Raw genomic sequence first — 115,343 nt, forward strand, 5'->3', positions numbered from 1 at the left:
GGCTATTACAGGAACTTTAAGAATAAAAAGTATTCTCTGGAATTAGAAGCCTATTATAAAAATGTTGATAATAGAATCGATTACATAGATGGTTCAGATTTAATAGGGAATAACAATATAGAAACCGAGATACTAAATGGGGAATCTAGAGCCTACGGACTTGAATTTCTATTAAGAAAGAACAAAGGAAAATTAACAGGTTGGTTGGCCTATACCTTATCTAAATCTGAACAAAGAACCCTTGGAGGCAATGCTGGGGGACCAGGTATAAACAATGGGGACTGGTACAATACGTCTTACGATAGAACACACGATGTGTCGCTAACGGGTATCTACAAGCTAAACAACAAGTGGAGTTTTAGTGCCAATGCGGTTTTCCAAACGGGCAGACCTGTTACGTACCCTGATAGCCAATATGAATATGAAGGCTTATCAATTGCTAATTTTAGTGACCGTAATGCCAGTCGTCTTCCCGCTTATCATAGGTTAGATTTATCGGCAACATACAAGCCCAAAAAGAATTTAAATCGAAAACTTCAAGGGGAATGGGTATTTGGTATTTATAACGTTTATAATCGAAGAAATGCCGCTTCAATTTCCTTTCTTCAAAATCAAGATACAGGTTTAAATGAGGCCACTAGATTATCCGTTTTTGGAGCCATTCCGTCAATTACTTACAACTTTAAATTTTAAACAGATGAAAACCTATATAAAATCAATTGCACTTTTACTCTTAGTCATTACCACGGCTTGCGAAGATGTTATAGATGTTACCGTTCCAACGGCTTCACCAAGACTTGTTGTTCAAGCGTCTTTAGACTGGCAAAAAGGGACCGATGGAAGCAATCAAGAAATTAAATTAAGTACATCAACGCCTTATTTTGATACCAATAGAACAAGTCCTGTAAATACCGCCATAGTAACCGTTACCAATAAAGATAATGGCGTAGTTTATAATTTCACGAATCAGAATGATGGTACTTATACCATCAGTAATTTTGAACCTATTATAGGCCATACTTACGAATTGGAAATACTTTATAACAACGAACGTTATTCGGCAACCGAAACCTTTATTTCGGTTTCTCCTATAAACCGTGTGGAACAATCTGTTGAAGGTGGTTTCGACGAAGAACTTTTAGATATTTCCATCTTCTGGAATGACCCAGTAGATATAGAGAACTTCTATCTTATAAAATTTATTGAAGCAGGTGATGTGGTACCTATTTATGAAGATTATCCCGATGAATTTGTAGATGGCAATGAGCTGGATACCTTTTTTGAAAAGGAGGACGACGACGACGATTCTTCAGCGAAATTCAACCCTGGTGATGTCGTAGAAATTAGCCTCTACGGTATCTCAAAACAGTATGACCACTACATAAGTCTACTCATTGAGCAATACGATAGTGCCGGCGATCCGTTTAGCACTATTCCGGGACAATTAAGGGGCAATTGCATCAATACAGACAACCCGGATAACTATGCTTTTGGTTATTTCAGGTTATCTGAATATGATACCGTAACCTATACGTTTCAATAATTGACTCATTGTAGGTTAAACACAAAAAATCAAAATGGATTTTATTAAATAAAGACAATATGAAAACAGTACACTTTGTTTATATGGTTTTTGCTTTTACAATATTTCTTAGCTCGTGTTCTGTAGAAGGCATTAAAGCATCGAATACCATAATTACAGAAGAGCGCACCTTAACTAATTTTAGCGAAGTACAGATCTCTAATGATATCGAAGTTGTGATTAAAAAAGGCACAGAGCATTCGGTTAAAATAACTACCAGTGATAATATTATAGACCATGTGCGAACCAGAGTGAAAAACGGTAAGTTAATCGCAAGCCTTTCTGGCAACATAAGAAGATTAAATGAGCTTAAGTTAGAAATTGTGATGCCCAATCTTTCGAGTTTAGAATTATCGGCAGATAGTTATGGCGTTTGTTCTGGTTTCGAAAACCTAGAAACATTACACGTAAAGGTTTCTAGCGATGCGTTTATTAGGTTAAACGGTTCTGCCAAAAACCTCACTATAAATGCCAGTAGCGACGCAAAAATTGAAGGATTTAATTTTGTTGCTAATACCTGTAATGTAAATTGTTCATCAGATGCTTCGGTGGCAATTCATTGTGTAGAACAATTACAAGGCAAAGTTTCGAGCGATGCAGTGGTGTTTTATAAGGGCAGCCCCATAGTTAATGTTTCCACAAGTAGCGATGGGGCCGTAATTAACACAAACTAAATGTTCTTGTTTCATAATAATTGTAACTTTCGTGCAACCCTTTACATTTTCTATTGTCTATAAAAATAGAACATAAAACAGAACCGATTCCATAATACAGTGTAGTGACTAACCAAGTAGTGTTCGCACATAAAGATTTTGTCGAGAAAAGCAAATTAGGCGACCGACAAGCGCAATATAAACTGTATTCACTTTACGTGAACGGTATGTTTAATGTATGTATTAGAATGGTGAAATCTAAAGAAGATGCCGAAGATATTTTGCAAGATAGTTTTGTAGAGGCTTTCAAAAACCTTAACAGTTTTCGTTACGAGAGTACTTTTGGGTCTTGGCTTAAGCGTATAGTTATTAATAAGAGTATTAATCACTTAAAGTTAAAGCGTGTTCCTTTGGTCTCCGTAGACGATTTTCAAAATAAGGTTCCAGAACCAGAGGAGGATACAAACATAACCGAAGAACATCTCAATGTGGATGTTATCATGTCGGCCATAAAGCAACTGCCTACGGGGTACCAGACCATTATCAATTTGTACTTAATTGAAGGTTACGATCACGTCGAGATTGGAGAAATTTTAGGAATCAGTAGTTCTACTTCAAAATCTCAATATCATAGAGCAAAAAAGAAATTAATAGCATTGATGAATTGATTGCATGGATAAATTAAAAAAATACACAGAAGAAAACAACACTCAGTTTGATACAAATCATTTAGATGAAGTAGACAAACTTAGGTTATGGGGAGATATAGTGGCAGAATTGCCAGAAGGACCAGTAAAGGTAATTCCGTTGTGGAGGAAATCTGTTTTTAAAACAGCGGCAAGTATCGTGTTGTTGCTTGGTTTTTCATTGTTTTTTCTACAATTAGACAACCAACAAGGCGATACGCAAATAGTCAATCAAGAGCTCAATGAAATAGATAGCCATTATCAACTTTTGGTAAATAATCAGGTAGAATTAATCAAGCAGAGTTTACATATCTCCAAAGCAGATCAAGACGATTTCTTATCGCTACTAGACGATTTAGATGAAGAATATAAAACACTAAAAAGCGAACTTAAATTGGGCATCAATAACGAAAAAATTATTGAAGCCATAATTAACAATTACAGAAAGAAAATAAAACTCATGGAAGATTTGCTAGAGCGATCGTATCCTATAAAAACAGATTTTGAAGATGAGGCGTATACATTATAAACTGTTGGTTTTTAAGATAATAGCATTGTTTTCGGGCATTGTTTTCGCTCAGAACAAGATTAATAAAGATTTAAAAAAAACATTTCCTCTCAATAGTGAAGGCGCGCTTTATTTAGAGAATAAATATGGTAATGTATTTATTAACGGTTGGGACAAAGCATCGATTCAATTAGAAGTTTCGGTAGAAGTAAAAGGAAAGAACCTGGACAAGGCCAAGGATCTTTTAAAAAGAATAAACCCCACATTTATTAATACCAATTCTCAATTAATAGTTAAAACCGAAATAGAGGAAAAAAATGCCTCGCTTTTCAATAAATATTTTAAGAAAATAGGGCCTTTAAATAGCGAAAAAACAAATAGTGATATAAACTATACCATATACCTTCCTAAGAACGCTGCCATAGAGATCTTTAATAAATATGGAGATATTATTATCTCAGATTGGTACGGAAAATTGAATGCCAATATAGAACACGGTGATTTAAGAATAACCAATGATTTAGACGACTCCAAAATAGCTATAAAATATGGTAATCTAAGAGCTAATGTGCTTAAGCATAGTCGTATTGATTCTAAGAATGCAACGGTATCTTTTGATGAATCTGAAGTTTTAAAACTACAATCCGATGGGTCGATAATGACTATAGAAAATGTTGGAAATTTAGATATTAACTCCAACAAAGATGATATAGAGATTAATACTGTAAACCATGTTTATGGAGCATTGAAATATTCCCAATTAACTTTAAATCATGTTGTTTCTAAGGTGAACTTAAATTTAAATTTGGCAGAATTGCGATTAAAGAAGCTTGAAACAAAGGCACCAGTTATAAATCTAAATCAAAAGTCTTCGGAGGTTTATGTAAATATTTCTGAAACCAGTTTTAATTTTAGTGCAGAATTAGAGCAAGGTGTTTTAAGATTACCTAAATCCATGCATAGCATAAACAGCAAGGTCCTTGATGAAAAGGATAAGATTAGGCAAATTAGAGCAGCTTATGGAGCCGAAAATCAAGGCATTATTGATATAATTGGATACAAAGGCATAATTATATTTAAGGAACTTTAATAAAAATCAATCAAAACATGAAAAAAGTAGTGATGCTTCTACTGTTAATCACAGTTAATTCGTTAGTATTTGGACAGAAAGAACAAGACTATGTAGAATTCGATGATAGAAAAAACGTTGTTCACGGAGTCTATCTGGGCTTCAATTTACATTACGGGAAGTTAGACAATAGAGATACTGGGTTTGGAAACTTTAAGTTTGCCTATGTAGCTAACAGGAAGATGGAGGTAGGCTTTGGTGGCACCGTTTTCTTTAATGAAAGGCCTAATGATAGACCAGACTTATTTAATGGCGATAAAATTGGAATGTTTGGCGCCTATGGTGGGCTACACTTAGAGCCTATTTTGTTTGGTAAACGCTTTGTTAGCGTTTCATTTCCTGTGTTAATTGGAGGTGGTGCGGTTGGCTTTTTTGGCAATAACTTTTCTAATAATTACGACGATTTCGACGACGATTTTGAAACCGATGATTTTGATAAATTCTTCATCGTAGAACCAGGAATTAATATACTCTATAACTTTTCTCGATATACCCAGTTAGAAACTGGCTTAAGATATAGGTTTACCAGCGACTACGAACAGCCATATAAAACAGGAGATTTAAATGGGTTTTCTGTAGGTATAGGTTTAAAGGTCGGTATCTTTAATATGGGAAGGAAAAAGAAAGTAAAGGATAATTTTTAACTAGCTTTTTTATGCAACAACCGCGTCAATTTAATAGATAGATCGGTGAGGATAATTTTAGAGTTACCGTTGCGTTCAATATGGTAAATGGCGTTTTGCAGTTCATCACTTATTTCCATAATATTATTACCGTGCACAAAAGGGGCAAAGTTTTCCAGTTTGAACTTTTCGGTTTTGGGTTCTAAAAACACCAAATCGGTAGCGTTATAATTCATAAGCAATGCTTGCCTGAAAAAGTCCAAACAAAAATTTAGGAACTGCTTTTGCGTTTCGCGGCCAGTTTTGGCAATATCTTCACTCCAAGAAATTAAATCGTGAATGGCCGCTTTGTTGCCCTTGGCTTTAAAAGCGCTGCGAATCCAGAAAATAAACCAGGTTTCAAATTGAATATCTTCAGAATCTTGATACACCAAATCGCAAGCCTTGTTGTAATTGCCGTTAGATTGGTGTGCGATTTTAGTAGCCGTAGCCTCATCAAGGCTGTATTCCTTGATTAAAGCCTCTTTAATTACGTCTTCAGCCAATGGAGGAAAACGCAGGATTTGGCAACGCGACCGGATGGTGTTAATTATCTGTTCCTCATCTTCGGCAATCAATAAAAAAATCGTTTTGCTGGGCGGTTCCTCAATCAGTTTTAAAAGTTTGTTGGCGCATTGGGTGTTCATTTTTTCGGCCATCCAAATTAGCATCACTTTGTAACCGCCTTCATAAGATTTCAGCGCAAGCGATTTTACAATTTCACCGGCTTCTTCAACACTTATCAGCCCTTGTTTGTTGTCCACCCCGAGCAGTTTGTACCAATCAAACAGATTGCCGTAGGGCTGTTGCTCCAAAAGTTGTCGCCATTCTTCCAAGTAAAAACTCGAAACGGGTTTGCTTTTCACCTTATCGCTGGTGGTTACCGGAAAGGCAAAATGCAAATCGGGGTGCGAAAAAGTTTTAAATTTTAGGTTGCAGGCCTCATTACCCGTATTGTTTTCGCCGTTGGTGTTGGCGCACAAAATGTATTGCGCATAAGCTAGGGCCATGGGCAATGTACCTGTGCCTTCTTTGCCAACAAACAGTTGGGCGTGCGGAATACGTCCGTTATCAACACTTTTGGTTAAGTGGTTTTTTATGTGGGTTTGGCCTAAAACGTTCTTAAAAAGCATAAGGCAAAAGTAAACGATTTTTAATAATTAAAGAACTTTGGAAATAGCCATTACAACCGAAAAATCTTCCTTTTTAAAAAAACTTGCGCTTCTATATCGTTTTCGTTAAAAAACAGATTTTATATAGCTTTTTAATTACTTACATTTGTGAATCACAATACTTAAAAAAGACAAATATTTTATACATGAAGACGCTTAACGATTTTAATTTTGAGAACAAAAAAGCACTGATCCGCGTAGATTTTAATGTGCCGTTAAATGAAAAATTTGAAGTAACCGATGCTACCCGAATTGTATCGGCAAAACCGACTATTATTAAGATTTTAGAAGATGGCGGAAGCTGTGTTTTGATGTCTCACTTAGGAAGACCAAAAGGTGTTCAGGACGAATTTTCGTTGCGTCATATTGTAGGTAAAGTGGAAGACGTTTTAGGCGTTGAAGTAAAGTTTGTTGATGCCTGTGTAGGTGAAAAGGCAGAAGAAGCCGTGGCTAATTTAGAGCCGGGACAAATTTTATTGTTGGAAAACCTGCGTTTCCACAGCGAAGAAACTGCTGGCGATAAAGCTTTTGCCGAACAACTTTCAAAATTAGGCGATATTTATGTGAACGATGCCTTTGGTACGGCGCACAGAGCACATGCTTCAACTACTATTGTTGCACAGTTCTTTGAAGGTAAAAAATGCTTCGGAAGCCTTTTGGCGCAAGAAATAGAAAGCATTAAAAAAGTTATGGAAACGGGTGAAAAACCAGTCTTGGCCATACTTGGTGGTGCAAAGGTGTCTTCAAAAATCACTATTATAGAAAATATTTTAGATAAGGTTGACCACTTGATTATTGGTGGTGGTATGGCGTTTACTTTTGTTAAAGCTCAAGGCGGAAAAATAGGGAACTCTATTTGTGAAGACGATAAAATGGGACTGGCCTTAGAAATTTTAAAGCACGCCGAAGAGAAAAATGTAAAAGTTTATATTCCAGTCGATACTGTTGCTGCTGATGATTTTAGTAATGATGCCAACACACAAATTGTTGATATCACAGCTATTCCAGATGGGTGGGAAGGTGTTGACGCCGGTCCAAAATCAGTTGAAATATTCAATGATGCCGTAATGAAATCGAAAACCATTCTGTGGAACGGACCTTTAGGTGTTTTTGAAATGGAAAATTTTGCAAAATCTACCATAGCCTTAGGTAACGCCATTGCTGCAGCAACCAAAAACGGAGCCTTTTCACTTGTTGGTGGGGGCGATTCTGTAGCGGCTGTAAAACAATTTGGGTTTGAAGACAAAGTAAGTTATGTAAGTACTGGTGGTGGTGCTATGTTGGAAAGTTTAGAAGGAAAAACACTTCCGGGAATCGCCGCTATTTTGGAATAAAAACATTTTCGTTTTTAATTTCACTGAAAAAACACGAATTTAGCCATATTATCGTTCAATAAACTGAATGGATTATATGGCTTTTCGTTTTTTAATGACTTTCCTTTTTTTTAATGTATTAACCGCTTTTTCGCAGGTTAAAGATTCTGTTTCGTTGCAAGCCAACAAAACGATAGATACTGTTTTGGCACAGACCAAGCAGTTTTTAAAGGATTCTATAGTAGACGGACAGCCAAAAAAAGTTCAGAGTATTGAAGTAAAACCCGATACTTTCGATATCAAGAACTTACAGGATAACAAGCTAGCTTTAGAGTTTGATGAAAAGTGGCTTGAAGAACTGTACAGTACCGCGCTGTTCGATACCATTTACAAGTCGGTAACCGAGCTAACCTACGAGGAGGTCGAATACCCCGAATTGCCAACCGATACGCTTAAAGCCCGTTTAAAAGAGCTCGATGCCCGTACACCTTTTAATGTAGAGTACAACCCTTCGTTAGAAAGTGTTATTAAATCTTACTTGAAGTACAGACGCAAACATCTTCAAAAATTAATGACTTTAAGTGCCTTTTATTTTCCGATGTTCGAGCGCGAATTGGATTTATACGATATTCCGTTGGAAGTGAAATATTTAGCTATTGTGGAGTCGGCTTTAAAGCCACGGGCCAAATCTAGGGTAGGGGCCACGGGCTTGTGGCAGTTTATGTTTACAACCGGAAAAATGTACGGTTTGGATGTGAGTAGTTATGTTGATGAGCGTAGCGACCCAATAAAATCAACCGAAGCAGCTGCAAAATACTTGGCTAAACTTTACGGCATTTTTGGCGACTGGGATTTGGCCTTGGCGGCATACAATTCGGGCCCAGGAAACGTAACTAAAGCCATTCGGCGGTCGGGCGGTTATAAAAATTATTGGAATATCCGTCATAATTTACCTCGTGAAACGGCAGGCTATTTACCAGCATTTTTGGCCAATATGTACATTTTTGAGTATGCCGAAGAGCACGGGTTTAAAAAGTATAAGCCCGAATTGGCCTATTTCGAAACGGATACCGTTCGAGTAAAGCAAATGATTACGCTCGACCAAGTTTCGGAAGTAACGGGAACACCCATTGAAGAATTACAGTTTTTAAATCCGTCGTATAAACTGGACATCATTCCTTTTATAAAAGATGAAAACTACACCTTGCGGCTGCCGCGTGACGTGGTGGGGCCTTTTGTAACCAACGAAGATTCTATTTATGCCTATGCCAAAGCAGAATTCGATAAGCGTGAAAAACCCATGCCACAGCTTATTGAAGCCAACCAGAGCGTGAGGTATCGCGTTAAGTCTGGCGATTATTTGGGGAAAATTTCCCGAATGTTCGGTGTTAGGGTAAGCGATATTAAACGCTGGAACGGCTTACGTAGTAATAATTTAAAAATAGGTCAGCGGTTAACTATTTTCCCAAGAAAGCCCAATATTTCTGCTCCAGCACCACAAGTAGTTACTAAAAAACCAAAACCCATAACCGGAGAAGTAACCACTTATACGGTACAATCGGGAGACTCCCTTTGGAGTATTTCGCAAAAATTTCCCGGAGTTTCTGTTCAAAATATTAAAGATTGGAACGGTATTAGTGGTACTAAATTAAAACCGGGAATGAAACTTAAAATAGGTAAAGGTTAGTTCTCGAATAAATTAAACGAAATTATGCGATATATTGTCTTATCATTCATTTGTGTGATGTTTTTTGTTTCGTGTGGAGACAAAAACAAGTCTAAGTCCGAGCGTTTTATCCAAGATTCTTCAGGGGCCATCAATAACGTTTCTGTTGTAACCGAAAATGAAATATGGGACGGACGAGTGGGCGAAGCTATTCGTGCCGTTTTGGCTAAACCAATTTACGGGTTGCCTCAGGACGAGCCCATGTTTACCATTAGCCAAATACCACCAGCCGTGTTCTCTGGCTTTGTAACCAAAAACAGAACCGTTTTAATGGTAAAGCTCAACAGAGAAAAAGGTATTGATTTTTCAGAAAATGTATATGCCAAGCCTCAAAAAGTGATTACTGTTTCAGGGAAAACAAGAGAAGAGGTGATTGAAGTTTTACAGGAAAATGATGCTAAAATCAGAGAAACGTTCCGCAATGCCGAAATTGCCGAAAGGCAGCGCCAAATGGCAAAATCGCCGCACAGCTTTGAATCTATTAAAGAAAAACTTAAGCTTACAGTAGGCTTTCCTTCAGTTTATCGGGTCGCCAAATCGACCGATAATTTTTTCTGGATTAGAAAAGATATAACCACCGGAACAACCAATTTAATGATTTTTGAATTGCCCTATTCGGCTATTAAAAGAAATGATAGTTTGGTCAACCAAGTGATTAAAATAAGAGACTCGGTAGGGAAGTTACATATTGAAGGCGGAGTTGAAGGTTCCTATTTGGCAACTGAAGAGGCTTACACGCCTTATTTGGCAGAAACCATTATAGATAATAAGCCAGCTTTGGAAACCAAAGGTATTTGGGAGCTTAGAAATGCCTTTATGGGTGGGCCTTTTATTAATTACGCTATTGAAGACAAAATTAACAAACGCTGGGTTGTACTTGAAGGTTTTGTGTTTGCGCCCTCGGTAGACAAACGGAATTATATGCTAGAAATGGAAGCTATAATAAAAACCGTTAAATTGGAATAAATAATAAAATCAAAGCGAAAAAAAAGACCAGCTTAAAACAAATTAAGCTGGTCTTTTTTCTTCCGCACTATAAAGTAGCGTTATTCTTTTTTTTCGCCGTTGGCTTCCTCTTCTTTACTGGCATCCTTAAATTCTTTAATGCCACTGCCTAATCCGCGCATTAATTCTGGTATTTTTTTACCTCCAAAAAGCAATAAAACCACAACAACAATTAATGCGATTTGCCATGGGCCGATTGCTAAAGGTAACATATGTAAGTTCATAATCTTTATTTTAACAGCAAAGTTAATAATTAAAGTTAAATAAAAACGTTTTCAGCATAACTTTAGCAATTTCAAAGCAGATAAGCGGCATGACGGTTTACTCGGTTTTAACAGATGGGTATTGAATAAATTCTATTATTTTTGTTTTTAACATGAAAGGGAAAAAAAAGGAACCAAAAAAAATTAAACGAAAACTGCTCGATAAATATCGGTTGGTCATTCTGAACGAAAACACGTTTGAAGAGCGTTTATCGTTTAAATTAACCCGGCTCAATGTTTTCGTCATGGGTTCGTTATTGGCCATTTTTTTAATCTCGCTCACGTATTTAATTATCGCCTTTACGCCGCTAAGGGAATACATTCCGGGATACTCCTCAACCGCGTTAAAAAAGAAAGCCACCGAGCTAACCTATAAAACCGACTCGCTGCAACAAGCTTTGGCTATGAACGAACGTTATTACGAATCCATTAAAAAAGTATTAACCGGAGATATTAGTAGTGCCGATTTTAATAGAGATTCTATAGTTGAAGCCGTAAAATTGGAAGCGAGCGAGGTAGATTTAACACCTATTGCCGAAGATTCTATTTTACGTGAAAAAGTAGATAAAGAAGACAAATACAATTTGTTTGAATCGGCTACTTCGGTGTCGAACTTTATATTATTTCCGCCAGCAAGCGGTGAAATAAGCGAGCCCTATAACGCTCAAGAAAAACATTATGCCGTTGATATTGTTGTGCCCAAGGGCACGCCCATAAAGGCGACAGCCGATGGTATTGTTGTTTTTGCTGAATGGACGGCCAGCACGGGCTACGTGATTATTTTAGAGCACAGTTATGGTTTAATATCGGTATACAAACACAATGCATCGGTTACCAAAAACCAAGGCGATTTGGTAAAGGCCGGCGAGGTAATCGCCACAGCAGGTAATGAAGGCGAACTGTCTACCGGGCCACATTTGCATTTTGAACTTTGGAATGATGGCTACCCCATTAACCCCACCAACTTTATAGATTTCAACTAAATGGCATCATTAAAATCGTTTTTGGCTAAACCATTTTCAAAATTGGTTTATAAGCGCATCAAAAAATGGGCAGATAATCCTATTGAAACCCAGGAAAAAGTTTTTCAGAATTTAATTTCCGAAGCCGCAGGCACCGCTTTTGGTAAAGACCACGATTTCGTAAGTATAAATAACCATGCCGATTTTGTAAAACGTGTGCCGGTAAGGGATTACGAAGGTCTGAAACATTATGTTGATCGGGTTGTTGCAGGCGAGGAAGATGTACTTTGGAAAGGCAAGCCCATTTATTTTGCCAAAACCTCGGGCACCACATCGGGTGTTAAATACATTCCCATTACCAAAGAAAGTATGCCTAGCCATATTGAGGCGGCACGAAATGCTATTTTAATGTACATTCACGAAACCGGAAACATCAGTTTTGTCGACGGCAAAATGATATTCCTGCAAGGCAGCCCCATTTTAAAAGAGCAAAACGGGATTCAATTGGGTAGGCTTTCAGGTATTGTAGCGCATTATGTGCCCAAATATTTGCAAAAAAACCGCTTGCCATCGTGGGAAACCAATTGTATTGAAGATTGGGAAACCAAGGTCGATGCTATTGTGGAGGAAACTTTGCCGCAAAATATGACGGTTATTTCGGGTATTCCGTCGTGGGTACAAATGTATTTTGAGAGAATTCAGCAGAAAACAGGCAAAAAAGTAGGCGAGGTTTTTAAAAATTTCAATCTGTTTATTTTCGGAGGTGTTAACTACGAACCTTATCGCGCCAAGTTTGAAAACTTAATTGGTAGAAAAGTAGATAGCATTGAGTTGTACCCGGCGAGTGAAGGTTTTTTTGCTTTTCAGGATCAACAGGATCAAAAAGGCATGTTGCTTCAGTTAAATTCGGGCATTTTTTACGAGTTTATAAAAGCTGATGAATTTTTCAACGATAACCCTAAACGCATCACTATTAAAGATGTTGAAGTGGGCGTAAATTACGTGATGATTATTTCTACCAATGCTGGTTTGTGGGGTTACAATATTGGCGATACTGTTCAATTCACTTCAGTGAAACCGTATCGTGTTATCGTTTCAGGTCGAATTAAGCATTTTATTTCAGCCTTCGGCGAACATGTTATAGGGAAAGAGGTAGAGCAGGCCATGCAAGAAGCAACCGAAAATACAGAAATTAGGGTAACCGAATTTACTGTGGCGCCGCAAATTAACCCAGAAGCGGGCTTACCTTACCACGAATGGTTTATTGAGTTTGAAAATGAACCAAAGAATCTATCCGATTTGGCTAAAAGACTCGACGAGTCGCTCCAAAAACAAAATTCGTATTATTTCGATTTGATTGAAGGCAAGGTGCTTCAGCAATTAAAAATTACCAAAGTAAAAAAAGATGGTTTTCAGGAATATATGAAATCGGTTGGTAAATTAGGCGGCCAGAATAAAATACCAAGACTTTCAAACGACCGAAAAATTGTTGATTCATTTTCAACGATAAAATCGCACAATTAATAGTATATTTGCCCCGGATTTAATGATACTATGAGTAATAAAAAACATCATGCACGAACGCGAGCCCAAGAAAGCTCGAATGCCATTGAGCGCATGTATATTACCATGCGTCATTTATTCAACCGTGGGTTTTACAAACCTATGGGCATTTCGGGCGAAACTTTAAGAGAAGCGTTACTTACCTTGCGCCCCGAAATTTATGGGTCTATCGCCGAAGAAAAAGCCGAACTGGAAGGATTGCTTTATGTAATTGATAGGCTTCCCATTGGCATTGAACAATGCTCATTTATTAACCTAACGAGTGATGAGGGCTACGGTAATTCGCACTTCAAACCCATAATTCCGGAAAAACGACGCAGGAATTGTTATCGGATTGATAGCGAGCAAATGAATATTGAAATAACCCGAGGGCGATCGGATATTTACGATATTTTAACGCACTTAACCTTTATGTTTGTTGAGTCGCATAAAATCAGTTCGAAGGTCATTATAAACGATGAGGGGCACACGACCCGAGATTGGCAAAAACTGGAAAAAATTGTGCTGGCAAACAATGAGCTCTCTCAAGAAGAACGGGAGGTAGCCATTACCCATTTGGCCAGCATTTTAGGAAGAACTTTTAAGGAATTAACTAACATTTACCACAAATTTGCTACGCCCAATCAACCAGAACGACTTTTACATATTATATATTGGTTAGGTAAACTGGCCATAGAAGAGCAAGTTCATTTCAACAAAAGAACCATTACGTTTAGTCCCATATTGCGGGAACGTATTGGCCACCATATTCATGGAGAAATATGGGCAGATAACATCAAAGAAACCCTATTCAATAACCAGTTGATGGAAAGGCCGCTGCATATTATAAGTGCTAATATGCATAGTGTTATGAACACTCTTTTTGCTCATCACAGTATAAAATCTAAAGGCAGTACTAAAGGTATTTTTGGCCTCTACGAAGATTTAAGCAATAAAGACAATCAAGCTTTACGTAATAAAGTAACCAAAGAAGCCCTTAGCAAAGGGATGATTTATCTTAAGGACTCATCTGGAGCTAATATTGACGTTCAGATATTCGATACATCGAAAATAGATTTAAATAAACTCGATATTAAGGTTACACCTGCGGTAATAGAAAAAGAAAAACCCGTCATTTTGGTGATGGATTATGCTTTTGGCGAGCAGGCCTATGAAACTATAGATGAATTATTGAAACCTTACAAGTGGAAGGAAAAAGACATTCATTTGAACGTGGAGTCGGTGTCCATTATGGGTAAAGCCGGTATTTTAGAAGGCGGTAAGGGTGACATAATGATACCCTCGGCTCATATTTTTGAAGGTACAGCAGATAATTACCCTTTTTACAATCAATTGAAAAAAGAAGATTTAGAAGGGCAAGGTGTCGATGTTTACGAAGGTACCATGATAACTGTTCTAGGAACATCGCTTCAAAATAAAGACATCTTGAAGTTTTTCTATAACTCCACTTGGCAAGTTATTGGGCTTGAAATGGAAGGTGCTCATTATCAAAAAGCCATTCAGGCAGCCTCCAAAGTTAGAGGTAGTATTAAGCCAAACGTTAAAGTAAGATATGCTTATTACGCCAGCGATAACCCGTTGGAAACCGGGGCTACTTTAGCCTCAGGAGGTTTAGGGACTTCGGGAGTAAAACCCACTTATTTAATTACAAGAACCATATTAGAACAAATATTAAATTAATAGATTGCAATTATGAGTAAAGATTTGCCACAACAGCAGCCAAATCAATCAGAAGAAGTCGATTTAGGCCAGTTATTTAAGTTAATTGGTAATGCTTTTGATCGGTTTTTTAAATTTATAGGTAGTATTTTTACAAGTATCTATAAAGTGATTTTGGCTTTGTTGGTTCATATCTATAAAAGATTACCTTGGTATGCTGGTGCAGTGGTTTTGGGAGTGGTTGTAGGTTTTATAATTGATGTGAATTCCAAAAAAATGTATGGAGCCAATATGTTTATTGAAACCAACTTTAATTCTACAAGGCAGGTTTACGAAAACATCAAGCAATTCCATCAACTGTCTTATTTGGATAAAGATTCTTTGGAACTGGCAGATAAATTAAATATTTCGCCGGGCTTGGCGTCAAACTTAAAAGGCTTTTATGTTGAGCCTGACTTAGATGAAAATAACATTGCCGAAATGTATTCTCGATTTTATGAGCGCTTGGATTCTATATCAAGGTCTGAGATGACGTATGATAGGTACAGAGAATCTTTAAAGCCATATAATTATAAAATACACAAGATTGGTGTAGCTTCAACCGACAAGCATATCTATAAAAAAATAGAGAAGGCGTTTGTGAATCAAATTTCCGATAATGAATATTTAAATGATTTACTAAAAACCAACCGAGATATACTTGAAAAGAAGGACCAAACCTTGCTTCAGCAAGTTCAGAAGACAGATTCATTAGCAAATGAATATTTAAGAATCAGAATTAATGAATCTCAAAAAGATGTTGTTCCTGGATCTGGTACCAATCTCTATTTAGGAGATGCAGAGTCGTCTGCTGGGAATTTAATTGTTGATGAATCTAGAATTGTACAGTTAAGGTTAAACTATGAGAGCCAAAGAAGGAAAATAGACAGTGTTTTAGCGGTTCAAAAGAATGTCGTTAATGTTTTGGCGACCTTCCCTGAATCAGGTTATGATATTAGAGAGTGGTACGACAAAAAGAAGTTCGTGTTGCCATTAGTGTTATTCGGTATTACATTTTCGATCTTCTTGTTTTTAGGTTTGGGGAAATTCCTCAAAGAACAGAGTTGAATAATAAGTAAGTAATCAAGTTTATGGCTATTTTAGTTACAGGCGGAGCAGGTTTTATTGGGGCAAATTTTATTCATTATTATTTGTCTAATAACCCATCAATCACGTTAGTCAATTTAGATAAACTCACGTACGCTGGTAACCTTGGTAATTTAGAAGAAGTTAAAAACCATCCGAATTATTCATTTGTAAAAGGTGATATTTGTGACAGGAGATTAATTGAAGAGCTCTTCGATAAATATGATTTCAATGGAGTTATTCATTTTGCGGCAGAATCGCATGTTGATAACTCTATAAAAGACCCAAGTGCTTTTGTTAATACTAATGTTTTGGGCACTTTCAATTTGCTTGATGTAGCTAAAAACCATTGGATGGAATCGCCCCAACAGGTAAAAGAAAGTCATAAAAACTCACGGTTTTTACATATTTCAACCGACGAGGTTTATGGTACCTTAGGTTCTGAAGGTCTGTTTACCGAGCAAACCCCTTATGCGCCTAATAGCCCTTATAGTGCCTCAAAAGCATCATCAGATTTTTTGGTTAGAAGTTATTATCATACCTACGGAATGAATGTGGTTACTACAAACTGTTCCAACAATTATGGTCCGAAACAACATGATGAAAAGTTGATTCCAACCATTATTCGTAAAGCCATATATAACGAAGATATCCCAATTTATGGCGATGGAAAAAATATTAGGGATTGGTTATACGTTGAAGATCATTGTAAAGGAATAGAGCTGGCTTTCAAAAAAGGGAAGGCTGGAGAAACCTATAATATTGGAGGGAATAACGAACGTAACAATCTATATATAGCGAATAGTATTTGTGAAATTCTCGATGATATTCGACCAAAAGGCAAATCGTACAAAGCGCAAATAACTTTTGTAAAAGATAGGCCTGGTCATGATTTTAGATATGCCATTGATGCTTCAAAAATTGAAAATGATTTAGGTTGGCGTGCTGAGGAGAATTTTGAATCAGGTATTAAGAAAACCATTGAATGGTACTTAAAAAAATACGATAGATAAATGAAAGGAATCATACTGGCAGGAGGATCTGGCACGCGTTTGTATCCACTAACCAAAGTGGTGAGCAAGCAATTAATGCCTGTTTACGATAAGCCTATGATTTATTATCCGGTATCAACATTATTGTCGGCCGGTATTAATGAGATATTAATTATCACCACACCAAAAGATTTACCTAATTTTAAGGAATTGCTTGGCGATGGATCCAGTTATGGCTGCCTTTTCGAATATGCCGTACAGAAAGAACCCAATGGGTTGGCTGAAGCTTTTATTATTGGAGAAAAATTTATAGGGAAAGATAGCGTGGCCCTTATTTTGGGGGATAATATTTTTTACGGGTCTGGTTTAGATCTAGCCCTACAAAAAAATATCAACCCGAAAGGAGGAGTTATTTTTGCATACCACGTCCAGGATCCACAGCGTTACGGAGTGGTGGAATTCGATAAAGACAATAAGGCTGTATCTATTGAAGAAAAACCCGAACAGCCAAAATCTAGCTATGCTGTTCCTGGTATATATTTTTATGATAATTCAGTAGTTGAAATAGCCAAAAACATTACGCCTAGCAAAAGGGGGGAGTTGGAAATAACCGATGTAAATAAAACCTACCTCAAACAAGGAAATCTTAACGTCCAAATATTGGACAAGGGAACCGCATGGCTAGATACCGGAACATTTACCTCGCTTATGCAAGCCTCACAATTTGTAGAAGTCATTGAAGAACGACAAGGGCAAAAAATCGGTTGTATTGAAGAAGTGGCTTACTCGATGGGTTACATCAGCAAAGCACAGCTTAGTGACTTGGCACAACCGTTACTAAAAAGTGGTTATGGAAAATACCTTCAACAATTAATCAAAGAACATGAAAGTTGAAGAAACAAATTTAAAGGGGTGTTTTGTTGTAACCCCAAGGGTGTTTGAGGACGAAAGAGGGTACTTTTTTGAAACCTTTAATGAAAGCGTGTTTCAAAAGGAAACAGGTGTGTCCGTTAATTTCGTTCAAGATAATCAGTCAAAATCGAATAAAGGGGTTTTAAGAGGGCTTCATTTTCAAACAGGAACGTTTGCTCAAGCCAAGTTGGTTAGGGTTGTAAAAGGAAAGGTACTTGATGTTTGTGTCGATTTAAGAGATGGCTCGGCAACTTTCGGACAACATTTTTCAATAGTTTTAGACGGAGAAAAACATCAACAGTTATTTGTGCCCCGGGGTTTTGCTCATGGATTTGTGGTTTTGGAAGACGACACCATTTTTTCATATAAATGTGATAATTTTTATAATAAAGCTTCAGAATCCGGTATTATTTATAACGACAAATCTTTGGATATTGATTGGGGTTTTCCTGAAGATAAGTTAATCATTTCAGAAAAAGACAAGCAACTTCTTCCATTAAACCAAGTATTAAGCTAAATGGATACTAAAGTTTTGGTTACGGGAGCCAATGGGCAACTAGGAAAAACAATTGAGGAGTTGTTCGCTAAGAATAATTTGGGTGTTGATTTTACTTTTGTTTCAAAAACCGAATTCGATATCAGAGATTTGGAAAAAGTGTCTTCCTTTTTTGAAAAAAATGAGTTTGACTTCTGTATAAATTGTGCTGCTTACACCAATGTAGAACAAGCTGAAAAAACTCCAGAAATTGCTTATAAAGTTAATGCAGAAGGGGCTAAAAACTTGGCTTTGGCTTGTAAAAACAATGATGTTGTTTTAATCCATATTTCAACCGATTATGTATTTGACGGAGAAAAGACCACGCCTTATACTGTGAAGGACAAAACTAACCCCATTAACGAATACGGTAAATCGAAACTTTTGGGAGAAGAGCATATTCAAAGTATACTTTCAAAATATTTTATCGTAAGAACCTCGTGGTTGTACAGTAAAAAATATGGGCGCAATTTTTATAAAACCATTTTAGCTTTAGCCGAAGAAAAGGACGAACTGTCTATAACTACTGATCAATTAGGTTGCCCAACCGATACGGAGAGCTTAGCAAGGTTTGTTGTAGGTTTGATAGCTGAAAAGTCGAAAGCGTTCAGCATACAACACTTTTCGGATGATGAGGTGATGACTTGGTACGATTTTGCTCGAAAAATACTGTCAGAAAACGATTTAATTAACAAGGTCAACCTTGTCAAAACTAGCAATTATGTTACTTTTGCACAGCGGCCGAGGTATTCGGTAATAAAAACGGGAGGATAGTTTATATGTCAACCAATCACAAACCCTATCATTATAACATTTCTTAACACCCACTAAGATATAAATAGCAATTAAATAAATGATTATTAGGTCTTTAAAGTTTATAAAAAGTTTTATAGAATATTTTGCTTGTTGTTTATACGATATGTTGAAAGGCTTTTATTTTTCTAATATGGTCTTCAAAAGGAGTAAAGATAAAAGGGTGTTAGGTTCTAATATTATGATTAATCTTCACCGAATAGAGAAAGGGCTCACTTTAAGGAACGTTAAGCCCTTATTTGGAAAATGGTTTTTTGGTAAGTTATTTCAAGATTTAAAATCATTTGAGGAAATAAATGGTAGTGATTACCCTCAAAATATTTCAATATCTGCATTATCTGAGTATAAAAAATTTCATCTAGAGAAAAACATTTCAGAAGAAAAATATCCTTTAAACTTGATAGAGAAAGAAGACACAAGGGCTTTATCAGGCACAAAAAAAGTTGAAGAATATAATAGTTCTATTAACAGTGAGAACCATTTTTTTAGTTTAGCTCGGTCTCGATCAAGTATTAGAAATTTTTCAGCAAAAGCTAATTTGGAAGATGTAAAAAAGGCTGTTGCACTTGCAATAAAAACACCATCAGTTTGTAACAGACAGCCTTGGAAAGTTCACTATTATCAAAACAAGCATGAGATAGAAAGTTTGCTTAAATACCAGAATGGGAATTTAGGTTTTAGGGATAATATACCAGGTTTGATAATAATTACAGGAAACTTGAAAGAAATGGAGTTCTCATATGAAAGACACCAGATTTTTACAGAAGGCGGTCTTTTTAGTATGACATTGATTTATGCTTTACATTCTCTGGGTATAGGAACGTGTTGCCTAAATTGGTGCTCTAAACCATTAAATGACTGGAAGGCTCACAAAGCGGCAGGTATACCCCAAGACCAGGAAATCATCATGTACTTGGCCGTTGGCATGTATGAAAAAGATATTAAAACAACCATATCACCTAAAAAGCCTTTAACTGATGTTTTACATGTTAATTGATATTGCTAAATAGAAGGTTTAGTGAATATTCTTTTTGTGTTTCTAAAATATGGTTAACCTTATTGAATTCAATAGGTTTGAGGGCACTTAAGGCAAATTCGTCTATTTCGGATTCTGATATGGCTCTATGCCTTAAATTGAAAGTATCTAAAATATTCTGCATTCGCGTTTTACCTCTCTTTTCATTATATATACAAATAAACTCTTTATTGAATAAAATTGAAAATGCCACACCGTGGAAAGAGTCTGTAATAACTAAATCAGCATTTTTTATGTTGGCTATCCATTCTGAAATCTCCGGGAATTTTTCCTTCTTTCTGTTAAACAGAATATTTGTTAGCGATATTCTACCAGAATTTTGTTTGTAATTTAGAGTGATTTCTTTATCTAAAGAACGAGCTATACTTTTCACAAAAGCAACTTTTTTCTCAGAAGCATCCAGTAAATATTGTGTTATAAAGCCACTAGGTCTTTCTACTTCATCTTTGAATGAATAAGCCTCTTTTGGCGATAACAGTACTGGATCCAAAACCATATGGGCGTTTGTTTCAAATAGTTCTTTGCATATGTTCACGCCAGATTTTTCTCTTACCGTAACCAGTGAAAAAGATTTTAAAAGGCTTTTAATAACATTTATGTCTTTTTGGTCGCCACTATAATAATCAAGACCAAAACTAGCCGCATAAGATATTTTTTTAGTTTGTTTTGGAGCAAAATCTAAAAAATAACTGTAGCCTAAACCTCTTGTATAATCTTTTCTCCACACTTGGTCGCTCCCCACAATTAGATAGTCAAAATTTTTAAAATCAACTGAATTTAAGTTGTTGCTAAAAATAGAGCTTTTCGGATATAGGTTTAATCTATTTTGCCTAAACAGGTTAAAGGTTTTTGCAAAAGGTTTTGTTATTGCTGTTTTTAGTCTGCCTTTAAGGCCTAGGTTGGGCGTTAAATTAATGATATGGGTATCATGTCCCTTTTCGGTTAAAACTGTTTGTAAAGAATATGCCTGTAATACAGCACCATAGTTGTTAGAATAGTGATATGTTAAAATTCCAATCTTTTTTTTATCCATTTTTTTGTAAATGTTTTTTGATTTCTGAAAATTTCAGGGCTTCTAGGGTTATGGTATTTAAAAAGCTATATTCCTTTACAAAGTAATTACAAACAAAACCAGCAAAGAAATACGTTATTAAAGAGATGTAAGAGGCAGCTATGATTCCATAATTAGATATCAAAATTAAATTAGATATTATGCTTATGGTCGCAGCTATTAAGTTTCTTAAATACGCTTTTTTTTGGAGGTCTTGGATAATGATTATATATCCTGTTGCTAAAAAAATAGACTCAAAGACGTTCTTCCAAATAAGAATCTTAAATGGGTAGATGGATTTAACGTACTCCTTCGTGAAGACCATTTCAATGATGTTTTCTGAGAAGATAAAGAAAATAATAGAACATAAAACCGAACTCAATATAATTATTTCAAAAAATAAAAGGCGGTTTTTTTTGTAACTTGCTGTATCGATGGTTTTATTTAAAATTGGCCCGCCAACCATAATAATAACCATTGTAGAGGTTAGCAGTGCACTGGCTATTTTTTGAGCAGAACTATAAATGCCGGTTTCATAATCGTTTAAAAAATAATTGATAATTATCAAATCCATTTTCTTGTAACTGAAAATTAACAGACCAGCAATAAAAAGAGGAAAACTTTTTGTTATTAAATATTTAGTTTTGCTGAAATCCATTTTAAGTTTATAGGATTTAAATTTTGTTGTAAAAATGAATACAAGTATTATAAACTCAATGAAATAAGCAGCTAAATAATAATAGAGGATAGTTGAAAAGGAGGATTTTAAATAGATTAAAACCAATAAACTTACCAAGGTGAAAATGTCTCTAAAATTGAGGGCAATAGAGGAATATAAATTTTTGAACTTTCCAATAAAAAAGTTTTTGAAAGCATAACCAATTGAAGCAAAATTTGAAACAGCAAAGATTAAAATCATTTTTTGCATGTCCACATCGCTCTCTAAAAAACTAACGCACAACGCTAGAAGTGAGTAGCTGGATATAGAGGCAACCAATCTAATAAGCAAAGAACTTTCGATTATTTTTTCGTTTTTAACGGTTTCCCTAATTTCGATTCGCTCTAAGCCAAATTCAGATAGAATCAAAAAACCAGAAGAAAAAGCTATAACATAGCTAAAGCTACCAAATAACTCTGGCCCTAAATAGTTTGCCAGAATGAAGTTGACTATGAAAACAGAAATAAGATTAAGCCCTTTACCTAAAGCCTCCCATAAAAGATTATTAAACAAAACTTTTTTTACCATCAAAAGAAAAATAAAGAAATGGCAAAGTTAGTTTTTTAAATATTTACATCTAAGTTTTAAAGGGTTTTTATATTGTCTTACTTTTGCCTTGAATTGAAACCTAAGTTTTAGGCTGTTTTTATGAAAAATTGATGAAAAAAAAAGTACTGGTTCTTTCGTTAGGCCGAACGAATAGTTTGCCGTTATATGCTGAAAATATTGTGTCAAATTTTGAGAGTTTAGACTTTGATATCCTCGTTTCTAAAAATAGGTCATTAAAAAACCCTGTCGTTAAATCAAAAGAAATAATAACTTATAGTAACAAGTTAAGTTTTTTCTTTAACACCTTAATTTATCTACCCATATTAATTTTGTGCCTTCTGCCAAAAATCAGAAAAGATTACAAGGCACTGTATTTACCATACAAGCATTTTTGGGATTTACCATTTATTTTCCTCTTTAAATTATTTAACAAGGAAGTCATTTTTACGGCACACGATGGAGTTTTGCACAAAGGCGAGCGTAATTGGTTAACACAGTCCATGAATAATTGTAGGTTGAAAATGGCTAAAAAGGTTGTTTACCTTACTGAGTATACACGCAGGCATGTTGAAAGGGAGTTGGGGATAGTTGTTAATTACGAAATTGTACCTCATCCTATTATTGAGAATAAGTTTGTAGAATTTAATTCAAAAAAAGACAGAACCAATAATTTGTTATTCTTAGGAAGGATTGATAAGTATAAAGGGGTTGAATTATTAATGGAAAGTGCAATTATTTTAGAGAATTCTTTTGATAAATTAATTATTGCGGGAAAAAGTTTGTACGATGTTAACTATTTAAAGCATGATAAAATAGAAGTGCTAGATAAGTATCTCTCTGAAGAGGAAATAGGAAAATTGCTGTCTTGGGCAGATGTACTGATTCTGCCTTACACGGAGGCAACACAATCAGGTGTGATTTCCTTGGGTATTTATGCAGAGTTACCTATGGTTTGCACAAATGTAGGGGGGTTTTCTGAACAATTGGCAATGGATGAGTGTTTTTGGTGTGAGCCTAATTCAGAATCCTTAGTTAATGCTATAATTGATAGTTTGAGTAATCAGGAAAAGAGAAAGAATATAAAAAAAGCACTGATAAAGAAAAAAAGTCGGTTGTCCTGGAATAACACAGCGGCGCAAATAGAGGATTTGTTAATTTAAAAGGTAAAGGTATTCTATGAAGGTTTCTTATTTTAAAATAAGCTTCTTGTTAATTTCTCTTTTAGGTTTATTAATAGCTTATTCAGGTTATTACTTTTTACCAACTAGATTTTTTAACGATACAAATTTACTTATAAACGACCCTTGGAACGAAATAGGGTTTAAGGGCTCTTACCCATTAACTATTTTATTTTATAATATTACTGGGCTAAAGCATTTATCTTTTCCCCTAATTGGTGCACTCCAATTTATTGTATTAATACTGTTGGTTAGGAAAATAGGTATATCTAAGAGATTTCATGTTTTATCTGTGAAAAATGTATTAGTTTATTTTTTCATTCTAGTTACAGCAATCTATTTAGCTATGCCAACTAAAGAGTTTATTACTTTTTGTTTTACAGGATTACTGGTTTTGTTTTTTAAATGTCGTAAATTAAGTTATAGAAAAACCATAGTGGTTAGTATTATAACTTTACTTCTTTTTGCATATTTTTTTAGAGAGTATTATTTTTTAGTTGTTTTGACAGCTTTGTTTTTATTTTTTATAAACAAAATAAAGCTTAAGTCCCAAAGGATGGGTAATCTTGTCTTTGGATTATTATTTGTTATTTTCCTATCTTTGAGTCATGGTGTTATTAAAGGGGTTTTTATATCCCAAAACACAAGGGAAAGTCATAATGAGTGGAGAGCCAGAATAGGAGATACAGACAGTAATTCGGCCATAATTTCTCCAATTAAAACAGACACATGGTATGGTGAATCATTTGGGATTTTGTATGGTTTTTTTACGGTGAACCTTCCTCTAAATTCAATATTTAGACATATTTTATCGCCTCAAATAGTAGTTTTTGGTATTTGGCAACTTATTTTATTCGTGATAATTTACAAGCGTTATGGTAACTGTTTAAATAATGGTAAAAAAGAGAATTATGAATTGTGGTTGTTTTACTTTTTAATTTCTTATTTTATTGTACAGGGTGTATTTGAACCAGATTTAGGCTCTGCTATTCGTCATAAGGCAGGCATTTTTCCGTTAATTTATTATTTAATGTATTATGAGGAGTTTAGAAAGGAATTATCATAATATTTATCATTTTTTTTTATGCTTGCTTCCTGTTTCGTTCATATCAATGAAATTAGCTAACGTACTCGTTGCTTTTTTTGTGTTATTTAACGTTGTTTTTATTAAAAAGATACACCATACAAAGACTAGTTTGTGGCTCTTTGGGGCAATAGCCATACCTTTACTTTTGGATCTTTTGTTTATTTGGAATAATAGTAGTTTTTATTTGGCGGTAAAAGCAACCGAAAAGCACTCCCTATTTCTTATTTTTCCTTTGTTCATTCTGGGCTATAAAGGAAAATTAGACTTAAAACGCTTAGTAAAGCACTACAGAGGCTTAATGTTAATTGTTTTAACAATTCTATTCATAAGGTATATTTTTTTATATTCCGATAACTTTTTGAAATATTTAAAAGGGAAACATCTCTGGGAGATGGGTTATCATTTCTCAAATAGTTTCGGTAACCATGCACCCGCCTTAAATATGGTTATTGCCTTCATAGTTGTTATAAATTTCTACCTTTTATTAAAAGATGAACGAAGAAAATGGAAGGTTATTGGCAATGGTTTTATGTTTTTTTTGTCTTTTTTTTTCTTGATGTATGTTAACACCAGAGTTGCCATTGCTTCAGCAGTCTTTGGATGTTTAATTATATCATTTGTCCAAGTGTTTCGAGATAAGAATAGAAAGAGAACTGTAAAAACTATACTTCTGACATTTGTATTATTCGTATTTGGAATAACGGTTTTTTTAAAGGTTTTTCCTTATTCGATAAAAAAATTTACTGAAAAAAGCTTCGCCGATATGGACAAGGTTGGTCGCTTAGATGAATTTGAAAATCCTGAAAGTCAAATTTATGGTGCCTTGGTTACTAGGGTTACTATTTGGAAATCGACTTTAGAACTCGCCAGGAAAAAGTTTGTATTCGGTTATGGTGCTACTGAAGCAAAGCTCGCTCTTTTTGAATACTACAAAAAAACCAATCAAAAGTTTTTGTTTAAATATAAATTTCCTGTACATAACCAATTTTTAGATTATTTTCTAAAATATGGTATATTTGGTATCATTGGATTAGTGGTGTTTTTTAGCGTATTGGGCTATTTGGCAATAGTAAATAAAAGTCTCATTATGATGTTTTTTGGGTTACATTTTTTTCTGTCAAATTTAACAGATGATTTTTTGATTTTATTCAGCGGAATCAGTTTTTCGGCTTTTTGGCTTTCAGTTTTTGGTAAAATAACATTAAATAGAAACATTAGGTTTGAAAAGAATTAAAGTAGCACATGTTTTAGATTCGGTTGGGGGAGTTGAAGTATACCTCCGCTTAGTTGTAGAAAATATAAATTGCAATAAAGTAGAAAATATAATAATTCACAAACAAAAAAATGCTAAAAAAAGATATTATGATAAGAGTAATAACGCTATACCTGAATTTAATATTGATATCCAAAGAGAAATAAATCCAGTAAAGGATCTCAAGGCAATCTACCAAACCATAATGGCAATAAAGAAGGAAAGGCCTGATTTAATTCATGCGCATAGCGCAAAAGGAGGTATTATTGCAAGAGTCGCCTCTCTTTTTTATAAAGTAAAAGTCCTTCATACACCCCATGCTTACTCTTATTTAAGCGCTAACAGTAAATTAAAAAGAAGCGTATTTTTGCTTCTAGAATCTTTTTTTGCTAGACGAAACTCATATCTTCTAGCTACTTCAAAATCAGAAATAGAAAGGGGAATAAGTGATGTGGGATATAAACCTGAAAAAACAATTCTGTTTAATAATTCAATATTGCCGATTGAAAGAAATAACGATGAATTTACCAGTGTAAAGCTCCCAAAAAACTACATTTGTACCGTTGGTAGGCCTTCTTATCAAAAAAATATTGAAATGATGATTGAGGTTATCAAAAAGATAAAAGAATCAAAGCCGGATATTCATTTGGTTTTAATGGGGGTTGGTGAGTATAGCCCCAACAAAGAGCATGTACAAAACCAGATACGGAAATATAATTTGGAAGGAAATATAACTCTGGTAAAATGGATAGAGCGTGAAAAGATTTTAAAAATAATAGAAAACTCGAAGCTATACATTTCAACATCAAGGTATGAAGGTTTGCCGTACTCAATTATTGAAAGTTTAGCGCTTTCAAAATCGTGTGTAGTTACTAATTGCGATGGAAACAGAGACCTTGTTGAAGATAATTATAATGGGTTTGTTGTTGAAAATTTCAATGTGGATGATATGGCATCAAAAATCTGTGAGTTGCTTGACAACGATTTGCTTCGAACAAAATTTGAACAAAACTCATATATTTTATTTAATAAAGAATTCAACTTAAAGAATAATATATCTAAACTTGAGAAGATATATAGTGACTTAATATTAAATTAATTATATTTTTGCATTTTCCACTTGGAGTAAAAGTTCTTTAATGAAAACGACCAAAATCTGCTGCATAGGAGCCGGATACGTAGGCGGGCCAACCATGGCTGTCATCGCCCAGAAATGTCCCAATATAAAAGTTACAGTAGTTGATATCAACGAGTCAAGAATTAATGCTTGGAACGACGCCGACTTAAACAAGCTGCCGGTTTTCGAACCCGGTTTAGATAGTATTGTTAAAGAAGCTAGAGGGCGAAATCTTTTTTTCTCCACTGATGTGGATACGGCGATTGATGAAGCCGATATGATTTTCATTTCGGTAAATACCCCAACTAAAACCTACGGCAAAGGTAAGGGCATGGCAGCCGATTTAAAATACATCGAGCTTTGTGCCCGCCAAATTGCAAAAGTAGCCAAGGAAAATAAAATTGTAGTTGAAAAATCAACCCTCCCAGTGCGTACTGCTTCAGCGATTAAAAATATTTTAGACCATACGGGTAATGGCGTTAAGTTTCAAATACTATCAAACCCAGAGTTTTTGGCTGAGGGTACGGCGGTACAAGATTTGTTGAAACCCGATAGAGTGTTGATAGGGGGAGATACTTCTGAGGAAGGAGAGCAAGCCATTAAGGCTTTAGTTGATATTTATGCTAATTGGGTGCCTAAAGACAAAATTTTAACGACCAATGTGTGGTCTTCAGAACTTTCAAAGTTAACGGCCAATGCGTTTTTAGCCCAGCGGGTATCTTCAATAAACGCCATGTCGGTTATTTGCGAAAAAACAGGGGCAGATATCAAAGAAGTTTCAAAGGCGATAGGAATGGACTCCAGAATTGGCCCGAAATTCTTGAAAGCTTCAGTAGGCTTTGGAGGGTCGTGTTTTCAAAAAGACATTCTTAATTTGGTATATATTGCCAAAAGCTACGGACTTAACGAAGTTGCCGATTATTGGGAACAAGTTATTTTGATGAACGATCACCAAAAAAATCGATTCTCGGATAATATTGTACGCACCCTTTATAATACCGTTTCGGGAAAGAAAATAGCGTTTTTGGGTTGGGCCTTTAAAAAGGATACTAACGATACCCGTGAATCTGCCGCCATAAAAGTTGCAGATAACCTATTGAATGAACAAGCCCATGTTGCCGTTTACGACCCTAAAGTGAAAGAGGAACAGATTTATGCAGACATGGATTATTTAAATTCAAGACATTCAGTGGAAAATAGGGCTTTATTGAAAGTTAATAGTGATCCTTATGAAGTGTGTAAAGATGCTCACGCCATAGCTGTATTAACCGAATGGGATGAATTCAATACTTATGATTGGCAAAACATTTACGAGAATATGCAGAAGCCAGCATTTGTTTTTGATGGAAGAGGGCTTTTAAATCATAAAGAGCTTGAGGAAATAGGCTTTATTTATTACAAAATAGGTAGAGGAACTAAAGTATAAAAAAATAAAAATGAAAAGGGTACTCGTTACTGGTGCGGCTGGTTTTTTAGGTTCACATTTGTGTGACCGATTTATTAAGGAAGGGTTTTATGTAATTGGTATGGACAATTACATTACTGGAGATAAAAAAAACCTAGCACATTTAGCGAATCATCCCCGTTTTGAATTTATAAAACACGATGTAACGGAGTTTGTTGAAATTGAAGGGAATTTAGATTACATCCTTCATTTTGCTTCACCGGCAAGTCCTATCGATTATTTAAAAATCCCTATTCAAACTCTAAAAGTAGGGTCTTTGGGTACTCATAATTTATTAGGGTTGGCAAAAGCTAAAGATGCCCGAATATTAATTGCTTCAACTTCAGAGGTATATGGTGATCCGCTAGTGCACCCTCAAACCGAAGATTACTACGGAAACGTTAACACTATTGGTCCCAGAGGGGTTTACGATGAAGCCAAGCGTTTTCAGGAATCTATCACTATGGCGTATCATAGATTCCATGGTTTAGAAACACGAATTGTACGGATATTTAATACCTACGGCCCTAGAATGCGATTGAACGATGGACGTGTTATCCCTGCATTTATAGGGCAGGCGTTACGAGGTGAAGATTTAACCGTTTTTGGTGATGGATTGCAAACCCGTTCGTTTTGTTATGTCGATGATCAAGTTGAAGGCATTTACAGGTTATTATTAAGCGATTATGCATACCCTGTTAACATCGGGAATCCGCACGAAATCACTATTAAAGATTTTGCTGAAGAAATTATAAGGCTAACGGGCACCAAACAAAAGATTGTTTACAAAGATTTGCCTCAAAACGATCCCCTGCAACGCCAACCTGATATTAGTTTAGCAAAAAAAATACTAAATTGGGAGCCTAAAATAGACAGAGCCGAAGGCATGAAAATAACCTACAATTATTTTAAAACACTTACCAAAGAGGAACTGTTTAAAAGCGAACACAAAGATTTTGCCCAACACATAAAAAAATAAAAATTGAGCACTTTTAAACAAGGCCGGTACTCCGGATTTATAAAACCCATTTTGCACCTCATTGATTTTAGTATCATTGGCGGTGTTATATTCTTGTTTGAGATTAACCTGAATAACATTTATTTGTTTTTGGGTTATGCCTTCGCATCTTGGCTTGTCATTGCTTTTAAAAATCAGTTTTATGAGGTCAATAGGTACACTAAAGTCATACAGGTTATCACCTTGTTGTTAAGACAAATTATCTTCTTTTCAATTATACTATATGCTTTTATTGGGTTTTTTAAACAACCGAGTATAAGTCGGTTGTCGCTTGGAAACTATTTGTTGACGGTTTTTGGATTAGTTTCATTTTTTAAGTTTTTGTTTTTCTTTCTCTTAAATAAATATAGAGCAGTTTTAGGAGGAAACCTTAGAAGGGTAGTTGTTATTGGTGATACAGAAAAGACTAGGCAATTAATGCGTATTTTTAAAACCAGATTGGATTTTGGTTACGATTTCAAAAAACAGTTTAAAACGCAAAAGGAGGGTTTTTCGCTGCAAAAATGTTTCGACTTTATTATTGAAAACGACATCAATGAAATTTACTTTTCGGTGGCCGATTTATCCAACAAACAAATAAACCGATTGATCGACTTTGCCGATAATAATTTACGGGAATTAAAATTTATACCAGATAACAAGGATATATATTCTAAAAAGTTAAAATACGAATATTATGATTATATTCCTATTCTATCGTTAAGGACTATTCCTATTCAAGAAAAGGTTAACCAATTGACCAAGCGAACTTTCGATATTGTGTTTTCCCTTGGCATTATCATTTTTGTGCTATCATGGCTTACGCCCATTTTGGCCATCATCATAAAACTGGAATCAAGAGGCCCCGTATTTTTCAAACAATCCAGAAACGGGTTTAATTATAAGGAATTCGACTGTTACAAGTTTCGTTCCATGACGCCCAACAAAGATGCGCATTTGTTTCAAGCGACAAAGGGCGATAACCGCATTACAAAAGTGGGGGCTTTCATTAGAAAGACAAGTATTGACGAGCTCCCTCAGTTTTTTAATGTACTTTTCGGTGATATGTCGGTTGTGGGACCAAGGCCGCATATGGTAAGCCATACCAATATGTACGCGCAACGAATAGATAAGTTTATGGTACGCCATTTTGTAAAACCGGGCATAACAGGATTGGCCCAGATAAGTGGTTTTAGGGGCGAGATAGAAACCGATAAAGATATTATCAATAGAGTAAAATATGATATCTTTTACATAGAAAACTGGTCGTTGTTATTGGATTTAAAAATAATGATACAAACTTTGACCAATGCGTTAAAAGGCGAGGAAAAAGCTTATTAATAAATAAGCGCTATGAAAACCACAAAAGTGTTATACATAGGAAACAATCTGTTTAGCAAAACAGGTTACCCCTCTATGTTGGAAACACTCAGTAATTTGTTTAAAAAAGAAGGTTATGTGGTCATAAAGACCTCTAGTAAATCAAATGTGGTGCTCCGGATGCTCGATATGGTTTTCAGTATATTTAAGCACCAAAAAACTACTGATGTCGCTTTAATTGACACTTATAGCACGCTAAACTTTTATTACGCCTATTGCTGTGCTATTTTGCTAAAATGGTTTAGAAAGCCTTATATTCCTGTTTTACACGGCGGAAATCTTCCTGAAAGGTTGAAAAAATCGCCTCGAATGTCTAAAGCCATTTTTTCGAATGCATTAGTTAATGTGGCACCATCCGAATATTTGTCGGAAGCATTTCAAAATGCAGGCTTCAAAACCCTCTGCATCCCCAATGTGCTAGAAATAGAAAATTACCCGTTTAAAGTTAGAGAAACAATACATCCGAAACTGTTATATGTAAGGTCGTTTGCCAAAATTTATAACCCCGAAATGGCCATAAAAGTATTGTTTGAGCTAAAGAAAGATTACCCAAATGCCACATTGTGCATGGTAGGACCCGATCGTGATGGAACCTTGGAAGATGTAAAAGCACTGGCAAAAAAACTTAATTTAGAGAATTCTGTGGAGTTTACCGGCGTTTTAACAAAAGAAGCATGGCACAAAAAATCTGAAGCATTCGATGTTTTTATAAACACCAGCAATGTCGATAACATGCCGGTTAGTATTATCGAAGCCATGGCGTTAGGTTTGCCGGTTGTAACCACCAATGTAGGCGGAATAAAGTTTTTGGTAAAGGACAATAAAACTGGATTTTTAGTTAATTCAAACGATGTTGGTGCTATGGTTAATAGCATTAAAGATTTGATTGAAACCGGCCCTAGGGATGTTACCAAAAACGCCCGAAAGCAGGTAGAGGCTTACCAATGGAATGTGGTAAAACACCAATGGAAACAATTACTGGACAAGGTATGAAGGTGTATAAATGGCTCTATATTGTTGGACGAAATTTGAGGAACCCTTCATCAAAAAGGATTCATGAATTTTTGAATGTGTCGCAGGGCTATTCGTTGGAGCAGTTGGAAGATTTTCAGTTGAAAAAACTAATGGAACTTGTTGCGTTCGCGTATCAGTACTCCCCATTTTATCGAAAAGCTCTGGATGAAAATGACATAAAGTCTGCTGATATTAAGTCCCTTTCCGATTTAAAAAAACTGCCCATAATCACCAAAAGGGAACTGATTCAGTATAACTCTGAAATCCATACGAACTATAAATTCAAAAAAACGTTTAAGGCAAAAACATCGGGGACGTCGGGCCAATCGTTGGTGTTTACAAGAAACGAATATGCCGATTCGTTTAATAGGACGGTCATCAACCATAATTACAGCAATTATGGCGTAAATCCTTGGGATAGAAATGGCTATTTTTGGGGATTCAATCAGTTGTTTTTTTATAAATTGAAAACCAGATTGTTGGATGCTTTTCAAAATCGATTTCGGGTATTTTCGTATTCAAAAACCGAAATGAATCGATTTATAAAAAAGCTAAAAGATGCTCAATATATCCATGGTTACTCATCAAGTATTTACGAAACGGCAAGGGCCATAAATGCCTCAGAAATTAAAAAGCCGACCAAAATCAAAATGGTTAAGGGGACCTCCGAAAAGATTTTTGATTACTATCAACCGGAAATCAAAAAGGCCTTTGGAACAAAAATGATTAGCGAATATGGCGCAGCAGAAGCGGGAATCATTGCTTTTGAATGCACTAAAGGCAATATGCACATAAACATGGAGGGTGTGATTGTTGAAGAGGAAAACAATGAAATTTTGGTCACCAACCTGCACATGCTTTCTTTTCCGATAATTCGATATCAATTAGGCGACTATATCAAATTGGCGCCAAAAAATAAGGTTTGCGCCTGCGGAAAAAAGCATCTCATTTTAGAAGACGTTTTGGGCAGAATAGGGGAGACAGTTTACGGAATTAGCGACAAATACCCCAGTTTGTATTTTTATTATATTTTTAAGAACCTTTCGGAAAAGCATGGATTGAATTTAGAATATCAAGTCATTCAAAAACAAAAAGGGCGGTTGAATTTTAATGTTTTTTCCAATTTATCAACCCGCGAAAAACAACTTTTATCAAAAGAAATTGAAAGTTATTTTAAAGGCGACATAACATACAGCATAAACACCGATGCCGAATTGGTAGCTACAAAAAAAGGAAAAAAGAAAAGTTTTATTTCAACCATCAATGAGCACTAACACCCCCCTTGTCTCGGTCATTACAGCTTGTTACAATTCTGAAAAATACATTTCGGAAACCATAACTAGTGTGCTCAATCAAACCTATCAAAATTGGGAAATGTTGTTGGTTGACGATTGCTCGAGCGATAATACCATTTCAGTAATCGAAACACTTCAGAAGTCAGATTCGCGAATAAAACTGTTTCAACTTAATGAAAATTCAGGAGCAGCCGTGGCCAGAAATAAAGCCATTAATGAAGCGAAGGGCGAGTTTATCGCTTTTTTGGATAGCGACGATAAATGGTTTCCATTAAAACTCGAAAAGCAAATCCGTTTCATGCTGCATAATGGGTATAATTTAACGCACACCGCATACCAATGGGTGGATGAATCTGGAAATTCTTTAAATAAAATTTTAAATCCGCCACAAGTTTTAAGTTATCGAGACATGCTTTATTCCAATAAAATAGGCTGCTTAACGGCCATTTATAACCGGACTAAATTGGGAAAAGTGTATATGCCGCTTATTAGGAAACGACAAGATTATGCCTTGTGGCTTAAAATATTAAAAACCGGAGAGCAGGCTTATGCGCTACCGGAGGTGCTTTCTCAATATAGAATAACAAACCATTCTATGTCTAACAATAAGTTCGATTTAATAAAATGGAATTGGAAATTGTTACGGCAAGTGGAGCGGCTGCCGGTACTAAAATCGGCCTACTATTTGGTTTGGCACGTCATTATAAAAATGAAAGGATAGCTTTTGCAATAAAAACTCGTACATCTATTAGCAGCTTTAATCAAAAGCAATTATTTTTGTGCCTTTAATAAACACACAGAACATGAACATCTTAATTCTTGGCTCAGGCGGAAGAGAACATACATTTGCTTGGAAAATAGCACAAAGCCCAAAATGCAAACAATTATTTGTAGCTCCCGGTAACTCCGGTACGGCAGAAGTGGCAACCAACGTAAATATTAGCGAAACCGACTTCGATGCTATTAAAGAATTGGTGTTGAATGAAAATATAGAATTGGTGGTGGTTGGCCCAGAAGCGCCTTTAGTAGCGGGGGTTCACGATTACTTTTTAAACGACGATGACATTAAGCATGTTAAAGTTATTGGGCCACAAAAAGCATCGGCAGAGTTGGAGGGCAGTAAAGAATTCGCCAAGGAATTTATGATGCGTCACAACATTCCAACGGCAGCTTACGAGAGCTTTACGGCCGAAACCGTTGAGAAAGGCTATGCATTCTTGGAAACTTTAAATCCACCGTATGTATTGAAAGCAGACGGGTTGGCAGCAGGAAAAGGAGTGGTGATTTTAAATGATTTGGATGAAGCCAAAGCCGAATTGAAAAGCATGCTCGTTGATGCCAAATTTGGTCAAGCCAGTACCAAAGTGGTTATCGAAGAGTTTTTGGATGGTATCGAGTTGAGTTGTTTTGTGTTGACTGATGGCGAAAATTATAAAATCTTACCAACAGCAAAAGATTACAAGCGTATTGGTGAAGGCGATACCGGATTAAATACTGGTGGTATGGGAGCCGTTTCGCCCGTGCCTTTTGCTACCGACGAATTTTTAAATAAAATTGAGGAGCGCATTGTAAAACCAACTATTGAAGGCTTTAAAAAAGACAAACTGCCTTACGTGGGCTTTGTGTTCATTGGGTTGATAAAAGTGGAAAATGACGACCCAAAAGTAATTGAATACAATGTTAGGATGGGCGATCCAGAAACCGAAGTAGTATTCCCAAGGATGAAAAACGATTTGGTTGAGGTGCTTCAGGCGATGGGCAACGGTACTTTAAACGAAATAGATATTGAAATAGACGAACGTGCGGCTACAACGGTCATGTTGGTTTCGGGAGGTTACCCTGAGGCTTACGAAAAAGGAAAGGAAATAACGGGTATTGAGGCTATCAATGGCTCTATTGCGTTCCACGCCGGCGCACAACTAAAAAATGGTAAAGTTATAACCTCTGGTGGACGCGTTATGGCAATAACTTCATACGGAAATACGTACCAAGAGGCCATAAAAAAATCTTACCAAAATATAGAAAAACTACATTTTGATAAGATGAATTATCGTAAGGATATCGGATTCGATTTATAGAAACGAGTGCGAAGAAATGCTTTTGTCTTCTTCGTTGTTGTCGTTAAATATTTTTAGCTGTTTCATCCAGTAAACCATGGCTACAAAACCAATAAGCATGAAAATCCATGAAATGGTATTGGCGGCAAACCAGTTTTCTAACTCAAGTGCTTTTAAGGCATCGTACGGAGCAAACAGTACATTTACAAATAAGTCCTGTATAGCGTAAAATAAGTCTTTCATTTTGTGTTTGTTTATTGTTTACCAACCGTTTTATAGTTAGTATATTTACTACGCAAAAATACAAAAACAGATAATGATAACAAGTTTTTTTAATAAATCTAAACCTGTAAACTTCGTTATTGTGTTTTTAATTACACTATTGGCTTTTATAGTGGCCAAAACCCATATGGGTTACGATGCTATTACAGGTGGTTTTTTGTTTAAACAGGTTTTGCTTTTATTGGTGGCCTATAGCTCCATTCTACTTTTAAATTTTGTAGTCGGAAAAAATAGTTTGTCTAAAAAGAATCACTACGAACTCTTATTATTCAGCCTGTTTTTTTTAACCATTGTAGAAACCACAAACCAAGCAGAAGTGTTATTGGCTAATTTTTTTGTGCTTTTGGCTTTGCGGAGGTTGCTGAGCGTGCGTTCGCAACGTGAGTTGAAAAAGAAGTATTTTGATGCCGCATTTTGGATAGCAGTGGCCAGTCTATTCTATTTTTGGGCTATTTTATTTTTTGTTTTAATCTTGGCTTCTCTGGTTTTGTATTCCGATAACAATATTAGGCATTGGGTGGTGCCGTTTTTGGGAGTCACTTCGGTGTTTGTTATTTCGGTGGCCGCATCAGTGATTTTTTATGGTGGTTTTTTTAATGTTTTCGATTTGTCTCTTCAGGTTGATTTTGATTTTTCAAAATACAATTCCACGAAATTTTTAATTGCCATTACCCTGCTGTTGTCCTTTGGTTTGTGGTCATTGTTCTTTTATGTTCGGAATATTAAGCAGAAAAAGAAGTCGAATCGAGCGACTTTAAAAACGGTTGTTTTGGCTGTGGTTATTGGCTTTGTAATTGTACTTTTAACGCCCAATAAAAATGGAAGCGAGTTTTTGTTTTTGTTCGCTCCCTTGTCCGTAGTGGTTTCAAATTATATCGAATCCATCTCCGAAAAATGGTTCAGGGAAGTGTTTTTGGGTGTGTTGATTATTGTGCCTTTTGCACTGTTAATGCTGTAGCTTTTCGCCAAAAGCTAAATCGCCTGCATCACCAAGCCCAGGAACAATGTAACCTTTGTCGTTCAGTTTTTCGTCAACGGTAGCAATCCATAAATGCACGTTTTCATCAAAATGTTTTTCAACAAAATCGATTCCTGGTTGAGCACCAATAACACTCACTAAATGAATGGCTTTTGGTTTGCCAAAGGGCCTTAAAGCCCTAAAGGTGGCGACAAGTGATTGTCCTGTGGCCAACATCGGGTCGGCCAAAACCAATGTTTTTCCTTCCAAATTGGGGCAGGCGAGGTATTCCACAATAATTTCAAAATCGTCAGAATGGGTTTTATGGTGCCTGTACGCCGAAATAAAGGCATTTTCAGCTTTGTCAAAATAATTGAGCAATCCGTTATGCAGCGGAATGCCAGCTCTTAAAATGGAGCACAAAACCACATCGTTTTTTGGAAGTGGTATTGGCGAAGTCCCCAAAGGGGTTTCAATCGCTTTCTGCTTATAATTTAGTGATTTACTCATTTCATAACCCAAAATCTCACCAATACGTTCAATATTGCGCCGAAAACGCAAGCGGTCGTTTTGGACGTCGGTGTTTCTAATTTCAGAAATAAATGTATTCAAAATGGAATTTTGAAGCGATAGGTTATGGATTTTCATTTTAGTCAAAAAGAATTATGCTTAAAGTTAATGAAACCCGTTTAAAAATTCAGCCAGAATAGTTAAAACAATCCCAATACGATTCAAGCGAACCTAAAATATTGTTTAAATTACGTAGTTTTGTGCTTTTTAAAACCAATAGCATGTTTACAGATAAGGCAAATAAAATATTTCAGGACGTTATAGAAAAATACCACGTTGTTAACACGGTAGATCAGCCGTTTGAGAACGCTTATGCGGAAAGCGATTTAATCGAGCATTTGTTGTACAGAAAATGTTGGATTGACACCGTGCAGTGGCATTATGAAGATATTATTCGCGATCCACAAATCGACCCGGTAGCGGCATTAAAATTGAAACGTCAAATCGATGCTTCCAACCAAGACCGCACCGATATGGTAGAATATATCGATAGCTATTTTCTGGATAAATATAAGCATGTTGAAGCGAAAGAAGATGCGACGATAAACACCGAAAGCCCAGCATGGGGTATTGACCGTTTGTCAATTTTAGCATTGAAAATTTACCACATGAATGAAGAGGCTACACGCGAAGACGCTACAGATGCTCACCGCGAGGCATGCCAAAAGAAATTAGACGTTTTGCTAGAGCAGCGCGTAGATCTTTCAACCGCTATCGATACGCTTTTAAACGATATTGAAAATGGTGGTAAATACATGAAGGTGTACAAGCAAATGAAAATGTACAACGACGACGAATTGAACCCTGTGCTTCGTTCGCAGAAGTAAGAGAGTGACTAAAAAGTAATAAATAAACGTCATTGCGATAAGATTTATTTCGAAGCAATCTCATAATCAAAACCTTGATTTTCAAGATGGCTTCATTTTGTTTGGAATGGCGACTTTTAGAATTCCTCAACAAATAAACCCAAATGCCCAAACCAACAAAAAACATCTTAGTCATCCGTCTTTCCGCAATGGGCGACGTGGCTATGACAGTACCGGTTCTAAGAGCATTAACAAAACAATACCCCGAGTTAAAAGTAACCCTTTTAACTCGGGCTTTTTTTGCGCCATTTTTTAGAGACATTGAAAATGTAAATGTTTTTTCGGCTGATTTAAAAGGTAAACATAAAGGTGTTTTCGGACTTTATAAATTGGCACGCGAACTCAACAAAAGCCAGTTCTATGTAATAGCCGATTTGCACAATGTGTTGCGAACAAAAGTTTTAAAACAGTTTTTGCGATGTAAACGTTTTATTTCAATCGATAAAGGACGAAAGAAAAAAAAGCAGTTAACTTCTGGGAAGATTTTTGAGCCGCTAAAAACCACCCATCAACGCTATGCCGATGTGTTCAAGGGCTTGGGCTATCCGATAGATTTATCAAATCCTTCGTTTCCAGAACGAGTGGAATTGGGGTCAAAGCTTCAAAAGTTGCTTGATGGGTCTTGCAAAACAATGATTGGAATAGCACCTTTTGCTGCCCACGAAGGCAAAATGTACCCGTTGGAACTCACCAAAAAAGTAATTGAAGCTTTAAGTAAAGATTATAAAATCCTGTTATTTGGTGGCGGAAAAAAAGAGATTGATATTTTAAATGAAATGGAATTCGCTTTTGAAAACACAGTAATCATCGCTGGAAAACTGACCTTGGATGAAGAACTGGATGTTGTTTCCAATTTAGGTGTTATGCTTTCCATGGATTCTGGAAATGCCCATATTGCAGCCATGTTGGGTATTAAAACAGTCATCATTTGGGGCGTTACGCACCCCTATGCTGGCTTTGCGCCGTTCAATCAACCAGACGATTATGCTCTGTTGGCAAACAGAAACCAATTTCCAAAAATACCCACGTCGGTTTACGGCAATAAATATCCTGAAAATTACGAAGCCGCAGCTGGGAGTATTTCTCCTGAAGTTGTAGTTGAAAAAATTAAGTCAATTATTTAAGCTTCTCACCCTTTGGGGGAGATGCCCGCAGGGCAGAGGGGGCTTACACATCATCATAATCCACCGAAATAGTAGGTGTGGTTGGGTGAGCCTGGCAAGTTAATATCAAACCTTCGGCCACTTCATTTTCAGTTAAAATATTGTTTTGTCGCATGGTTGCGGCTCCTTCAGTAATACGTGCCAAACAGCTGCTGCAAATACCACCTTGGCAGGAGTAGGGGGCGTCTAAATCCTCATCGATGGCTGCTTCTAAAATGGTTTGCTTAGCAGACATTTCAAAAGTTGAGGTTTCATCATCAACGGTAACCGTAATTTGTGTTTTTCCTGGGGCAACGTTAATGCTTTCATCTTTAACATCGGCAGGCTTGGCGGCTTTAAACAGCTCAAAGTGAATTCTATTAGGGTCTACATCATGTCCCGTTAACACATCTTTTACGGTATGTATCATCGCTTCGGGGCCACAAAGGTAATAGGCATCTACATCAATGTGTTTGTGCTTGTTTTTCATCACGTAGTTCACCGTGCTTTTTTCAATTCTTCCGAAAATGGAATCGTCGTCCTCGTCGCGTTGGCTAAATACAAATTGAATGGAAAAACGTTCGTTATGTTGGTTTTGAAGCTCCAATAGTTCATTTAAAAACATGGTTTCTTCAGTGGTCTTGTTGCCATAAACCAAAATAACTTTGCTATAAACTTCTTCTTCCAAAGCACATTTTATAATGCTTAAAATAGGGGTGATACCACTACCGGCAGCAAAAAGCGCGATGTTTTTGGTTTTGGAATCGTTTGGTGTAAAAACAAATCGGCCTCTAGGTGGGGCTACTTCCAATGTGTCACCGTCTTTTAAGGTTTTGTTGGCGTACGATGAAAAGGTACCGTCTTTCACCTCTTTAACGGCAACTTTCAATTCACCACTTTTGGGAGAAGAACACAGCGAATAATCGCGACGCACTTCGTTGCCATCAATTTCTGTTTTCAATGTAATGTACTGCCCCGCTTGAAAAGAAAAGGTGTCTTTCAAGTTGCCTGGAACGTTAAAAGTGATGCTGATGGATTTGTCGGTTTCCCGAGTAATATTTTGTATTGAAAGTTTGTGAAATGATGACATAAAAAAATAATTTTTAGCAAAAATAGTGAAGTTGAGGTGTAAATTTTAACTTTGGGAGTAACAATTGGATTAAAAATTTCACTAATGCATTGTATTCAAAACAGATAAAAAAAGAGAGCATGAAAAAATTATTGGTGTTATATGGCTTTTTAGTGTTTGCTACTACACAAGTTCAGGCGCAAGACCATTCAGATTTTAAAAGTGAAACGGTTGAATTCTTAAAATTAACCGGAGCCGGCGATGCGTTTGTAAATGCCATTGACCAAATAGGAACCATGGTGCCAAGCGATAAAAAAGAAGCCTACACTGAAGAGGCCAAAGGCACATTGGCTGGCCTGTACGATAAAATCGCCGAATTGTACATGGCCGAATTTACTCATGAGGAAATTAAAAAACTCGCTGCTTTTTACAATACCGACTTAGGTAAAAAACTAGCCAAAAAGCAATTGGGATTAACCCAAAAAGCCATGGCTTTTGGGCAAACTTGGGGTATGGAAGTACAGGGTATTGCGCAAAAATATCAATAGTACGAATTGGGGTTTGGTTTCAATGTAAGTTTTTGATAGCTAAGCGTTTTGTTTAAAAGTGTTTGCATTTTATAGCTAAATTCAAAAAGATGCTTATTTTTACCACTCTATTATAATAATGGTGCGAGTTTACAGTTATTATTTAGACTAAAAATACCAGTATTGAAAACCTATAAAACCATACTTGTTGTCTTTTTTTCAATCTTCTTGGCCGTGGGCTGTTCAAGAAAAAAAGACCGATTTGTTAGTCGAAATTACCATGCCGTAACTGCCGAATTCAATGCGCTTTTCAATGGCTACAATGCCTTGGAAGAAGGTAGGCAAACCCTAAACGACGCGTATTTCGATAACTATTGGGAGGTGTTGCCCATTGAGCGCATGCAGATTTTTGAAGATGTGGTGCTGCCGGGGCAATCTAAAAACGAGAATTTTACCCGTGCTGAAGAAAAAGCCGTAAAAGCCATTCAAAAGCACAGTATGAATATTGAAGGCAAAGAGAAGAATCCGCAAATGGATGAGGCGTATTTACTCTTGGGAAAAGCCCGCTATTTCGATCAGCGGTTTGTACCTGCTCTTGAAGCCTTCAACTATATTCTTTATAAATATCCGGCGAGCGATAAAATTAACCAAGCTAAGGTTTGGCGCGAAAAGGCCAATATTAGATTGGATAATAACGAACTGGCCATTAAAAACCTAAAACGATTACTTAGGCAGGAAGAATTGGAAGGGCAGGATTTGGCCGATGCCACTTCCATTTTGGCACAAGCTTACCTAAACGTTAAGGTGGTCGATACGGCCATTACATTGTTGGAAACCGCATCGGCAGCTACAAAAAGTAACGATGAGCGTGGCCGTTATCGTTTTATCCAAGGGCAACTTTACAACCAATTGGGTTACAAGGATAGCGCCAACTTGGCGTTCGATAAAGTCATCGAGTTGAACCGTAAAACGCCAAGAATCTACATGATTAGCGCGTATCTGGAAAAAGTAAAGAATTTCGATTTTGAAAATGGCAATAAATTGGAACTTACCGAGCTCCTTGCCGAACTTGAGGAAAATCGTGAAAACCGTCCGTTTTTAGATCGTATTTATTATCAAACTGCCGAGTACCATTTGCAAAATGGATCCGACTCTTTGGCGGTGGCTTACTATAACAAATCGCTTCGTACCAATTCTGAAGACAACATTTTGGTTGCTAAAAATTACGAAACGCTGGGCGATATGAATTTTGATGCGTCCATTTATGCCAAGGCCGGAAAATACTACGATAGCACGATGGTCAGTTTGGTTGAAAACTCGAAACCTTACCGTGTTATCAAGCGGAAGCGCGAGAATTTGGATGATGTGATTCGTTACGAGGCTGTGGCTAAGGTTGATGACAGTATTTTGAGGTTGGTAAATATGCCCGAAGCTGAACGCTTAGTCTATTTTGAAGCTGTGGTGGAAGATTTAAAAACTAAAGCTGAAGAAGAAAAAAAGGCACAGGAAGCTGCCGAGCGGAACAGTGGTTTGGTAACCGTTAATAATCAAATGGGGCAGCGTATTGGTCCGCCGGGAGGCAACCAACAGGCAACGGCGTTCTATTTTTACAATCCTACAACGGTATCATATGGTAAAAATGAGTTCGTTAAAATTTGGGGCGACAGAAAATTGGAAGACAATTGGAGGTGGTCTAGCAAAGCGATTACCAGCGGAGGAAATGCAGGTGCTTCAACAACCGATGTGGTGGCTTCTGCTGATGAAGATGAACGTTTCGACCCGCAGTTTTATATTTCGAAAATTCCTTCCGAAGAAAAAGTTATCGATAGCATATCAAGAGAGCGCAACTATGCGTATTATCAATTGGGATTGATTTACAAGGAAAAGTTCAGTGAATACGAATTGGCAAAAAGTAAGTTTCAGGATTTACTGAAGAGCAACCCCGAAGAGCGTTTGGTCCTGCCTTCAAAATATAATTTGTACAGAATTTATGAGGCTTTGGGAGAAAACGGCGAAGCAGCGATTGCCAAACAAAAAATTATTTCGGAGTATCCCGATTCGCGTTATGCGTTAATTTTAACCAATCCGGAATTGGTTTCGGGAACTGATGAAAACAGTCCGCGCAGTTTATACGAGTCATTGTACGAACAACATCTTAATCAGGAGTATGCCGAGGTGGTTTCAAAAAGTGAAGAATACATCAACAGGTTTGATGGCGAGCCTATCGTACCAAAATTTGAGTTGCTTAAAGCTACGGCCATGGGGCGTTTGCAGGGTTACGAGGCTTATCAAGCGGCTATTAACCATGTGGCGACTACCTACGCCAACACCCCCGAAGGTAAAGAGGCACAAGATATAGAAACTAATATTTTACCTAAATTAGCAAATAAGGAGTTTGTGGTTTACGATAGTATTTCGGGCAACTACAAAGTGGTTTTCAAATTCAAAAGTGCTGATTTCGAAACGGTAACATCGTTTAAGAAAACTTTGGATGAGGTTCTGGAAAACATTAGGTACTACAATCTGAAATCGTCCATGGATGTTTATAATGCAGACACCAAATTAGTGTTGGTGCATGGTCTGAAAACCGAGCAAGTAGCCAAAACATTTGATCAGCTGTTGACCAAAGAAGACCGAAAAAAAATAAAAATCCCCTATTTTGTGGTGTCGTCCGCAAATTATCAAATCATTCAAATCCATAAAAATTTGGATACGTATTTGAATATCGATAACAATTAAACTTAACACTATGTTCTCTGAAAACAAAAAAGGTAAACAAATGGCAGAAAATACTTCCGGACAAAATATAATAGCCCAAGGCACTAAAGTTGTTGGCGACGTTAGCAGCGAGGGCGATTTAAGAATTGATGGCATTATTGAAGGAAATGTTAATACTTCTGGCAAGGTAGCGGTAGGTAAAACGGGTTTCATAAATGGTACTTTAAATGGTACCGATGCCCATTTTGAAGGCAAGTTTTCTGGAAAGCTCACCTTATCCGGTACATTAAATTTAAAATCGTCTGCCCATATTGAAGGTGAAGTAGTTGCTGGAAAACTATCGGTAGAGCCAGGAGCAACTTTTAATGTTACGTGTGTCATGAAAGGCGATGCCAAAAACGCTAAATATGCCGAACAATCAACAAAACAACCAAAACAAGAAACCCCAGCAGCCAATCAATAAATATATTAGGTTTACCACTATTGCCATACAAATGGGGTTAACTATTTATTTGGGCAGTAAGTTGGGTGAGTGGTTAGATGTTAAATTCAACAATACAAATCAACTATATTATAAGATAGTTACTTTGTTGGCCGTTTTTTTAGCCATGTTTACTGTTATAAAACAGGTAATAGATGTCACCAATAAAAAATAAATGATAAAAAGAATACTCGTTTTTGCACTATGTGTGGTGGTATTGTTTGCCATAGCCTTTTCCATTCATAACCATTTTGTTGCCATTCAATCATTTAGTTTGTGGCAGGTGTACTTATTTCATGCGGTAGCTTCATTAATAATATATGTTAGCGTTGAACTGATAAGCGATGTTAGGCCTAACCAAGCAGGTTATGTGTATTTAACCTTTACATTGGTTAAATTGGGTTTGTTTGTTTTGATTTTTAAAAATGAAGTGTTCGAAAATGAGGTTTTAACAAAGAGCGAACGCATAGCATTAGTAGTGCCTTTATTCCTGTTTTTAACCGCAGAAGCAGTGGGGGTTTCAAAGTTGCTTAATAACAAATAGTTAAGTTGTTTAGATTTTTTGAAAAGGTTAAAAACTCGTTGCAAAAAAACTAAGTAAAAAAAGGGTTTGGGTTTTTAAATTATTGTGTACATTTGCACAAAATTTTAGAGAGCGTAATTCTTTATTTTTAAAAATTATGATGGTAGCGAAAAAATCTGTCAAGTTTATTGCAGTTTTAGTTTTATTTTTGACATCAGTATCGAGCTTTGCAAAAGATTCGGCGCAAGACGATAACCACCACGGTGCGGGAGATCAAGTAGATTCTCCAGAAGAAATTAAAGAATACATTGCGCATCACTTAAAAGATTCTCACGATTTCCATTTATATACCAATAATAAAACGGGTTCTCACGTAAGCTTTCCGCTTCCTGTTATTGTTTGGACCAGCGAAGGTTTAAGGGTTTTTATGTCTTCAGAATTTCACCACGACGATAGCGGTTCTGTTATTGTTGAAAAAGATGGTGTAAAATTAACCAAGATTCACAGTAAAATATACGAACTAGAGTCAGGGGCTACTCAAGTAAATTTTGACGATGAGCACCATGCTACCAATGCCAGCCGAGTGTTGGATTTTTCTATCACTAAAAGCGTGTTCGGTATGCTGTTGGCTGGATTGTTAATGTTGTTAGGTTTTGGAGCCTTGGCAAAAGGATACAAAAAAGGAGCGATACCAACTGGTTTCGGTCGTGTTTTAGAGCCGTTGGTAATTTATGTTCGTGACGAAATTGCAAGACCAAATATTGGTGAGAAGAAATACAGAAAGTTTATGGGCTTCCTGTTAACAGTGTTTTTCTTTATTTGGATTTTGAATTTATTAGGTTTAACGCCGCTAGGTTTTAATGTAACAGGTCAAATCGCTGTAACAGCTTGTTTGGCTATTTTTACAATGATTATTTATTTGGTTAGCGGAAGCAAGGATTTTTGGCAACATACATTGTGGATGCCGGGAGTGCCTGTGGTTTTAAGACCTATATTAGCCGTGATAGAATTGGTAGGTTTTGTGCTGATTAAACCATTTTCGTTATTGGTACGTTTGTTTGCCAATATCACAGCGGGACACTTTGTTGTAATGAGCTTAATTGCTTTAATGATTACCTTAAAAGTGTCTTTCGGACCTGTAGTTTCTACGGGTATGTCGTTAGTGTTATCATTATTTATAATGGTAATAGAAATTCTAGTGGCGTTTTTACAAGCGTTTATTTTCACGATGTTATCATCGTTATTTATAGGAATGGCTGTTGAAGAACACGACCATCACTAATTAAAAATTTGTTTAATTAATATTTTTAAAATCAATTAGTATGTACAATTTAATTGGAGCAGGATTAATCGTAATCGGTGGTGGTATCGGTTTAGGTCAAATTGGTGGTAAAGCCATGGAAGGTATTGCACGCCAACCTGAAGCAGCTGGTAAAATCCAAACTGCCATGATTATCATCGGTGCCTTATTAGAAGGTTTGGCTTTCGGTGCGTTAATCTTAGGGAAATAATCATCCCGAAAAAACAAAAAGAACAGTTTTCTGCAACGGTTGGTTGCAGAAACTGTTTTTCAAAAAATTAAACAAAACAATACAAAACGTATTTTATATAATTATATATGGACCAGTTATTAAATGATTTTTCGCCAGGATTGTTTTTTATGCAAGCCATCATCTTATTAATCTTAATTGTATTAATGAGAAAATTTGCTTGGAAACCTATTTTAGATTCTTTGCAAACACGTGAAGATGGTATTAAGGATGCTTTAGAATCTGCTGAAAAAGCCAGATTGGAAATGCAAAACCTTCAAGCAGATAACAAAAAGTTGCTAAACGAGGCCAAGGCCGAAAGAGATACTTTGCTTAAGGAGGCACGCCAAATGAAAGATAAAATGATTGAGGAGGCTAAAAGCGAAGCTGAGGTTCAAGCTAACAAAATGATTGAGCAAGCGCAAGTTGCTATTGAAAGCGAGAAGAAAGCGGCCATGGCAGAGCTAAAAGGGCAAGTGTCCGGATTGGCTTTAGAAATCGCCGAAAAAGTGGTGCGTAAAGAACTTTCTAGCAAAGACCAGCAGTTGGAATTGGTAGAAAGCATGTTGACTGAGAAATCTTTAAACTAAGCAGCACATGTCAAGAGCAGCAGTACGTTACGCAAAAGCATTGTTAAGCCTGTCGATAGACCAAAAAACAGCCGAAACTGTTAATGGCGATATGGAGCTTATTGCAAGCACCATTGCAGAAAGCAACGATTTAAACGCTATGCTTCAAAGTCCGGTAATACCTGCTTCAGCAAAAAAAGCGGTGTTGTTGGAGGTGTTTAAATCGGCAGATAAAAGCACCCAAAACTTAATCGATACTTTAATTGCGAATAATAGATTAGATATTTTAGGTCAAGTGGCTTCAAAATACAACCAGTTGTTCGATGAATCTAAAGGTGTTCAGTTGGCTACCGTTACAACTGCAGTGGCCTTAACAGCCGATTTAGAGAAAAAAGTATTGGCCAAAGCAAAAGCGCTTTCAGGTAAAAACGTTGAAATAGAAAACATAGTGGATGAAAGCATTTTAGGCGGTTTCATTTTACGAATAGGCGATATTCAATATAACGCCAGTGTTGCAAATCAACTAAATCAATTAAAAAGAGAATTTACATTAAATTAAAACTTGCCCTTAACCAAAAAGAAGGGCGAAATACATAACAAGATGGCAGAAGTAAAACCAGCTGAAATATCAGCAATCTTAAAAAAACAACTTTCAGGTTTTGAAGCTAGTGCTTCATTGGATGAGGTAGGAACTGTATTAAACGTAGGTGATGGTATTGTTCGTGCTTACGGATTATCTAACGCACAATACGGCGAATTAGTAGAATTTGAAGGCGGATTGGAAGGTATTGTACTTAACCTTGAAGAAGATAACGTTGGTATTGTATTACTTGGTGGGTCAACTGGTGTAAAAGAAGGTTCTACAGTAAAACGTACAAAGCGCATTGCTTCTGTAAACGTTGGTGAAGGTATTGTAGGCCGTGTTGTAGATACTTTAGGTAACCCAATTGATGGTAAAGGAGCTATTGAAGGTGAAACTTATGAAATGCCGCTAGAGCGTAAAGCGCCTGGTGTTATTTACCGTGAGCCTGTAACCGAGCCATTGCAAACAGGTATTAAATCTATCGATGCCATGATTCCTGTTGGTCGTGGTCAGCGTGAGTTGGTAATTGGTGACCGTCAAACGGGTAAAACTACGGTTTGTATCGATACCATCTTGAACCAAAAAGAATTTTACGATGCAGGTGAGCCTGTATACTGTATATATGTTGCTGTAGGGCAAAAAGCTTCTACTGTAGCGAACATTGCAAAAACTTTAGAGGAAAAAGGTGCTTTAGCCTATACTACTATTGTTGCTGCAAACGCATCAGATCCTGCTCCAATGCAGGTTTATGCTCCAATGACGGGTGCTGCTATAGGTGAGTATTTCCGTGATACTGGTCGTCCAGCATTGATCATCTATGATGATTTATCAAAGCAAGCGGTAGCTTACCGTGAGGTGTCGTTATTGTTACGTCGTCCACCAGGACGTGAGGCTTACCCAGGTGACGTATTCTACTTGCACTCGCGTTTATTAGAGCGTTCGGCTAAAGTTATTAACGATGATGCCATTGCAAAAGAAATGAACGATTTGCCAGAAAACCTTAAGCCAATGGTAAAAGGTGGTGGGTCGTTAACAGCATTGCCAATTATTGAAACACAAGCAGGTGACGTATCTGCGTATATCCCAACTAACGTAATTTCGATTACTGACGGACAGATTTTCTTAGATGGTGATTTATTCAACTCTGGTGTGCGTCCTGCCATTAACGTAGGTATTTCGGTATCGCGTGTAGGTGGTAACGCCCAGATTAAATCTATGAAGAAAGTATCGGGTACGTTAAAACTGGATCAAGCACAGTTCCGTGAATTGGAAGCGTTTGCTAAGTTCGGTTCAGATCTAGATGCTTCTACCTTAAACGTAATTGAAAAAGGTAAGCGTAACGTTGAAATCTTAAAGCAAGCACAAAACGATCCTTATACAGTTGAAGATCAAATCGCTATTATTTATGCCGGTTCTAAAAACTTGTTAAGAAACGTTCCTGTTGATAAAGTAAAAGAATTCGAAAGAGATTTTATAGAGTTCTTGAATGCTAAGCACAGAGATGTATTAGATACATTAAAATCAGGTAAATTAACTGATGAAGCTACAGATACATTAACTACCGTAGCAAAAGATTTAGCAGGAAAGTATAATTAATTCTGAATTCTGAATTCAAAATTTAAAAAATGGCAAACTTAAAAGAAATACGTAATAGAATATCGTCGGTATCTTCAACGATGCAGATTACCAGTGCCATGAAAATGGTATCGGCTGCAAAGTTAAAGAAAGCCCAAGATGCTATTACTGCCATGCGCCCGTATGCTGACAAGCTAACCGAGCTTTTACAGAGTTTAAGCGCCACTTTGGATGCCGATTCTGGAAGCAAGTTTTCAGAGCAGCGCGAGGTTAAAAAGGTGCTTATTGTGGCTATTACTTCAAATAGAGGTTTGGCAGGTGCATTTAATTCCAATATAATCAAGGAAGTTAATAAATTAACTTCAGAGACTTACGCCAACCAAGAAGTATCTTATGTGGCTATTGGTAAGAAAGCAAACGATGCCTTCAAAAAAACCAATAAAGTTATTGCCAACAAAAGTGAAGTTTTCGACGATTTAACTTTTGAAAACGTTGCAGAAATAGCCCAGCTTTTAATGGACAAATTTGTGGCTGGTGAGTACGATAAGATTGAAATTGTTTACAACAAATTCAAAAATGCCGCTACTCAAATTGTAACTACCGAGCAATTTTTACCAATCGTTCCGGTAGAAGGTGAAGCCAATTCTAACGCCGATTACATTTTCGAGCCATCAAAAGAGGAGATTGTAGAGCAATTGATTCCTAAGTCGTTAAAAACACAACTTTACAAAGGAATTAGAGATTCTTTCGCTTCTGAGCACGGTGCCCGTATGACGGCAATGCACAAAGCAACTGATAACGCCAAAGAGCTTAGAGACCAGCTTAAACTGACGTATAACAAAGCACGTCAGGCCGCTATTACTAATGAAATCTTAGAGATTGTTGGTGGTGCGGAAGCATTGAATAATTAATAAATTCCTGTGTAAACAGGAATCTTATAACAAAACAAAGAACCCGACTTTTAAAAGTCGGGTTCTTTGTTTTTAATTTAACCTTTAAGTATCCCTGTATCTTTGGTTAGCATTAGCTAAAAACGTATTTTTAGCACAAACAAAAAGGCATTTTTGAGCGCATTTAAATCTCTTTTTAAACAAACATTTATATATGGCTTAGCGACGGTTTTGCCACGAATGCTCAGTTTTTTATTGGTGCCGCTTTATACCACAGAGGGCGTGCTGTCATCCGTCGCTGAATACGGTGAAGTCTCGGTTATTTTCTCATATTTCGTGCTTTTTAATGTCATATTAGCCTATGGCATGGAAACCGCATTTTTTAGGTTTTTCAATAAGGAAACCGATAAAAACAAAGTAACCAGCACAGCCACATTGTCGTTGATAGTTTCTTCGTTAGCTTTTTTTCTACTGGCCTTACTGCTGAAAAATCAAATTGCTGAGTTGACGAATATCAACGCTAAGTACATCACATTGGTTATTTGGATATTACTTCTCGATGCCCTCGTAATTATTCCATTCGCTTGGTTACGTGCCACAGAAAAACCCATGCGTTATGCTGTTATCAAAATTTTTAATGTCATTATCAATATTGGGTTGAATTTGTTTTTCCTTTTGGCTTTAAAAGATTTAGCATCAACCGGAGGTATTTTCGAAAGTCTATATATCCCGAATTTTGAAATCAGCTACATTTTTATCGCTAATGTGGTCGCTAGTGGCGTTACGCTGCTACTGATGATGCCGTTTTATGTCAAATTAAACTTCACGTTTAATTCGAGTTTGTGGAGACAAATGATGAAGTATGCCTTTCCGGTGTTAATAGCTGGTGTGGCGTTTTCCATAAACGAGACCTTCGATAGAATTTTATTGGATTATTTATTGCCAGACGATGTAGCCAAAACACAAATAGGCATGTATTCGGCCTGCTATAAATTGGCTTTGTTCATGACCTTGTTTGCTACGGCATATCGATTGGGCATTGAACCCTTCTTTTTTAGTCATGCCAATACCGAAAATCCACAAAAAAACTACGCTAAGATTTTAGAGTTTTTCGTGGCGTTTGGAGCCGTTATTTTGCTTGCTGTTGTGGTTTTTGCCGATATTCTAAAACCCATAATTGTACGAAGCGAAGCTTATTGGGAAGCTATGTGGATTGTGCCCATTATCCTAATTGCTAATTTTTGTTTGGGTATTTACCACAATTTATCGGTATGGTACAAAATTACCGACCGCACCAAATTCGGAGCCTATATTTCCATTTTTGGAGCATTAATAACCCTGGCGCTCAACTTTTGGCTTATCCCAATCATCGGGTACAAAGGCTCAGCAATCGCCACCTTATCGGCTTATGCTACCATGATGCTGTTGTCGTTCTATTTCGGAAGAAAATATTATCCCATTCCGTACAACTTTAAAAAAATCGGGGTTTACCTATTTAGTTCCGTTGGACTCTCATTCGTATCCTTTTATCAATTTAGAGGCAATTATCTTATAGGAATTTCGATGTTAATTGTATTTTTGGGAATCGTTTATTTTTCTGAAAAGGAAGAAATAAAGCAATTATTGAATAAAAAATAGAAACTTGTCAGCTTTTTAAAAGCTAATTAGACCTGATACGCTAAAATAATGTCATGCTGAGCGGAGTCGAAGCATCGATTTAAAATAGAATATTAATGAAAATAAAAATTATAAATAAGTCCACCCACGATGTACCGCATTACGAAACCTTGGCTTCCGCAGGAATGGATTTGCGGGCTAATCTATCCGAGCCGCGCGTGCTAAAACCATTGGAACGAAGCATTGTCGGTACAGGGCTTTTTATTGAATTGCCCGTGGGTTACGAAGCCCAAGTGCGGCCACGTAGCGGATTAGCAGCAAAAAAAGGAATCACCGTTTTAAATGCCCCGGGAACAGTTGATGCCGATTATAGAGGAGAAATAGGCGTGATTTTAGTCAACCTTTCAAACGAAGAGTTCGTCATACAAAATGGCGAACGTATCGCTCAATTGGTCATTGCTAAACACGAGCGCGCTGAATGGGAAGAGGTTGAAGAACTTTCAAGTACAGAAAGAGGTTCTGGAGGATTTGGGAGTACAGGAACCAAGTGATTAACGAATAACGATTTTTGATTTCAGAATAAAAAAAAATCGTGTATTCGAGGCAAAACGAATTAGCAATTAAACAAATAACGAATCAACTTTAAAAAATGAAAATAATAGTCCCAATGGCAGGTCGAGGCTCTCGACTTCGTCCGCAAAGTTTAACAGTTCCAAAACCATTAATTCCGGTGGCCGGGCAACCTATTGTACACCGTTTGGTAAAAGACATTGCCAAAGTATTGAAACAACCCATTGATGAGATTGCCTTTGTACTGGGCGACCCCGCGTGGTTTGGCGACGATGTGGTTGCTAGTCTCGAAGATTTGGCTAAAAGCTTAGGAGCTAAAGCCTCTATTTACCGTCAGGATAAACCGTTGGGTACCGGCCACGCCATTATGTGTGCCGAACCATCGCTTTCTGGGCCTGCGGTTATCGCTTATGCCGATACCTTGATTCGCGCCGAATTCGATTTAGACCCCCAAGCCGATAGCGTTATTTGGACCAAACAAGTGGAAAATCCCGAAGCTTACGGAGTGGTTAAACTCAATGGCAACGATGAAATCGTGGAATTGGTTGAAAAACCTGCAGATTTTGTGAGCGACCAAGCCGTAATCGGCATCTATTATTTTAAAGATGTTGGTGTTTTAAAAGGTAAGCTACAAGAAATTTTGGATGAAAACGTTATGAATGGTGGCGAGTACCAAATTAATGACGGTATTAAACGCATGATGGCCGACGGAAAGATTTTTAAAACCGGAACGGTGGATGAATGGATGGACTGCGGAAACAAAAATATTACCATTGAAACCAACCAACGTATGTTGGGCTTTTTACAGGCCGATGCCGAAGAGCAATTGGTGGCCGATTCAGTAAAATTGGAAAACTCTAAAATTATTGAACCCTGTTTTATTGGTGAGAATGTAGTGTTGAAAGATGCTACAATTGGACCTTTTGTATCTATTGGAAACGATTCTACCGTAGAAAACTCGACCATAAAAAACAGTTTGATACAAACCCATACCAGTATTAAAAATGCCAATCTTGAAGATGCCATGATTGGAAATAACGTTAAATACGATGGTAAATTTACAAGCGTGAGTATTGGTGATTATTCGGTGTTGGAATAAAATATAGGCGTCATTCTGAATTGTCACCCTGAGCGGAGACGAAGGGTTGTTTCAGAATCTCACAACCTTTGGAACACTATTTGAAGTTTTGGTCATGTCGAACGCAGTGAGACATCACAACATAAATGAAAAAGAAAAACTACATATTCATTTTCCTTTTCGGAATGGTATTCATTCCGCAGGCAATTTATGCCCAAATAAATTTCAATAATACGCCCAATGACGATTTGGGCGATAACGAAGATAAGTTCCAAGAGCAGTTTTACGAAGGGCTAAAGCAAAAAGGGATTGAGAATTACGATAGGGCTGCTGAAGCTTTTTTTAAATGTATTGAAATTGATAAGTCGGTACCCGTGGTGCATTTTGAATTGGGAAAAAGCTATATCGCCCTAAAAAACTTCGGTGAAGCCGAAGATGCTTTAAAAGAAGCGGTAGACCTCGACCCCGATAACGAATGGTTTTTGGATGAGCTGTATGGTTATTATGTGTCGCAAAACGACCATAAACGAGCCATAAAAACGGTGAAGCAGCTGGTGAAATACCATCCGGATTATAAAGAGGATTTGGCAGCGCTTTATCTTCAAAATGAAGATTATGATGATGCCCTCGAGATTTTAGACGAATTGGATGCCGAATATGGAATTTCGGTAAGTCGCGATATCATGCGAAACCGCATTTACGAAGCTACCGGACGCAAAAAAGACCAAATAAAGAATTTGCAGGAACGTGTTGAAAGCAACCCCGAAAAAGAGTCGAACTATTTGGCTTTGATTTTCCGCTATAGCGAAAACAGCAACAAAGAAAAGGCTTTTGAAACAGCCAAGGAGTTGTTAAAAATCAACCCTAACTCTCAGTTGGTACATCTGGCACTTTATAAATTTTATTTGGATGACAACGAGGCTGAAAAAGCTATCGAATCGATGAAAATTGTGATGAAAAGTAGCGAAATAAAACCCGATGCCAAACTTAAAGTACTCACCGATTTTGTACAGTTTGTGGGCGACAACCCCCAGTACGAAACCGATTTGATGGAAGCCACCGCTATGGTTAGTGGTACTAATAACAGCAAAACCCTAACCGAGCTTGGGCAGTATTACTTGGCTAAAAACAATAAGGCCAAAGCCCTCGAAAATTTTGAGGCAGCCCTGCAATTGGGACCTAATAATTTTGGTGTGTTACGTAACGTCATGCTGTTGTACCTCGATTTAAAAAAGTACGATTTGGCACAGGCAAAAAGTAGCGAATCTATTGATAAGTTTCCGGCGCAGCCTTTGTTTTATCTAATCAACGGGGTCGCTAATAATGAGCTCAATCAACCTAAAAAGGCTATCGAATCGTTAGAAATGGGACTCGATTTTATTATCGACGACACTAAAATGGAAACCGATTTTTATAAACAGCTCAGCAAAGCACACACCTTATTGGGAAATACCACTAAAGCACAAACGTTTAACGATAAAGCAAAATAACTAGAACCCCAAAACTAATGCGCAAATACCCTTATATAGTTTTAAGCTTTTTGGCTTTGTTATTGTTTAATTGTAAATCGGCTAAAACCTTGGCCAGTGGAGAGGCTAATTACAAGTTATCCACCAAACAGCTTATCAAGGCTAACGGAAAACAAGCTGCCGATTTTAACACCTTGCAAGCTCGGTTAAAAATCACTTATTCTGAAGGCGAAAAATCACAAACCCATTCGGTGTCCTTTAGGGCGAAAAAAGATGAAGCCCTTTGGATAAACGCTTCCTTTTCGTTGCTTAGGGCCTTAGTAACTCCCGAAAAAGTGAGTTTTTACAATAAATTGGACAATACCTATTTTGATGGCGATTACCAATATTTAAGTGATTTATTGGGCACCCAACTTGATTTTGAAAAAGTACAGAATCTGTTGTTGGGCGAAACCATTTATAATTTGAATGAAGGGCAATACAAATCTACTGTTGATAATGATTCCTACGTGGTTCAACCCAAAAACCAAGTGACTCTGTTCGAGATTTTTTATTTGTTGAACCCGAAAAACTTCAAAGTGACTTCACAACAAATATCGCAACCCCAAGAGATGAGGCATCTCCAAATTGATTACTTGTCGTACCAAGAGGTAGAAAAACAAATATTTCCGGAGCGCATAAGGGTTATGGCGGTTGAGGCCAATGAAGAAATAGCGATAGATCTAGAGTTTAAAAGCGTTTCACTCAATGAAGATTTAAGGTTTCCGTTTAAAATACCTGCTGGTTTTAAAGCCATTGAACTTTAATGATAATACCGTTTTTTAAAAATAATATACTTTTTGTTTTCAGCGTATTATTGTGCTGCAACATGGCGTTTTCGCAAAATAGCAAACAAAAGCAATTGGAAACGAGGCGCCAGGAATTGCGTCGCGAAATCCAGAAAATTAATGAGTTGCGCAGCGAAAACCAATCGAAAGCCAAATCGGAATTATCGCTTATTGAAGATTTCAACTATAAAATCAATGTACTCTCCAACCTGATTAAGGTCACCAATCAGCAAGCCAATTTATTGACTCGGGAAATTAACTCAAACCAACAAAAAATAACCGATTTGCGGACAGAGCTAAAGCAGCTAAAGGAAGATTATGCCGCTATGATCGTGAAATCCTATAAAAGCAAAAACCAGCAAAGCAGGATTATGTTTTTACTGTCGTCGGACGATTTTAAGCAGGCCTATAAGCGTTTGCAGTATATGAAGCAATACACCGAGCACCAAAAAAAACAAGGTGAAACCATTAAGGAAAAAACGGCCGAACTTCAGGCCACTAACGAAAATTTATTAAAGCAGCAGGAAGAAAAAAAGAAGTTGATTGCCGAAAACCGAACGGTGCAAAAATCATTGGAAAAAGAACGGGCCGAGCACCAAGTGCTCATGGCAACCATTAAAAAGAATTTAAGTCGCTATACGGCACAAATTAAAGAAAAACAACGCGAAGCCGATAAGATTGACCGTGAGATAGACCGATTGATTAAAGCGGCCATTGCCAAATCGAACGAAAAGGCCGGGAAGCCTAAATCGTCCACCAGTTTTGCCTTAACGGCGGAAGAAAAGGTTTTGGCGTCTAATTTTGTTTCAAACCGAGGTAAACTGCCCTGGCCCGTTGAAAAAGGCTTTGTGCGATTGGGTTATGGCTCGCAACCGCACCCCATCAACAAATCACTGACCATTAAAAGTAACGGTGTGCGTATTGCTACCGAAAAAGGGGCCAAAGCCCGAGCCGTGTTTGATGGCGAAGTGAGCGAAATACTGATTATGAAAAACGTAAACCCCATCGTGATGATCCGCCACGGAAACTATTTAACGATTTATAAAAACCTATCGGAAGTTTACGTTAAAAAGGGAGATAAAGTATCCACCAAACAGGAAATTGGTAAGGTGTTTACCAACTCCAGCAATGGCGAAACCATCTTGAGTTTTACCATTTCCAAAGGGTTTGTTACCGAAAACCCTAGCAGCTGGATTTATAAGATGTAAGCTGTTCCTGCTTAGCAAAAAAAACGCGTGGATTATTTTTTTAGAAAATAACTTCTCGATAAACATTTTTACCAGGTTTATTTTTTTGCGTAACGATTTAGAGCCTGTTTAGGAATTTATGATTAAATATTTTATAGATTATTTTTGGTGCGGTATGAGGCAAAATTTTTAAGCATAGCATCGCTACGGTTCAAAATTTTAACGAAATAACGTACAAAAAGAAACATAAAAGAATAATTGATAAATTCCTAAACAGGCTCTTAAAACAGGATTTGTGAATTGGTTGTTTTAACAAACTCTTTAATGCTATTGTAGCGCAATAACATAAGTTTGTAGTATATTTGCAAAAAAATAAACATTCATCAAAATCAGGTTCAAGATTAGTTTTGTTTAGACTTTGAAAAGCAGTCGTTTTAAATATAGTATAGTTGGCTTCTTCCTGTTGCTTTCGTTATTTATGAAAGTAGCTGGCTTGCATGTGCTATCGCATTCAGAAGACCAAGACCATGCTGCTGACCATTGTACGGTTTGTGACCATGCCATAACACACAACTTAACGCCTGCTCTTGCTCTTGATGAACCATCTTTTTCTGTAGAAAACACAACCGATTTTGTTAGAAAAGGAGAACTAATCGAGTACCATTTTGCTTTGGGCAGTTCCACCTCTGTACATCAACTTTTTTCTAGGCCACCTCCGGCTTTGTGGTGTTTTTAAAAAGTGCATAATCCATAAGTTTTTTAAGCTTATTGCAGTTGATATAGGCAAACCTTTTGCCAATAAAGTTTTTTATCCATTTTGGGTTTTGCACTTCCTGTCGATTCTTCGGTTGAACAGAACATAAAATTTTAATTTTTAATATGTTTCAAAAAACGCTCTGCGTATGGCTGTTTTTCAGTCTTTTCGCCATGGCATTTGCACAGAACACTTCTACTATTGAAGGTTTTGTGCTTAGCGCCATCACACATGCACCTATTGAAGGGGCCTCTATTAAAGGCAACGGACTCTTTGCGGTTTCATCTGCATCGGGCAGGTTCGTATTGAAAAATGTAAAAAACAACTATTGTGTTGTTACCATTTCCAGTTTAGGTTTCGAAACCAAAACTGTCCATTTAAAAAAGTATTCAGAATCAGAAGCGGATGTCATTAAGATATTCTTGGACGAAAAGGCTACCGCACTAGATGAAATCAGTCTGACAGGAAAATCTAACCAAAGAAAAGCCCAAGAACTTCCCATTATTTCTGAACGTATTTCAAATGAATATTTGGAAAGCAACAGAGAAAACAGTTTGATGCAAACACTCGAAAAAATACCCGGCATTAGTACCATAAATATTGGTTCAGGCCAATCAAAACCTGTTATTAGAGGGCTTGGGTTTAATCGGATTATGGTGGTTCAAAACGGGATAAAACATGAAGCGCAGCAATGGGGAAACGACCACGGACTGGAAATAGACCAGTATAACGTCAATGCTATCAATATTGTTAAAGGTCCCGCATCTTTAATGTATGGTTCTGATGCCATTGCGGGGGTGGTCGATATTTTGCCGTCTGAGACGCCGCAAAAAAATAGTTTTAACGGTGAAGTTAATTTGTTAGGGGAAAGCAATAACGATTTGTTTGGTATCTCTACAGGGATACAGGCTAGAAAGAACAAATGGTTTTACAAAACGCGGCTTACCTACAGGGATTATGGCGACTATAAAGTGCCAACCGACAGGATAAACTACGAGAACTACATTTTTGAATTACAAGACAATAATTTAAGAAATACTGCCGGAAGAGAGGCAAGTGCCAGCTTTAATGTAGGATATACCACGAAAAATATAACTTCGGAAACGGCATTTAGTAATGTCAATTCTAAGAATGGTTTTTTTGCCAATGCCCATGGTTTGGAAGTGCGTAATTCAAACATCGATTATGATAGCTCTAGCCGCGATATTGATTTGCCTTTTCATGAAACCAACCATTTTAAAATTACCAACAATACCAAGATAAAACTTAACGAGCACACGCTTCTCATTGACTTGGGCTTTCAAAACAATAACAGGTCTGAAAACTCCGAGCCTGTGCCACATGGTTATATGCCCAAGCCCGAAAGCAGCAAAGAAAGGATATTTGTAAAAAACACCTATAGCCTAAATATAAAAGATGATTTTAAACTCAACCAAAACCAACACCTTGTTACGGGAATAAATGTAGAGCACCAAAATAACAACATTGGTGGTTGGGGTTTTTTAATACCCAATTACAAGCGTTTTACAGTAGGAGGGTTTGGTTATTTACAATGGGAAATAAACCCTAATCTGCATTTGCTTACGGGTGCCCGTTACGATTTTGGCATAGTGAAGACCGAAGAACACTTTGATTGGTTTCGTTCTACCGTAAATAATGCCGATGGCACCACATCCCAAGTTTATTTGCAACGTGCACTGAATAAAACATTGGATTTTGGAAGCTTTAGCGGTTCGGTAGGGTTAAGCTATATTCAAGATAAAACCAATTATAAAATAAATATTGGGAAAAGCTTTAGGATGCCTTTGGCAAACGAGTTGGCTTCAGATGGTGTAAATTACCACATGTACAGATTCGAGCGGGGTAACCTAAACCTCAAACCCGAATCGTCGTACCAAATAGATGCCGAAATAAACCATAATGCCAATGCGTTCAGCATTAATGTGAGTCCGTTTGTCAATTACTTCAGCAATTACATTTACTTAAACCCTACGCCGAATTACTACGAGAGTTTACAGATTTACGAGTACACGCAAGCCGAGGTTTTTAGATTTGGTGGAGAGCTTAAAGCGAGCACCACTTTCTTTGAAAAACTAAACCTCGAAGCTTCTGCCGAATATGTTTATTCCAGACAAACCAGCGGAGCTAAAGAAGGGTTTACACTGCCTTTTTCTCCGCCACTGTCGGGTATATTGTCGGCCAGTTACCAATTTAACGACGTGTTGTTTTTGGACCATCCGCAATTTATGGCCGATTTTAAAGTGGCGGCACGGCAAAATGAAATTGTACCCCCTGAAGAGCAAACCAACGGGTATCAAATATTAAATCTTTCGTTTTTGGCCAATGCCCATCTTTTTAATAGGAATAATACCGTAAAAATGCGGCTGAAGGTCAACAACGTTTTCAATACCAAATATTTTAACCATACCAGTTTTTACCGCTTAATAGATGTGCCAGAAGCTGGACGCAACATTTCCATATCCTTAACCATTCCTTTTTAAATATTAATAATAAACACTTAAATCAAAAATCAAAATGAAAGCAACAATGATTAAATCAAGTTTTAAATTTTTAGCAATGGCCGCTTTTGTGGGCCTAAGTTTCCAATCTTGTAGTAATGACGACGACAGTGTGTCGTTAAACGCCCCAGTAATTTCAAATTTTGAATTCGGTGAGGGCAGCACGCATTCTACCGATCCAGTAGCTTACAAAGGCAGCGACATCCATTTAGAGGCCGAAATAAATGCCGAAGCTACCGTTAAAAGCATTTCACTTTCCATCCATTCGCACGATTTAACACCCGGTGAAGGAGAAGTAGAGTGGGATTACGAAATGGTTTATACAGACAGTAAATATTTGGTTATAAACCCTGAGTTTCATGAGCATGTAGATGTACCCAGTAACATTCCTGCCGGAGAATACCATGTAGAGTTGGTGGTTACAGACGAACTAGGAAACAGCACCGAAATAGATGGGCACATTGACATTATGGATCCTATTGCCATAAGCGACGTTTCTATTGATGAAACCGTGGCAAGAGGTTCCGATTTTCATGCCGAATTTATGATCAATGCCGTACACGGTATCCATAACATTGCTATAGATGTCCATGCCCACGGTTTAACCCCTGGTGACGGAGAAGTAGAGTGGGACTTCGAAGAAATTTTTGATGGTGACAAATACCACGGAAAAACAGAAGTAGAGTTCCATGAGCACATTGATGTTCCTGCAACGGCTCCTGCCGGCGAATACCATATTGAATTTACCGTTGAAGACGAAGAGGGCAATACCACTTCTTATGACGCCCATATTGATGTAACAGAGTAATTACAAAACCAAAATAGATTGTTTGGGAAGTTTACTACGACTTTCCAAACAATCTTATTTTTAAAATAAGATGCTATGAAACGATTTAAAATTTATATAAACCTAATGTTTTTGGCTGTGCTATTTACAGCTTGCTCAAGCAGTGATTCAGATGAAAAGGATTTGGAAAAACCAACCATAACCGTGAATTACGATGACGGTTTTCCGCAAGGTTGCCAAGAACTACAGAGAGGTCAAACCTACACCTTTAAAGCCATGGTAACCGATAACTTGTCTCTGGCTTCCTACAGTTTGGATTTACACCACAATTTTGATCACCATACCCACGATGATCAAGTGACATTATGTGACTTGTTGCCCATTAAAACCGCAGTAAACCCATTAATTTATATGGAAAGCTTTAGTATTGATGGCGACTTGCAATCTTATGAAATAGCTGTGCAAGTTGCAATTCCAAATGATGTTGACACAGGCGATTACCACTGTGCCTTTTCTGTTACCGATGTAACCGGTTGGCAAAGTAGAACATCAATCGATGTAAAAATTGTGGACTAACAATTAATTATACTCTAAGAGGCATTTTAATAATTAGTATGACTCAAATACTAACATTTTGTAGTAATTGGTGACTATGTAAATTAATACTTACAACAGAGGTGCTTTTAAATATATCGAGTTTGAAATTAATGGCTTTTAATAGTGAGTCTTGTTGGGTAATCTGATAATGATTAAATAATTGTAAAATATGAAATCAATGTTCGATGTTGTAATTATTGGTGGAAGCTATTCGGGGCTCTCTGCCGCTTTAGCCTTGGGGCGTTCATTGCGAAACGTTTTGATTATAGACGGTAATTCTCCCTGTAACAAACAAACGCCGCATTCACATAATTTTTTAACCCATGATGGCGCAACTCCCAAAAGCATTTCAGACATAGGAAAATCCCAGGTTTTAGCATATGAAAGCGTTGACTTTGTTGAAGACTTCGTTACCAAAGCCATAAAAACCGACAATACATTTAAAATCCGAACCGCTTCAAAAAAGACTTTCTTTTCCAAAAAAATAATCATAGCGACGGGTATTAAGGATATCATGCCATCGATTAAAGGATTTTCAGAGTGTTGGGGCAAATCCGTGGTGCATTGCCCGTATTGCCATGGGTATGAAATTAAGGGTAAGAAAACAGGGCTTATCGCTAATGCCGATATTGCACTTCACCTCGCACCATTGATTAGTAACCTGACCTCTAAATTGGATATTTTAACAATGGGTAAGCCTAAATTTGAATCTGATGCTATTTTAAAATTCAAAAACAATAATATATCCATTATAGAAAAACCAATAGTAGAGATAGAGCACCAGCAGGGCGTTGTTACAAACGTTGTTTTTGATGATCAAACCAAAATGGATTATGAAGCCCTTTATGCACCGCTACCGTTTGAACAACACAGTAGTGTTCCGGAGCAATTGGGTTGTAAACTGAACGAGCTGGGGTACATCGAGGTCGACATGTTCAATAAAACCACTGTCGATGGTGTTTTTGCCTGTGGGGATAACTCATCGAGGATGCGTTCTGTGGCCAATGCCGTAGCTTCTGGAAACTTGGCTGGAGCTGTAGTAAATATGGAATTGTCACAAGAACTGTTTTAAAAAACGTCCTATTCAAATAGCGCTTTCAACTCACTAGCCTCATTAGGCTTCATTTTTCCCGCCAATAATAAACTCAATTGTTTTCTTCGCAAAGCAGCGGCAAAGCGTTCTTTTTCCAAATCGGTTTCTGGTACCAATTCGGGCACGGCAATGGGTCTTCCGGTTTCATCAACCGCAACGAAGGTATAAATGCCCTCGTTGGCTTTGGTTTTTTTGCCCGATTCACGGTCTTCAATCCAAACATCAATAAATACTTCAATAGAGGTTTTAAAAGCACGGGATACTTTGGCCTCAACCGTTACCACACTTCCCAAAGGCACTGCGCGGCTAAATGCCACATGGTTTACCGAAGCCGTAACCACAATACGGCGGCTATGGCGTCGGGCAGCAATACTGGCAGCGCGGTCCATACGGGCTAAAAGTTCACCACCAAACAAATTGTTCAATGGGTTGGTTTCGCCGGGCAAAACCATATCGGTTAAAATAGTAAGCGATTCTTTAGGTGTTTTGGCTTGCATGAAGTCGAATTTAATGATGCTGCAAAGATAAAGGTTTTAATGTTTTAGCAGAATCATTTAGATAGGTTTACCTAACTTTGCAACCAAAATGGGGTGCTCTAATTTAGGGCTGAGATGATACCCAAGAGCATATGTTCTATACCTGATTTGGATAATGCCAACGTAGGGATTTTTCAAAAAAAATACATCGGTTGTATTTACGCCAAAGTGTCATCGGCCTGTTTTTAAAATCTATGGAAATTCAATGATGACCGATTTATTCTCCCAGCTAACTTTATTACAGTGGATAGGCACATCCTTTGGTGTGGTACAGGTGCTTTTGGCCAGAAAAAACAATATCAATAACTACCTGTTTGGTATTGTTTCCATTTTAATTAGTCTTTGGGTGCTTTACAAATCGAAATTATATGCCGATATTTTGCTCAACCTTTACTACTTGGTGATGAGTATTTACGGTTGGTTTTATTGGAAATTGGGCAAGCAGAATACCGAAGCGCCCATTTCATATTCCAGCACGAAAGAACATGGTATTGCATTGGGTGTTGTAGTAGGCTGTTTTTCACTGATGGCCTATTGGTTAAGCCAGCATACCGACTCTGATGTGCCCATTTGGGATGCCATTGTTGTGGCTTTCGCTTGGGCTGGCATGTGGCTCATGGCCAAACGGAAAATTGAAAACTGGGTGTATTTAAACATTAGTAACTTTATATCGGTGCCCCTACTTATTTATAAAGAATTATACGTTTATGCGGGATTGACCACATTTTTGTTCATTGTGGCCGTGTCCGGATATTTTAAGTGGAAACATATTCTCGATAATAAAACACAGGAAGAACATGCAAGGGCTTAGTGAATTGTGTCTTGGTAAAGAGGTGTTTTCTGAAGAAACCTTGAATTGGATTGCTGAAAACAAACTTTGGAATATCTGGTTACCCAAAACGCATGGTGGATTGGAGTGTGCTTTAGCTGAAGGTTTGCAGAAACTCCGTAAACTAGCTGAAACCGATGGCAGTTTGGGGTGGACGGTAACCTTGTGCAGCGGCGCTAATTTTTTCTTCGGAAATTTAAAAAAAGAGGTTACCGATGCCATTTTTTTGAATTCTGAAAAACCCGTATGTTTTGGTGGCAGTGGCGGTGTTTTTGGTACGGCTGAAAAACAGGGCGAAGGCTATATCATTTCAGGAACTTGGAAATATGCTACGGGCGCTCCGCATTTATCGCATTTTACCCTGAATGCCAAAATTCTTGAAAATGGAAGAGTTCTGAAAAATGAAGAAGGAATGGATGTGGTGCGCTCTTTTGTGTTGGATAAAGACAATGTTAAAATCATACCAGATTGGAACGCCATGGGGCTTAAAGCTACGGCTACCCATTCGTTTAAGATAAAAGAAAAATGGGTGCATAGTAATTATAGTTTTTTGTACAACGAAGTGTATCATGATGCGCCTATTTTTAAAATTGACTTTTCGGTATTTGCCGATTTAACCCTTTGGGTAAATTATATTGGAATGGCCGATGGTTTCTGTAATGAAGCCAAAACTGTCCAGTCGCATACAGCACTATTGAAGGATTTGGAAAATACCATCGCTGCAGCGGATAGTGCATTAAATAAGTTTGTGTTTCAAATTGAAGAAACTATTAATTCTGGAGGTGCCTTTTCAGAAAAGTGGGTGGCCAAAATACATAATGAAGCTTCAAATTCGGTAAAAGCACTTTCAAAAGCCATTATAGATCTCTACCCCATGTTAGGCATTCGGGCGTGTAATGAGAACGAAAATATAAATCGTATTTTTAAGGATTACTTTACCGCAACTCAGCACCGAAATTTTACGAGATAGACTTTTTTTAATGTGGGTTTATTTAAAACAAAAAAGCAGAAAACGACATGCGCTTCCTGCTTTTAAAATTATATGAACATCAACAAATTTAATCCAGTTTTTTAACTAAAATCCAAGCGTCTTTGTTGTGCGATTTTCTAATATCTCTAACAGCAGTTAAGGCTTCTTTACCTGTTTCGTAGCTTCCGTAAACCACTTGGTGCAGTCCGTATTTGTTCACGCCAATTTTTCGGGCGTTATAGCCTAATTTTTTAAGTTGTTTTACCCTTTTGTCGCAATTTTCCTCAACCCTAAAAGCACCGGCCACAATGTGGTAGTTTCCGGTTTGCTTGGTAACGTTTAGTGTTGCGGCAGGCAACGGATTTAAACTAAAGGTAGCTTGCTGTATTTTAGTGTCCAACTGCTTTGTGGCTTCCTCTTGGGCCATTTGGTTATGCTGCTCAATTTTATTCACATAAAAGTTCGAAGCAGCCATACCACCAAGCGTTAATGCAATTAAAGCCACGGCGGCGTACTTTAAATACGGCTTGGCTTTGCGTTTTTCTGGGGTAACACCAATAGGAATTACTTTTTCGATGTCTTCAACTACTTCTTTGTGTTCTTCACGAGCAATAGAAGGCACTTCAAATTGCGATAGCCCAAACGAATCGGTAAGGTAGTTCAACTCGTATGTTGGCTCGAAAAGAATTTTTCCTTCCTGATTAAAAACCAAATCGCCAATATTTTTGAATGTCAGGGTTTCGCCTTGCGTTAAGTAAGATTTTAAAAGCCTTACACGTTTTTCAATTTTTTTATTGGCGGTTTCAAAAGGTATTTTTTCAACCTCGGCAATATAATTGGCCAAAAGCCCGTCGTTTTTCTGGATTTGCTCATTAAAAGAAAGCACTTTTTTAGGAGCATAAAACGTATGGGAGTCTTCGTCAATCGTTGCCGATACTCTTTGTGTTAAAAATGCGCCAAACTCTGGAATGGTAACGCATTCATATCTATATAGTAAGTCGCTAATGTAGGTTTCTAGTTGCATGTAAACAAAGTTAAAAAATTATGTTTTTGCTTAAAATTTAAGTGGAAGTATTTATTAACAGACTAAAAATTCTTTTATTTTAGACTAAAAATCAATCAGATAGAATGACCGAAAACGACCTGCTTTACACTTTGGCCCTGCAACATGTACCCAATATTGGCGACATTACCGCAAAACGACTGATTGCACATTGTGGCTCTGCCGAAGCCGTTTTAAAGGAAAAGAAGCAAAATTTGCTAAAAATAGATGGCATTGGAAGCGTAACGGTGAGCGATTTGTTTAAAACCCATCATTTAAAGGAAGCCGAGCTGGAATTAGAATTTATAAAATCTAACCGTATTAAAGTATTATATTTTCAGGAAAGTGATTATCCCGAAAGACTGAAACATTGCATCGACGGACCAATTTTACTGTTTCAGGCGGGGAATATCGACGTGCAAAATCAGCGTATCATTAGCATTGTTGGTACTCGGAAAATTACCACTAGTGGTATCGCTTTTTGCGAAAGTTTAATAGAACAGTTGGTGCCTTATAATCCTATAATAGTTTCTGGGTTTGCTTACGGAACCGATATTACCGCCCACAAAGCTGCGATGAAAAATAATTTGCAGACCATTGGGTGTTTGGCTCATGGCTTGAATCAAATCTATCCTAAAGTGCACAAAAAATACATGGTTGAGGTGGAGAAGAACGGTGGCTTTTTTACCGATTTTTGGAGCACCGATAAGTTTGACCGTAACAATTTTTTAAAGCGCAATCGGGTTATCGCTGGGTTAAGTGAGGCGACTATTGTTATTGAATCGGCCGAAAAAGGCGGAAGTTTGGTCACTGCCGATATAGCCAATAGTTACAACCGCGAAGTGTTTGCCGTTCCCGGAAGAACAACCGACAGCCAAAGCACCGGCTGTAACAATTTAATAAAGCAGCAAAAGGCGCATATGCTAACGGTGCCTGCTGATATTCCATATATTTTAAATTGGGAATTGGAAGGCAAAGAAAAACCAGGCGTGCAAAAGCAGTTGTTTGTAGAGTTAGACGACACCGAAAAAACCATTTACAATTTCCTAAAGGAAAACGAAAAGGAACAATTGGATATGATTGCCATCAATTGCCAAATCCCCATTTTTAAAGTCGCCAGCGTACTGCTCAATATGGAACTGAAAGGCGTGGTGCGCCCGTTACCCGGAAAAATGTTCGAGGTGGTTTAAAATTCCTGCGGAAGCAGGAATCTCATAATTTTATTGTACTTTTCTTCTTTCAAAACAGACTTTATGAATGCTTTTATTTCTATCATGTTAATTATCATTCTTGTATTGATAATATCAGATGTGTTTTTTCTTTGGAAAATATTTAAAAACATAGGGAAGAGAAAAAAAGGACTCCCAGATGAAAGGTACTTCGAGTTAAAGTATAATATTAATCTTTTAAAGGCTGTTTCTGCAATATTAATATTTCTCGTTGGGTTTTTAGGTTTCAATAGCTACAATAATATTACTGAGAATATTGATAAAGACTTTTCAGAAAAACTTGAAAAACAAAATGCACGGATTGATATATTAACAACAAAACTTCGTAATTATGAAAGTCTTGTGGATTCCTTAGAGGTAAAAGAAGGTGAATCAGTTAAAAATCTTGGCGAAATAAACCAACAGTTTGTGGAGATTAATAACAAGATAAAACAGATACAAGAAGATTTAAAATATACAACAAAGGTTTACGTTGTAAGAGATTTGAAATTTTACCCTAGTTTAAGGGTGGGTAGTCGTAAAGAGTCTCAAACCTATTGGTTTAAAGAAATGAGTACTATATATGGGGAAAGATTACCTAAATTTAAATCAAAACCCTTAATAACTTTAGAAGGAAAGTCTATTAATCTAGATATCGCTGTATTAACAAAAGATTATATCAAGATTGGCTCAGGTCTGGAACACGGATATGATGAAGATGAACCAGACCCAGAATTTTACTATTTCGATATGTGGATTGCAGAACCCAACTAATACCCAACCTTCTCCCGAACACGTTTCAACACATCATTAGCTACCAACTTTGCTTTTTCAGCACCAATGGCTAAAGCGTCATCCACTTCGTTGAGGTTGTTCATGTAGTGGTTATAGCGTTCGCGTTCTGTGGCAAATTTTTCAACAATCAATTCAAATAAAGCTTGCTTGGCATGACCGTAACCATAGTTGCCATTTTCGTAGTTGGCTTTCATGGTTGAAATTTGGTCGTCGTTGGCCAATAGACTATAAATGGCGAAACAGTTACAAGTTTTCCAATCTTTAGGTTCTTCAAGAGGTGTGCTATCAGTTTGGATGCCCATAATTTGTTTTCTCAACTTTTTGTCGGCCAAGAAAATATTGATGGTATTGTTACGGCTTTTGCTCATTTTTTCGCCGTCTATGCCGGGAACCAATTTGGTGTTTTCCTGTATTTTGGCTTCTGGAAGCACAAAAGTTTCGCCCATTTTAGAGTGGAAACGCGAAGCTACATCGCGCGTCATTTCCAAATGCTGTAACTGGTCCTTTCCAACAGGAACAAATTCGGCATCGTAAGCCAAAATATCGGCAGCCATAAGCATGGGGTAGGTGAACAGGCCTGAATTAACATCTTCCAATCGATCGGCCTTGTCCTTAAAACTATGCGCCAAGGTTAGACGTTGGTACGGAAAAAAACAGCTTAAATACCACGACAGCTCAGTAACTTGCGGAATATCGCTTTGCCTGTAAAACACGGTTTTTTCAAAATCCAAACCAAAAGCCAGCCAAGTAGCAGCCACAGCATAAGTGTTAAGGCGCAGTGTTTCTGCATCTTTAATTTGCGTTAGGGTGTGCATATTGGCAATAAAAAAAAACGACTCGTTATTTTGGTCGTTAGCCATTTTTATTGCGGGCATAATCGCGCCTAAAATATTGCCTAAATGTGGTATTCCTGTACTTTGTATTCCTGTAAGTATCCTTGCCATATCCTCATCTTTCGACTCCGCTCAAGATAAACTCCAGTGGGAATCTTATTAATGTTAATCTCAATTTTGATGTTTGGCAAAGGTAATTTTTTTAATAGAATTGCTCAATACAATTGTGTATTTTTGGGTTCGATGAAAGTTTTCAAATACATTTTCTGGACACTTTACCGCATTTGGTTTTACATTTTAGTGGCATTGCCCATTATTGCATTGTTTCCAGTGCTTTTAATTTCCATTTTGAAGGAATCGTGGTATCCATTCTTTTTTAGGTTGGCTAGATTTTGGGCCAGATTTATATTAACAGGAATGGGCTTCGTTTATAAAATTGAGCGTAACCAAACGCCCGAAAAAGGTAAAAGCTACATGTTTATAGCCAACCACACCTCAATGGCCGATATTATGTTGATGCTGGTTTCGGTTAAAAACCCCTTTGTGTTTGTTGGCAAGAAGGAATTGGCTAAAATTCCCCTGTTTGGTTTCTTTTATAAACGCACTTGTATTATGGTAGACCGCTCTTCGCCAAAAAGCAGACAGGCCGTTTTTTTGCGTGCCCAACGCCGACTCAAATCGGGGCTGAGTATCTGTATTTTTCCCGAAGGTGGTGTGCCGGAAAAGCATATCTTGTTAGATGAATTTAAAGATGGTGCTTTTAGGCTGGCCATTAACCACCAAATACCTGTTGTGCCCATAACGTTTGCCGATAATAAAAAACGATTTTCGTACACTTTTTTTAGTGGTAGCCCCGGCAGGATGCGCGTAAAAATCCATAAATTTTTATCTACGGAAGGGCTTACCATTGAAAACACCAAGGCGCTAAACGAAAAAGCTCGAGGAATTATCCACCGGCAACTACAGGAGTTTAATAAGAATGTATAAAAAAAAACTGCTCTGGGGACGAGCAGTTTTTTTGAAGGCTTAGCAATCATCTGTTAAAATGATACCTACCCACATCTAACCAAAAATTAAAATTTTATAGCAAACCCAGTGTAAACACCAATAAAGAATGGTGTAAAATTACCAGAGGTGTTATTGAAGGTGTTGAATTGATATTTAAACATGGGCTCTAAATTCAAGTCGAATGTTTTCGAAATCTGATAATTTAAGCCGAGCCCTAAGTTGGCGCTATAGCTCACTTTATTAATGTTTCTAGCCTCGCCCAAAAAAACCATCGGTCCGTTTTCAGCGCGCGAATACACTTCGTTGTTATCTAGAAAGAACGAGCTAAAACCGCCAATAACGTTGACTCCAAATTTTTTGTCCGATAACGTGTATTGCACCTCCAAAGGCACTTCAATATAGCCAAAGGCCTGATTTATAGTGGTGTTTGAAGTAAGTAATGTTTGCGGTAAATCTTTAGCATTTAAAGCTTTCGAGCTCACAACCGAATAACCGGCTGAAGCTCCGCCAGAGTTCACGTTTTGTAAGGCATTGCTATTAGAGCTCAGGCCAACCGATTGGTATACAACAATATCGTTAGTATTGTATCCCAGATTCACTTTATTGACCCCAGAGCGTATTTTTAATTTTTTGTTTACGGCATAACTGGCCGAAATACCGTAACTCATATTTACTTCGCCGGTTTTGGAATTGTTGTTAAATTGCGGGTCGATAGACGAGCCTTCACCAAGGGTGTTAAAGTAAACCGGAGCGGCATTGGGCGCAATACTCCAACGGTTTTGTTGGTTGGAGATTTCGTTTTCCAAAAGGTCTTTGTTTTTATCGATGGCTTCTTCAATGGAAAGTGCATCATTTTGTTCCTTGTTTTCGGTTTTAGCTACTGCAGTGTTGTTTTTTTCAGAAGCAGTATTAACGCTGTTTTGGGCGTTTTCTTTATTCGAAAGCGTAGAACCATTATTGTTTGAAGACGCTAAAGTTGGATTGCTATCATTATTTCCGTAGGGTGTAGTGTTTGCCTTTTTATCTTCGGAAAGCTTAACGGTCGTATTATCCTTATTGGTTTGTATAGTGGCTATGTGCTTGCCTGAAACCTGATTTGAAGCAATGTTTGTTTGATTGTTTTTATTATTTTTTGGGGTAGAGGTTTTTGCAACTGCATTGGTGTTTGAAGCAGAAACACTTACTGACGAAGCCTCATTACCACTAACCAACGTTTCGTTTTCAGGTGTTGTGCTTGTTTTGTTTTGGTTCGAGATGCTCTCACTGTTTTCAATTGTAGGAAGCACTTTCTTGATATCGTCATCAACCACATTTTCGGTGCCGTTTAACGGATTAGGGTTTGTGTCTTCAAAAAGTAAGTTGCCTACAGTTAAAAATAGCAGTAATAGCGCCGCCGCACCAGCATAGCGCCACCAAATTGGGATAATGCGTCGCTTTTTCTTTTTTCCATTCAGTTGCGCCTCAATGTTCTGCCAAACGGCATCGCTGGGCTGGGCTTCAAAATCTTTAAAGCTTTCCTGAAAAACGCGATCTATGTGCTTTTTTTCACTCATTATATTAATTATAAACGAGATGTTGTTTCACTCGATAATCGAGGTTGGTTATTATGTTGGGCTTTCGCCATATAATGATCTTAACTTTTAATAATGCCCCGTAACTTTGCTTTGGGGGTGTTTACTGTTTTCAATGTTTTGTTTTAAAATCTGCCGGGCACGTGCCAAATTCGATTTGGATGTGCCCACAGATATGTCTAGCATTTTTGCAATCTCTTTATGCGAATAGCCGTCCAGTACATAAAGGTTAAAAACCAATCGGTAGCGGTCTGGCAATTCTTGGATAATCCGCAATAAATAGTCCATTGAAACGCTGTCTTCATCAACTTCAACCTCAACCGCCTCAATGCTTTCCTCATTAATAATATCGAAAACCTTCTCGTTACGGTAGCGTTGCAAAACGGTATTTACCGTAATTCGTTTTATCCAGCCTTCAAAAGAACCTTTGTTTTTATACTGTTCAATTTTTTCGAAAATGGTTAAAAATGCGTCCTGCAGATTGTCTTCCGCCTCGGCATAATTCCTAGAATACTTCAAACATACAGCGAACAACTTATTGGAATACAATTTGTAAAGTTCGCTCTGTGCTTGAGTACTTTGGGTTTTACAATTTTCTATGAGTCGATCTAAACTCAAATTAAACATGTATTAATTAAAAGATTTTTTACTCAACAACCGGTACCTCGATGGTTAAATACTGAGATTCGTCGTTTTCGTCTTTGCCTTGCCAAAATTTAAAGACATAGGAACCATTGCTGGTTACTATAAAATTAAAGGTGGCCTCGGTGAGCACATCTTCAAGTGTTTCGCAGTCGCTGTTTTCAAACACATAGTTTATGGGAGCTACCGTACGTTGGTTATTTTCCTTTTGGTAGTAAAACTCCTTAAAACCATGGCAGGTAGAAGGCCTGAAATATGAAACGGTGATGGGGTAGGTTTCTCCCATTACAAATTCATCAGGAATATCTACGCTTTCAACTGGTAACACCTCAAAACTGTAGCTAGTGCCATCGTCATTAATGCTACAGGAAACGAACAGCACGAGTGCTAAACAAAGTAAAGCAAATTTTTTCATAGCAAATAAATTTAGGGTTAAATACATGTTTGCACTATGTAGACGCCCAAATGAGTAAAAGGTTGCGTAAAAAATCTACTTTTTTGTTGTAAATGTTTTAAGTTTAACGGTTTGTGTGTCTGGGGGTGGGGCTCCGATAGATTAAATCAGAATGATTTTTGTAGAAAGGTAAGGGTTGGTTTGCCACGAATTCACTAATAATGCATTAAAGGAAAATTACTCGTGAATTCGTGGCTTGTAGAAATTATTCTTTTCCAGAAACGGCTTTTCTAACCTTTTCTTCGAGCTCGTCCATAAGCTCCGGATTGTCTTTTATAAGCGATTTTACGGCATCGCGCCCTTGGCCAAGTTTGGTTTCGTCGTAACTGAACCACGAACCGCTTTTCTTTACGATTTCGTAATCTACGGCCAAATCTAAAATTTCACCCACTTTACTCACACCTTCACCGTACATAATATCGAATTCGGCGGTTTTAAATGGTGGGGCTACTTTATTTTTAACCACTTTAACGCGGGTTTTGTTTCCGGCCACATCACCATTGGTTTCCTTAATTTGTGTAGAACGACGGATATCCAATCGAACAGACGCATAGAATTTTAAGGCATTACCACCCGTTGTTGTTTCAGGGTTACCGAACATTACACCAATTTTTTCACGCAATTGGTTGATGAAGATAACGGTACAATGTGTTTTGCTAATAGACGCGGTAAGCTTTCTTAGGGCTTGCGACATTAAACGTGCATGAAGCCCCATTTTAGAGTCGCCCATTTCGCCTTCAATCTCACTTTTTGGTGTTAATGCGGCAACCGAATCGACCACTACAATATCAATAGCACCCGAACGGATTAAGTTATCGGCGATTTCTAAAGCTTGTTCACCATTATCGGGTTGCGATATGATGAGGTTTTCAATATCAACGCCCAATTTTTCAGCATAAAAACGGTCGAAAGCATGCTCGGCATCAATAAATGCAGCAATACCTCCGGCTTTTTGGGCTTCGGCAATGGCGTGCAAGGTTAAGGTGGTTTTACCCGAAGATTCCGGACCGTAAATTTCAATAACACGTCCGCGAGGGTAACCACCAACGCCCAAGGCAATGTCCAGACCTAACGACCCCGACGGAATGGCATCAACATCCTGCACGGCGGCATCGCTCATTTTCATTACGGTGCCTTTTCCGTAGGCTTTGTCTAATTTATCTAAAGTAAGTTTTAGTGCTTTTAGTTTAGCGTCTTTTTCACTGCTCATTTCAATATTTTTTTCTTAAATTCCGAAGGCTAAAGTACTACATCTTTTAGCATATCGCAATAATAGTTTTCAACATAAAAAATCAAAAAGCGAATTTTATTACGCAACCTTTCAAGATATTACGCATCTTTAGGGAAAGAGGAAAAATTTTGCTATCAAATTTACCAAACGAGTTTTGAAAGTAGACTAGCTCAAACTCAATAAAAAAGCACCCAAACAATGGCTTTGAGTGCTTTTTTTGTGCCCTTAAATGGAAACTTCTCTTTAAAATTGTACTTTTGCGCTTTAAAATAATTACAACCTGCACTTGTGCAGCTTTAACCTTAAAAATTAGTATAGCATGCAACTGTACAATAAGTTAAGCGCAAAGGAAAGAGCCGAGTTAATCGAAAAGGCCGGAAAGGACCGATTAACATTGTCTTTCTATCAGTACGCCAAAATTGAAAATCCTCAAGAATTTAGAGACCAATTATTTATTGTCTGGGACAAACTAGATGTTCTGGGCCGTATTTATGTAGCCACCGAAGGTATTAATGGCCAATTGTCGTTACCTGCCGATAGGTTCAACGAGTTTAAAGCCCATTTGGATACCATTGACTTTTTAAAGGACATTCGTTTAAACATAGCCATAGAGCAAGATAACATGTCGTTTTTAAAACTAAAAGTGAAGGTGCGCCATAAAATTGTGGCCGACGGACTTGACGACAATACTTTTGATGTAACCAACAAAGGCGTTCACGTAGGTGCTGAAAAATTCAACGAGTTAATAGAAGACGAAAAAACCGTTTTGGTAGATATGCGAAACCACTACGAAAGTGAGATTGGCCATTTTAAAAATGCCATAACGCCCGATGTAGATACCTTTCGCGAATCGTTGGATATAATTGAAGACGACTTAAAAGAGCACAAAGAAGATAAAAACTTGGTCATGTACTGTACCGGGGGCATCCGTTGCGAAAAGGCCAGTGCTTATTTTAAACATAAAGGTTTTAAGAATGTGTTTCAGTTGGAAGGGGGCATTATTGAATACGCCCGCCAAGTAAACGAAAAACAGCTCGAAAATAAATTCTTAGGTAAAAACTTTGTGTTCGATGAGCGCCGTGCCGAAAAGATTAGCGACGATGTTATTGCCCAGTGCCACCAGTGCGGCGAGCCGTTCGATGTGCATACCAATTGCGCCAACGAAGCTTGCCATTTGCTTTTCATTCAGTGCGATAAGTGTAAGGAAGAAATGAACAATTGCTGTTCTACAAATTGCAAGGAGATTCATGCTCTGCCATACGAAGAGCAAAAAGCCTTAAGAAAGGGCCAAGGTAACAGCAACGATATTTTCAAAAAAGGACGTGCCGATCATTTGCCTTACAAAAAAGACTTGCGCAATATTTTCGAGGTTTTAAAGAAGAAAGAGCAGTAAATCTTCGGCTTAAATACGCAAAGGAAAATTCTTTCGTTCTAGTCTATAGAATAATCTTATATTTACATCGAGAAGGTTCTTTTTTTTAATGAGTTAAAAGAGAGCTTTTTAAACTGTAAACAATGCCCAAAAGCGAACTATTAATTGCTTTTGGAGTATTTCAAAATAAATATAAACCATCATTCGCAATAGCTATTTAGTTGTTGACGAATTCAATATATAAAAACATATGGCTTGTGCTAGTTGCTCAACTAAGGACGGCTCTCCTAAGGGCTGTAAAAATAATGGTACTTGTGGTACAGATAGTTGCAATAAGTTAACCGTTTTCGATTGGTTGGCAAACATGTCGTTGCCCAGCGGCGAAAAACCATTTAACTGGGTAGAGGTGCGTTTTAAAAACGGCCGAAAAGAATATTACCACAACAAAGAAAACCTCACTCTAAGCATTGGCGATATTGTAGCCACACAAGCTAAGGCAGGTCACGATATAGGTATGGTTACCCTTACGGGCGAACTAGTTCGCGTACAAATGAAGCGCAAAAACATATCTGATAACGTCGAGGAAGCATTTAAAATATACAGAAAGGCCAGCCAAAAGGATATCGATATATGGCAACAGGCCAGAGACCGGGAAGAACCTATGAAGGTGAAAGCCCGACAGTTTGCTATCGATTTGCGGTTGCAAATGAAGATTTCCGATATCGAATTTCAAGGCGATGCCAGCAAAGCCACCTTTTATTACACGGCAGAAGAGCGTGTAGATTTTAGGGAACTCATTAAGGTTTTTGCGCGCGAATTCCGTACCCGTATCGAAATGAAACAAGTGGGGTTCCGCCAAGAAGCAGCCCGATTGGGCGGTATTGGTTCTTGTGGTCGCGAATTGTGCTGTTCTACATGGCTAACCGATTTCCGTTCGGTAAGTACTTCGGCGGCACGTTATCAGCAATTATCGCTCAATCCGCAAAAATTGGCAGGACAATGTGGTAAGTTAAAATGCTGTTTGAACTACGAGCTCGATACCTATCTGGATGCGCTTAAAGATTTCCCAAAAACCGATACCAAATTATATACCGAAAAAGGAACCGCTGTTTGCCAAAAAACCGATATTTTTAAAGGGCACATGTGGTATGCCTACGAGGGCGAATGGATGAATTGGCACAAAATAACTGCCGAACAAGCCAATGAAATTATTGAGCTCAATAAACAAAAAAAGAAAATTGCCAGTTTAGAAGAGTATGCTTCCGATGTTGTGGAAGAAGATACTAAAAACGATTTTGGAAACGTTGTAGGTCAAGATAGTTTAACGCGCTTCGATAATCCAAAACGCAATAAAAAACGTAGAAATAAAAGAAAGGGAAGCCCAAAAAATAAAGGCGGACAAAGAAAAGGCAATAGTGGCCAAGGGCAGGGGCAAAAAAGAAGTCAAAATAAACGAAGGAAAAACAATAAAAGAAAACCTCAAAACAGTAAAAATGCTGAAAAATAGCGTCTTAGTATTTCTAGTTTTACTAGTTTCTTTGTTTGTTTCTTGCGACTCCAATCGTGTTTTCGATACCTATAAATCGGTGCCCAATAAGTGGCATAAAGATTCGGTGGTGAGTTTTAAAATCAATCCGCCAGATTCCATCCAACCGTACAATCTGTTTGTTAATTTACGCAATACCAATGCGTATAAATACAGCAATCTATTTTTAATAGTAGAAATGATATTTCCGCATGGTAAAACCATAAAAGATACCCTTGAGTACCGAATGGCCGAGCCAAGTGGAAAGCTTTTGGGAACCGGTTATACCGATGTAAAAGAAAACAAGCTGTGGTACAAAGAAGGCGTGGTGTTTAATGAAGCGGGCGAATATACCGTAAATATTCAACATGCTATGCGTGAGCGAGGAAAGGTAAATGGGGTAAAGGAATTGGAGGGCATTACCGATGTAGGGTTTAGGATTGAAAACCCCGTAAACGAATAACTTTTTGTGAGTACGCTTGTTTGGCACTGCCGAAAATAACGCAAGTAAAAAGAGAAGTATTTTTTATATTCCAAAATAAATGGCAAAAGCAAAAAAAGAAACGAAGCAAACCCAAGACTTTTCAAAATACATCCGTTGGTTTTGGATGCTTTTTGTGGGGGGTATTTTGGCTGTGGCCTTAATATTTTTATTGGCCTCTTGGGGGGCGTTTGGCGAAATGCCAGATCACACCCAGTTGGAAAACCCCAGGACCAACTTGGCTACCGAAATTATTTCTTCAGATGGGCAAACGCTCGGCAAGTTTTATTATAACGATAACCGTACACCTGTAAGTTACGACGAGTTGCCACAACATTTGGTTGAGGCCTTAATTGCTACCGAAGATGCCCGATATCACAGCCATTCAGGAATTGATGCTCGAGGTACATTAAGAGCCATTATTAAGTTGGGTAGTGGCGGAGGAGCCAGTACCATTTCGCAGCAGTTGGCTAAGCAGCTATTTCATGGTGAAGGTTCAAAAAATATTGTGGAGCGTATTCTCCAAAAAGTAAAGGAGTGGATTATTGCTACACGTTTAGAGCGCCAATACACCAAAGAGGAAATCATTGCCCAATACTTCAATATTTATGATTTTTTAAATAACGCCGATGGTATTCGAAGTGCCTCTAGAATCTATTTCGGAAAGGAACCCAAAGAATTAAACCTAAAAGAATCGGCGATGTTGGTTGGGATGTTTAAAAATTCTGCACTTTACAACCCAAGACGAAATCCTGTGGGTGTTAAAAACAGACGCAATGTGGTGCTCGACCAAATGGCAAAGTACGATTACATCACCGAAGCTGTTCGTGATTCTCTTAGGCAAACCGATATCGACTTAAAATATACCCCAGAATCGCACCGCGAAGGTATCGCTACTTATTTTAGGGGGTATTTGGATGGTTTTATGAAAGAATGGATTGCCAATAACCCCAAACCAGATGGCACAAAATGGAATTTGTATAACGACGGATTGAAAATTTACACCACCATCGATTCTCGTATGCAAAAGTACGCCGAAGATGCCGTGCAGCAACACATGCCCCGTTTGCAGGCTGAATTTTTCCATCAAAATACACCTGATAGAAACCCAACTGCCCCGTTTTTGGAATTGGATCAAAGTGAAATTAGGGATTTGATGGACCGTTCCATGAGGCAATCAGAACGTTGGAGGCACATGAAATACGACTTAAAAAAGTCTAACGAAGAAATTATAGAGTCGTTTCAAAAACCCACGCAAATGACGGTGTTTCAATGGAAGGATGGTCAGCCTTCAGAAATCGATACCATCATGAAGCCTATCGACTCCATGCGGTATTACAAATCATTTTTACGCACAGGAATGATGTCTATGAACCCACAAACGGGACACGTAAAAGCTTGGGTGGGCGGTATTAATTATAGGCATTTTCAATACGACATGGTGAAGCAAGGTAGGCGTCAAATTGGTTCTACGTTTAAGCCTTTTGTGTATGCTTCAGCGATAGATCAATTGCATTATTCACCTTGCGATGAGTTTCCAGATGTGCCATTTTGTATCGAAGCCCATAAATATGGTAACCCAGAAGAATGGTGTCCCAAAAACTCTGGTGGAGCAAATGATTACGGCGGAACACGTACTTTAAAAAGCGCACTGGCAAACTCAGTCAATACTATTACAGCCCAATTGATGGATAAAGTAGGACCGCACACCGTGGCCGATTTGGTAAAAAAACTTGGGGTGGAGTCTGATGTACCTGCTGTGCCATCAATCGCTTTAGGAACACCAGATATTAGCGTTTATGAAATGGTAGGAGCTTATGCGGCTTTTGCTAATCAAGGGGTGTATACCAAACCTGTAATGGTGACCAATATCGAAGATAAAAATGGTACTATCCTTTATCAGTTCAAACCTGAAACTCGAGATGTGTTGAGTGAAGAAACAGCCTATGTTACGGTAAAGCTTTTGGAAGGGGTAACTCAAGGTGGGTCTGGAACCCGATTAAGACACAATTGGGCCAGAAACCGAACCGATTATAAAGAAGTTATTACCGGATATCCATATGAATTTACCAATCCTATTGCTGGAAAAACAGGAACTACCCAAAACCAAAGTGACGGGTGGTTTATGGGCATGGTACCTAATTTAGTAACCGGTGTTTGGGTAGGTGCGGAAGACCGCGCAGCACATTTTGCAAGCATTACTTACGGACAAGGAGCTGCAATGGCTTTGCCCATCTGGGGCTTGTATATGAAAAGCTGCTATGCCGATGAAGAGTTGAATATTTCTAAAGATGAATTTCCCGAACCGGAAGAACTCACAATCAATGTAAATTGCTCGGTAGTTACCGAGGAAGATAATGATGCACCAGACACCGTGGAAGAAACTCCCGATGATTTAGATTTTGGGTAGAAAAGGTTTCGTGGATGTTTCAAATTTATTGATGAAATAGAGAAACAGAAAATCTGTTTATATTTTATAAACATTTATGTCCAAAAAGATGGGAAAAAAGGGACCAATGCCAAATTTTGAAACCATTGACGATTACATTGCTAATCAACCGAAAGCGGCTCAAAATGTTTTGAATGAATTAAGACAGATTATAAAAGAGGCCGCTCCAGATGCAGTTGAGGTTTTAAATTATAAGGTGCCAACTTTTACCTTAGTGCCCGGCGGAAAGCGCGACCAGCAAATTATGATGGCTGGTTATGCGAAGTTTGTTGGGTTTTACCCATTTCCAACAACCATGGCAGCGTTTTCTAGTGAATTAAAAGCCTATAAACAGGGTAAAGGTTCTGTACAGTTTCCTTTGGATAAACCGCTACCAAAAGAACTTATTATTAGAATGGTTAAGTTTAGGCGAGAAGAGATTTTAAAATCTTGGAAATAACCTTTTAGGTTATCTTGTCTAAATCCCTTTTGCAAACTCCACAAAGAAGTCAACCGATTCTGGATTTTTCATTGAATCAACATTAATTGATTTTTCCAAAGCCATTTTCAATAAAATCTTTTTTACGGGTGCTTCCATTTTTTTTCCGCTAATGGTATAAGGGATGTCGGGTACTTCAATAATGTCGTCGGGCACGTGCCGTGGCGAACATTCTTTTTTCAATTGCTCGTTGATTTCTGATTTAATGGTTTCTGTGAGTGCGGCATTCGATTTCATTTTTACAAAAAGCGGCATATAGTGCTTACCGCCATCGAGTTCCAAATTCACGATTAAAGAATCTTCAATCGCTTTTATAGTATTGATGTGTCTATAAATTTCGCTAGTGCCAATTCGTATGCCGTGCCGGTTCAATGTCGCGTCCGATCGCCCAAAAATAACAATGCCTTGGGTTTTGGAATTGATTTTTATAAAATCGCCGTGTCGCCATTTTCCAGGAAAATGTTCAAAATAACTGGCCTTGTAGCGTTTGTTGTTAGTGTCATTCCAAAAGTAAATGGGCATAGATGGCATGGGCTTGTCGATTACCATTTCGCCCAATTCGTCTTCAACAGGGTTTCCATCGTCGTTATAAGCAAATAGCGAAACGCCCAAAGCACGGCATTGTATCTCACCGGCATGGACTGAATAAAACGGTGTGCCGCCCACAAAAGCGGTGCAAACATCGGTGCCGCCGGCCATAGAACAGAGCCAAACATCATCTTTTATATTTTTATATACGTAGTCAAACGCTTCAAAAGGAAGCGGTGCACCTGTGGAGCTAATGGATCGGATTGAGTTAAGGTTGCAATCGTTTTTAGGGTTTATGTTTTTCTTCATACTAGCCACTAAAAATGGGGCGCTCGTGCCAAAATGATTGATGTTTACATCATCTGAAAAATCCCAAAGTTTATTGAAATTGGGGTAAGTAGGGCTGCCATCGTAAAGAACTATAGCTGCACCCATTAAAAGCGCTGATTGCAAAAAGTTCCACATCATCCAGCCCGTGGTGGTGTACCAAAAATAGCGTTCGCCCTTGTGTACATCGTTATGAAATGCCATGTACTTTAAATGCTCCAACAAAACGCCGCCGTGCGAATGCACAATAGCTTTTGGCAAACCTGTAGTGCCAGAGGAGTAAAGCACCCAAATAGGATGGCTGAAATCAACGGGTTCAAAAGTGAGTTTGTCAGCTTTGGTTTGAAAAATCGTATTGATATCGATAGCATCATTTGGGAATGCCGAAAGGTCTTCCTTATTTAAATAGGGTAACACAATCACTTGTTGTAAGGAGGGTAGCGCTTTTGAAATATTATTGGCAATTTTAGTTTTATCGTATGGTTTGCCGTTGTAAAAGTAGCCATCAACGGTGATGAATACTTTAGGTTTGATTTGTGCAAACCGGTCTATCACACTTTCTGCCCCAAAATCGGGCGAGGTGCTCGACCATATTGCACCAATGGAATTAGCCGCTAAAAATGAGATGGTAGCCTCGGGAACGTTAGGCAGAAAAGCCACTACGCAATCGCCCTTTTTAATGCCGACTGATTTTAAATAGGTGGCCATGGCGGCTACTTTTTGTTTTAATTCCTTCCAAGATATTTCGGTATGTTCACCTTGCTCATTACTAAAAATAATGGCTGTTTCGGTTGTTAAATTATGCCTAAAAATGTGTTCCGCATAATTAAGCGTTGCTCCGTTAAACCATTTGAAATCGGGCATGGAAGTCATGCTCAATACTGAAGAGTAACCGCTGTGTGAAATCACATTAAAATACTTCCATACACTTTCCCAAAAATCTGCCACATGATCTACCGACCATTGCCATAAATCATCATAAGAATCAAAACCTAATTGGTAATTTTCAGTAAGCCAGTTTTTATATTTAAACAAATGGCTGTTTTGCTTAAAAGCTGCTGTGGGTTCCCATAACTTTTTGTCCGACATACTAGTTTTAGTTTAGTGTGATATAAATATAAGTAATGTTGAACGAGTTTACTATTTTAATACTGGTTATTGATTTAATAAAAACAGATTCTTTTGGTGAGAAAATTCAGTTATTTGTTAAATAAAAGTGTTTTTAATCGAATAATTATGTTTTTTAACTGGTTTATTGGAATAAAGTAAGATATTAGCAGTCCCCAAATTAACCAAACCAAATAATAGATTTGCCCCAAATCTACCATAAATTTAAACTTATGAATATTGCAACAAATCTACCTGAACAACCTACAAATGATGGAAGCAAATTCAAAGAAACGCTAAGAGAGAATTTGCAGTTTTTTAAAAGTTTAATTTATCTAACCAAAAAAATATTCATGCTATAATCCTTTGGGTATAGCATGAATTAATTTTTTGGTATAGTCTTTTTTTGGATTGCTGTAAATCACGTCGGCATCATCTAATTCCTCAATTTTACCTTGATTCATAACCAATAATTGGTCGCTCATATATTTTACTACGGCCAAATCGTGCGAAATAAAAATATAGGTAAAACCGAAATCTTCTTTCAGTTCGTTCAATAAATTCAGTACTTGAGCCTGAACGGAAATATCCAATGCAGAAACCGACTCGTCGCAAACAATCAGTTTGGGTTGTAATGCAATGGTTCGGGCAATGCCAATGCGTTGCCGTTGCCCACCAGAAAATTCATGAGGATAGCGGTTAAAATGCGCTTCGCTTAATCCCACACGATTTAAAATAGCAACGACTTTTTCCTTTCTTTCCTCATCTGAATGGTAGAGGTTGTGGACTTTCATCGGCTCCATGATGGCCGCGCCTACGGGAATTCTCGGATTTAAGGAGGAGTAAGGGTCCTGGAATATAATCTGGATGTCTTTTCTTAGTTTTCGAGTTTCGGTTTTCGATAGTTTTGTAAGATCTACACCGTTGTAAAGTATGGTTCCGGCCGTGGCTTTGTCGAGCTGTAGAATCGCGTTGCCTAGCGTAGATTTTCCGCAGCCCGATTCGCCTACCAAACCCAAAGTTTCGCCTTCGTAAAGTTTAAAGCTAACCTTGTTTACGGCTTTAAATTTACTTGGTTTTGAGAACCATCCCGATTTTGAAATATATTCTTTTTCAACATTAATAACTTCCAAAAGAGGTGGTTGACTGTATAGTTTTTCGTGCTGCTTTTCGCGTTGTTCTTTTGAAACAACCTCTTTTGAAACCTTGCCTTTTAAATAATCTTGAATGGTGGGTAGCGTTTTTAATCGTTTGTTTAACGATGGTCGTGAATTGATTAAGGCTTTGGTATAATTGTGTTGCGGATTTTTAAAAATCTCGGTGACTGAGCCTTGTTCTACAATATGGCCTTGATACATAACCAAAACCCTGTGGGCGATTTCAGAAATAAGCGCCAAATCGTGGGTGATAAAAATAACGCTCATTTTGGTTTCCTTTTGCAGGGTTTTTAATAGTGCAATAATGTCTTTTTGTACAGTAACATCGAGTGCCGTGGTGGGCTCGTCGGCTATTAAAATGTCGGGCTTGCAGGCTATGGCCATGGCAATCATTACCCGTTGCTTCTGGCCGCCTGAAATTTCGTGAGGGTAACTTTTGTAAACCCGTTTGGGCTCAGGCAATCTTACTTTTTCGAACAGTTGCAAGGTTTCTGCCTGTGCTTCTTCCTTTGATAAATTGGTGTGCTTAAAAAGTATTTCTTCCACTTGCGTTCCACAGGTCATAGATGGGTTTAAGGAACTCATGGGTTCCTGGAAAATCATGGCGATTTTGTTTCCGCGGATATTTTGGAACGCTTTGTTGGAAAGGGTAACCAAATTTTCATTTTCAAAAAGGATTTCGCCATGCGTTATTTTTGAAATGTTCTTTGGAAGCAAACCCAACACGGCCAATGAGGATACCGATTTTCCGGAGCCCGATTCGCCTACCATACCCAGGATTTCGTTTTCGTTTAAATGATACGAGATGTTGTGGATTACCTCGTTGCTTCCAAAGGAAATGGAAAGGTTTTTTATGTTTAAAATGTTGGTTTCTGTCATTTAAATATGAATAATTTCATCGTCGGTGAGTAGCTCATCGCCGCGCAAACGTAAAAGAATTTGGGCCACCGCAATGGTATCTTTTTCGCAGTATTTTATAATGCGGTCTATGTCATTTTCTTCATAATAAACTTGGCCCACTTGGCTGCCGTCAATATCGTCTTTTGGCGAAGGAATACCTAAAACGTGAGTTAGCAATTTCAATGAAGTGTAGGTTTTGTAATCGCCAAACTTCCAAAGTTCTAAAGTATCGAGGTGGGGGACTTCCCATGGTTTTTTGCCGAATAAATTAAGCTTGTATGGCAATTCTATGTTGTGAATTATCATGCGACGGGCAATGTACGGAAAATCGAATTCCTTTCCGTTATGGGCGCAAAGCAAATGTTTGGTTTGGCTAAAATGAGAGATGAGCAGGTTTTTAAAGTCTTTTAGAATTTTATCTTCATCACCGAAAAATGACGTAACACGAAAAGTGCGTAAATCATTCAAAATATTGAAATAACCTACCGAGATACAAACTATTTTACCAAACTCCGCCCAAATACCCGCACGATCGTAAAATTCTTCGGCCGTATATTCATCTCGACGTTGGTATTGTGATTTCTGTTCCCAAAGTGTTTGGGTGGTTTCATCTAAATCTGAAAAATGCTCGGCCTCAGGAACCGTTTCAATATCCAGAAATAATATGTTTTCTAAGTTGAGTTTTGAGATCATGCGTTCAATTATTATTTATAAACTTTATAGCTCTTTCTAAAACTTCATCACGTCTTTCTTTTATGCCTTTTATGGTTGGTTTTATTTCAATATCTGGAATTATGCCTACACGCTGTGTTTCGGTGCCGTTGGGGTAATACACTCCAAGTCCTGAAAACCCAGTCAGCAGCCCCCCGGGTAAAGACAAGGATATTACATTACCGTCGGCCCCGGCAGTGGTGCTCCCTATTATGGTTGTATTATTTCCTGCTCTAAAAGCCATTGCCGTATATTCTGATTGGCTTTGGGAATCTTCATTGACCAAAACAACTAATTTTCCTTTGTACGTTTCTTTCGCTTTCAGGATAATATCGCCCTCTCTAAATGAAAACTCGCCGGGATTATTAACTTTCCCAGATGTAAATTTAGCAAAATGTTTATCGTTAGAAACAAAATAAGAACCAAGAATGAAAGGAACGAACGTAGCAGGGTAATTCCTGATGTCAATTATGATGCCTTTAACCGATTTAAACTGTTCTTTAATGATAGGAACATCGCTTTTAGTAATGGTTTTTAGCGTTATGTAGCCAATGTCTTTTTTGATAAACTTGTAACACTTTTCGTCTTTCCAGTCGTGCCATCTGCTTTTCCAGTCATCTTCGGGGGAAAGCTCAATTTCAAGGTGTTTCTTTTGGTTGTTTGAAATGTAATTTATGGCAATTTTCTTTTTGCTAGACCGTAATAAATCTCTGGATATATTCCGTAGTTTTGATGTTTCATTGGATGCCGGATAATAAGAACCAATGCTGTCTATTATGGTCTTGATGGGTTTGTTGTTTATATGGGTGATAATATCGCCAACCTTGATTTTTGAGGTTTCCTGAGCATTTTTGTCATAGAAGTTTGTAACCACCAATTGGTTTTCAATAAACTTAACAATGAACGGCGGATATAAACTCCCTCGGTTATGATGTACATTGGTGAAGCCAACCGATGTTGTGGCATGCGTATCGTTTATTTCTGTAATAAGCCTGATACAAGCCAATTCATAATCCAACCTGTTTTTACAATTTATAAAATCGGGAATATACTTTTTTAAAATTGAACTCCAATTATTATCTGTAAGGTGTTTGTAAGGAAAGAAATAATGAATCATATTCCAATACCGGTATAAAGCCAATAATTGAAAGCCGCCATCAATGGTTGGCATGGTATAATATTCATTTTCATTTAAAAATGTAAGCCTACCGTAAGCTTCGTTGCCAATATAAAAGGATTCGCCCTGATTTCTGTTTTTATAGATAAAATTGAGTTTTTCTTTGAGTTCTTCATTCAAATCAGAATCGTTAAACCAAGCATGATCCGGTTTTAAAAAGGCGTCTTGAGGTGTTTCTTTGCAACTATCGCATATTTTTATCTTGCCATAGCTATCAATCCATTCAAGAAGCAGCTGGTCTCGTTCCGCAAGGTTTTCAACGTTAAGATATTTGGGCAGAAATCGGAAAAGTTCATAATCCCAATTGTAATTGCCCGAACAAATTTCTGGATGATGGTATTTTAAAAAGCCCCAAATTTTGCCCAATAATTCTAAATTGGAAATCATTCGGTCATTCAAATCGGGGAAATTAATCTTGGAGCCATTGTCAAATTCGTGGTCTAAAGTTGCATTTGGTATCGGTTTTTCTATGGTTTTTAAAGTTTGAATATCTTCGCCGTCAATGGTTACCGTAAAATCGTCAAACCAAGCTTCGCCCTTGCCAACCAGAATGCCGCCAACATAGATGTTCTTTGCGTTTTTGAGGAAAGGTAATGTTATGGAATATTTTTGCCAATCTTTTGTGCCTTGAATGTTTTGGTCTTTCATGTTGTTAAAGCCCAAGGGTTGGGTGTTACCATCAATTCTTAAAAGTAATCCGGCATAGCCATCTTCAACATTTTTAATTTTCATAAAACCTTCAAGCGTGATGTTTTCTCCTTTGTAGTCTGCAGGAATTTTGTATGCCAACGACCCAAAAGCATCATGATTGTTTTTGGATTTTATTTTCCCTGAATATTTCCCTGAACGGGCTATGGTTGTATCGGCACTTAGATTGTATTTTCCCCATTCAATCCAATCTTTAGGAAACAAATATCGAGCATTGTAGGTTTCAAAATTTAAATTATACTTTTTATCGACTTGCGAAGAACAAGAATAAAAAGCTAATAGCAGAATAAAGAGAATGTATTTCATGTTTGATTGATGTTAACCCAATCAAAATACAAATTAAACTTTTTTCCTACATAAGTTTTGTTGATAAATAACAAAATATTAAGATTTGCTTTCAAGCATTTTATAAGCCTCTTCAATATAGATTTGAATATCGTCTGTAAATTTACCAACGCCATGGCCTTCATCGGCCGATTTTCGATGCCCCAAACGTACGATGATAACGTTGTCTTCGGGCTGTACCATAACATACTGTCCCAAATGGCCTCGCATCATAAAGAAGTCTTTGTTTACATATTTTCCAAGCCACCAGCCATAACCATAAACAGGGTCTTTTTTAAACCGAGGCGTAATGGATTTTTTAACAAAAGCAGAGTCCAACAGCTGCTTCCCATTCCAGTTGCCGCCGTTTTTGTAAAGCTTTCCAAAACGGGCAAAATCGCGAGCGTTACTTGAAATGCAGCAAAAGGCTTTGGCCAACCTGTTTTCGCTGTCGTCTAGTTGCCATAGAGCATTTTCGTGAGCTCCCATGGGTTTCCAAAATTTTTCCGATAGGTATTCTGCCAAAGGCACACCGGTAGCCTTTTGGATGATCATTCCTAAAAGTTGGGTGTTGCCGCTCAAATATTCAAATTCTACACCCGGTTCTTTTACTACTTTTTGATTTAAAATGGTTTCCGCTAAATCGTCGTCGTAATTGGCGCGGGCGGTAACAGAAAACGGACTCGTGTAATGTTCTACCCAATCCAACCCTGAAGCCATTGAAGCCAAATCGCCCACAGTTGTTTTGGCATAGCTATATTGCGGATAAAAATCGCTAACAGGTTGGTCTAAGCTTTTAATATGCCCCTCCATAATCGCTTTGCCGAGTAACGCTGTTGTAATACTTTTAGCCATGGAAAAAGAGTTGGTTTTTGAAGTGTCGTTAAAGCCATCATAATAATTTTCGAACCAAATGCTGTCGTTTTTTATAATCAAGAAAGCGATGGTGCCTAATTGTTGGTTGGTTTCGGTGAGTTTTTCGGTTTCCTTCACCGAGTTGTAATTGGTGTGCTCAGGCCAAGGGTCAATGTGTTTTCCGTTTGCTATCGTATCATTTTCAAAATAGGGATGGTCGTCAATAAAAGCGGTATTGTGACCTGTAAAGTAAACCACTTTGGCTCCTTTTAAAATGTAGCCATAATCGAAAACGTAAAGCAGAATTAATAGAAGTGCAATAGTTATACTAATCCACTTCAGGAGTTTCTTTAGGAATTTCATTACAGAATAATTAGAGGATTAAATATAGGGATATTTTATTTATTCTGCAGGTTAAAATAGGGTTTGTTGCTTAAACGGACTTTCGTGTTCCAATAGCCATTTTTTGCGTTGTAATCCTCCGGCATAGCCTGTTAAGCTGCCATTGCTCCCAATAACACGGTGGCAGGGCACAATAATCCAAAGTGGATTTTTACCGTTGGCATTGGCTACGGCACGAATGGCTTTAATGTCGCCAATTTGTTTGGATAATTCTAAATAGGATATGGTTTTTCCGTATGGAATGAGTTCCAATTGTTTCCAAACTTTTTTCTGAAAATCGGTGCCCTGCGGATTTACTTTTAAACTGAATTGTTTGCGTGTGCCTTCAAAGTATTCGTTTAATTGCAAAACGCAATCTTCAAGTTCGACAGGAATGATATCGGATATTTTTTCTTCAGAATTTAATACGGAAACAGAAGCAATGCCATTGTGGTCGCCAATAATTTTGGTGAATCCTAAAGGGGACTTAAAAATGCAAGTTTCCATTTGGTTTAAAGTGGGTCGTCTTCTAATATACCCAATTTTTTGGCTCGTATTTCCCAGCTTTTTCTGGCCAACAATTGAAGGTCGGAAACATTATCACTTTCATCCATAATTTCCAATCCCAAAAGGGTTTCAATAACATCTTCCATGGTTACCAATCCACTTACCGAGCCGTATTCATCAACCACCAAAGCCATGTGGTTTCTGCTTTCAATCAGTTTTTCAAAAAGGGTTGGTATAGGAATATTTCGGCCCACAACAATAATGTCTCGTTTTAGTTCCGATAGTTTTTTGGTACCGTTGCCCAAAGCCATTTCTCTAAAAACTTCATCTTTTAAAACCAAGCCTTTAATATTGTCGGGGTCGTCAACATAAACGGGAACCCTCGAAAACCTAAGGTTGAGGTTTTTGTTGAAAAAATCTTCAACGGTAGTACTCTGGTTTTCAATTTTCATTACTGTTCGTGGCGTCATGACGTCTTTTGCAAATACTTCCTTAAAAGTCAGTAAGTTTTTAATCACCTTACTTTCGTTTTCTTGAAATACGCCTTCTTCGTGGGCTATCTCGGTCATGGCCATAAAGCTTTCACGAGTTAAAACGCTGCCGTGCCCAGTACCGCCTATGAGTTTTGTGGTCAATTGAAGCAACCATAAAATACCTGTCCATTTCAACGGAAAAATCATAATGGTTAATGCTTTGGCGGCAAAATTGGCCAGTTGTTTCCAATAAGTGGCACCAATGGTTTTCGGGATAATTTCGGAAGCTACCAGTATTAAAAAAGTCATAATAGCCGATACTATACCTACGGTATTAATTCCAAAAACTTCAATAGTAAAAGGTAGCTTTTCGGCCTCAATACCCACCATCATGGCACCCACCGTATGGGCAATGGTGTTTAATGTAAGGATAGCTATTAAGGGTTTGTCTACATCTTTTTTAAGGTGCTCTAAAGTGTTGGCATAATCTTTCTTTTCGCGCTTTTTTACGGATATAAAAGTAGGCGTAACACTTAGCAGCACAGCTTCTAATACGGAACATAAAAACGAGAAAAATATCGAAAGGGTTGCCCAGAGAATCAGTGCGTTCATTAAATAGGTTTTAGTTATGCTAATTTACGAAATCAAATTCACAACATCGTTAATAATTGTAAGACTTACTTTATAAGGGCTTTAAAGAAAAATTTTTTTCTTTTTGAACCCCTGTGGTAAACAACGAAAGTGCGATGTTCTGTTAGCTATTTAAAATTTTTACAACGTCTTTGGCAAAGTAAGAGGCAATGATGTCTGCGCCGGCGCGTTTTATTGCGGTTATTTGCTCCATCATTACGGCGTCGTGCTCCAGCCAGCCTTTTTCGGCGGCGGCTTTAAGCATAGCGTATTCGCCTGAAACTTGGTAAACAGCCACAGGAACGTCCACTTCATTTTTAATTTCGCGAACAATATCCAAATAACAGAGCCCGGGTTTAACCATAACAATATCGGCGCCTTCGTCGATATCCATTTCGGTTTCGCGGATGGCTTCAAAACGGTTGGCATAATCCATTTGATAGGTTTTTTTGTCTTTTGGAATATCTACCAAATCTACCGGAGCCGAATCGAGTGCATCGCGAAAAGGACCGTAGAATGCCGAAGCATATTTTGCCGAATAGCTCATGATGCCAGTGTTGGTGAATCCTTCGTCTTCTAAAGCTTCACGAATGGTTAAAATGCGGCCGTCCATCATGTCGCTTGGTGCTACGAAATCGGCACCAGCTTCAGCGTGCGATATGCTCATTTCGGCCAAAGCTTCTGCTGTTTCGTCGTTTAGTATTTGTCCGTTTTCAATAATGCCGTCGTGGCCGTAAGCCGAATAGGGATCTAGCGCCACATCGGTCATGATCAACATATCGGGGCAGGCGTTTTTTACGGTTTTTATGGCCCGCTGCATCAGTCCGTTGGGGTTTATGGCTTCCGTGCCTTTGTTGTCTTTTAAGTTATCGGGTACTTTTACGAATAGTAATACCGATTTTAGTCCCAGGTTCCATAGTTCTTTTACTTCATTTTCTAGTAAATCCAAACTGTAACGGAAATAATTGGGCATTGAAGCAATTTCTTCTTTTACGCCTTTGCCTTCAACCACAAAAAGGGGCACTAAAAAATCGTTGGGAGATATAATGGTTTCGCGAACCAATCCACGAATGGCAGCGTTGGCTCTAAGTCTTCGGTTTCGTCTTAATGGATACATCTGTAAATGTTTATTTCGATTTGTTTTAAACCCAGTCTTTCGGGTTTTTTAAAACTTCAAGTAATTTTTCTTCTTCGCTATTAGGTTCTGGGCTATGGTCGTAAACCCATTGCACGTGTGGGGGCAAACTCATTAAAATACTTTCAATGCGGCCGTTGGTTTTCAAGCCAAACAGGGTGCCTTTATCGTGCACTAAATTGAATTCTACATAGCGCCCACGACGGATTTCCTGCCAGTCGCGTTGTTTTTTTGTGTATGGTAAGTCCTTTCGTTTTTCAACAATGGGTACATAGGCTTCTAAGAAGCTATTGCCCACTTCAGTAACAAAATCGTACCAATTTTCCATGCTCATATTGTCGGTAGCCTTGCAATAATCAAAAAACAAGCCGCCAATGCCTCTGGCTTCGTTGCGGTGTGCGTTATAAAAATACTCATCGCAACGGGCTTTGTAATTGGGGTAAAAATCCGGATTGTGCTTATCGCAAGCTGTTTTGCAGGTTTGGTGAAAATGCTGTGCATCTTCTTCAAATAAATAATAGGGCGTTAAATCTTGGCCGCCCCCAAACCATTGGTCAACAATATTATGGTTTTCATCATACATTTCAAAGTAGCGCCAATTGGCATGGACGGTAGGAACCATGGGGTTTTTTGGGTGGAGTACCAAGCTTAATCCGCAGGCAAAAAAATCGACATCACCCACTTTAAAATAATTTTGCATCGATTTGGGCAATTTGCCATGCACGCCAGAAATATTTACCCCACCTTTTTCAAAAACCTTTCCGTTTTCAATCACACGAGTGCGGCCACCGCCACCTTCGGGACGCTCCCAAATATCTTGCTTGAACTGGGCTTTACCATCAATAGCTTCCAGTTTTGAGGTTATGGTATCTTGTAAATCTTGTATGTATTGGTAAAATTTATCTTTCATCCTTATTTTTTAAAACGCAAAATCAAATAACCAATTATTGCCGCTATCACTGAGCCTATTAGGATTCCGATTTTTGCGGAATCGATATATTTTGGACTTTCGGCAAAGGCAAGGCTTGCAATAAAAATGGCCATGGTGAAACCTATCCCAGCCAAAAACGAAACGCCAATAATTTGCTGGTTGCTAATGTCTGAAGGTATTTCAATAAACTTGAGCTTTTTGGCCAGAAATACAATAGCCGATATGCCAATGCTTTTTCCTAAAACCAAACATATCGCAATATTGATAACTAGACTTGTATCGATGTTCATGTTGGTGTTAATGGCTACTCCAGCATTGGCTAAAGCAAATATGGGGATGATAAAATAGGCCACCCAATCGTGCAGATTATGCTCTAAATGTTGTAATGGCGATTGGTATTTGTTGGTCCAATCTTCTAAATTATCGATTTCACGAATTTGTTCTTTTGATAAAATGGGCTTTTTTAAAATACTAGCCGCTTTGATGTTGTTTGTGATATTTACCAGGTTATCGACAAACTGTGGGGTTTTTATGCGTTGCCTAATTGGTACGGAAAATGCCAATAAAATTCCGGCTAAAGTAGGGTGTATGCCCGATTTTAAGAATAACGTCCAGATGATGATACCTAAAAATACCATAACGAACTTTGAAAAGTATCCGCGGTACGACATAATATAAAGAACCGCCAATAATATAAACGCAATAAGTAGCATGCCGGTTTGTATATTGCTACTGTAAAAAATGGCAATAACAAGTACGGCGCCCAAATCATCAACAATGGCAAAGGCGGTTAAAAATATTTTAAGGCTTAGCGGCACTCTGTTTCCTAAGGCTTTTAGTAGTGCCAATGAAAACGCAATGTCTGTAGCCATGGAAATGCCCCACCCTTGTTGGGTTTCTGGATTTTCATTCAAAAGAAAAAAGAATAAAACCGGCATGATGATGCCCCCTAAGGCTCCAAAAAGCGGGAAAGCCAATTTTTTTATGGAATTTAATTCGCCTATAAGAAACTCGCGTTTTATTTCTAAGCCAATTAAGAAGAAGAAAACGGCCATTAGCCCATCGTTTATCCATAAAATAAGGGGTTTGCTCAACTCGAAAGTTTGACTTGTAAAACCAATTTTGAATTCCCAGATGGATTGATAGCTTTCGGCGAATGGCGAATTGGCCCATATCAAGGCCAAAATTGTTGCCAAAAGCAATAAAGTACCACTGAAACTTTCAATGTTTATAAATTTTTGAATAGGTGATAAGATCAGTTTCTTAACCATAAAATCTTTAGTGTTTTTTTGATTGTAAAATTTTAACTGTTTCGCTTGATGCTGCTGTAACCGATAACGGGAGTACTAAAATTACACCAATTACGGGAACTAATAAAAACAATATGAAAATAATACCGTTGCCAATGGCCAATCCTCGATTTTTCCGAACAAATTGAATGCTCTCGCGATAAGTAAAATGTCGCTCTAACGTATAGTCCAGGTTACCGAAACCAGCATAATAGGCCTGTACCAAAAATAACAGCGCTGTTGAAAAAATATTAACGACGGGAATAAATTTTAACAATAAAATAGGAAGGGTTATGAGCAGTTCCAAAGTTAAATTCCTGCCATTTATTTTAATACCGCGCCACAATTGTTGGCCAAACGAGGTATTTCTGTGGGCATGGGTTGAGCTGCCGTTAAAATGGGCTTCGATTTTTTCGGAAACGGGACTCATAAAAGGCGCCGAAAGGGCCATAATAATATGTTTAAAAAGGATGAGGCCAATAACTAAAATGATTAAACCGCCAATAAAGTTGCTGATGGTTGAAAAGGTGTCCTTGCCCCAGTCCCAAACCCAGATTTTAGATATAAAGTTGCCTATGTTGTCTGAAAGCCCGTAGGCCGAACCAATAATGATAATTGCGGTAATGGCGCTAATAGCCATAGGTATGGCAAAATATTTCCAAAGTTTGAGCTTCGATATTAAAGTAAAAGCCCCGAAATACGCCGTAATGCCCGAAATTATGTTTTTGATCATAACAACTATTTACATCATTGCTAAGATATAGTTTTCAGCAAGAGTTTCTTCCCTTTGGGGAGATTAAGAGGGGCTTTCGTACTCTTTCACCGCATCGACAAACGCCTTAGCATTCTCCAAAGGAATATTTGGTAAAATGCCGTGTCCTAAATTTACAACGTATTTGTCTTTTCCAAATTCGTTAATCATTTGGTGTACCATTTTCTTGATTTCGGAAGGAGGAGACAATAATCGGGAGGGGTCGAAATTACCCTGCAGTGTTATGTTTCCGCCAGTTAGGTAACGGGCATTTCTTGCCGAGCAGGTCCAATCGACACCTAATGCGGAAGCATTACTTTGTGCCATGTCATGGAGTGCGAACCAGCAGCCTTTGCCAAAGGCGATAACGGGAGCATCGTCCTTTAAGGCTTCAATAATTTGGTTGATGTACTGCCAAGAGAATTCTTGATAATCGGTTGGCGATAACATACCCCCCCAAGAGTCGAATACTTGCACGGCGTTACATCCTGCTTTTACTTTCTCCTTTAAATAGGCAATAGTAGTATCGGTTATTTTTTGAAGCAGTTTATGCGCTGCCACTGGATTGGTAAAGCAAAATTCTTTGGCTTTATCAAAAGTTTTGCTGCCTTGTCCTTGCACGCAGTAGCACAAAATGGTCCATGGTGAACCAGCAAAACCGATGAGCGGAATATCGTCATTTAACAATTCCTTGGTGGCTTTTATGGCTTGATAAACATAATCCAATTCAATTTTCACATCGGGCACCACTACATTTTCAACATCTTTTGATGTACGTACGGGGTTGGGTAAATACGGGCCAAAATTAGGTTTCATTTGTACCTCAATATTCATCGCCTGTGGGATTACCAAAATATCGCTAAAAAGGATGGCGGCATCCATGCCGTAACGGCGGATGGGCTGCACCGTGATTTCACTCGCCAATTCTGGTGTGCGGCAACGGGTGAAAAAGTCGTATTTCTCACGTATGGCCATGAATTCTGGTAAATAACGCCCAGCTTGGCGCATCATCCATACCGGCGGACGGTTTACGGTTTCTCCTTTTAATGCGCGTAAAAATAAATCGTTCTTCATATTTAGCTTTTGTCTTTTGGCTCTTAGCTGTTAGCTAAAAAGCATTAGCTATTTTTTATTTTGTTTATTAGACTGTTTATCATTTTTGCTTCTTTCTTGATGAAAGCAAAAATGGATTCAAGCTCTTTTTCTTCTAAAAAATTTAATTCTTGTGCAATAATTAATTGAGTTTCAACTTCAAATAATGAGCCCATTGCTATTTCTAAAAATCTTTTGAATTCAGTTTCACTATTCCTGCTACATCCTTCTGCAATGTTTGAAGGGATAGAGATTGATGCTCTTGTGATTTGACTTCTTAAACCAAATTTTTCCTCAGAAGGCAAATGGTCAGATAGTTTATATACTTCCTTTACGAGTTCGATTCCGTTTTTCCAAATATCAAGTTTTCTAAAATCTCGCATTTACTTATGCCTTTAAATATTTAGTTTTCTTTAGTCCTTTCTTTCATGGCAGTGGCACTAGTGGCAAACAGCCAATGGCTAATAGCTGCTACACGAAGTGTAGGTTTACCAACTCAATAACACTTTCTACGGTAGGTACTTTGGATACTCTAACGTCGTTAAAATGTTTTTTGGCCTCTTTTGCTGTGGTGTCTCCAATGCAAAAAGCTATGACCTCTTTGTTGTTTTTTTCAACAAAACTTTCTACCGTTGATGGGCTGTAAAACATGACGCCTTCAACAGAATCATCTACTTTTTGACCGTCGTACTTGGTTTGGTAGGCCTCAATTTCATTCACCTTTATGTGGTTTTCCTCTAAAATTGAAGGAAGTGTGTCGAGCCTTAAATCACTACAAAAATAGGTGACTTCGGTGCCTTCAATAAACTCAATAAGGTACTTGGCTAAATTTTCAGCGTTTTTTTCAACGTGGGTCACTTTGCCAATTTTCTTTTCGATGAGGCGTTTGGTTCTTCGGCCCACGCAATAGATGTTTTTGAATTGCAATTCGGTGGCTGAAAAATTGGTCGTCAACGCTTCCACCGCATTTTTACTGGTAATAATTACGTTTTGAATCTCGTTTTTTAAGAAACGTGGGTGGATGCGGTTTAAGCTAATCTTTATAAAATCGGTGCTTTCGGCAACTACTTTTTCATTGAACAATAAACGTTGGTCTTCGGTAAGTGATTTGGTAGAAACAACGTTGGTTTGTTTTGTGGCATTTTTAATGTTGTCCATTAAACGTTTTCCGCCACGTTCAATCACAAAATCGGCACAGAATTGCGCCATGTTTTCATGCTTGCCCAGTTTTTCAACGCGAGTAACATCTATACGTTTCGAGCCATCTTCACTGAGCAAGACGCCTTTAAAGTGCACTTCTTCATCTTTAATATAGGCTAATGCACCAATAGGCGCGGTGCAGCCACCTTCCAGTTTATTTAAAAACTGGCGTTCTATGGTGGTGCAAATTTCGGTTTCCTCGTGGTTGAGTTCGGCGCAGGCGTTCTTTACAAATTCATCCTCGTCTAAAGCAGTTATCATGATAGCGCCTTGTGCAGGAGCGGGAATCATCCAATCTAGGTTAATTGATTCTTCTGGACGAATGCCAATGCGACCAATTCCGGCAGCGGCAAAAATAGCACCGTTCCATTCATTATCCTTTAACTTTTGAAGGCGTGAATTAACGTTGCCCCGCAAATCGACAATGGTATGCGTTGGGAAGCGGTTAAGCCATTGTGCCCTGCGGCGTAAACTGCCTGTGGCCACTACGGCTTCTTTGGCGCCCAAAAACTCTTCGTTGTGCTTAAAAACCAAGGTGTCGTTTACGTTGCCGCGTTTTAAAACAGCCACTTGTACTATACCTTTTGGGAGCAAAGTAGGTACGTCTTTTAAAGAGTGCACGGCAATATCAATGTCGTGGTTAAGCATGGCAATATCAAGGGTGCGGGTAAAAATACCCGTAATACCCATTTCGTAAAGGGGCTTATCGAGAACAATGTCGCCCGTCGATTTTACCGGAACCAGTTCGGTTTTGTATCCTAAATGCTCAAGTTGCTTTTGTACGGTTTTGGCCTGCCATAGTGCTAATTCACTATCGCGCGTGCCAATTCTAATGGTTTTAGACATTCGCTTTTGGAGATTCTTCTAACTGAAACACTTTTTTAATAAGTTCGAGGCTGTCGTCCGTCGAAATATTGTCATCTTTTAGATGATGTGCAAAGTGGTTGGTTATTTTTTGAATGATGTTATTGCTGATTAACGCCGCTTGAGCTTCGTTGAAATCGGCATTTTTTCGGCGTTGGGTATCTAATTCTGCAGCTGCAAAATCAGAGAGCTTATGTTTTAAGGCTTTAATGGTTGGGGCGAATTTGCGGGTTTCCAACCAACTGTTAAACTCGGCTTTTACTTCTTCAATAATGGCTTCTGCCGAAGGGATATGTTGTTTTCTGGCTTCTAAAGTTTCATCGGTAATTTTAGAAAGATAATCCAAATGTATCAACTGTACGTTGTCCAATTCCTTAACGTTACTGTCCACATTTTTAGGGATGGACAAATCTAAAATCAATAATGGTTTTTTAGACTGAATTAAATGCTTGTCGATAGTTGGGCGCTGTGCACCAGTAGCGACAATCAAGATGTCCGATTGGTTGATTTCTTCCTGCAAATTGGCATAATCCTTAACCACTAAATTGAACTTTCCGCCAATTCTTTCCGCTTTATCCTTGGTGCGGTTAATTAATGTGATATGCTCGTTTTTGGTGTGTTTTACCAAATTTTCGCAAGTGTTTCGCCCAATTTTTCCCGTTCCGAAAAGTAAAATGTTTTTATTGGCAACATCTTCAACCGAGTTTAAAATATATTGCACCGATGCAAATGATACCGACGTGGCGCCGGAAGAAATATCGGTTTCGGTTTTAATGCGTTTGCTGGCTTGTATTACGGCGTTTACCAAGCGTTCGGTAAAGTGATTCAGTAAACCGTGTTTACGCGATAACTTGGCACTGGTTTTTAATTGACTTATGATTTCAAAATCACCCAAAATTTGGCTGTCCAACCCAGAACCTACACGAAACATGTGGGCAATGGCCTCTTTGTTTTTGTAAACGTACGCTACTTTCTGGAATTCGTCAACCGTACCGTTGGTGTTGTTGCAAAGCAATTGTATAAGTTGAAAAGGATGCTGTGCGAAACCATAAATTTCTGTACGGTTACAGGTAGAAGTAACCACCAAGCTTTCAATGTTGTTTTCTTTTGCTTGAGCAAGAAGGGCTTGTTTGGAGTCGTCATCTAAACTGAAACGCCCACGAATATCGGCGTCGGCCTTTTTGTAACTTAAGCCGATGGCGTAAAAGTAATGACTACGTGAAATATTGTACTTCTGCATGCTAACACCTGAAATGTGGAGCAAAAATAGGATGTCGAATTTGAAAAAAATAACGCTAAAAGAACTTTTAATGTCGTTTGTGGTTTTTTCGGGGTGTTTTTTCGTAAAACCTGATAAATATCATATTTTTGTAGTGTATTAGGCAGGTTTTAAGTATTTAGTTTAGAATCAGTCTAAATAAAACAACTATGAATAAAGAAATCAAACCAGGAAAAAGTATCGCCAAAAGTTCCTTTGAAGAAACGAAGATAGAAGATGGCTTTATGGTTTTGGGGTTTAAGAACGAGGCGAGTGAAGTGCAAAACCCTGCAAAAGAAGTAGATAGCGATTATATACAATTTCATTTTTGTGTGAAGGGTTCTGGACAGTTCGTTTTCAATGAAGGGCGTTACCGATTGAATATTCTCGAAGAAAATTCGTTGCTGCTGTACAATCCGCAGCGCGATTTACCTATCGATTTAGAGATTAATCCGCATTCATGGATGGTTTCCATTTTGATTTCTATTAAAAAATTCCATGGGTTGTTTTCGCAAGAGGCTGATTGTATCACTTTTTTAAGTGAAGACAACCGTCACAAAAAATATTATAAAGACGGAGTTATTTCGCCCTCTATGGCTATTGTACTCAATCAGATTATAAACTATAACCTTAATGCATCCATAAAACCGTTGTATTTTAAGGGCAAGGCCTACGAGTTGCTAAGCTTGTATTTTAATAGAAGTGAAGATGCCGATGTGGAGCAGTGTCCGTTTTTGGTAGACGAAACCAACGTTATAAAAATAAGAAAGGCCAAAGATATTATTGTTTCGCGCATGGCCGAGCCGCCAACTTTGCAGGAGTTGGCCGATGAAATAGGTCTCAGCCTTAAAAAACTCAAGGAAGGCTTTAAGCAAATTTATGGCGATTCAGTTTTTAGTTTTTTATTCGACTATAAAATGGAAGTGGCACGAAAACTTTTGGAGTCTGGCGAAAACAATGTGAATGAAGTAGGGCATAAGGTGGGTTACAGTACATCCAGCCATTTTATTTCAGCCTTTAAAAAGAAATACGGCACCACTCCAAAAAAATATATCATGTCTTTAAATTAGAACATTTTATGCTTATGAAATATTTAAGTCCAGAAATAGAAGCTCTATCCAAGCAATATGGCGACCAAAATACCAAGTCGTTGGCGCGTACCAATGTGTCTTGTGGTATATTTCAAGATTGCGATTATAATGAAGAGCGGCCAAAATTGTACCATCAACAAATTCAGGAAAGCAAAACCAGCCAAAAATGAAACATCTTTTAATCATTATATATTTACTTCTGTTGTGTGCATCCTGTAAAGTCCAAGAACAGGTTTTGGTGTTTACAAAAACAGAAGGTTTTAGGCATAAATCCATTGAAACGGGAGTAAGTGCTATTCAAAAATTAGGTAAGGAAAATCATTTTAAAGTGACGCATACCGAAGATTCAAATATATTTTCAACTGAAGGTTTAAAAGATTTCGATGCCATTATTTTTTTGAGTACTACGGGTAATGTGTTTAGCGGCGCTCAAGAACAGGCTTTCAAAACCTATATTAATAACGGCGGAAGTTTTATGGGAGTGCATTCTGCTACCAATACCGAATACCATTGGCCCTGGTATGGTAAGCTGGTTGGGGCTTATTTTCTAGACCACCCCAAGCATTGTGAAGCGCACGTTCATGTTCAGGATGGTACACATCGGTCTACACAACACTTAAAAAGTCCGTGGGTGCTTTATGACGAGTGGTACAATTACAGAGATATGAGTCCCGATTTAAAAGTGCTGTTAACGGTAGATGAGTCGAGTTACGCAGGCGGTAAGCATGGCGATTATCATCCCATTGCTTGGTATCGGGAATATGATGGAGGACGCATGTTTTACACAGGATTGGGCCATACCATTGAGATATATTCCAATCCGGAGTTTAAACAGCATTTGTTGGGTGGTATTTTTTATTGCTTGAAAAGAAAAAAATAAAATAGGCGTGTCTGCAATAACTTATAAATAGTCCGTCAACTTGAATTAGGAAAGATGGGATCAGGGGTTTGCGGTAAAAGGCATGCAATCAAAAAAAAAGAGAGGTTAAATGAAAAAAGGTATTTTACTGGTCAATTTGGGTTCGCCCGATAGCCCTACGCCCAAAGACGTTAAAAAATATTTGGGCGAATTTTTAATGGACGAACGGGTAATTGATATTCCGCTCGTGGCGCGCACGGCCTTGGTTAAAGGTATTATTTTAAAAACCCGCCCGAAACAATCGGCGGCAGCATATCAAAAAATTTGGTGGCCAGAAGGGTCGCCGCTCATCGTGATTTCCGAAAGGCTCCAAAATAAAATACAAAAACAGGTAGAGGTACCTGTGGCTTTGGCCATGCGCTATGGTAGCATGACCATAAAAAAAGGCCTTCAGGAATTGGTCGATAAAGGCGTGGAAGAAGTTTTGTTGTTTCCTTTGTATCCGCAGTTTGCTATGGCGACTACCGAAACCATTTTGGTGCTCACTGAAGAACTCCGTAAAGCACATTTCCCACAGCTAAAAATAGAGTCGGTACGGGCATTCTACAATAAGCCCGATTATATTGAAGTGCTTTCAGATTCCATAAAACGGCATTTGGAAGGCAAAAAGTATGAGCATTTATTGTTTTCATACCATGGTGTTCCAGAGCGGCACATCCGAAAAAGTGATGTGACCAAGTCGCACTGTAAAATGGATGGCAGTTGCTGCGTAACACCAAGCAAGGCGCACGAATTTTGTTATCGCCATCAGTGTTTGGAAGTGACACGTTTGGTGGCCGAAAGGCTTCAGTTGGAGGAAGGGACGTACTCCACCTCATTCCAGTCGCGTTTAGGTTTCGACCCCTGGTTGCTGCCTTATACCGACCGAACCATCGAGCGATTGGGAAAACAAGGCGTGAAAAATATGGCCATTGTAACTCCGGCATTTGTGAGTGATTGTTTGGAAACCTTGGAAGAGATTGCCATGGAAGGCCAGGAAATTTTCCATGAAGTTGGCGGAAAGGAATACACCACCGTACCCTGTTTAAATGACGATAAAGCATTTGTAGATTTACTCTCTAAGTGGATTAACGAATGGGCTACAACCGATATTGAGGTGGGTTAATGGCAAAAATTTCGTCGCAAGATCTAGGAACAGAGCCCATTGGCAAATTGCTTATAAAACAAGCGGTTCCGGCGTCTATCGGTATTTTAGTGATGTCGCTTAATATCTTGGTCGATACTATTTTTGTTGGTAATTGGATTGGTGCTGTGGCCATTGCTGCGATTAACGTCGTCCTCCCGGTGTCGTTTTTTATTGCGGCCTTGGGGATGAGTATAGGTGTGGGCGGGTCGTCCATAATATCTCGGGCACTGGGTGCTGAAAATAAAGGGAAAGCACTTAAAACCTTCGGAAACCAAATAACGCTCACTTTGTTGTTAACCGTAACGATGGTTATTGTAGGGTTATGGTTTGTAGAGGGCATTATTCCGGCTTTTGGCGGTAAAGGAGCTATTTTAGAACCTGCAAAAATCTATTACACCATAGTGCTTTACGGCGTACCGTTTTTGGCGTTAAGCATGATGGGGAACACCGTAATTCGTGCGGAAGGCAAACCCAAATTTGCTATGTATGCCATGGTGATTCCGTCGGTGTCAAACTTGTTGCTCGATTACCTTTTTATAAACGTTTTTGGTTGGGGTATGCACGGTGCTGCGTGGGCTACAACGGGCTCGTATTTGCTCTGCTTTGCATTTATTTTTTGGTTCTTTCTGTCGAAACATTCCGAATTAAAAATCAATTTTTCGCATTTTGGGTTGGACCGACCAATTGTAAAGGAAATAAGTTCGTTGGGTTTTGTGACTTTGGCGCGGCAAGCTGTGGTGAGCATCACTTATCTGTTCATGAACAACATTCTGTTCAATTTGGGCGGAGAGACCTCGGTAACGGCCTATGCTATTGTAGGGCGCATGCTTATGTTTGCGTTGTTTCCGGTTTATGGTATCACCCAGGGGTTTTTGCCTATTGCGGGCTTCAATTATGGTGCTTTAAAATACAACCGGGTAAGGCAAACCATAAATACGGCCATTAAATACGCTGCTGGATTGGCCACCATAATATTTATCTTGCTCATGGTTTTCCCTGAAGCCATTACGAGATTGTTTACCGATGACGCCGAAGTGATTAAAGAAACACCGCCAGCTATGCGTTGGGTGTTTGCCGCAACGCCCATTATTGCTTGGCAGCTTATCGGAGCGGCTTATTTTCAAGCCATAGGAAAGGCCAAACAAGCCTTATTGCTTACCTTGTGCCGGCAAGGATTTTTCTTTATTCCGCTCATTTTAATATTACCTTTGTTTTTTGGAGAGCTTGGGGTGTGGGTGTCTTTTCCCATTTCCGATGTTTTGGCGACTATAGTTACCGGTTACTTTTTAAATCGCGAAATTATCAAGAACTTAAAACCTGAAAATAACGCTTCAGCAATAAACCAATAGTTATGGAATATTACGCTTACATTAAATCCTTTCATCTTATTTTTGTAATCACCTGGTTTGCCGGCTTGTTTTACATTCCGCGTTTATTTGTTTATCAAATTGAAGCCTTCCATAAACCCTCTCCCGATAAGGAAATATTGGGGAAGCAACTAAAATTAATGGCCAAGCGGTTGTGGTATATCATAACTTGGCCATCGGCAATTTTGGCGACTGTTTTTGCTATTTGGTTGCTCATTTTACAGCCGTATTGGTTACAACAAGGTTGGATGCACGTAAAGTTGGCTTTTGTAATCCTGCTCATTGTTTACCATTTAAAAACCCATCAATATTTTAAGCAATTGCAAAACGATGTGGTTAAAAAATCTTCCAGTTTTATGCGCATCTGGAACGAAGGAGCAACCTTCATCCTGTTTGCTGTGGTGTTTCTGGTAGTGTTGAAAAGTGCCATTAACTGGGTTTGGGGTATTATCGGCATCTTTGTTTTGGGGGTTCTCATTATGCTCGGTTTTAAAATCTATAAAAACATTCGGGAAAAAAATCCAGAGGCTTGACGGTAAGAGTCAAAGCTCAAATACTAAATTGCAAATTCCAATACTTAAGCTTTGCAATTTGGGTTTTAGATTTTGTGAATTGCCCTAGGCTGTTTGGTTCGATTATTGCTATATTTAGGCTTTATTGTTCTGAATGAAACTCAAAAAACTCTCCTTACGAACCCGTATTTTCCTGGCCATGATTTTGTTGGTTATTTTGGCATCGGTGCTTATCGCTGCGGTGGCCATATATCAATACAGGGAGCAAAGTAAAGATTACCACGAAGGCCGCTTGGAGCGGAAAGAAGGTAGTGTACAGGCGCATATAAAACGGGTTATTAACGGCAGGCAAAATACTTGGGAGGTAAAAACAGAAAATATTCCGTTTATTTTTAAGGAAGAAATCTATAATATTGCCGACATTCATAAATTGCAGATTAACATTTACGATTTGGAAGGTGGATTGCTGATTACTTCAAAAGCAGGGCTGCAAACCAGTGCTGCCGATAGATGTATTAGTGCCAATATTTTAAATGCCATAAACAACACGGTGGAATTTAATAGCGAAATAGAAGTCGCTAGGCACCGTTACGTCGATAAGCATGAGGAAAATGGCGAGATTTTCCAATCGTCTTACACCTTTATTTTAGATCAAAAATCGAAACCGTTGGCCATTTTAAATATTCCGTATTTAGAAAAAGACGATTTTCTCGATAAAGAACTCGAAGAGTTTTTAACCCGTTTGGGGTATGCGTTTGCGCTAGTATTGCTTATGGCTATTGTCATTGCCTTTTTACTTTCAAAGTACATTACCAAATCGCTAAAAACCATTAGCGATAAAATAAATACCACTAGGTTAGAAAAAAGGAACGAAAAAATTGAGGTGAACGATACCAGTGAAGAAATTACCACTTTGGTGAACTCGTACAATAGTATGATTGATGAGTTGGAAGAAAGTGCTGTGCAGCTGGCGCGTAGTGAGCGCGAACAGGCTTGGCGCGAAATGGCCAAACAAGTGGCGCACGAAATTAAAAACCCGTTAACGCCCATGAGGCTAACGGTGCAAAATTTCCAACGGAAGTTTAATCCCGAAGATGAAAATATCCATCAAAAAGTAGATGAATACAGTAAAACCCTTATTCAGCAAATAGATACCATGAGCGCTATTGCTTCGGCATTTTCAAACTTTGCCAAAATGCCGGCACAGCAAAACGAAACGCTTAACGTGGTAAAAATTGTTAAATTAGCATTAGATATTTTTAATGAAGACCATATAGTTTTCAGTGCTAGTACCGATGAGGTTATCGCCAAGCTCGATAGGTCACAGCTCATTCGTGTGGTAACCAATTTGGTGAAGAATGCCATTCAGGCCATTCCAGACCATAAAACAGGAAAAATAGAAGTTAAGGTATTTGAGGAAGGTAGCCAGGCCGTTATTACCGTAAGCGATAACGGCATGGGGGTTTCCGAGGAAAATATAGATAAGGTTTTCGAGCCTAAGTTTACCACTAAATCTAGCGGAATGGGGCTAGGGCTGGCTATGGTGAAAAACATTGTGGAAACCTATAATGGAAGTATCTCATTCGAGACTGAAAAAGGAAAAGGCACCACGTTTACGGTCACCTTTCCAAAGGCATAAATAAACGTTGAAGTCGTCATCCTAAATTTGGCTGTACTGAATTTGCGCTGCGACTGTGCTCGGCGTGACAGTTAGTATTACGGCGAATTTTCATTTGAATTTTATAAAATAGAAAACCATGAGTTATAATAACATTTTAGTAGAAGAGAAAAATAGTATTGCTACCATAACCATAAACCGACCTAAAAAGCTTAACGCTTTAAATCGGGATACCATCCAGGAATTGCACGAGGCGTTTAAGGCGGCCGAAATCAACAAAAACGTCAAAGTAATTGTTGTAACCGGTAGTGGCGAAAAAGCATTTGTGGCGGGAGCCGACATCAGTGAATTTGCTGATTACAGTGTCGCCGAGGGGACAAAATTGGCGGCTAACGGACAATCCATTTTGTTTGATTTTGTTGAAAACCTGTCTAAACCTGTTATAGCTGCGGTAAACGGTTTTGCTTTAGGTGGCGGTTTGGAATTGGCCATGGCCTGCCACTTTCGTGTGGCTAGCGATAATGCCAAATTAGGCTTGCCCGAAGTGAGTTTGGGACTAATTCCGGGGTATGGCGGTACGCAGCGCTTGCCGCAACTTATTGGTAAAGGCCGCGCTATGGAAATGATCATGACTGCCGGAATGATTGATGCCAATAAGGCGCTAACATATGGTTTGGTAAACCAAGTAACCTCGCAGGAGGAGCTGTTGCCGCTTTGCGAAAAAATAGCGGGTAAAATTTTAAATAACTCTTCTGTGGCCATTGCTTCGGCCATTAAAGCTGTAAATGCCAATTATAAAGATGGTGTAAATGGTTTTGAGGTGGAAATCGAGCAATTTGGAAACAGCTTTGGAACGCCTGATTTTAACGAAGGCACCACCGCTTTTTTAGAAAAACGAAAAGCTGATTTTCCGGGCGAGTAGCGGGGTAAATGGTTTCGTTCAACGGGCTTGTTTAGTGTAGTTAATTGATTTTTTATGTAGTTGAATGCGTTGCAATAATAGGGTTGCAGATACTACAGGATAGATAAAAAATTTCTTTAAGTGATATTTGTTTTACTAGTGTAAAACAAATATATGGCTATATGAAATTATTCAGACTCACTACTTTTATTTTGCTTTTAATAAGTCAATTGCTTTTTAATTGTCAAAAAAACACAGATATCGATGAGGCTCCTGAAGTTGAAATACCGCAGGAAGAAGAAGAGTTAGAAGAGCCGGAAGAAACGCCAGAATCGCCGGAGACTTTTGATATCATATCTGAATCTGATCCAAGAATTACAACGCATCATTTAAAATCTGGTTCGTCAGGTTTTCAAATTGGAATTACCTCAAATGGTGGAGGCGTGATAAACGAGGTGATCATTCCTGGTTTAGGCGATATTATGGGGCCAGCGTCAGATATGTATGGTAGAGCAGGTCAGGTGGCGATTAGAGATGCTTCTCATGGCGGTCGGTACAATCCAACTCAAGCAGGTTTCTATGAAACTTTAGGTTCAAAATGCGCCATTACACAAACGTCAGATAACAAAAAATTAATTGTAGAACCCCGGCCCATGGCGCTTTGGCATGGCGATGGGCGATATGATTTTACGCGTTGGGAAAATATTGGAGAAGACCCGTATAGAAATGACGGAGGAAACTCTGATGAAGATGGGCTTGAAGAAGAAGGCTTAGAAGGCAAACAACTGGATGAGGTTAAAAGCGAATTTGATTATTATGGAACTTATGAAGATATTTCTGGTCAACATGGAATTTCTATAGGTATCATTAAACATTATTACCAAATTTCATTCATTCGTCCTCCGGGACATTGTATTAATCAACATCGTGCGGGCACAAAATTATGGAATGAAAAAGCAGTGCAGTCAGACCTTTCCATAAAGGCCCCAAGTGGTGTGCATCCGGGTTCCGACAAGGATATGAATGTAATGACAGGTGTTTGGTCGCTTAGGCATGACCGAAGTTTGTGGACTACAAGCTATCTGTATTATAGGAAAACGAATGGAGAGTGGGCTATCACCAATAAAGAGAGTGTTGGTAGTGGTTTTCCGGAAGCAGATAATACCGTTTTTATCCTTTCCGATTCTAATGTAGAAACCCAAGGGAAGGCCTTAGGGCTGTATCAGCCTAAAACAGATGTTAATAAGAATGTGATTATCGGCGTTAACGAATCAGATAAAAGTATAGCCTATAAGGACTTTAGGGGTAATCTTGTTAAATTGAATTATGACCTTAAAAGGATACCGACTATGAGCAAATATGGGTTTTCAAATAGAATTAGAGGGATGATTAATAGAACGCAATTAGACGGTAATATTTACGAAGCCTATAGAAATGAAATTTATATAATGTATGGAACTCCAAAAGAAATAAAAGAAGCTGTAGCTCTTTTGGATTTGAGTTTAAACATCTAAACCAAGTTTTAAAAACCATAAAAACACCCTTTTTAAGGGTGTTTTTATATTGTTGTTTATGCTCCGTTTACAACCGTCATGCCTTCATGCATAACCTCTAGCATTTCCATGGCGGGTTCGTTACTGTTAGCGTTTAAGTCGGTCCATTCCATTTTAACCGGAAAAGCATTTTTTAGTTTCCAAGTTACCACTGGCTCGTGGTTTTCATTCAGCAACGAAATGGTTAAATCGCGGCGTTCAACGGTGTTTCCTTTTACCGTTTTAAGCCAGTCATAATATTCGTTGTCGCCCGGCATAATGCCTCTTTTTAAAACAATGGTATTGGTTTTTTGTTTTCCGGGCATAACAACGGGGGCATTGGCTCTAAACGTTCCTTCGCTGTAACTAATGGGTTGCATGTTAATGGAGAGGCCCGAAATTTCACTGGCACCAATACGTTTGCCGCCCCATTCTATTGAAAAGTGGTTGGTGCTTAGTGGGTAAGAATTCATAATATGTAGTTTTTTAAGAAGTTTGATTAGTCGCTTAAACAAAGTATGGATGTTGTGGTGTTAAATAAATGGTTACCACTAAATTAGATTAAAATTTTCACAAAATCAAAATTTTTTAGGTGCTTTCTTCCGGAGGTAGTGCATGGCAGATTTGTTAATAACCCATTTCACTTTTAACAATTTTGCATGCCGATATTGTGTAATTTTAAAGAGCTACACAACGGGCAAAAAACCTTAATTTTACTACAACATGGACCCCAAACCTTATATAAAAGGCCGTGGTGCGCAACGCAATGTGCACAATCGTTTTTTCGAACTAAGCCATGATATGCGCGACGACTTTTTGGAATTCTGCCAAAAGGAAGGCGAGGAGGCCGATAACAACAAAACGCTGTATCTGGAAACCTTCCCGAAAACCATTGTCAATAAAGTGGAGAGTCCCGATGTGGGTATGATGTATTCTATGAACGCTTACCAAGGTTGTGAACATGGTTGTATTTACTGTTATGCCAGAAATTCGCACGAATATTGGGGCTACAGTGCGGGGTTGGATTTTGAGCGGCGTATTTTAGTGAAAAAAGAGGCGCCCAAATTATTGGAAAATCAACTAAAAAAGAAAAGTTGGAAAGCACAGCCCATAGTGATGTCGGGCAACACCGATTGCTACCAACCGGCTGAAAAGCAGTTTGAAATTACCCGAAAGTGTCTGGAAATCTTTTTAAAATACAAACATCCCGTAGGTATTATTACCAAAAACGCTTTGATTTTACGCGATTTAGATTTGTTAAAAGCCTTGGCGAAAGATAATTTGATTGGCGTTAATGTTTCGATAACTTCATTGAGCGAAGATACCCGGCGTATTTTAGAACCGAGAACGGCCACCATTAAACGGCGATTGGAAACCGTGAAAATATTGAGTGATAATGGTATTCCGGTAAACGTGATGTTGGCGCCCATCATTCCGAGTATTAACAGTCATGAAATATTGCCTTTGGCAAAAGCTACTGCCGACCATGGAGCGGTATCTATTGGGCACACCATTGTTCGGTTAAACGGTGCGATTGGCGAAATTTTTACCGATTGGATAAAAACAGCCATGCCCGACCGTGCCGATAAGGTGCTGCACCAAATTGAAAGTTGCCATGGCGGTAGTTTAAACGATTCGCGTTATGGCACACGCATGCGTGGCGAAGGCAAAATAGCTGAGCAAATCAACACTTTGGTTAAATTGGCCAGACATAAATACTTTAAGAGCAAAGGTATGCCCAGACTGAATATTGATTTACATGAGCAATTTAAGGATGGGCAGCTAAAATTATTCTAAAAAAAAGCGGGCCAAATGGCCCGCTCTTCAAGTTAATTTGAGTTAGTAAAATTAACCTTTAATAGTTTCGGTAAATACTCTACCTTCAGTTTTGAATACTATTTTATAATCTACTTTGTTCAACCCACTTAATCTGTACATGCGTTCAATGTTTTCGGTATCCTTAAAAGTTTCAGAATGGATAAGCTCGTAGCTTCCATTGCTTTCAGAATATACTTCAACATCCATCGGCGCTTTGTTAAGGGTTAATCTGGTAATGTAAACCAAATTGCCTTTTACTCTAGTTACAGGCTTGAAAAGTGTTTTTTCAAGTTCTTTTTTAAACGATACTTCACTTGCTTTAACGGTAAACGGCATGGTGGAGATTTCTACTTCTTTATCCAATTCAAAAAGGTATTCTCCGTCAGGAAGCGATGTTAAATCGAATCCTTTAGTATATACGCCCGTTTTTTGAATGGATTCTTTATATAGCACATTGCCATTTCCATCTTTGATAGACAGAAGGTTACCTGCTTTTGCGTCAACAAAAGTAACCGTGGTTCTTCCAGCGTCATTTTTAATGCTTGTAAATGAAGCTTTTTCATTGGCGAAACTTAACAAGGCAGTCATCATGATTGCCATTAAGATTCCTTTTTTGGTGTTTTTGATTACGTTTTTCATAATTTGAGGTTTTAACGTTCAACACTCCAAAGGTACAATAGAAGAGTGGTGTTTAAAACATTGAAATTGATGTATTTATGTGTTATTTTATCCGTTATTTTTACATCAACTTTATGTTAAATTAATATAGAATATTTAAGGGTTAATTAAGTGTATTTTACTTCTGGAAGACATAGTTAGTATTTTAAAGGATATAGAATTTTAAAATCGTTACGAAGTGAAGTATAAAAGTGTATAAAAACTTTGAGCGTTATTTTTTTATGACTGAATGGTTGCTCAGTTTTGTTTTTTTAGGAAAAAAGGTAACTCGCAGATTGTTTTCAAAATAGGTCTATGCCCTCTTGTGTATTTCGAAAAAACCGTCAATTCGAGTGGATTTTTCGATTGTTGAAATGAGAAAAATTTGTATCGAGAATTACAGTTTTGGAATTCAGAAAATCAAAAAAACCGACCAGATAAGTCAGATTAAAAAAGGTAATGTTTTCTGAAAAGGAAAGTTGATGAGGGAAAAAACAGGAAAGTTTATAAAAGAAAAAGCGAGCCACCACAGCCCGCTTTACCAACTAAACTAAACTAAATAAGACATTAAACTAATTATTAATGAATTTCGTGTAAGTCCTGTTATCAGAACTGATTTCTATTTTGTAATCTTTATCTTTTTCAAGTTTGTATGCTTTTTCTATACTTTTTGTGTCTTTAACCACTTCCGAAAAGATTAAAGTGAGCTCACTATTGTAATCGACATAGATTTTAACCTTTAAAGGCTCAAATTTTGGAGCAAGCTTGGTTATTAGTACAGAATTATCTTTGTGCGTAATATAAGGTTTAAATACCGAGCTTTCCTTTTCTTTGTGAAAAATGGTTCTGTTCGATTTTACCGTAAACGGAATCGTTTTAATTTCAAGGAATTTGTTTACTTCAAAGAAATAGTCGCCATCCGGAAGGGCAGAAAGGTCGAATCCTTTTTTGTAAACCCCGGCGGTATTGATTTGTTCTTTGTAAAGAATCAGTCCGTTGTAATCTTTAATAGTTAATAAATCACCGCTTTTTACATTATTAAGTATTAAAGCCGTTTTTTTAATATCATCTTTAAAAGTTAATTTTTCTTTAACGTTTGCGAAACTTGCCAAGGCAGCCATCATGGTTACCATCAAGATTCCTTTTTTTGTGTTTCTGATTACGCTTTTCATAATTGCATGTATTTAATAACGTTCAACACTGCAAATATATGGGCGATTTATGATGAAGAAAACGCTTAAATTGACGTATTTATATGTTATATTAACTGTTATTTTAATGTTAAATTAATGTTAGGGTAAAATAGTATATATTAAAGTTAACTAAGTATACTTGGGAGATAAATAGAAAGACAACACTTACAAAACGTTGATGATTTCAGTAAAATGATCCCTAATCTCTTTGTGGAAGCCATGAGCTGTTAAACTACGGTGTTCCTCTTCTTTTGGAGTGTCCTTCTTCTCTTCAAAGTATAAATGAAGAACTTCTTTGTTGCTATCGTGTTTTACAATATCAAAATGTGAAACTAATAGTTCGGGAAGTAATAACTTAAGTAGGTCTAAAGATAAATGCAAGGTCTTGTCTTTTTTCTGCAAAAATATCATTCCTTATCAAATCCGTACACAACTTTTGAGATTGATCCTAAAATATACTGTAGTTGAAATTTGAATTGACAAAATTGAGCAAAAAAAAAAGCGGGCCACCACAGCCCGCTTTACCAACTAAACTAAACTAAATAAGACATTAAACTAATTATTAATGAATTTCGTTATACTCTTTTAAGAGTGTATTTTTATTATGAAAATTAACTTTTGTTTGTTGAATGATTGAAAAACCGTTGGGAAAATAAACGCAATTCACTAAAATTAAATTATTTAAGATTACGTTTAAAACGACTTGGGGTTTTTTGTATCGTTCTACACTGCAAAGTTAGGGTAGAAATACAGTTAAGAAAACATCAATTTTGACTTATTTGTATGCTATTTTAACTGTTAAATGAATGTTAATTTACTGTTATGTTAAAATAACATATATTTGAGATAATTAAATATACAGTGTATGCATAATATGTAGTAAATTTGCATAAAGTCCCAGATTATGATTAATAAGAAGCCCACATTAAAAAAGATAAGCCCCAGTTTTGGTAGTTCTTTGTTCGTTAAACAGCACGTTGAATCTGTGGATCGTAACAGTGCGTATTGGCATTTTCACCCAGAGTTAGAGTTAATTTATATTAATAAAGGACAAGGAAAAACACATATAGGTAACCACCTGTCTTATTTTAACAATAGTCAATTAATTTTAATAGGCTCTAACTTGCCACACAATGGATTTACCGATCGATTAACGGCAACCGGAACAGAAACTACCATTCAGTTTAAATCAAACTTTTTAGGCGACGATTTTTTGAATGTCCCCGAAATGGCCAATATTGTGGCTTTGTTTGAAAGAGCGAAAAAGGGAATTAGGTTCAAGGTAGAAACCAAAAAGAAAATAGGACCTAAAATTGAAAAGCTTTTAGAACACGACGGATTAAAAAGGGTGTTGAAGTTTTTGGAAATATTAAATTATTTATCAAAAACCGACGATTATACCTTGCTGAATGCCGATGGATTTGCGTTTGAAGCTGAAGCACAGGATAGTTCTAAAATTGATGTGATATTCAAATACGTTAACAAGAATTTCCAAAACCACATTTCGTTGGATGAAATTGCAGATGAGGTAAGTATGACGGTACCTGCGTTTTGTCGTTATTTTAAAAAATCTACCGGAAAAACCTTTACCCAATTGGTGAACGAATACCGAGTGGTGCACGCCACGAAGCTACTTAACGAAAGCCAAATGAGTATTGCCGATATTTGCTACGAATGCGGATTCAATAACTTTTCGCATTTCAACAAGCAGTTCAATGAAATTACAGGGAAAAGTGCTTCGAATTACCGTAAGGAAATCAAGTTGATGATTCAGACCAAATAAATGGGGTTACGAAGGCGATTTAAAAGATTGTTGTAAATACGAAACACCGTTCCATTCCCTGTAAAACTGGTCTAAAAATTCCAGCATGTAGTTGTGCCTTTGGTACGCGATATCTCTGCCCGTTTGCGTGTTCATCCGGTCTTTTAAAAGCAACAGTTTTTCATAAAAATGATTGATGCTGGGCGCGTCTGAGCTTTTGTATTCTTCCTTGCTCATATTCAAATTGGGTTGAATGTCGGGGTTGTAAAGTACCCGATTTTTAAAACCACCATAATTAAAGCAGCGCGCAATACCAATAGCGCCAATGGCATCGAGGCGATCGGCATCTTGAATCACATCCAATTCAGCAGAACGGAACTTTTGTGCTTCATTGCCGCCTTTAAACGATACGTTTTCTATAATGCTAACCACATGCTCGATAACCGAAGGTTCAACGTTTAAACCCTTCAAAAAATTACGAGCTACTTTTGGGCCAACAGATTCGTCTCCATTATGGAATTTACTATCGGCAATATCATGAAGTAAAGCACCAAGCGAAACCACAAAGGGATCCACCTTTTCGTTTTTAGAAATGAGTAAAGCGTTATTGAAAACCCTTTGGGTGTGGAACCAATCGTGGCCGCCCTCGGCATTGGCCAGCGTGTCTTTTACAAAAGCTTTGGTTTTGTTGATGATATCGTTTTGGTTGTTCATGCTATAAAAATAAAAATTCCTTTCAGTTAAGAAAGGAATTGATTTATGTTAGTGTTCTGTTTACTTATTTACCGCAGGCTCTACCCATTTAAACTGGAATGAGTTTTCTGGAATTTTCATGCGATCCGCCAAGCGATACATTCTCGATGGAAGTTTCATTAAATAATCGCGAGCTTTTTCGGCCTCGTCGTTAAGTCCTGTAATCTTATCAATTTCCCAACGGTCAATTAATTTTTGAAGAATATCTACATAGTCGGTAGATGTATAAACCCCAATACGTTGGGCAGTATTCGAAAACTCTTCGAAAGCTGTACCTATTTTACCTCCCGATTCTCTTAAAAAGTGAGCCGGCATGGTAATTTTTTGTTTCATCATGTAATGGAAAGCCATCATCATTTGGCTAGGGTCTACCTTAAAAATACGTTCCACAAAATCGGAATAAGCATGGTGGTGACGCATTTCGTCGCCCGAAATAATCTGGCACATTTTAGCCAAACGCTTATTGCCTTTTTTACGGGCTATTTTTGCTACGCGATTGTGCGAAACATAAGTGGCCAATTCCTGGAAACTGGTATAAACAAAGTTTTTGTACGGGTCGCGGTCAGTACCAATATCAAACCCATCGGCTATTAGGTGCTGCGTGGTTCTTTCAATTTCTTTCATGTTAACCCTTCCCGATAAATACAAGTATTTGTTGAGCACGTCGCCATGTCGGTTTTCTTCGGCCGTCCATTGCTTTACCCATTTAGACCATCCGTTGCCACCGCCATCTACTTGGTTAACGCCTTCAACGTCCATTAACCACGATTCGTAAGTTGGTAAGGCTTCTTCAGTAATCATATCGCCTACTAAAACCACCCAAAAATCATAGGGCAGTTCTTTAGCTAATTCCCGTATTTCTCTAACTTGTTCGAAAAAAGTGTCGTCTGTGCCTTCAGAGTCTGGTAAAAAATCGGTAGGCTGCCAAATGGTATCAACGGGAATTAAATACTTTTCCATTAAAGCATCAACGTCTTTTTCCAAAAACTGCATCACTTCTAACCTCTTATTCTTTAAAGACATTTGTACTTGTTTTAAAATTTTATGTGTTCTGTTATTGAAGATTCAACTTCTTTTATTAAATCTTGCTTATTTACAAAGTTAGCCAATTCTAGGGGTTTATGCACAGTAAATTTCAAGTGATTACCCAATCCCAAGGGGAATTTACCATACCGGAACATTTTCCACGAATTATTGATGGTGACAGGTACCACAACGGCTGAAGGGATTTTCTTGAACAAAATATCGAGTCCGCGCGTTTGGAAGGGTTTTGGTTTGCCAGTTTTGCTACGTGTGCCTTCGGGAAAAATAACCGCCGAACGTTTGTTTTTTTCAATATACTCGCCAAACTTCATTAAAGCGGGTAATGATTGCCGCGGATTTTTTCGGTCGATAAGGGCGGCCCCGCCGTGCCTTAAATTATACGAAACGCTCGGGATGCCCTTGCCCAATTCTATTTTACTAATGAATTTGGGGTGGTACTTACGCATAAACCAGGTAAGCGGGTAAATATCGTGAAAACTCTGATGGTTGGCCACAATAATTAAAGGCCGATTTGTTGGGAGCTTGTATTCATTTTCAAAAGAAAACCTTGTGCCCAAAATATTGCCGCAGCGCATTAAGCACCATTGTAGGGCATCAACACTTTTTTTATGGGCTTGGTAGCCAAACAGATTAAAGCAAGCCCATTGTATGGGATGAAAAATAACCAGTGTTAATAAAAAACACAAATAGTATATTGCTGAAATTGGGTATGACAATAGTTTTTGCATGCCCCAAAAATAAATAAACTAGCCATTAGTACACAGCAACACAGGTGTTATTTTCGCAATTTACGCTTGAGGGTTGTGGAGCGAGTGCACAATCAGACATGATGCCCCATTTGGTGTTGAAGTCGGCTTCTTTTTGGTTGTAATCTTCAACCATTTGTTTCAATTTTTCGGTATCGATAGAGGTAGAATACACTAAATAACCCCAAGGCCCACCGCATGGCTTGCTTCCAAAAGCTATATATTGGCATTCGGTATTGGTATTGCATTCCGATTGGCTGGCGAAACTTTCAATTTCAGCTTTAAGGGTGCGCAATTCGGTTTGCTCTTCTTCCATGGTTGCCGAGTCGTTGTCATCACACTGAAACGCCATAAAACTGA

The 115,343-nt window shown here is 37.9% G+C and carries 113 protein-coding genes and 1 riboswitch (2 of these 114 running past the window's edge); of the genes, 76 read left to right on the forward strand and 37 right to left on the reverse strand.

Going from position 1 to position 115,343, the window contains the following annotated elements:
* The 7 genes from HC176_RS00775 to HC176_RS00805 form a co-directional block, all read left to right on the forward strand.
* Positions 1 to 693 carry the 3' end of a TonB-dependent receptor gene (locus HC176_RS00775; protein ID WP_167916273.1) on the forward strand. Its footprint begins 1,680 nt before the window's first position, so 693 of the gene's 2,373 nt are visible here — the last part of the coding sequence; the start codon falls outside the window, past its left edge; it ends in the stop codon at positions 691 to 693.
* A 4-nt stretch (positions 694 to 697) separates the two neighbouring features.
* Positions 698 to 1,543, forward strand: coding sequence for a DUF4249 domain-containing protein (locus HC176_RS00780; protein ID WP_167916274.1), 846 nt, complete (start codon positions 698 to 700; stop codon positions 1,541 to 1,543).
* A 59-nt stretch (positions 1,544 to 1,602) separates the two neighbouring features.
* Complete coding sequence (locus HC176_RS00785; RefSeq protein WP_167916275.1) at positions 1,603 to 2,256, forward strand: GIN domain-containing protein; 654 nt, start codon at positions 1,603 to 1,605, stop codon at positions 2,254 to 2,256.
* A 104-nt stretch (positions 2,257 to 2,360) separates the two neighbouring features.
* On the forward strand, positions 2,361 to 2,903 hold the full coding sequence (locus tag HC176_RS00790) for an RNA polymerase sigma factor (protein WP_342448655.1): 543 nt from the start codon (positions 2,361 to 2,363) through the stop codon (positions 2,901 to 2,903).
* A 4-nt stretch (positions 2,904 to 2,907) separates the two neighbouring features.
* Positions 2,908 to 3,450 carry a hypothetical protein gene (locus tag HC176_RS00795; RefSeq protein ID WP_167916276.1) on the forward strand — a complete coding sequence of 181 codons (543 nt, stop codon included), beginning with the start codon at positions 2,908 to 2,910 and terminating at the stop codon, positions 3,448 to 3,450.
* Positions 3,451 to 3,454: 4 nt separating this feature from the next.
* Positions 3,455 to 4,519, forward strand: a complete 1,065-nt coding sequence (locus HC176_RS00800) for a hypothetical protein (RefSeq protein ID WP_167916277.1) — start codon at positions 3,455 to 3,457, stop codon at positions 4,517 to 4,519.
* A gap of 17 nt (positions 4,520 to 4,536) precedes the next feature.
* Complete coding sequence (locus HC176_RS00805; RefSeq protein ID WP_167916278.1) at positions 4,537 to 5,202, forward strand: hypothetical protein; 666 nt, start codon at positions 4,537 to 4,539, stop codon at positions 5,200 to 5,202.
* Here HC176_RS00805 and HC176_RS00810 read toward each other — a convergent pair.
* Positions 5,199 to 6,353 carry a DNA polymerase III subunit gene (locus HC176_RS00810; protein WP_167916279.1) on the reverse strand — a complete coding sequence of 385 codons (1,155 nt, stop codon included), beginning with the start codon at positions 6,351 to 6,353 and terminating at the stop codon, positions 5,199 to 5,201. The two genes, HC176_RS00805 and HC176_RS00810, sit on opposite strands and share 4 nt — an antisense overlap.
* A 185-nt stretch (positions 6,354 to 6,538) precedes the next feature.
* On the opposite strand from HC176_RS00810, the gene HC176_RS00815 reads away from it, so the two are divergent.
* From HC176_RS00815 to HC176_RS00825, 3 genes are all read left to right on the forward strand, one after another.
* Entirely contained in the window at positions 6,539 to 7,726 is a 1,188-nt protein-coding gene (locus HC176_RS00815) for a phosphoglycerate kinase (RefSeq protein ID WP_167916280.1), read from the forward strand.
* A gap of 94 nt (positions 7,727 to 7,820) precedes the next feature.
* Positions 7,821 to 9,392 (forward strand): LysM peptidoglycan-binding domain-containing protein, encoded by a 1,572-nt coding sequence (locus HC176_RS00820; protein ID WP_245234799.1) that lies wholly within the window; start codon positions 7,821 to 7,823, stop codon positions 9,390 to 9,392.
* Between the two features lie 24 nt (positions 9,393 to 9,416).
* Complete coding sequence (locus tag HC176_RS00825; protein ID WP_167916282.1) at positions 9,417 to 10,397, forward strand: DUF4837 family protein; 981 nt, start codon at positions 9,417 to 9,419, stop codon at positions 10,395 to 10,397.
* Between the two features lie 80 nt (positions 10,398 to 10,477).
* Here HC176_RS00825 and tatA read toward each other — a convergent pair whose 3' ends face one another.
* Positions 10,478 to 10,660, reverse strand: a complete 183-nt coding sequence (gene tatA, locus HC176_RS00830; RefSeq protein WP_167916283.1) for a twin-arginine translocase TatA/TatE family subunit — start codon at positions 10,658 to 10,660, stop codon at positions 10,478 to 10,480.
* 152 nt (positions 10,661 to 10,812) lie between these two features.
* Here tatA and HC176_RS00835 point away from each other — a divergent pair, with 152 nt between their 5' ends.
* From HC176_RS00835 to HC176_RS00875, 9 genes are all read left to right on the forward strand, one after another.
* Positions 10,813 to 11,682, forward strand: coding sequence for a M23 family metallopeptidase (locus HC176_RS00835; protein ID WP_167916284.1), 870 nt, complete (start codon positions 10,813 to 10,815; stop codon positions 11,680 to 11,682).
* Entirely contained in the window at positions 11,683 to 13,185 is a 1,503-nt protein-coding gene (locus HC176_RS00840; protein WP_167916285.1) for a GH3 auxin-responsive promoter family protein, read from the forward strand.
* Between the two features lie 30 nt (positions 13,186 to 13,215).
* On the forward strand, positions 13,216 to 14,904 hold the full coding sequence (locus HC176_RS00845; protein ID WP_167916286.1) for a DUF6909 family protein: 1,689 nt from the start codon (positions 13,216 to 13,218) through the stop codon (positions 14,902 to 14,904).
* Positions 14,905 to 14,916: 12 nt separating this feature from the next.
* Positions 14,917 to 15,990: a hypothetical protein gene (locus tag HC176_RS00850; protein WP_167916287.1), complete on the forward strand. Its 1,074-nt coding sequence runs from the start codon at positions 14,917 to 14,919 to the stop codon at positions 15,988 to 15,990.
* Positions 15,991 to 16,013: 23 nt separating this feature from the next.
* Entirely contained in the window at positions 16,014 to 17,021 is a 1,008-nt protein-coding gene (gene rfbB, locus HC176_RS00855) for a dTDP-glucose 4,6-dehydratase (RefSeq protein ID WP_167916288.1), read from the forward strand.
* On the forward strand, positions 17,022 to 17,894 hold the full coding sequence (gene rfbA, locus HC176_RS00860) for a glucose-1-phosphate thymidylyltransferase RfbA (protein ID WP_167916289.1): 873 nt from the start codon (positions 17,022 to 17,024) through the stop codon (positions 17,892 to 17,894).
* On the forward strand, positions 17,884 to 18,429 hold the full coding sequence (gene rfbC, locus HC176_RS00865; protein WP_167916290.1) for a dTDP-4-dehydrorhamnose 3,5-epimerase: 546 nt from the start codon (positions 17,884 to 17,886) through the stop codon (positions 18,427 to 18,429). Before rfbA ends, rfbC begins: the two co-directional genes overlap by 11 nt.
* Positions 18,430 to 19,221: a dTDP-4-dehydrorhamnose reductase gene (gene rfbD / locus HC176_RS00870; RefSeq protein WP_167916291.1), complete on the forward strand. Its 792-nt coding sequence runs from the start codon at positions 18,430 to 18,432 to the stop codon at positions 19,219 to 19,221.
* Positions 19,222 to 19,300: 79 nt separating this feature from the next.
* Positions 19,301 to 20,257 (forward strand): nitroreductase family protein, encoded by a 957-nt coding sequence (locus tag HC176_RS00875; RefSeq protein WP_167916292.1) that lies wholly within the window; start codon positions 19,301 to 19,303, stop codon positions 20,255 to 20,257.
* Here the strand turns inward: HC176_RS00875 and HC176_RS00880 are convergent.
* Together HC176_RS00880 and HC176_RS00885 are read right to left on the reverse strand one after the other, a co-directional pair.
* Positions 20,250 to 21,329: a polysaccharide pyruvyl transferase family protein gene (locus HC176_RS00880; RefSeq protein WP_167916293.1), complete on the reverse strand. Its 1,080-nt coding sequence runs from the start codon at positions 21,327 to 21,329 to the stop codon at positions 20,250 to 20,252. The two genes, HC176_RS00875 and HC176_RS00880, sit on opposite strands and share 8 nt — an antisense overlap.
* Positions 21,322 to 22,593, reverse strand: coding sequence for an oligosaccharide flippase family protein (locus HC176_RS00885; RefSeq protein ID WP_167916294.1), 1,272 nt, complete (start codon positions 22,591 to 22,593; stop codon positions 21,322 to 21,324). Before HC176_RS00885 ends, HC176_RS00880 begins: the two co-directional genes overlap by 8 nt.
* A gap of 131 nt (positions 22,594 to 22,724) precedes the next feature.
* Here HC176_RS00885 and HC176_RS00890 point away from each other — a divergent pair, with 131 nt between their 5' ends.
* From HC176_RS00890 to purD, 11 genes are all read left to right on the forward strand, one after another.
* Positions 22,725 to 23,774, forward strand: a complete 1,050-nt coding sequence (locus HC176_RS00890) for a glycosyltransferase family 4 protein (RefSeq protein ID WP_167916295.1) — start codon at positions 22,725 to 22,727, stop codon at positions 23,772 to 23,774.
* Positions 23,775 to 23,790: 16 nt separating this feature from the next.
* The gene (locus HC176_RS00895; protein WP_167916296.1) at positions 23,791 to 24,858 is read left to right on the forward strand and encodes a hypothetical protein; all 1,068 of its coding nucleotides are present in this window, start codon (positions 23,791 to 23,793) and stop codon (positions 24,856 to 24,858) included.
* Positions 24,859 to 24,904: 46 nt separating this feature from the next.
* Complete coding sequence (locus tag HC176_RS00900) at positions 24,905 to 26,113, forward strand: O-antigen ligase family protein (RefSeq protein ID WP_167916297.1); 1,209 nt, start codon at positions 24,905 to 24,907, stop codon at positions 26,111 to 26,113.
* Positions 26,100 to 27,230 carry a glycosyltransferase gene (locus HC176_RS00905; protein WP_167916298.1) on the forward strand — a complete coding sequence of 377 codons (1,131 nt, stop codon included), beginning with the start codon at positions 26,100 to 26,102 and terminating at the stop codon, positions 27,228 to 27,230. Before HC176_RS00900 ends, HC176_RS00905 begins: the two co-directional genes overlap by 14 nt.
* 40 nt (positions 27,231 to 27,270) lie before the next feature.
* Entirely contained in the window at positions 27,271 to 28,674 is a 1,404-nt protein-coding gene (locus tag HC176_RS00910) for a UDP-glucose 6-dehydrogenase (RefSeq protein ID WP_167916299.1), read from the forward strand.
* A gap of 10 nt (positions 28,675 to 28,684) precedes the next feature.
* Positions 28,685 to 29,671 carry a UDP-glucuronic acid decarboxylase family protein gene (locus tag HC176_RS00915; RefSeq protein WP_167916300.1) on the forward strand — a complete coding sequence of 329 codons (987 nt, stop codon included), beginning with the start codon at positions 28,685 to 28,687 and terminating at the stop codon, positions 29,669 to 29,671.
* Positions 29,672 to 29,674: 3 nt separating this feature from the next.
* Positions 29,675 to 31,030 (forward strand): undecaprenyl-phosphate glucose phosphotransferase, encoded by a 1,356-nt coding sequence (locus HC176_RS00920; RefSeq protein ID WP_167916301.1) that lies wholly within the window; start codon positions 29,675 to 29,677, stop codon positions 31,028 to 31,030.
* A gap of 12 nt (positions 31,031 to 31,042) precedes the next feature.
* Complete coding sequence (locus tag HC176_RS00925; protein ID WP_167916302.1) at positions 31,043 to 32,062, forward strand: glycosyltransferase family 4 protein; 1,020 nt, start codon at positions 31,043 to 31,045, stop codon at positions 32,060 to 32,062.
* Entirely contained in the window at positions 32,035 to 33,357 is a 1,323-nt protein-coding gene (locus tag HC176_RS00930) for a phenylacetate--CoA ligase family protein (RefSeq protein ID WP_167916303.1), read from the forward strand. Before HC176_RS00925 ends, HC176_RS00930 begins: the two co-directional genes overlap by 28 nt.
* Positions 33,347 to 34,099 (forward strand): glycosyltransferase family 2 protein, encoded by a 753-nt coding sequence (locus HC176_RS00935; RefSeq protein ID WP_167916304.1) that lies wholly within the window; start codon positions 33,347 to 33,349, stop codon positions 34,097 to 34,099. The genes HC176_RS00930 and HC176_RS00935 overlap by 11 nt, the downstream gene beginning before the upstream one ends.
* A gap of 82 nt (positions 34,100 to 34,181) precedes the next feature.
* Positions 34,182 to 35,456, forward strand: coding sequence for a phosphoribosylamine--glycine ligase (gene purD / locus HC176_RS00940; RefSeq protein ID WP_167916305.1), 1,275 nt, complete (start codon positions 34,182 to 34,184; stop codon positions 35,454 to 35,456).
* On the opposite strand, the gene HC176_RS00945 is transcribed toward purD, so the two are convergent.
* Positions 35,451 to 35,678, reverse strand: coding sequence for a DUF6341 family protein (locus tag HC176_RS00945; protein WP_167916306.1), 228 nt, complete (start codon positions 35,676 to 35,678; stop codon positions 35,451 to 35,453). The two genes, purD and HC176_RS00945, sit on opposite strands and share 6 nt — an antisense overlap.
* Before the next feature lie 73 nt (positions 35,679 to 35,751).
* Between HC176_RS00945 and HC176_RS00950 the strand changes: the two genes are divergently transcribed.
* On the forward strand, positions 35,752 to 36,675 hold the full coding sequence (locus HC176_RS00950; RefSeq protein ID WP_167916307.1) for a DUF6427 family protein: 924 nt from the start codon (positions 35,752 to 35,754) through the stop codon (positions 36,673 to 36,675).
* Here the strand turns inward: HC176_RS00950 and upp are convergent.
* Positions 36,664 to 37,323 carry a uracil phosphoribosyltransferase gene (upp, locus tag HC176_RS00955; RefSeq protein ID WP_167916308.1) on the reverse strand — a complete coding sequence of 220 codons (660 nt, stop codon included), beginning with the start codon at positions 37,321 to 37,323 and terminating at the stop codon, positions 36,664 to 36,666. The genes HC176_RS00950 and upp overlap by 12 nt on opposite strands.
* Positions 37,324 to 37,466: 143 nt before the next feature.
* Here upp and HC176_RS00960 point away from each other — a divergent pair, with 143 nt between their 5' ends.
* Complete coding sequence (locus HC176_RS00960) at positions 37,467 to 38,072, forward strand: DUF4254 domain-containing protein (RefSeq protein WP_167916309.1); 606 nt, start codon at positions 37,467 to 37,469, stop codon at positions 38,070 to 38,072.
* A gap of 143 nt (positions 38,073 to 38,215) precedes the next feature.
* Positions 38,216 to 39,235, forward strand: a complete 1,020-nt coding sequence (locus HC176_RS00965; RefSeq protein WP_245234800.1) for a glycosyltransferase family 9 protein — start codon at positions 38,216 to 38,218, stop codon at positions 39,233 to 39,235.
* A gap of 43 nt (positions 39,236 to 39,278) precedes the next feature.
* On the opposite strand, the gene HC176_RS00970 is transcribed toward HC176_RS00965, so the two are convergent.
* Complete coding sequence (locus tag HC176_RS00970; RefSeq protein WP_167916310.1) at positions 39,279 to 40,343, reverse strand: ferredoxin--NADP reductase; 1,065 nt, start codon at positions 40,341 to 40,343, stop codon at positions 39,279 to 39,281.
* Between the two features lie 119 nt (positions 40,344 to 40,462).
* Here HC176_RS00970 and HC176_RS00975 point away from each other — a divergent pair, with 119 nt between their 5' ends.
* From HC176_RS00975 to HC176_RS01080, 22 genes are all read left to right on the forward strand, one after another.
* Positions 40,463 to 40,870 carry a DUF2059 domain-containing protein gene (locus HC176_RS00975; RefSeq protein ID WP_167916311.1) on the forward strand — a complete coding sequence of 136 codons (408 nt, stop codon included), beginning with the start codon at positions 40,463 to 40,465 and terminating at the stop codon, positions 40,868 to 40,870.
* A 162-nt stretch (positions 40,871 to 41,032) separates the two neighbouring features.
* Positions 41,033 to 43,588, forward strand: coding sequence for a type IX secretion system periplasmic lipoprotein PorW/SprE (gene porW / locus HC176_RS00980; RefSeq protein WP_167916312.1), 2,556 nt, complete (start codon positions 41,033 to 41,035; stop codon positions 43,586 to 43,588).
* A gap of 10 nt (positions 43,589 to 43,598) precedes the next feature.
* Positions 43,599 to 44,030, forward strand: coding sequence for a bactofilin family protein (locus HC176_RS00985; protein WP_167916313.1), 432 nt, complete (start codon positions 43,599 to 43,601; stop codon positions 44,028 to 44,030).
* Positions 43,975 to 44,223, forward strand: a complete 249-nt coding sequence (locus HC176_RS00990; RefSeq protein WP_167916314.1) for an AtpZ/AtpI family protein — start codon at positions 43,975 to 43,977, stop codon at positions 44,221 to 44,223. The genes HC176_RS00985 and HC176_RS00990 overlap by 56 nt, the downstream gene beginning before the upstream one ends.
* Entirely contained in the window at positions 44,224 to 44,592 is a 369-nt protein-coding gene (locus tag HC176_RS00995) for a DUF6168 family protein (protein ID WP_167916315.1), read from the forward strand.
* A 136-nt stretch (positions 44,593 to 44,728) separates the two neighbouring features.
* Positions 44,729 to 45,853, forward strand: coding sequence for a F0F1 ATP synthase subunit A (atpB, locus tag HC176_RS01000; protein WP_167916316.1), 1,125 nt, complete (start codon positions 44,729 to 44,731; stop codon positions 45,851 to 45,853).
* A 40-nt stretch (positions 45,854 to 45,893) separates the two neighbouring features.
* Complete coding sequence (gene atpE / locus HC176_RS01005) at positions 45,894 to 46,082, forward strand: ATP synthase F0 subunit C (protein ID WP_004569351.1); 189 nt, start codon at positions 45,894 to 45,896, stop codon at positions 46,080 to 46,082.
* A 107-nt stretch (positions 46,083 to 46,189) separates the two neighbouring features.
* Positions 46,190 to 46,690: a F0F1 ATP synthase subunit B gene (locus HC176_RS01010; protein WP_167916317.1), complete on the forward strand. Its 501-nt coding sequence runs from the start codon at positions 46,190 to 46,192 to the stop codon at positions 46,688 to 46,690.
* 7 nt (positions 46,691 to 46,697) lie between these two features.
* The gene (gene atpH, locus HC176_RS01015) at positions 46,698 to 47,228 is read left to right on the forward strand and encodes an ATP synthase F1 subunit delta (RefSeq protein WP_167916318.1); all 531 of its coding nucleotides are present in this window, start codon (positions 46,698 to 46,700) and stop codon (positions 47,226 to 47,228) included.
* Positions 47,229 to 47,270: 42 nt separating this feature from the next.
* Positions 47,271 to 48,848 carry a F0F1 ATP synthase subunit alpha gene (gene atpA, locus HC176_RS01020; protein WP_167916319.1) on the forward strand — a complete coding sequence of 526 codons (1,578 nt, stop codon included), beginning with the start codon at positions 47,271 to 47,273 and terminating at the stop codon, positions 48,846 to 48,848.
* A 29-nt stretch (positions 48,849 to 48,877) separates the two neighbouring features.
* Positions 48,878 to 49,738, forward strand: a complete 861-nt coding sequence (atpG, locus tag HC176_RS01025) for an ATP synthase F1 subunit gamma (protein ID WP_167916320.1) — start codon at positions 48,878 to 48,880, stop codon at positions 49,736 to 49,738.
* Positions 49,739 to 49,891: 153 nt separating this feature from the next.
* The gene (locus HC176_RS01030) at positions 49,892 to 51,355 is read left to right on the forward strand and encodes an oligosaccharide flippase family protein (protein WP_167916321.1); all 1,464 of its coding nucleotides are present in this window, start codon (positions 49,892 to 49,894) and stop codon (positions 51,353 to 51,355) included.
* A gap of 95 nt (positions 51,356 to 51,450) precedes the next feature.
* Positions 51,451 to 51,885 carry a dUTP diphosphatase gene (gene dut, locus HC176_RS01035; RefSeq protein WP_167916322.1) on the forward strand — a complete coding sequence of 145 codons (435 nt, stop codon included), beginning with the start codon at positions 51,451 to 51,453 and terminating at the stop codon, positions 51,883 to 51,885.
* A gap of 98 nt (positions 51,886 to 51,983) precedes the next feature.
* Entirely contained in the window at positions 51,984 to 53,003 is a 1,020-nt protein-coding gene (locus HC176_RS01040; RefSeq protein ID WP_167916323.1) for a sugar phosphate nucleotidyltransferase, read from the forward strand.
* A 125-nt stretch (positions 53,004 to 53,128) separates the two neighbouring features.
* The gene (locus HC176_RS01045; RefSeq protein ID WP_167916324.1) at positions 53,129 to 54,472 is read left to right on the forward strand and encodes a tetratricopeptide repeat protein; all 1,344 of its coding nucleotides are present in this window, start codon (positions 53,129 to 53,131) and stop codon (positions 54,470 to 54,472) included.
* A gap of 17 nt (positions 54,473 to 54,489) precedes the next feature.
* Positions 54,490 to 55,257: a lipoprotein insertase outer membrane protein LolB1 gene (gene lolB1 / locus HC176_RS01050; RefSeq protein ID WP_167916325.1), complete on the forward strand. Its 768-nt coding sequence runs from the start codon at positions 54,490 to 54,492 to the stop codon at positions 55,255 to 55,257.
* 62 nt (positions 55,258 to 55,319) lie between these two features.
* Positions 55,320 to 56,486 (forward strand): murein hydrolase activator EnvC family protein, encoded by a 1,167-nt coding sequence (locus tag HC176_RS01055; protein WP_245234802.1) that lies wholly within the window; start codon positions 55,320 to 55,322, stop codon positions 56,484 to 56,486.
* Positions 56,487 to 56,943: 457 nt separating this feature from the next.
* Positions 56,944 to 57,201, forward strand: coding sequence for a hypothetical protein (locus HC176_RS01060; RefSeq protein ID WP_167916327.1), 258 nt, complete (start codon positions 56,944 to 56,946; stop codon positions 57,199 to 57,201).
* Positions 57,202 to 57,344: 143 nt separating this feature from the next.
* Positions 57,345 to 59,720: a TonB-dependent receptor gene (locus tag HC176_RS01065; protein ID WP_167916328.1), complete on the forward strand. Its 2,376-nt coding sequence runs from the start codon at positions 57,345 to 57,347 to the stop codon at positions 59,718 to 59,720.
* A 46-nt stretch (positions 59,721 to 59,766) separates the two neighbouring features.
* On the forward strand, positions 59,767 to 60,546 hold the full coding sequence (locus HC176_RS01070) for a DUF4625 domain-containing protein (protein WP_245234803.1): 780 nt from the start codon (positions 59,767 to 59,769) through the stop codon (positions 60,544 to 60,546).
* 75 nt (positions 60,547 to 60,621) lie between these two features.
* On the forward strand, positions 60,622 to 61,101 hold the full coding sequence (locus tag HC176_RS01075; RefSeq protein WP_167916330.1) for a DUF4625 domain-containing protein: 480 nt from the start codon (positions 60,622 to 60,624) through the stop codon (positions 61,099 to 61,101).
* A 190-nt stretch (positions 61,102 to 61,291) separates the two neighbouring features.
* A complete protein-coding gene (locus HC176_RS01080; protein WP_167916331.1) occupies positions 61,292 to 62,194 on the forward strand; it encodes an NAD(P)/FAD-dependent oxidoreductase in 903 nt (300 codons plus the stop codon).
* A gap of 8 nt (positions 62,195 to 62,202) precedes the next feature.
* Here the strand turns inward: HC176_RS01080 and HC176_RS01085 are convergent, their stop codons facing one another.
* On the reverse strand, positions 62,203 to 62,712 hold the full coding sequence (locus HC176_RS01085; protein ID WP_167916332.1) for an acyl-CoA thioesterase: 510 nt from the start codon (positions 62,710 to 62,712) through the stop codon (positions 62,203 to 62,205).
* A 79-nt stretch (positions 62,713 to 62,791) separates the two neighbouring features.
* Positions 62,792 to 62,898: riboswitch (TPP riboswitch) on the forward strand.
* Between the two features lie 58 nt (positions 62,899 to 62,956).
* Between HC176_RS01085 and pnuC the strand changes: the two genes are divergently transcribed.
* Together pnuC and HC176_RS01095 are read left to right on the forward strand one after the other, a co-directional pair.
* The gene (gene pnuC / locus HC176_RS01090) at positions 62,957 to 63,562 is read left to right on the forward strand and encodes a nicotinamide riboside transporter PnuC (RefSeq protein ID WP_167916333.1); all 606 of its coding nucleotides are present in this window, start codon (positions 62,957 to 62,959) and stop codon (positions 63,560 to 63,562) included.
* Positions 63,549 to 64,550 (forward strand): acyl-CoA dehydrogenase family protein, encoded by a 1,002-nt coding sequence (locus HC176_RS01095; protein ID WP_167916334.1) that lies wholly within the window; start codon positions 63,549 to 63,551, stop codon positions 64,548 to 64,550. The genes pnuC and HC176_RS01095 overlap by 14 nt, the downstream gene beginning before the upstream one ends.
* An 88-nt stretch (positions 64,551 to 64,638) precedes the next feature.
* Here HC176_RS01095 and HC176_RS01100 read toward each other — a convergent pair whose 3' ends face one another.
* Positions 64,639 to 65,574, reverse strand: coding sequence for an HU domain-containing protein (locus HC176_RS01100; RefSeq protein WP_167916335.1), 936 nt, complete (start codon positions 65,572 to 65,574; stop codon positions 64,639 to 64,641).
* A 104-nt stretch (positions 65,575 to 65,678) separates the two neighbouring features.
* Between HC176_RS01100 and dprA the strand changes: the two genes are divergently transcribed.
* Positions 65,679 to 66,782, forward strand: a complete 1,104-nt coding sequence (gene dprA / locus HC176_RS01105; RefSeq protein ID WP_167916336.1) for a DNA-processing protein DprA — start codon at positions 65,679 to 65,681, stop codon at positions 66,780 to 66,782.
* A 63-nt stretch (positions 66,783 to 66,845) separates the two neighbouring features.
* Entirely contained in the window at positions 66,846 to 67,574 is a 729-nt protein-coding gene (locus HC176_RS01110; RefSeq protein ID WP_167916337.1) for a hypothetical protein, read from the forward strand.
* On the opposite strand, the gene trpS is transcribed toward HC176_RS01110, so the two are convergent.
* Positions 67,571 to 68,539 carry a tryptophan--tRNA ligase gene (gene trpS, locus HC176_RS01115; RefSeq protein ID WP_167916338.1) on the reverse strand — a complete coding sequence of 323 codons (969 nt, stop codon included), beginning with the start codon at positions 68,537 to 68,539 and terminating at the stop codon, positions 67,571 to 67,573. The genes HC176_RS01110 and trpS overlap by 4 nt on opposite strands.
* A 132-nt stretch (positions 68,540 to 68,671) precedes the next feature.
* On the opposite strand from trpS, the gene HC176_RS01120 reads away from it, so the two are divergent.
* A complete protein-coding gene (locus tag HC176_RS01120) occupies positions 68,672 to 69,415 on the forward strand; it encodes a lysophospholipid acyltransferase family protein (protein WP_167916339.1) in 744 nt (247 codons plus the stop codon).
* An 86-nt stretch (positions 69,416 to 69,501) separates the two neighbouring features.
* Here HC176_RS01120 and HC176_RS01125 read toward each other — a convergent pair whose 3' ends face one another.
* The 4 genes from HC176_RS01125 to recA all read right to left on the reverse strand — a co-directional run bounded on the left by HC176_RS01125 (position 69,502) and on the right by recA (position 73,313).
* A complete protein-coding gene (locus HC176_RS01125) occupies positions 69,502 to 70,989 on the reverse strand; it encodes a hypothetical protein (RefSeq protein ID WP_167916340.1) in 1,488 nt (495 codons plus the stop codon).
* Between the two features lie 87 nt (positions 70,990 to 71,076).
* Positions 71,077 to 71,625, reverse strand: a complete 549-nt coding sequence (locus HC176_RS01130) for an RNA polymerase sigma factor (RefSeq protein ID WP_167916341.1) — start codon at positions 71,623 to 71,625, stop codon at positions 71,077 to 71,079.
* A 28-nt stretch (positions 71,626 to 71,653) separates the two neighbouring features.
* Positions 71,654 to 72,064, reverse strand: coding sequence for a hypothetical protein (locus HC176_RS01135; protein ID WP_167916342.1), 411 nt, complete (start codon positions 72,062 to 72,064; stop codon positions 71,654 to 71,656).
* A 244-nt stretch (positions 72,065 to 72,308) separates the two neighbouring features.
* The gene (gene recA / locus HC176_RS01140) at positions 72,309 to 73,313 is read right to left on the reverse strand and encodes a recombinase RecA (protein ID WP_167916343.1); all 1,005 of its coding nucleotides are present in this window, start codon (positions 73,311 to 73,313) and stop codon (positions 72,309 to 72,311) included.
* A gap of 340 nt (positions 73,314 to 73,653) precedes the next feature.
* Between recA and trhO the strand changes: the two genes are divergently transcribed.
* The 5 genes from trhO to HC176_RS01165 all read left to right on the forward strand — a co-directional run bounded on the left by trhO (position 73,654) and on the right by HC176_RS01165 (position 79,600).
* Positions 73,654 to 74,727, forward strand: a complete 1,074-nt coding sequence (gene trhO, locus HC176_RS01145) for an oxygen-dependent tRNA uridine(34) hydroxylase TrhO (protein ID WP_167916344.1) — start codon at positions 73,654 to 73,656, stop codon at positions 74,725 to 74,727.
* A gap of 229 nt (positions 74,728 to 74,956) precedes the next feature.
* Entirely contained in the window at positions 74,957 to 76,213 is a 1,257-nt protein-coding gene (locus tag HC176_RS01150) for a PSP1 domain-containing protein (RefSeq protein WP_167916345.1), read from the forward strand.
* Positions 76,200 to 76,694 carry a gliding motility lipoprotein GldH gene (locus HC176_RS01155; protein WP_167916346.1) on the forward strand — a complete coding sequence of 165 codons (495 nt, stop codon included), beginning with the start codon at positions 76,200 to 76,202 and terminating at the stop codon, positions 76,692 to 76,694. Before HC176_RS01150 ends, HC176_RS01155 begins: the two co-directional genes overlap by 14 nt.
* A 79-nt stretch (positions 76,695 to 76,773) precedes the next feature.
* Entirely contained in the window at positions 76,774 to 79,122 is a 2,349-nt protein-coding gene (locus HC176_RS01160; protein ID WP_167916347.1) for a penicillin-binding protein 1A, read from the forward strand.
* An 88-nt stretch (positions 79,123 to 79,210) separates the two neighbouring features.
* On the forward strand, positions 79,211 to 79,600 hold the full coding sequence (locus tag HC176_RS01165; protein WP_167916348.1) for an iron chaperone: 390 nt from the start codon (positions 79,211 to 79,213) through the stop codon (positions 79,598 to 79,600).
* Between the two features lie 18 nt (positions 79,601 to 79,618).
* Here the strand turns inward: HC176_RS01165 and HC176_RS01170 are convergent, their stop codons facing one another.
* From HC176_RS01170 to hemA, 15 genes are all read right to left on the reverse strand, one after another.
* A complete protein-coding gene (locus HC176_RS01170) occupies positions 79,619 to 81,583 on the reverse strand; it encodes an acetoacetate--CoA ligase (protein ID WP_167916349.1) in 1,965 nt (654 codons plus the stop codon).
* 374 nt (positions 81,584 to 81,957) lie between these two features.
* Positions 81,958 to 83,637, reverse strand: coding sequence for an ABC transporter ATP-binding protein (locus HC176_RS01175; RefSeq protein WP_167916350.1), 1,680 nt, complete (start codon positions 83,635 to 83,637; stop codon positions 81,958 to 81,960).
* Complete coding sequence (locus HC176_RS01180) at positions 83,638 to 84,351, reverse strand: 3'-5' exonuclease (protein ID WP_167916351.1); 714 nt, start codon at positions 84,349 to 84,351, stop codon at positions 83,638 to 83,640.
* A 4-nt stretch (positions 84,352 to 84,355) separates the two neighbouring features.
* On the reverse strand, positions 84,356 to 86,560 hold the full coding sequence (locus HC176_RS01185) for a S41 family peptidase (protein WP_167916352.1): 2,205 nt from the start codon (positions 86,558 to 86,560) through the stop codon (positions 84,356 to 84,358).
* 78 nt (positions 86,561 to 86,638) lie between these two features.
* Positions 86,639 to 87,796: a serine hydrolase domain-containing protein gene (locus tag HC176_RS01190; RefSeq protein WP_167916353.1), complete on the reverse strand. Its 1,158-nt coding sequence runs from the start codon at positions 87,794 to 87,796 to the stop codon at positions 86,639 to 86,641.
* 51 nt (positions 87,797 to 87,847) lie between these two features.
* Positions 87,848 to 88,321, reverse strand: coding sequence for a methylated-DNA--[protein]-cysteine S-methyltransferase (locus HC176_RS01195; protein WP_167916354.1), 474 nt, complete (start codon positions 88,319 to 88,321; stop codon positions 87,848 to 87,850).
* Between the two features lie 5 nt (positions 88,322 to 88,326).
* The gene (locus tag HC176_RS01200; RefSeq protein WP_167916355.1) at positions 88,327 to 89,406 is read right to left on the reverse strand and encodes a CNNM domain-containing protein; all 1,080 of its coding nucleotides are present in this window, start codon (positions 89,404 to 89,406) and stop codon (positions 88,327 to 88,329) included.
* 142 nt (positions 89,407 to 89,548) lie between these two features.
* Entirely contained in the window at positions 89,549 to 90,541 is a 993-nt protein-coding gene (hemB, locus tag HC176_RS01205; RefSeq protein WP_167916356.1) for a porphobilinogen synthase, read from the reverse strand.
* Between the two features lie 25 nt (positions 90,542 to 90,566).
* Complete coding sequence (gene hemF, locus HC176_RS01210; protein WP_167916357.1) at positions 90,567 to 91,469, reverse strand: oxygen-dependent coproporphyrinogen oxidase; 903 nt, start codon at positions 91,467 to 91,469, stop codon at positions 90,567 to 90,569.
* A 2-nt stretch (positions 91,470 to 91,471) separates the two neighbouring features.
* Complete coding sequence (gene nhaA, locus HC176_RS01215; protein ID WP_167916358.1) at positions 91,472 to 92,761, reverse strand: Na+/H+ antiporter NhaA; 1,290 nt, start codon at positions 92,759 to 92,761, stop codon at positions 91,472 to 91,474.
* Between the two features lie 7 nt (positions 92,762 to 92,768).
* A complete protein-coding gene (locus tag HC176_RS01220) occupies positions 92,769 to 93,512 on the reverse strand; it encodes an EI24 domain-containing protein (protein ID WP_167916359.1) in 744 nt (247 codons plus the stop codon).
* Between the two features lie 63 nt (positions 93,513 to 93,575).
* Positions 93,576 to 94,604 (reverse strand): uroporphyrinogen decarboxylase, encoded by a 1,029-nt coding sequence (hemE, locus tag HC176_RS01225; RefSeq protein WP_167916360.1) that lies wholly within the window; start codon positions 94,602 to 94,604, stop codon positions 93,576 to 93,578.
* A 44-nt stretch (positions 94,605 to 94,648) separates the two neighbouring features.
* On the reverse strand, positions 94,649 to 95,005 hold the full coding sequence (locus tag HC176_RS01230) for a four helix bundle protein (protein WP_167916361.1): 357 nt from the start codon (positions 95,003 to 95,005) through the stop codon (positions 94,649 to 94,651).
* Between the two features lie 88 nt (positions 95,006 to 95,093).
* On the reverse strand, positions 95,094 to 96,668 hold the full coding sequence (gene hemC, locus HC176_RS01235; protein WP_167916362.1) for a hydroxymethylbilane synthase: 1,575 nt from the start codon (positions 96,666 to 96,668) through the stop codon (positions 95,094 to 95,096).
* Positions 96,661 to 97,926 (reverse strand): glutamyl-tRNA reductase, encoded by a 1,266-nt coding sequence (gene hemA / locus HC176_RS01240; RefSeq protein ID WP_167916421.1) that lies wholly within the window; start codon positions 97,924 to 97,926, stop codon positions 96,661 to 96,663. The genes hemC and hemA overlap by 8 nt, the downstream gene beginning before the upstream one ends.
* A 188-nt stretch (positions 97,927 to 98,114) precedes the next feature.
* On the opposite strand from hemA, the gene HC176_RS01245 reads away from it, so the two are divergent.
* The 9 genes from HC176_RS01245 (at position 98,115) to HC176_RS01285 (ending at position 106,992) form a co-directional block, all read left to right on the forward strand.
* Positions 98,115 to 99,014 (forward strand): AraC family transcriptional regulator, encoded by a 900-nt coding sequence (locus tag HC176_RS01245; protein ID WP_167916363.1) that lies wholly within the window; start codon positions 98,115 to 98,117, stop codon positions 99,012 to 99,014.
* A gap of 14 nt (positions 99,015 to 99,028) precedes the next feature.
* Positions 99,029 to 99,205 (forward strand): hypothetical protein, encoded by a 177-nt coding sequence (locus HC176_RS01250; protein WP_167916364.1) that lies wholly within the window; start codon positions 99,029 to 99,031, stop codon positions 99,203 to 99,205.
* Entirely contained in the window at positions 99,202 to 99,915 is a 714-nt protein-coding gene (locus HC176_RS01255; protein WP_167916365.1) for a ThuA domain-containing protein, read from the forward strand. Before HC176_RS01250 ends, HC176_RS01255 begins: the two co-directional genes overlap by 4 nt.
* 109 nt (positions 99,916 to 100,024) lie before the next feature.
* On the forward strand, positions 100,025 to 101,059 hold the full coding sequence (gene hemH / locus HC176_RS01260; RefSeq protein ID WP_167916366.1) for a ferrochelatase: 1,035 nt from the start codon (positions 100,025 to 100,027) through the stop codon (positions 101,057 to 101,059).
* Positions 101,059 to 102,429: an MATE family efflux transporter gene (locus tag HC176_RS01265; RefSeq protein WP_167916367.1), complete on the forward strand. Its 1,371-nt coding sequence runs from the start codon at positions 101,059 to 101,061 to the stop codon at positions 102,427 to 102,429. The genes hemH and HC176_RS01265 overlap by 1 nt, the downstream gene beginning before the upstream one ends.
* 2 nt (positions 102,430 to 102,431) lie before the next feature.
* Positions 102,432 to 102,980 carry a CopD family protein gene (locus HC176_RS01270; RefSeq protein ID WP_167916368.1) on the forward strand — a complete coding sequence of 183 codons (549 nt, stop codon included), beginning with the start codon at positions 102,432 to 102,434 and terminating at the stop codon, positions 102,978 to 102,980.
* Positions 102,981 to 103,113: 133 nt separating this feature from the next.
* Positions 103,114 to 104,598, forward strand: a complete 1,485-nt coding sequence (locus tag HC176_RS01275; protein WP_167916369.1) for a sensor histidine kinase — start codon at positions 103,114 to 103,116, stop codon at positions 104,596 to 104,598.
* A gap of 118 nt (positions 104,599 to 104,716) precedes the next feature.
* On the forward strand, positions 104,717 to 105,499 hold the full coding sequence (locus HC176_RS01280) for an enoyl-CoA hydratase/isomerase family protein (protein WP_167916370.1): 783 nt from the start codon (positions 104,717 to 104,719) through the stop codon (positions 105,497 to 105,499).
* A 161-nt stretch (positions 105,500 to 105,660) separates the two neighbouring features.
* On the forward strand, positions 105,661 to 106,992 hold the full coding sequence (locus tag HC176_RS01285) for a hypothetical protein (RefSeq protein ID WP_167916371.1): 1,332 nt from the start codon (positions 105,661 to 105,663) through the stop codon (positions 106,990 to 106,992).
* Positions 106,993 to 107,048: 56 nt separating this feature from the next.
* Here the strand turns inward: HC176_RS01285 and HC176_RS01290 are convergent, their stop codons facing one another.
* The gene (locus HC176_RS01290; protein WP_167916372.1) at positions 107,049 to 107,483 is read right to left on the reverse strand and encodes a phage tail protein; all 435 of its coding nucleotides are present in this window, start codon (positions 107,481 to 107,483) and stop codon (positions 107,049 to 107,051) included.
* Between the two features lie 250 nt (positions 107,484 to 107,733).
* On the opposite strand from HC176_RS01290, the gene HC176_RS01295 reads away from it, so the two are divergent.
* Positions 107,734 to 108,807 (forward strand): PA0069 family radical SAM protein, encoded by a 1,074-nt coding sequence (locus HC176_RS01295; RefSeq protein ID WP_167916373.1) that lies wholly within the window; start codon positions 107,734 to 107,736, stop codon positions 108,805 to 108,807.
* A 51-nt stretch (positions 108,808 to 108,858) separates the two neighbouring features.
* On the opposite strand, the gene HC176_RS01300 is transcribed toward HC176_RS01295, so the two are convergent.
* The 3 genes from HC176_RS01300 to HC176_RS01310 form a co-directional block, all read right to left on the reverse strand.
* Positions 108,859 to 109,467 carry a hypothetical protein gene (locus HC176_RS01300; protein ID WP_167916374.1) on the reverse strand — a complete coding sequence of 203 codons (609 nt, stop codon included), beginning with the start codon at positions 109,465 to 109,467 and terminating at the stop codon, positions 108,859 to 108,861.
* Positions 109,468 to 110,057: 590 nt separating this feature from the next.
* The gene (locus tag HC176_RS01305) at positions 110,058 to 110,657 is read right to left on the reverse strand and encodes a hypothetical protein (RefSeq protein ID WP_167916375.1); all 600 of its coding nucleotides are present in this window, start codon (positions 110,655 to 110,657) and stop codon (positions 110,058 to 110,060) included.
* A 186-nt stretch (positions 110,658 to 110,843) separates the two neighbouring features.
* On the reverse strand, positions 110,844 to 111,080 hold the full coding sequence (locus HC176_RS01310; RefSeq protein WP_245234804.1) for a hypothetical protein: 237 nt from the start codon (positions 111,078 to 111,080) through the stop codon (positions 110,844 to 110,846).
* A gap of 502 nt (positions 111,081 to 111,582) precedes the next feature.
* Between HC176_RS01310 and HC176_RS01315 the strand changes: the two genes are divergently transcribed.
* Complete coding sequence (locus HC176_RS01315) at positions 111,583 to 112,461, forward strand: AraC family transcriptional regulator (protein ID WP_167916376.1); 879 nt, start codon at positions 111,583 to 111,585, stop codon at positions 112,459 to 112,461.
* A gap of 6 nt (positions 112,462 to 112,467) precedes the next feature.
* Here the strand turns inward: HC176_RS01315 and HC176_RS01320 are convergent, their stop codons facing one another.
* The 4 genes in view from HC176_RS01320 to HC176_RS01335 are tightly spaced (at most 60 nt apart) and all read right to left on the reverse strand, a layout consistent with a single transcriptional unit that may run on beyond the window.
* Complete coding sequence (locus HC176_RS01320) at positions 112,468 to 113,154, reverse strand: HD domain-containing protein (RefSeq protein WP_167916377.1); 687 nt, start codon at positions 113,152 to 113,154, stop codon at positions 112,468 to 112,470.
* Positions 113,155 to 113,214: 60 nt separating this feature from the next.
* Positions 113,215 to 114,216 carry an acyl-ACP desaturase gene (locus tag HC176_RS01325; RefSeq protein ID WP_167916378.1) on the reverse strand — a complete coding sequence of 334 codons (1,002 nt, stop codon included), beginning with the start codon at positions 114,214 to 114,216 and terminating at the stop codon, positions 113,215 to 113,217.
* Positions 114,217 to 114,227: 11 nt separating this feature from the next.
* Positions 114,228 to 114,965, reverse strand: a complete 738-nt coding sequence (locus tag HC176_RS01330) for a lysophospholipid acyltransferase family protein (RefSeq protein ID WP_167916379.1) — start codon at positions 114,963 to 114,965, stop codon at positions 114,228 to 114,230.
* Between the two features lie 25 nt (positions 114,966 to 114,990).
* On the reverse strand, positions 114,991 to 115,343 hold the 3' portion of the coding sequence (locus HC176_RS01335) for a solute carrier organic anion transporter (protein ID WP_167916380.1). It continues 43 nt past the right edge of the window; 353 of the gene's 396 nt are visible here — the last part of the coding sequence; the start codon falls outside the window, past its right edge; its stop codon occupies positions 114,991 to 114,993.

This window comes from Tamlana crocina (assembly GCF_012037625.1).

What these genes read in the sequence shown, in the direction of transcription:
- HC176_RS00780 (WP_167916274.1), top strand. Translation starts at nt 698, where the DNA reads ATGAAAACCTATATAAAATCAATTGCACTTTTACTCTTAGTCATTACC.
- HC176_RS00785 (WP_167916275.1), top strand. Translation starts at nt 1,603, where the DNA reads ATGAAAACAGTACACTTTGTTTATATGGTTTTTGCTTTTACAATATTT.
- HC176_RS00795 (WP_167916276.1), top strand. Translation starts at nt 2,908, where the DNA reads ATGGATAAATTAAAAAAATACACAGAAGAAAACAACACTCAGTTTGAT.
- HC176_RS00805 (WP_167916278.1), top strand. Translation starts at nt 4,537, where the DNA reads ATGAAAAAAGTAGTGATGCTTCTACTGTTAATCACAGTTAATTCGTTA.
- HC176_RS00810 (WP_167916279.1), bottom strand. Translation starts at nt 6,353, where the DNA reads ATGCTTTTTAAGAACGTTTTAGGCCAAACCCACATAAAAAACCACTTA.
- HC176_RS00815 (WP_167916280.1), top strand. Translation starts at nt 6,539, where the DNA reads ATGAAGACGCTTAACGATTTTAATTTTGAGAACAAAAAAGCACTGATC.
- HC176_RS00820 (WP_245234799.1), top strand. Translation starts at nt 7,821, where the DNA reads ATGACTTTCCTTTTTTTTAATGTATTAACCGCTTTTTCGCAGGTTAAA.
- HC176_RS00825 (WP_167916282.1), top strand. Translation starts at nt 9,417, where the DNA reads ATGCGATATATTGTCTTATCATTCATTTGTGTGATGTTTTTTGTTTCG.
- tatA (WP_167916283.1), bottom strand. Translation starts at nt 10,660, where the DNA reads ATGAACTTACATATGTTACCTTTAGCAATCGGCCCATGGCAAATCGCA.
- HC176_RS00835 (WP_167916284.1), top strand. Translation starts at nt 10,813, where the DNA reads ATGAAAGGGAAAAAAAAGGAACCAAAAAAAATTAAACGAAAACTGCTC.
- HC176_RS00840 (WP_167916285.1), top strand. Translation starts at nt 11,683, where the DNA reads ATGGCATCATTAAAATCGTTTTTGGCTAAACCATTTTCAAAATTGGTT.
- HC176_RS00845 (WP_167916286.1), top strand. Translation starts at nt 13,216, where the DNA reads ATGAGTAATAAAAAACATCATGCACGAACGCGAGCCCAAGAAAGCTCG.
- HC176_RS00850 (WP_167916287.1), top strand. Translation starts at nt 14,917, where the DNA reads ATGAGTAAAGATTTGCCACAACAGCAGCCAAATCAATCAGAAGAAGTC.
- rfbB (WP_167916288.1), top strand. Translation starts at nt 16,014, where the DNA reads ATGGCTATTTTAGTTACAGGCGGAGCAGGTTTTATTGGGGCAAATTTT.
- rfbA (WP_167916289.1), top strand. Translation starts at nt 17,022, where the DNA reads ATGAAAGGAATCATACTGGCAGGAGGATCTGGCACGCGTTTGTATCCA.
- rfbC (WP_167916290.1), top strand. Translation starts at nt 17,884, where the DNA reads ATGAAAGTTGAAGAAACAAATTTAAAGGGGTGTTTTGTTGTAACCCCA.
- rfbD (WP_167916291.1), top strand. Translation starts at nt 18,430, where the DNA reads ATGGATACTAAAGTTTTGGTTACGGGAGCCAATGGGCAACTAGGAAAA.
- HC176_RS00875 (WP_167916292.1), top strand. Translation starts at nt 19,301, where the DNA reads ATGATTATTAGGTCTTTAAAGTTTATAAAAAGTTTTATAGAATATTTT.
- HC176_RS00880 (WP_167916293.1), bottom strand. Translation starts at nt 21,329, where the DNA reads ATGGATAAAAAAAAGATTGGAATTTTAACATATCACTATTCTAACAAC.
- HC176_RS00885 (WP_167916294.1), bottom strand. Translation starts at nt 22,593, where the DNA reads ATGGTAAAAAAAGTTTTGTTTAATAATCTTTTATGGGAGGCTTTAGGT.
- HC176_RS00890 (WP_167916295.1), top strand. Translation starts at nt 22,725, where the DNA reads ATGAAAAAAAAAGTACTGGTTCTTTCGTTAGGCCGAACGAATAGTTTG.
- HC176_RS00895 (WP_167916296.1), top strand. Translation starts at nt 23,791, where the DNA reads ATGAAGGTTTCTTATTTTAAAATAAGCTTCTTGTTAATTTCTCTTTTA.
- HC176_RS00900 (WP_167916297.1), top strand. Translation starts at nt 24,905, where the DNA reads ATGAAATTAGCTAACGTACTCGTTGCTTTTTTTGTGTTATTTAACGTT.
- HC176_RS00910 (WP_167916299.1), top strand. Translation starts at nt 27,271, where the DNA reads ATGAAAACGACCAAAATCTGCTGCATAGGAGCCGGATACGTAGGCGGG.
- HC176_RS00915 (WP_167916300.1), top strand. Translation starts at nt 28,685, where the DNA reads ATGAAAAGGGTACTCGTTACTGGTGCGGCTGGTTTTTTAGGTTCACAT.
- HC176_RS00925 (WP_167916302.1), top strand. Translation starts at nt 31,043, where the DNA reads ATGAAAACCACAAAAGTGTTATACATAGGAAACAATCTGTTTAGCAAA.
- HC176_RS00930 (WP_167916303.1), top strand. Translation starts at nt 32,035, where the DNA reads ATGGAAACAATTACTGGACAAGGTATGAAGGTGTATAAATGGCTCTAT.
- HC176_RS00935 (WP_167916304.1), top strand. Translation starts at nt 33,347, where the DNA reads ATGAGCACTAACACCCCCCTTGTCTCGGTCATTACAGCTTGTTACAAT.
- purD (WP_167916305.1), top strand. Translation starts at nt 34,182, where the DNA reads ATGAACATCTTAATTCTTGGCTCAGGCGGAAGAGAACATACATTTGCT.
- HC176_RS00945 (WP_167916306.1), bottom strand. Translation starts at nt 35,678, where the DNA reads ATGAAAGACTTATTTTACGCTATACAGGACTTATTTGTAAATGTACTG.
- HC176_RS00950 (WP_167916307.1), top strand. Translation starts at nt 35,752, where the DNA reads ATGATAACAAGTTTTTTTAATAAATCTAAACCTGTAAACTTCGTTATT.
- upp (WP_167916308.1), bottom strand. Translation starts at nt 37,323, where the DNA reads ATGAAAATCCATAACCTATCGCTTCAAAATTCCATTTTGAATACATTT.
- HC176_RS00960 (WP_167916309.1), top strand. Translation starts at nt 37,467, where the DNA reads ATGTTTACAGATAAGGCAAATAAAATATTTCAGGACGTTATAGAAAAA.
- HC176_RS00965 (WP_245234800.1), top strand. Translation starts at nt 38,216, where the DNA reads ATGCCCAAACCAACAAAAAACATCTTAGTCATCCGTCTTTCCGCAATG.
- HC176_RS00970 (WP_167916310.1), bottom strand. Translation starts at nt 40,343, where the DNA reads ATGTCATCATTTCACAAACTTTCAATACAAAATATTACTCGGGAAACC.
- HC176_RS00975 (WP_167916311.1), top strand. Translation starts at nt 40,463, where the DNA reads ATGAAAAAATTATTGGTGTTATATGGCTTTTTAGTGTTTGCTACTACA.
- HC176_RS00985 (WP_167916313.1), top strand. Translation starts at nt 43,599, where the DNA reads ATGTTCTCTGAAAACAAAAAAGGTAAACAAATGGCAGAAAATACTTCC.
- HC176_RS00990 (WP_167916314.1), top strand. Translation starts at nt 43,975, where the DNA reads ATGCCGAACAATCAACAAAACAACCAAAACAAGAAACCCCAGCAGCCA.
- HC176_RS00995 (WP_167916315.1), top strand. Translation starts at nt 44,224, where the DNA reads ATGATAAAAAGAATACTCGTTTTTGCACTATGTGTGGTGGTATTGTTT.
- atpB (WP_167916316.1), top strand. Translation starts at nt 44,729, where the DNA reads ATGATGGTAGCGAAAAAATCTGTCAAGTTTATTGCAGTTTTAGTTTTA.
- atpE (WP_004569351.1), top strand. Translation starts at nt 45,894, where the DNA reads ATGTACAATTTAATTGGAGCAGGATTAATCGTAATCGGTGGTGGTATC.
- HC176_RS01010 (WP_167916317.1), top strand. Translation starts at nt 46,190, where the DNA reads ATGGACCAGTTATTAAATGATTTTTCGCCAGGATTGTTTTTTATGCAA.
- atpH (WP_167916318.1), top strand. Translation starts at nt 46,698, where the DNA reads ATGTCAAGAGCAGCAGTACGTTACGCAAAAGCATTGTTAAGCCTGTCG.
- atpA (WP_167916319.1), top strand. Translation starts at nt 47,271, where the DNA reads ATGGCAGAAGTAAAACCAGCTGAAATATCAGCAATCTTAAAAAAACAA.
- atpG (WP_167916320.1), top strand. Translation starts at nt 48,878, where the DNA reads ATGGCAAACTTAAAAGAAATACGTAATAGAATATCGTCGGTATCTTCA.
- dut (WP_167916322.1), top strand. Translation starts at nt 51,451, where the DNA reads ATGAAAATAAAAATTATAAATAAGTCCACCCACGATGTACCGCATTAC.
- HC176_RS01040 (WP_167916323.1), top strand. Translation starts at nt 51,984, where the DNA reads ATGAAAATAATAGTCCCAATGGCAGGTCGAGGCTCTCGACTTCGTCCG.
- HC176_RS01045 (WP_167916324.1), top strand. Translation starts at nt 53,129, where the DNA reads ATGAAAAAGAAAAACTACATATTCATTTTCCTTTTCGGAATGGTATTC.
- lolB1 (WP_167916325.1), top strand. Translation starts at nt 54,490, where the DNA reads ATGCGCAAATACCCTTATATAGTTTTAAGCTTTTTGGCTTTGTTATTG.
- HC176_RS01055 (WP_245234802.1), top strand. Translation starts at nt 55,320, where the DNA reads ATGGCGTTTTCGCAAAATAGCAAACAAAAGCAATTGGAAACGAGGCGC.
- HC176_RS01060 (WP_167916327.1), top strand. Translation starts at nt 56,944, where the DNA reads ATGAAAGTAGCTGGCTTGCATGTGCTATCGCATTCAGAAGACCAAGAC.
- HC176_RS01065 (WP_167916328.1), top strand. Translation starts at nt 57,345, where the DNA reads ATGTTTCAAAAAACGCTCTGCGTATGGCTGTTTTTCAGTCTTTTCGCC.
- HC176_RS01070 (WP_245234803.1), top strand. Translation starts at nt 59,767, where the DNA reads ATGATTAAATCAAGTTTTAAATTTTTAGCAATGGCCGCTTTTGTGGGC.
- HC176_RS01075 (WP_167916330.1), top strand. Translation starts at nt 60,622, where the DNA reads ATGAAACGATTTAAAATTTATATAAACCTAATGTTTTTGGCTGTGCTA.
- HC176_RS01080 (WP_167916331.1), top strand. Translation starts at nt 61,292, where the DNA reads ATGAAATCAATGTTCGATGTTGTAATTATTGGTGGAAGCTATTCGGGG.
- HC176_RS01085 (WP_167916332.1), bottom strand. Translation starts at nt 62,712, where the DNA reads ATGCAAGCCAAAACACCTAAAGAATCGCTTACTATTTTAACCGATATG.
- pnuC (WP_167916333.1), top strand. Translation starts at nt 62,957, where the DNA reads ATGATGACCGATTTATTCTCCCAGCTAACTTTATTACAGTGGATAGGC.
- HC176_RS01095 (WP_167916334.1), top strand. Translation starts at nt 63,549, where the DNA reads ATGCAAGGGCTTAGTGAATTGTGTCTTGGTAAAGAGGTGTTTTCTGAA.
- HC176_RS01100 (WP_167916335.1), bottom strand. Translation starts at nt 65,574, where the DNA reads ATGCAACTAGAAACCTACATTAGCGACTTACTATATAGATATGAATGC.
- dprA (WP_167916336.1), top strand. Translation starts at nt 65,679, where the DNA reads ATGACCGAAAACGACCTGCTTTACACTTTGGCCCTGCAACATGTACCC.
- HC176_RS01110 (WP_167916337.1), top strand. Translation starts at nt 66,846, where the DNA reads ATGAATGCTTTTATTTCTATCATGTTAATTATCATTCTTGTATTGATA.
- trpS (WP_167916338.1), bottom strand. Translation starts at nt 68,539, where the DNA reads ATGGCAAGGATACTTACAGGAATACAAAGTACAGGAATACCACATTTA.
- HC176_RS01120 (WP_167916339.1), top strand. Translation starts at nt 68,672, where the DNA reads ATGAAAGTTTTCAAATACATTTTCTGGACACTTTACCGCATTTGGTTT.
- HC176_RS01125 (WP_167916340.1), bottom strand. Translation starts at nt 70,989, where the DNA reads ATGAGTGAAAAAAAGCACATAGATCGCGTTTTTCAGGAAAGCTTTAAA.
- HC176_RS01135 (WP_167916342.1), bottom strand. Translation starts at nt 72,064, where the DNA reads ATGAAAAAATTTGCTTTACTTTGTTTAGCACTCGTGCTGTTCGTTTCC.
- recA (WP_167916343.1), bottom strand. Translation starts at nt 73,313, where the DNA reads ATGAGCAGTGAAAAAGACGCTAAACTAAAAGCACTAAAACTTACTTTA.
- trhO (WP_167916344.1), top strand. Translation starts at nt 73,654, where the DNA reads ATGCAACTGTACAATAAGTTAAGCGCAAAGGAAAGAGCCGAGTTAATC.
- HC176_RS01150 (WP_167916345.1), top strand. Translation starts at nt 74,957, where the DNA reads ATGGCTTGTGCTAGTTGCTCAACTAAGGACGGCTCTCCTAAGGGCTGT.
- HC176_RS01155 (WP_167916346.1), top strand. Translation starts at nt 76,200, where the DNA reads ATGCTGAAAAATAGCGTCTTAGTATTTCTAGTTTTACTAGTTTCTTTG.
- HC176_RS01160 (WP_167916347.1), top strand. Translation starts at nt 76,774, where the DNA reads ATGGCAAAAGCAAAAAAAGAAACGAAGCAAACCCAAGACTTTTCAAAA.
- HC176_RS01165 (WP_167916348.1), top strand. Translation starts at nt 79,211, where the DNA reads ATGGGAAAAAAGGGACCAATGCCAAATTTTGAAACCATTGACGATTAC.
- HC176_RS01170 (WP_167916349.1), bottom strand. Translation starts at nt 81,583, where the DNA reads ATGTCGGACAAAAAGTTATGGGAACCCACAGCAGCTTTTAAGCAAAAC.
- HC176_RS01175 (WP_167916350.1), bottom strand. Translation starts at nt 83,637, where the DNA reads ATGACAGAAACCAACATTTTAAACATAAAAAACCTTTCCATTTCCTTT.
- HC176_RS01180 (WP_167916351.1), bottom strand. Translation starts at nt 84,351, where the DNA reads ATGATCTCAAAACTCAACTTAGAAAACATATTATTTCTGGATATTGAA.
- HC176_RS01185 (WP_167916352.1), bottom strand. Translation starts at nt 86,560, where the DNA reads ATGAAATACATTCTCTTTATTCTGCTATTAGCTTTTTATTCTTGTTCT.
- HC176_RS01190 (WP_167916353.1), bottom strand. Translation starts at nt 87,796, where the DNA reads ATGAAATTCCTAAAGAAACTCCTGAAGTGGATTAGTATAACTATTGCA.
- HC176_RS01195 (WP_167916354.1), bottom strand. Translation starts at nt 88,321, where the DNA reads ATGGAAACTTGCATTTTTAAGTCCCCTTTAGGATTCACCAAAATTATT.
- HC176_RS01200 (WP_167916355.1), bottom strand. Translation starts at nt 89,406, where the DNA reads ATGAACGCACTGATTCTCTGGGCAACCCTTTCGATATTTTTCTCGTTT.
- hemB (WP_167916356.1), bottom strand. Translation starts at nt 90,541, where the DNA reads ATGTATCCATTAAGACGAAACCGAAGACTTAGAGCCAACGCTGCCATT.
- hemF (WP_167916357.1), bottom strand. Translation starts at nt 91,469, where the DNA reads ATGAAAGATAAATTTTACCAATACATACAAGATTTACAAGATACCATA.
- nhaA (WP_167916358.1), bottom strand. Translation starts at nt 92,761, where the DNA reads ATGGTTAAGAAACTGATCTTATCACCTATTCAAAAATTTATAAACATT.
- HC176_RS01220 (WP_167916359.1), bottom strand. Translation starts at nt 93,512, where the DNA reads ATGATCAAAAACATAATTTCGGGCATTACGGCGTATTTCGGGGCTTTT.
- hemE (WP_167916360.1), bottom strand. Translation starts at nt 94,604, where the DNA reads ATGAAGAACGATTTATTTTTACGCGCATTAAAAGGAGAAACCGTAAAC.
- HC176_RS01230 (WP_167916361.1), bottom strand. Translation starts at nt 95,005, where the DNA reads ATGCGAGATTTTAGAAAACTTGATATTTGGAAAAACGGAATCGAACTC.
- hemC (WP_167916362.1), bottom strand. Translation starts at nt 96,668, where the DNA reads ATGTCTAAAACCATTAGAATTGGCACGCGCGATAGTGAATTAGCACTA.
- hemA (WP_167916421.1), bottom strand. Translation starts at nt 97,926, where the DNA reads ATGCAGAAGTACAATATTTCACGTAGTCATTACTTTTACGCCATCGGC.
- HC176_RS01245 (WP_167916363.1), top strand. Translation starts at nt 98,115, where the DNA reads ATGAATAAAGAAATCAAACCAGGAAAAAGTATCGCCAAAAGTTCCTTT.
- HC176_RS01250 (WP_167916364.1), top strand. Translation starts at nt 99,029, where the DNA reads ATGAAATATTTAAGTCCAGAAATAGAAGCTCTATCCAAGCAATATGGC.
- HC176_RS01255 (WP_167916365.1), top strand. Translation starts at nt 99,202, where the DNA reads ATGAAACATCTTTTAATCATTATATATTTACTTCTGTTGTGTGCATCC.
- hemH (WP_167916366.1), top strand. Translation starts at nt 100,025, where the DNA reads ATGAAAAAAGGTATTTTACTGGTCAATTTGGGTTCGCCCGATAGCCCT.
- HC176_RS01265 (WP_167916367.1), top strand. Translation starts at nt 101,059, where the DNA reads ATGGCAAAAATTTCGTCGCAAGATCTAGGAACAGAGCCCATTGGCAAA.
- HC176_RS01270 (WP_167916368.1), top strand. Translation starts at nt 102,432, where the DNA reads ATGGAATATTACGCTTACATTAAATCCTTTCATCTTATTTTTGTAATC.
- HC176_RS01275 (WP_167916369.1), top strand. Translation starts at nt 103,114, where the DNA reads ATGAAACTCAAAAAACTCTCCTTACGAACCCGTATTTTCCTGGCCATG.
- HC176_RS01280 (WP_167916370.1), top strand. Translation starts at nt 104,717, where the DNA reads ATGAGTTATAATAACATTTTAGTAGAAGAGAAAAATAGTATTGCTACC.
- HC176_RS01285 (WP_167916371.1), top strand. Translation starts at nt 105,661, where the DNA reads ATGAAATTATTCAGACTCACTACTTTTATTTTGCTTTTAATAAGTCAA.
- HC176_RS01290 (WP_167916372.1), bottom strand. Translation starts at nt 107,483, where the DNA reads ATGAATTCTTACCCACTAAGCACCAACCACTTTTCAATAGAATGGGGC.
- HC176_RS01295 (WP_167916373.1), top strand. Translation starts at nt 107,734, where the DNA reads ATGGACCCCAAACCTTATATAAAAGGCCGTGGTGCGCAACGCAATGTG.
- HC176_RS01300 (WP_167916374.1), bottom strand. Translation starts at nt 109,467, where the DNA reads ATGAAAAACGTAATCAAAAACACCAAAAAAGGAATCTTAATGGCAATC.
- HC176_RS01305 (WP_167916375.1), bottom strand. Translation starts at nt 110,657, where the DNA reads ATGAAAAGCGTAATCAGAAACACAAAAAAAGGAATCTTGATGGTAACC.
- HC176_RS01315 (WP_167916376.1), top strand. Translation starts at nt 111,583, where the DNA reads ATGATTAATAAGAAGCCCACATTAAAAAAGATAAGCCCCAGTTTTGGT.
- HC176_RS01320 (WP_167916377.1), bottom strand. Translation starts at nt 113,154, where the DNA reads ATGAACAACCAAAACGATATCATCAACAAAACCAAAGCTTTTGTAAAA.
- HC176_RS01325 (WP_167916378.1), bottom strand. Translation starts at nt 114,216, where the DNA reads ATGTCTTTAAAGAATAAGAGGTTAGAAGTGATGCAGTTTTTGGAAAAA.
- HC176_RS01330 (WP_167916379.1), bottom strand. Translation starts at nt 114,965, where the DNA reads ATGCAAAAACTATTGTCATACCCAATTTCAGCAATATACTATTTGTGT.